At 36.6% G+C, this 115343-nt stretch carries 124 protein-coding genes, 2 pseudogenes, 1 riboswitch and 1 other annotated feature (1 of these 128 running past the window's edge); of the genes and pseudogenes, 19 read left to right on the top strand and 107 right to left on the bottom strand.

Annotation, left to right across the window (positions count from 1 at the left end):
* Positions 1-341 precede the first annotated feature (341 nt).
* From AB986_RS01555 to AB986_RS01545, 3 genes are all read right to left on the bottom strand, one after another.
* Positions 342-812: a DUF4188 domain-containing protein gene (locus AB986_RS01555; protein ID WP_048309122.1), complete on the bottom strand. Its 471-nt coding sequence runs from the start codon at positions 810-812 to the stop codon at positions 342-344.
* Positions 813-814: 2 nt separating this feature from the next.
* The gene (locus tag AB986_RS01550; protein WP_048309121.1) at positions 815-1372 is read right to left on the bottom strand and encodes a PadR family transcriptional regulator; all 558 of its coding nucleotides are present in this window, start codon (positions 1370-1372) and stop codon (positions 815-817) included.
* 262 nt (positions 1373-1634) lie between these two features.
* Positions 1635-2564, bottom strand: a complete 930-nt coding sequence (locus AB986_RS01545; protein WP_048309120.1) for an alpha/beta hydrolase — start codon at positions 2562-2564, stop codon at positions 1635-1637.
* Positions 2565-2702: 138 nt separating this feature from the next.
* Between AB986_RS01545 and AB986_RS01540 the strand changes: the two genes are divergently transcribed.
* Positions 2703-3602: an ArsR/SmtB family transcription factor gene (locus AB986_RS01540; protein WP_048309119.1), complete on the top strand. Its 900-nt coding sequence runs from the start codon at positions 2703-2705 to the stop codon at positions 3600-3602.
* 126 nt (positions 3603-3728) lie between these two features.
* On the opposite strand, the gene AB986_RS01535 is transcribed toward AB986_RS01540, so the two are convergent.
* Positions 3729-4100 carry a VOC family protein gene (locus AB986_RS01535; protein WP_048309118.1) on the bottom strand — a complete coding sequence of 124 codons (372 nt, stop codon included), beginning with the start codon at positions 4098-4100 and terminating at the stop codon, positions 3729-3731.
* A 244-nt stretch (positions 4101-4344) separates the two neighbouring features.
* Positions 4345-4830: a GNAT family N-acetyltransferase gene (locus tag AB986_RS01530; protein WP_048309117.1), complete on the bottom strand. Its 486-nt coding sequence runs from the start codon at positions 4828-4830 to the stop codon at positions 4345-4347.
* Positions 4831-5050: 220 nt separating this feature from the next.
* Between AB986_RS01530 and AB986_RS01525 the strand changes: the two genes are divergently transcribed.
* Both AB986_RS01525 and ltaE read left to right on the top strand, forming a co-directional pair.
* Positions 5051-7216 (top strand): GDYXXLXY domain-containing protein, encoded by a 2166-nt coding sequence (locus AB986_RS01525; protein ID WP_048309116.1) that lies wholly within the window; start codon positions 5051-5053, stop codon positions 7214-7216.
* Positions 7217-7521: 305 nt separating this feature from the next.
* Positions 7522-8543, top strand: a pseudogene (gene ltaE / locus AB986_RS01520) (low-specificity L-threonine aldolase).
* Between the two features lie 112 nt (positions 8544-8655).
* On the opposite strand, the gene AB986_RS01515 reads toward ltaE, so the two are convergent.
* From AB986_RS01515 to AB986_RS01430, 17 genes are all read right to left on the bottom strand, one after another.
* A complete protein-coding gene (locus AB986_RS01515; protein WP_048309115.1) occupies positions 8656-9654 on the bottom strand; it encodes an LCP family protein in 999 nt (332 codons plus the stop codon).
* Positions 9655-10370: 716 nt separating this feature from the next.
* The gene (locus AB986_RS01505) at positions 10371-13538 is read right to left on the bottom strand and encodes a bifunctional cytochrome P450/NADPH--P450 reductase (protein WP_048309114.1); all 3168 of its coding nucleotides are present in this window, start codon (positions 13536-13538) and stop codon (positions 10371-10373) included.
* 79 nt (positions 13539-13617) lie between these two features.
* Complete coding sequence (locus AB986_RS01500; RefSeq protein ID WP_048310782.1) at positions 13618-14157, bottom strand: TetR/AcrR family transcriptional regulator; 540 nt, start codon at positions 14155-14157, stop codon at positions 13618-13620.
* Between the two features lie 203 nt (positions 14158-14360).
* Positions 14361-15122, bottom strand: a complete 762-nt coding sequence (locus AB986_RS01495) for an aminoglycoside phosphotransferase family protein (RefSeq protein WP_048309113.1) — start codon at positions 15120-15122, stop codon at positions 14361-14363.
* 39 nt (positions 15123-15161) lie between these two features.
* The gene (locus AB986_RS01490) at positions 15162-15779 is read right to left on the bottom strand and encodes an HAD family hydrolase (protein WP_048309112.1); all 618 of its coding nucleotides are present in this window, start codon (positions 15777-15779) and stop codon (positions 15162-15164) included.
* Positions 15780-15834: 55 nt separating this feature from the next.
* Positions 15835-16314: a GyrI-like domain-containing protein gene (locus AB986_RS01485; protein ID WP_048309111.1), complete on the bottom strand. Its 480-nt coding sequence runs from the start codon at positions 16312-16314 to the stop codon at positions 15835-15837.
* Positions 16315-16473: 159 nt separating this feature from the next.
* The gene (locus AB986_RS01480; protein ID WP_048309110.1) at positions 16474-16920 is read right to left on the bottom strand and encodes a hypothetical protein; all 447 of its coding nucleotides are present in this window, start codon (positions 16918-16920) and stop codon (positions 16474-16476) included.
* A 216-nt stretch (positions 16921-17136) separates the two neighbouring features.
* Positions 17137-17742, bottom strand: coding sequence for a hypothetical protein (locus tag AB986_RS01475; RefSeq protein ID WP_048309109.1), 606 nt, complete (start codon positions 17740-17742; stop codon positions 17137-17139).
* A 138-nt stretch (positions 17743-17880) separates the two neighbouring features.
* The gene (locus tag AB986_RS01470) at positions 17881-18780 is read right to left on the bottom strand and encodes an EamA family transporter (protein ID WP_048309108.1); all 900 of its coding nucleotides are present in this window, start codon (positions 18778-18780) and stop codon (positions 17881-17883) included.
* Positions 18781-18858: 78 nt separating this feature from the next.
* Positions 18859-19563 (bottom strand): helix-turn-helix transcriptional regulator, encoded by a 705-nt coding sequence (locus AB986_RS01465; RefSeq protein WP_236690291.1) that lies wholly within the window; start codon positions 19561-19563, stop codon positions 18859-18861.
* 222 nt (positions 19564-19785) lie between these two features.
* Positions 19786-20136: a DUF2200 domain-containing protein gene (locus tag AB986_RS01460; RefSeq protein WP_048309106.1), complete on the bottom strand. Its 351-nt coding sequence runs from the start codon at positions 20134-20136 to the stop codon at positions 19786-19788.
* A gap of 122 nt (positions 20137-20258) precedes the next feature.
* Positions 20259-21200, bottom strand: a complete 942-nt coding sequence (locus tag AB986_RS01455; RefSeq protein WP_053216000.1) for a PDR/VanB family oxidoreductase — start codon at positions 21198-21200, stop codon at positions 20259-20261.
* Positions 21201-21267: 67 nt separating this feature from the next.
* A complete protein-coding gene (locus AB986_RS01450; protein ID WP_048309105.1) occupies positions 21268-21681 on the bottom strand; it encodes a hypothetical protein in 414 nt (137 codons plus the stop codon).
* Positions 21678-22631: a heme-dependent oxidative N-demethylase family protein gene (locus tag AB986_RS01445; RefSeq protein ID WP_048309104.1), complete on the bottom strand. Its 954-nt coding sequence runs from the start codon at positions 22629-22631 to the stop codon at positions 21678-21680. The genes AB986_RS01450 and AB986_RS01445 overlap by 4 nt, the downstream gene beginning before the upstream one ends.
* Positions 22632-22944: 313 nt before the next feature.
* Positions 22945-23520, bottom strand: coding sequence for a cell wall hydrolase (locus AB986_RS01440; protein WP_048309103.1), 576 nt, complete (start codon positions 23518-23520; stop codon positions 22945-22947).
* Between the two features lie 339 nt (positions 23521-23859).
* Positions 23860-24429, bottom strand: a complete 570-nt coding sequence (locus AB986_RS01435) for a M15 family metallopeptidase (protein WP_048309102.1) — start codon at positions 24427-24429, stop codon at positions 23860-23862.
* A gap of 149 nt (positions 24430-24578) precedes the next feature.
* Positions 24579-25289, bottom strand: a complete 711-nt coding sequence (locus tag AB986_RS01430) for a nucleotidyltransferase domain-containing protein (RefSeq protein ID WP_048309101.1) — start codon at positions 25287-25289, stop codon at positions 24579-24581.
* A gap of 142 nt (positions 25290-25431) precedes the next feature.
* Here AB986_RS01430 and AB986_RS01425 point away from each other — a divergent pair, with 142 nt between their 5' ends.
* Both AB986_RS01425 and AB986_RS01420 read left to right on the top strand, forming a co-directional pair.
* On the top strand, positions 25432-25968 hold the full coding sequence (locus AB986_RS01425) for a P-loop NTPase family protein (protein ID WP_048309100.1): 537 nt from the start codon (positions 25432-25434) through the stop codon (positions 25966-25968).
* 91 nt (positions 25969-26059) lie between these two features.
* On the top strand, positions 26060-26521 hold the full coding sequence (locus AB986_RS01420; RefSeq protein WP_048309099.1) for a hypothetical protein: 462 nt from the start codon (positions 26060-26062) through the stop codon (positions 26519-26521).
* A 42-nt stretch (positions 26522-26563) separates the two neighbouring features.
* On the opposite strand, the gene AB986_RS01415 is transcribed toward AB986_RS01420, so the two are convergent.
* The 3 genes from AB986_RS01415 to AB986_RS01405 are packed head-to-tail and all read right to left on the bottom strand — an operon-like array spanning position 26564 to position 29881.
* Positions 26564-26998 (bottom strand): GNAT family N-acetyltransferase, encoded by a 435-nt coding sequence (locus tag AB986_RS01415; protein ID WP_053215999.1) that lies wholly within the window; start codon positions 26996-26998, stop codon positions 26564-26566.
* Positions 26995-28227 carry an MFS transporter gene (locus AB986_RS01410; RefSeq protein WP_048309098.1) on the bottom strand — a complete coding sequence of 411 codons (1233 nt, stop codon included), beginning with the start codon at positions 28225-28227 and terminating at the stop codon, positions 26995-26997. Before AB986_RS01410 ends, AB986_RS01415 begins: the two co-directional genes overlap by 4 nt.
* Before the next feature lie 31 nt (positions 28228-28258).
* On the bottom strand, positions 28259-29881 hold the full coding sequence (locus AB986_RS01405) for an SLC13 family permease (protein WP_048309097.1): 1623 nt from the start codon (positions 29879-29881) through the stop codon (positions 28259-28261).
* A gap of 294 nt (positions 29882-30175) precedes the next feature.
* On the opposite strand from AB986_RS01405, the gene AB986_RS01400 reads away from it, so the two are divergent.
* Entirely contained in the window at positions 30176-30853 is a 678-nt protein-coding gene (locus AB986_RS01400) for a hypothetical protein (protein WP_053215998.1), read from the top strand.
* A gap of 180 nt (positions 30854-31033) precedes the next feature.
* Here the strand turns inward: AB986_RS01400 and AB986_RS01395 are convergent, their stop codons facing one another.
* From AB986_RS01395 to AB986_RS01380, 5 genes are all read right to left on the bottom strand, one after another.
* On the bottom strand, positions 31034-32338 hold the full coding sequence (locus AB986_RS01395) for a Na+/H+ antiporter NhaC family protein (RefSeq protein ID WP_048309096.1): 1305 nt from the start codon (positions 32336-32338) through the stop codon (positions 31034-31036).
* Positions 32339-32405: 67 nt separating this feature from the next.
* Positions 32406-32505: riboswitch (SAM riboswitch) on the bottom strand.
* Positions 32506-32640: 135 nt separating this feature from the next.
* A complete protein-coding gene (locus tag AB986_RS22175; protein WP_161797312.1) occupies positions 32641-32793 on the bottom strand; it encodes a hypothetical protein in 153 nt (50 codons plus the stop codon).
* Positions 32794-32834: 41 nt separating this feature from the next.
* Complete coding sequence (locus tag AB986_RS01390; RefSeq protein ID WP_048309095.1) at positions 32835-33674, bottom strand: alpha/beta fold hydrolase; 840 nt, start codon at positions 33672-33674, stop codon at positions 32835-32837.
* Positions 33675-33831: 157 nt separating this feature from the next.
* Positions 33832-34161: a YolD-like family protein gene (locus AB986_RS01385; RefSeq protein ID WP_048309094.1), complete on the bottom strand. Its 330-nt coding sequence runs from the start codon at positions 34159-34161 to the stop codon at positions 33832-33834.
* Between the two features lie 17 nt (positions 34162-34178).
* On the bottom strand, positions 34179-35441 hold the full coding sequence (locus AB986_RS01380) for a Y-family DNA polymerase (RefSeq protein ID WP_048309093.1): 1263 nt from the start codon (positions 35439-35441) through the stop codon (positions 34179-34181).
* Positions 35442-35755: 314 nt separating this feature from the next.
* On the opposite strand from AB986_RS01380, the gene AB986_RS01375 reads away from it, so the two are divergent.
* From AB986_RS01375 to AB986_RS01365, 3 genes are all read left to right on the top strand, one after another.
* Positions 35756-37405 carry a M4 family metallopeptidase gene (locus AB986_RS01375; RefSeq protein ID WP_048309092.1) on the top strand — a complete coding sequence of 550 codons (1650 nt, stop codon included), beginning with the start codon at positions 35756-35758 and terminating at the stop codon, positions 37403-37405.
* Positions 37406-37512: 107 nt separating this feature from the next.
* Entirely contained in the window at positions 37513-38319 is an 807-nt protein-coding gene (locus AB986_RS01370) for an SDR family NAD(P)-dependent oxidoreductase (RefSeq protein WP_321212228.1), read from the top strand.
* A gap of 348 nt (positions 38320-38667) precedes the next feature.
* Positions 38668-39510 (top strand): STAS domain-containing protein, encoded by an 843-nt coding sequence (locus AB986_RS01365; RefSeq protein ID WP_048309090.1) that lies wholly within the window; start codon positions 38668-38670, stop codon positions 39508-39510.
* Positions 39511-39532: 22 nt separating this feature from the next.
* On the opposite strand, the gene AB986_RS01360 is transcribed toward AB986_RS01365, so the two are convergent.
* The 8 genes from AB986_RS01360 to AB986_RS01325 all read right to left on the bottom strand — a co-directional run bounded on the left by AB986_RS01360 (position 39533) and on the right by AB986_RS01325 (position 47220).
* Positions 39533-40075, bottom strand: a complete 543-nt coding sequence (locus AB986_RS01360) for a GNAT family N-acetyltransferase (protein ID WP_407921918.1) — start codon at positions 40073-40075, stop codon at positions 39533-39535.
* 73 nt (positions 40076-40148) lie between these two features.
* Positions 40149-40377, bottom strand: a binding site (T-box leader).
* An 89-nt stretch (positions 40378-40466) separates the two neighbouring features.
* Positions 40467-43004, bottom strand: a complete 2538-nt coding sequence (locus AB986_RS01355; protein WP_048309088.1) for a heavy metal translocating P-type ATPase — start codon at positions 43002-43004, stop codon at positions 40467-40469.
* Positions 43005-43034: 30 nt separating this feature from the next.
* Positions 43035-43400 carry an ArsR/SmtB family transcription factor gene (locus AB986_RS01350; protein WP_048309087.1) on the bottom strand — a complete coding sequence of 122 codons (366 nt, stop codon included), beginning with the start codon at positions 43398-43400 and terminating at the stop codon, positions 43035-43037.
* A 265-nt stretch (positions 43401-43665) separates the two neighbouring features.
* Complete coding sequence (locus tag AB986_RS01345; RefSeq protein WP_048309086.1) at positions 43666-44499, bottom strand: GNAT family N-acetyltransferase; 834 nt, start codon at positions 44497-44499, stop codon at positions 43666-43668.
* Between the two features lie 81 nt (positions 44500-44580).
* Positions 44581-45129, bottom strand: coding sequence for a DUF4871 domain-containing protein (locus AB986_RS01340; protein ID WP_053215997.1), 549 nt, complete (start codon positions 45127-45129; stop codon positions 44581-44583).
* Between the two features lie 72 nt (positions 45130-45201).
* Positions 45202-45699: a GNAT family N-acetyltransferase gene (locus AB986_RS01335; RefSeq protein ID WP_048309085.1), complete on the bottom strand. Its 498-nt coding sequence runs from the start codon at positions 45697-45699 to the stop codon at positions 45202-45204.
* A gap of 132 nt (positions 45700-45831) precedes the next feature.
* The gene (locus AB986_RS01330; RefSeq protein WP_048309084.1) at positions 45832-46731 is read right to left on the bottom strand and encodes an EamA family transporter; all 900 of its coding nucleotides are present in this window, start codon (positions 46729-46731) and stop codon (positions 45832-45834) included.
* A 105-nt stretch (positions 46732-46836) separates the two neighbouring features.
* On the bottom strand, positions 46837-47220 hold the full coding sequence (locus AB986_RS01325) for a hypothetical protein (protein ID WP_048309083.1): 384 nt from the start codon (positions 47218-47220) through the stop codon (positions 46837-46839).
* Between the two features lie 169 nt (positions 47221-47389).
* On the opposite strand from AB986_RS01325, the gene AB986_RS22955 reads away from it, so the two are divergent.
* Complete coding sequence (locus AB986_RS22955) at positions 47390-47737, top strand: TIGR04104 family putative zinc finger protein (RefSeq protein WP_084006361.1); 348 nt, start codon at positions 47390-47392, stop codon at positions 47735-47737.
* Between the two features lie 138 nt (positions 47738-47875).
* Here the strand turns inward: AB986_RS22955 and AB986_RS01320 are convergent, their stop codons facing one another.
* The 25 genes from AB986_RS01320 to AB986_RS01200 all read right to left on the bottom strand — a co-directional run bounded on the left by AB986_RS01320 (position 47876) and on the right by AB986_RS01200 (position 67917).
* On the bottom strand, positions 47876-48145 hold the full coding sequence (locus AB986_RS01320; RefSeq protein ID WP_048309082.1) for an adhesin: 270 nt from the start codon (positions 48143-48145) through the stop codon (positions 47876-47878).
* A gap of 77 nt (positions 48146-48222) precedes the next feature.
* Positions 48223-50001, bottom strand: a complete 1779-nt coding sequence (gene arsA / locus AB986_RS01315; RefSeq protein ID WP_048309081.1) for an arsenical pump-driving ATPase — start codon at positions 49999-50001, stop codon at positions 48223-48225.
* A gap of 13 nt (positions 50002-50014) precedes the next feature.
* Positions 50015-50383, bottom strand: coding sequence for an arsenite efflux transporter metallochaperone ArsD (gene arsD, locus AB986_RS01310; RefSeq protein WP_048309080.1), 369 nt, complete (start codon positions 50381-50383; stop codon positions 50015-50017).
* Positions 50384-50466: 83 nt separating this feature from the next.
* A complete protein-coding gene (arsC, locus tag AB986_RS01305; RefSeq protein ID WP_048309079.1) occupies positions 50467-50889 on the bottom strand; it encodes an arsenate reductase (thioredoxin) in 423 nt (140 codons plus the stop codon).
* A 74-nt stretch (positions 50890-50963) separates the two neighbouring features.
* Positions 50964-51308, bottom strand: coding sequence for an ArsR/SmtB family transcription factor (locus AB986_RS01300; RefSeq protein ID WP_048309078.1), 345 nt, complete (start codon positions 51306-51308; stop codon positions 50964-50966).
* Between the two features lie 252 nt (positions 51309-51560).
* On the bottom strand, positions 51561-51755 hold the full coding sequence (locus AB986_RS01295) for a helix-turn-helix transcriptional regulator (protein WP_048309077.1): 195 nt from the start codon (positions 51753-51755) through the stop codon (positions 51561-51563).
* Between the two features lie 6 nt (positions 51756-51761).
* Positions 51762-52298 carry a DUF6773 family protein gene (locus AB986_RS01290; RefSeq protein ID WP_048309076.1) on the bottom strand — a complete coding sequence of 179 codons (537 nt, stop codon included), beginning with the start codon at positions 52296-52298 and terminating at the stop codon, positions 51762-51764.
* A 14-nt stretch (positions 52299-52312) separates the two neighbouring features.
* A complete protein-coding gene (locus AB986_RS01285; protein WP_048309075.1) occupies positions 52313-53032 on the bottom strand; it encodes an ABC transporter permease in 720 nt (239 codons plus the stop codon).
* Positions 53029-53892: an ABC transporter ATP-binding protein gene (locus AB986_RS01280; RefSeq protein ID WP_053215996.1), complete on the bottom strand. Its 864-nt coding sequence runs from the start codon at positions 53890-53892 to the stop codon at positions 53029-53031. Before AB986_RS01280 ends, AB986_RS01285 begins: the two co-directional genes overlap by 4 nt.
* A gap of 193 nt (positions 53893-54085) precedes the next feature.
* The gene (locus tag AB986_RS01275; protein ID WP_084006359.1) at positions 54086-54859 is read right to left on the bottom strand and encodes an SDR family NAD(P)-dependent oxidoreductase; all 774 of its coding nucleotides are present in this window, start codon (positions 54857-54859) and stop codon (positions 54086-54088) included.
* A 150-nt stretch (positions 54860-55009) separates the two neighbouring features.
* The gene (gene nfsB / locus AB986_RS01270; RefSeq protein WP_048309074.1) at positions 55010-55663 is read right to left on the bottom strand and encodes an oxygen-insensitive NAD(P)H nitroreductase; all 654 of its coding nucleotides are present in this window, start codon (positions 55661-55663) and stop codon (positions 55010-55012) included.
* Between the two features lie 297 nt (positions 55664-55960).
* Positions 55961-56329, bottom strand: a complete 369-nt coding sequence (locus AB986_RS01265; RefSeq protein WP_048309073.1) for a winged helix-turn-helix transcriptional regulator — start codon at positions 56327-56329, stop codon at positions 55961-55963.
* A gap of 330 nt (positions 56330-56659) precedes the next feature.
* The gene (locus AB986_RS01260; RefSeq protein ID WP_048309072.1) at positions 56660-57478 is read right to left on the bottom strand and encodes a hypothetical protein; all 819 of its coding nucleotides are present in this window, start codon (positions 57476-57478) and stop codon (positions 56660-56662) included.
* Positions 57463-58035: an RNA polymerase sigma factor gene (locus tag AB986_RS01255; protein WP_048309071.1), complete on the bottom strand. Its 573-nt coding sequence runs from the start codon at positions 58033-58035 to the stop codon at positions 57463-57465. The genes AB986_RS01260 and AB986_RS01255 overlap by 16 nt, the downstream gene beginning before the upstream one ends.
* Before the next feature lie 371 nt (positions 58036-58406).
* Positions 58407-58814 carry a protein kinase family protein gene (locus AB986_RS01250; protein WP_053215995.1) on the bottom strand — a complete coding sequence of 136 codons (408 nt, stop codon included), beginning with the start codon at positions 58812-58814 and terminating at the stop codon, positions 58407-58409.
* An 83-nt stretch (positions 58815-58897) separates the two neighbouring features.
* Positions 58898-59179, bottom strand: coding sequence for a hypothetical protein (locus tag AB986_RS22535; RefSeq protein WP_048309070.1), 282 nt, complete (start codon positions 59177-59179; stop codon positions 58898-58900).
* A gap of 454 nt (positions 59180-59633) precedes the next feature.
* On the bottom strand, positions 59634-59795 hold the full coding sequence (locus AB986_RS22530) for a hypothetical protein (protein WP_169749932.1): 162 nt from the start codon (positions 59793-59795) through the stop codon (positions 59634-59636).
* Positions 59796-60104: 309 nt separating this feature from the next.
* The gene (locus AB986_RS01235) at positions 60105-61010 is read right to left on the bottom strand and encodes a zf-HC2 domain-containing protein (protein ID WP_048309069.1); all 906 of its coding nucleotides are present in this window, start codon (positions 61008-61010) and stop codon (positions 60105-60107) included.
* Positions 61007-61495, bottom strand: coding sequence for an RNA polymerase sigma factor (locus tag AB986_RS01230; RefSeq protein WP_201779256.1), 489 nt, complete (start codon positions 61493-61495; stop codon positions 61007-61009). Before AB986_RS01230 ends, AB986_RS01235 begins: the two co-directional genes overlap by 4 nt.
* Positions 61496-61864: 369 nt before the next feature.
* Positions 61865-62374 (bottom strand): GNAT family N-acetyltransferase, encoded by a 510-nt coding sequence (locus tag AB986_RS01225; protein ID WP_048309067.1) that lies wholly within the window; start codon positions 62372-62374, stop codon positions 61865-61867.
* A 169-nt stretch (positions 62375-62543) separates the two neighbouring features.
* A complete protein-coding gene (locus AB986_RS01220; RefSeq protein ID WP_048309066.1) occupies positions 62544-63707 on the bottom strand; it encodes a serine hydrolase domain-containing protein in 1164 nt (387 codons plus the stop codon).
* Between the two features lie 439 nt (positions 63708-64146).
* On the bottom strand, positions 64147-65418 hold the full coding sequence (locus AB986_RS01215) for an L-lactate MFS transporter (RefSeq protein WP_048309065.1): 1272 nt from the start codon (positions 65416-65418) through the stop codon (positions 64147-64149).
* A gap of 217 nt (positions 65419-65635) precedes the next feature.
* A complete protein-coding gene (locus AB986_RS01210) occupies positions 65636-66244 on the bottom strand; it encodes a DUF2268 domain-containing putative Zn-dependent protease (RefSeq protein WP_236690350.1) in 609 nt (202 codons plus the stop codon).
* Between the two features lie 322 nt (positions 66245-66566).
* Positions 66567-67019, bottom strand: a complete 453-nt coding sequence (locus AB986_RS01205; RefSeq protein ID WP_048309064.1) for a GNAT family N-acetyltransferase — start codon at positions 67017-67019, stop codon at positions 66567-66569.
* Positions 67020-67101: 82 nt separating this feature from the next.
* Entirely contained in the window at positions 67102-67917 is an 816-nt protein-coding gene (locus tag AB986_RS01200) for a lipid II flippase Amj family protein (RefSeq protein WP_048309063.1), read from the bottom strand.
* A gap of 261 nt (positions 67918-68178) precedes the next feature.
* Between AB986_RS01200 and AB986_RS21315 the strand changes: the two are divergent.
* Positions 68179-68420 (top strand): annotated as a pseudogene (locus AB986_RS21315) (IS1595 family transposase); the annotation flags it as partial.
* Between the two features lie 429 nt (positions 68421-68849).
* Here AB986_RS21315 and AB986_RS01195 read toward each other — a convergent pair.
* From AB986_RS01195 to AB986_RS01185, 3 genes are all read right to left on the bottom strand, one after another.
* The gene (locus tag AB986_RS01195) at positions 68850-69308 is read right to left on the bottom strand and encodes a 2-thiouracil desulfurase family protein (RefSeq protein WP_048309062.1); all 459 of its coding nucleotides are present in this window, start codon (positions 69306-69308) and stop codon (positions 68850-68852) included.
* Between the two features lie 123 nt (positions 69309-69431).
* Positions 69432-70133: a DUF5694 domain-containing protein gene (locus AB986_RS01190; RefSeq protein WP_048309061.1), complete on the bottom strand. Its 702-nt coding sequence runs from the start codon at positions 70131-70133 to the stop codon at positions 69432-69434.
* A 362-nt stretch (positions 70134-70495) separates the two neighbouring features.
* Positions 70496-70951 carry a GNAT family N-acetyltransferase gene (locus AB986_RS01185; protein ID WP_048309060.1) on the bottom strand — a complete coding sequence of 152 codons (456 nt, stop codon included), beginning with the start codon at positions 70949-70951 and terminating at the stop codon, positions 70496-70498.
* Between the two features lie 331 nt (positions 70952-71282).
* Here AB986_RS01185 and AB986_RS01180 point away from each other — a divergent pair, with 331 nt between their 5' ends.
* Complete coding sequence (locus AB986_RS01180) at positions 71283-71840, top strand: DJ-1/PfpI family protein (RefSeq protein WP_048309059.1); 558 nt, start codon at positions 71283-71285, stop codon at positions 71838-71840.
* A 237-nt stretch (positions 71841-72077) separates the two neighbouring features.
* Positions 72078-72572 (top strand): GNAT family N-acetyltransferase, encoded by a 495-nt coding sequence (locus AB986_RS01175; protein ID WP_048309058.1) that lies wholly within the window; start codon positions 72078-72080, stop codon positions 72570-72572.
* A gap of 310 nt (positions 72573-72882) precedes the next feature.
* Here the strand turns inward: AB986_RS01175 and AB986_RS01170 are convergent, their stop codons facing one another.
* The 10 genes from AB986_RS01170 to AB986_RS01115 all read right to left on the bottom strand — a co-directional run bounded on the left by AB986_RS01170 (position 72883) and on the right by AB986_RS01115 (position 80532).
* Positions 72883-73365, bottom strand: a complete 483-nt coding sequence (locus AB986_RS01170; RefSeq protein ID WP_048309057.1) for a GNAT family N-acetyltransferase — start codon at positions 73363-73365, stop codon at positions 72883-72885.
* Positions 73366-73560: 195 nt separating this feature from the next.
* A complete protein-coding gene (locus AB986_RS01165) occupies positions 73561-74316 on the bottom strand; it encodes a hypothetical protein (protein WP_048309056.1) in 756 nt (251 codons plus the stop codon).
* Between the two features lie 321 nt (positions 74317-74637).
* Entirely contained in the window at positions 74638-75090 is a 453-nt protein-coding gene (locus tag AB986_RS01160) for a YoqH family protein (protein ID WP_048309055.1), read from the bottom strand.
* Positions 75091-75432: 342 nt separating this feature from the next.
* The gene (locus tag AB986_RS21035; RefSeq protein WP_053215994.1) at positions 75433-76662 is read right to left on the bottom strand and encodes a GrpB family protein; all 1230 of its coding nucleotides are present in this window, start codon (positions 76660-76662) and stop codon (positions 75433-75435) included.
* 273 nt (positions 76663-76935) lie between these two features.
* Positions 76936-77454: a GNAT family N-acetyltransferase gene (locus AB986_RS01140; RefSeq protein ID WP_048309053.1), complete on the bottom strand. Its 519-nt coding sequence runs from the start codon at positions 77452-77454 to the stop codon at positions 76936-76938.
* Positions 77455-77639: 185 nt separating this feature from the next.
* A complete protein-coding gene (locus AB986_RS01135; protein ID WP_048309052.1) occupies positions 77640-77837 on the bottom strand; it encodes a hypothetical protein in 198 nt (65 codons plus the stop codon).
* A gap of 164 nt (positions 77838-78001) precedes the next feature.
* Positions 78002-78460: a 2-thiouracil desulfurase family protein gene (locus AB986_RS01130; RefSeq protein ID WP_048309051.1), complete on the bottom strand. Its 459-nt coding sequence runs from the start codon at positions 78458-78460 to the stop codon at positions 78002-78004.
* A 189-nt stretch (positions 78461-78649) separates the two neighbouring features.
* Positions 78650-79048, bottom strand: coding sequence for a hypothetical protein (locus AB986_RS01125; RefSeq protein WP_152670901.1), 399 nt, complete (start codon positions 79046-79048; stop codon positions 78650-78652).
* 145 nt (positions 79049-79193) lie between these two features.
* On the bottom strand, positions 79194-79823 hold the full coding sequence (locus AB986_RS01120; RefSeq protein WP_236690290.1) for a VanZ family protein: 630 nt from the start codon (positions 79821-79823) through the stop codon (positions 79194-79196).
* Between the two features lie 244 nt (positions 79824-80067).
* Complete coding sequence (locus AB986_RS01115) at positions 80068-80532, bottom strand: GNAT family N-acetyltransferase (protein ID WP_048309050.1); 465 nt, start codon at positions 80530-80532, stop codon at positions 80068-80070.
* 441 nt (positions 80533-80973) lie between these two features.
* Here AB986_RS01115 and AB986_RS01110 point away from each other — a divergent pair, with 441 nt between their 5' ends.
* The 4 genes from AB986_RS01110 to AB986_RS01095 all read left to right on the top strand — a co-directional run bounded on the left by AB986_RS01110 (position 80974) and on the right by AB986_RS01095 (position 85458).
* Complete coding sequence (locus AB986_RS01110) at positions 80974-81657, top strand: response regulator transcription factor (RefSeq protein ID WP_048309049.1); 684 nt, start codon at positions 80974-80976, stop codon at positions 81655-81657.
* Entirely contained in the window at positions 81654-82658 is a 1005-nt protein-coding gene (locus AB986_RS01105) for a sensor histidine kinase (RefSeq protein WP_048309048.1), read from the top strand. The genes AB986_RS01110 and AB986_RS01105 overlap by 4 nt, the downstream gene beginning before the upstream one ends.
* A gap of 102 nt (positions 82659-82760) precedes the next feature.
* Positions 82761-83522, top strand: coding sequence for an ABC transporter ATP-binding protein (locus AB986_RS01100; protein WP_048309047.1), 762 nt, complete (start codon positions 82761-82763; stop codon positions 83520-83522).
* Positions 83512-85458, top strand: coding sequence for an ABC transporter permease (locus AB986_RS01095; protein WP_048309046.1), 1947 nt, complete (start codon positions 83512-83514; stop codon positions 85456-85458). The genes AB986_RS01100 and AB986_RS01095 overlap by 11 nt, the downstream gene beginning before the upstream one ends.
* 555 nt (positions 85459-86013) lie before the next feature.
* Here AB986_RS01095 and AB986_RS01085 read toward each other — a convergent pair.
* From AB986_RS01085 to AB986_RS00995, 19 genes are all read right to left on the bottom strand, one after another.
* A complete protein-coding gene (locus tag AB986_RS01085) occupies positions 86014-86415 on the bottom strand; it encodes a YhfM domain-containing protein (RefSeq protein WP_048309044.1) in 402 nt (133 codons plus the stop codon).
* Positions 86416-86535: 120 nt separating this feature from the next.
* A complete protein-coding gene (locus AB986_RS01080) occupies positions 86536-87024 on the bottom strand; it encodes an NUDIX hydrolase (RefSeq protein ID WP_048309043.1) in 489 nt (162 codons plus the stop codon).
* A 152-nt stretch (positions 87025-87176) separates the two neighbouring features.
* Positions 87177-88037 (bottom strand): alpha/beta fold hydrolase, encoded by an 861-nt coding sequence (locus AB986_RS01075; RefSeq protein ID WP_053215992.1) that lies wholly within the window; start codon positions 88035-88037, stop codon positions 87177-87179.
* Positions 88038-88160: 123 nt separating this feature from the next.
* Positions 88161-88709, bottom strand: a complete 549-nt coding sequence (locus AB986_RS01070) for a GNAT family N-acetyltransferase (protein WP_048309041.1) — start codon at positions 88707-88709, stop codon at positions 88161-88163.
* A 69-nt stretch (positions 88710-88778) separates the two neighbouring features.
* Positions 88779-89123 carry a hypothetical protein gene (locus tag AB986_RS01065; RefSeq protein ID WP_048309040.1) on the bottom strand — a complete coding sequence of 115 codons (345 nt, stop codon included), beginning with the start codon at positions 89121-89123 and terminating at the stop codon, positions 88779-88781.
* A 154-nt stretch (positions 89124-89277) separates the two neighbouring features.
* Positions 89278-90414: a restriction endonuclease gene (locus AB986_RS01060; RefSeq protein ID WP_048309039.1), complete on the bottom strand. Its 1137-nt coding sequence runs from the start codon at positions 90412-90414 to the stop codon at positions 89278-89280.
* 314 nt (positions 90415-90728) lie between these two features.
* Positions 90729-91454: an alpha/beta fold hydrolase gene (locus tag AB986_RS01055; RefSeq protein WP_048309038.1), complete on the bottom strand. Its 726-nt coding sequence runs from the start codon at positions 91452-91454 to the stop codon at positions 90729-90731.
* Between the two features lie 151 nt (positions 91455-91605).
* The gene (locus AB986_RS01050) at positions 91606-92214 is read right to left on the bottom strand and encodes a DUF2268 domain-containing putative Zn-dependent protease (protein ID WP_236690349.1); all 609 of its coding nucleotides are present in this window, start codon (positions 92212-92214) and stop codon (positions 91606-91608) included.
* Positions 92215-92548: 334 nt separating this feature from the next.
* Complete coding sequence (locus tag AB986_RS01045; RefSeq protein ID WP_048309037.1) at positions 92549-94204, bottom strand: M3 family oligoendopeptidase; 1656 nt, start codon at positions 94202-94204, stop codon at positions 92549-92551.
* Between the two features lie 215 nt (positions 94205-94419).
* Entirely contained in the window at positions 94420-94653 is a 234-nt protein-coding gene (locus AB986_RS01040) for a hypothetical protein (protein WP_048309036.1), read from the bottom strand.
* Between the two features lie 165 nt (positions 94654-94818).
* A complete protein-coding gene (locus AB986_RS01035) occupies positions 94819-95283 on the bottom strand; it encodes a GNAT family N-acetyltransferase (RefSeq protein WP_048309035.1) in 465 nt (154 codons plus the stop codon).
* A 182-nt stretch (positions 95284-95465) separates the two neighbouring features.
* Positions 95466-95885 (bottom strand): GNAT family N-acetyltransferase, encoded by a 420-nt coding sequence (locus tag AB986_RS01030; RefSeq protein ID WP_048309034.1) that lies wholly within the window; start codon positions 95883-95885, stop codon positions 95466-95468.
* A gap of 135 nt (positions 95886-96020) precedes the next feature.
* Positions 96021-96422, bottom strand: a complete 402-nt coding sequence (locus AB986_RS01025; RefSeq protein WP_048309033.1) for a VOC family protein — start codon at positions 96420-96422, stop codon at positions 96021-96023.
* Between the two features lie 62 nt (positions 96423-96484).
* On the bottom strand, positions 96485-96883 hold the full coding sequence (locus tag AB986_RS21955; protein ID WP_048309032.1) for a hypothetical protein: 399 nt from the start codon (positions 96881-96883) through the stop codon (positions 96485-96487).
* Positions 96884-97115: 232 nt separating this feature from the next.
* A complete protein-coding gene (locus AB986_RS01015) occupies positions 97116-97598 on the bottom strand; it encodes a hypothetical protein (RefSeq protein ID WP_048309031.1) in 483 nt (160 codons plus the stop codon).
* Between the two features lie 80 nt (positions 97599-97678).
* The gene (locus AB986_RS01010; protein ID WP_048309030.1) at positions 97679-98212 is read right to left on the bottom strand and encodes a DUF1572 family protein; all 534 of its coding nucleotides are present in this window, start codon (positions 98210-98212) and stop codon (positions 97679-97681) included.
* Between the two features lie 83 nt (positions 98213-98295).
* Complete coding sequence (gene aroA, locus AB986_RS01005; protein ID WP_048309029.1) at positions 98296-99657, bottom strand: 3-phosphoshikimate 1-carboxyvinyltransferase; 1362 nt, start codon at positions 99655-99657, stop codon at positions 98296-98298.
* Between the two features lie 369 nt (positions 99658-100026).
* Positions 100027-101256, bottom strand: a complete 1230-nt coding sequence (locus AB986_RS01000) for an aminopeptidase (RefSeq protein ID WP_048309028.1) — start codon at positions 101254-101256, stop codon at positions 100027-100029.
* Positions 101257-101360: 104 nt separating this feature from the next.
* Positions 101361-101906 carry a GNAT family N-acetyltransferase gene (locus tag AB986_RS00995; RefSeq protein WP_048309027.1) on the bottom strand — a complete coding sequence of 182 codons (546 nt, stop codon included), beginning with the start codon at positions 101904-101906 and terminating at the stop codon, positions 101361-101363.
* Between the two features lie 310 nt (positions 101907-102216).
* On the opposite strand from AB986_RS00995, the gene AB986_RS22950 reads away from it, so the two are divergent.
* Complete coding sequence (locus AB986_RS22950) at positions 102217-102453, top strand: M50 family metallopeptidase (protein WP_084006358.1); 237 nt, start codon at positions 102217-102219, stop codon at positions 102451-102453.
* A 77-nt stretch (positions 102454-102530) separates the two neighbouring features.
* Here the strand turns inward: AB986_RS22950 and AB986_RS00990 are convergent, their stop codons facing one another.
* The 12 genes from AB986_RS00990 to AB986_RS00930 all read right to left on the bottom strand — a co-directional run bounded on the left by AB986_RS00990 (position 102531) and on the right by AB986_RS00930 (position 114764).
* Positions 102531-103364 (bottom strand): DUF6843 domain-containing protein, encoded by an 834-nt coding sequence (locus AB986_RS00990; protein WP_048309026.1) that lies wholly within the window; start codon positions 103362-103364, stop codon positions 102531-102533.
* 479 nt (positions 103365-103843) lie between these two features.
* Positions 103844-105118 carry an FtsW/RodA/SpoVE family cell cycle protein gene (locus AB986_RS00985; RefSeq protein WP_048309025.1) on the bottom strand — a complete coding sequence of 425 codons (1275 nt, stop codon included), beginning with the start codon at positions 105116-105118 and terminating at the stop codon, positions 103844-103846.
* The gene (locus AB986_RS00980; protein WP_048309024.1) at positions 105115-105531 is read right to left on the bottom strand and encodes a PadR family transcriptional regulator; all 417 of its coding nucleotides are present in this window, start codon (positions 105529-105531) and stop codon (positions 105115-105117) included. The genes AB986_RS00985 and AB986_RS00980 overlap by 4 nt, the downstream gene beginning before the upstream one ends.
* On the bottom strand, positions 105531-106070 hold the full coding sequence (locus AB986_RS00975) for a sigma-70 family RNA polymerase sigma factor (RefSeq protein ID WP_048309023.1): 540 nt from the start codon (positions 106068-106070) through the stop codon (positions 105531-105533). Before AB986_RS00975 ends, AB986_RS00980 begins: the two co-directional genes overlap by 1 nt.
* Before the next feature lie 439 nt (positions 106071-106509).
* A complete protein-coding gene (locus AB986_RS00970) occupies positions 106510-107061 on the bottom strand; it encodes a GNAT family N-acetyltransferase (RefSeq protein ID WP_048309022.1) in 552 nt (183 codons plus the stop codon).
* A 439-nt stretch (positions 107062-107500) separates the two neighbouring features.
* Entirely contained in the window at positions 107501-107806 is a 306-nt protein-coding gene (locus AB986_RS00960) for a hypothetical protein (protein WP_048309020.1), read from the bottom strand.
* 134 nt (positions 107807-107940) lie between these two features.
* On the bottom strand, positions 107941-108834 hold the full coding sequence (locus tag AB986_RS00955) for a metallophosphoesterase (RefSeq protein WP_053215991.1): 894 nt from the start codon (positions 108832-108834) through the stop codon (positions 107941-107943).
* A gap of 221 nt (positions 108835-109055) precedes the next feature.
* Positions 109056-109553: a hypothetical protein gene (locus AB986_RS00950; RefSeq protein ID WP_048309019.1), complete on the bottom strand. Its 498-nt coding sequence runs from the start codon at positions 109551-109553 to the stop codon at positions 109056-109058.
* Between the two features lie 189 nt (positions 109554-109742).
* Positions 109743-110198, bottom strand: coding sequence for a GNAT family N-acetyltransferase (locus AB986_RS00945; protein WP_048309018.1), 456 nt, complete (start codon positions 110196-110198; stop codon positions 109743-109745).
* 87 nt (positions 110199-110285) lie between these two features.
* The gene (locus AB986_RS00940) at positions 110286-111059 is read right to left on the bottom strand and encodes a peptide arginase family protein (RefSeq protein ID WP_048309017.1); all 774 of its coding nucleotides are present in this window, start codon (positions 111057-111059) and stop codon (positions 110286-110288) included.
* A 325-nt stretch (positions 111060-111384) separates the two neighbouring features.
* Positions 111385-113664 (bottom strand): restriction endonuclease, encoded by a 2280-nt coding sequence (locus tag AB986_RS00935; RefSeq protein WP_048309016.1) that lies wholly within the window; start codon positions 113662-113664, stop codon positions 111385-111387.
* 473 nt (positions 113665-114137) lie between these two features.
* A complete protein-coding gene (locus AB986_RS00930; RefSeq protein WP_048309015.1) occupies positions 114138-114764 on the bottom strand; it encodes an NUDIX hydrolase in 627 nt (208 codons plus the stop codon).
* A 172-nt stretch (positions 114765-114936) separates the two neighbouring features.
* Between AB986_RS00930 and AB986_RS00925 the strand changes: the two genes are divergently transcribed.
* Positions 114937-115343, top strand: the 5' portion of a protein-coding gene (locus tag AB986_RS00925; RefSeq protein ID WP_048309014.1) for a hypothetical protein. 100 nt of this gene lie beyond the right edge of the window; the window shows 407 of its 507 coding nt (coding positions 1-407); its start codon is at positions 114937-114939; its stop codon lies off the right edge, out of view.

The raw sequence follows: 115343 nt of genomic DNA, 5'->3' as shown, positions 1-115343 counted from the left end.
CCTCCATTCATGATGTTTCACTTCTGTATTATCTGTATTAGTATATATAGTACAGTATTAGTATATACAATACAGCATTGTTTGAGAAGAGGTTTTTATGAACAAATTGAAGTATTGATGATATTTCTCTATTAGAATAGTGGTTAATTTCCGCTCCGGGATGTTCGCTTTCCGCGGGGCGGGCGGAGAGTCCACAGGAGTCGAGCACCCTTCCGCTCCAATCACTAATGTGGTTTTTTTCAATATTTGTATCAAAAGCAACAATCTGTTAGAAAAGAGCTGATTATAAAAAAAGACCGTACCACGATTTATTTCTGACGTGGTACGGTCTTCTATATTAGCTACTTGCTCATTCGTTGCTTAGCAGTACTTGTAAAAGAAGTAATTGGAGTATGCTTAATTGCTTTCGCTAAACCAAATTTAGGCATATTACCATATATGGTTTCAAAATTTCCCGCTGAAATGTTATACGTTTCATGATAAATTCCAACTGAAGAGTTGTTATCAACTCTCTTATTAAAGTCTCCCCAGGCTTTTAAGTGTTTTCCACTTCTCGCATAAGAGAGCAAATCTTCTTCAGAACGCCAATATTGAACCATTAGGGTTGTGCGGAAACTAAAAAAGTTCTCCAAAGATAAACAGCCAATATCCTTATTTACATAAAGTTCCTTGATCATAGGAGGCATGGCTAACAAAACCGGCAGCCATTTGTGAATAGCCCACCATTTATTAATTCGCATTCCAATCATAAAAACTGTAAATTGATCATTACACTCCGCCGTAAACCTTCCAGCAAAAACGTTAGTACTCACTTTTATTCCTCCTTTTGGTCTCGTAATTTACTCTTTGAATCCTCACACCAATCAATTGCTGCTCTAGTCGTTACTAGGCCATAGTCCAACGTTATGATCCAATAAACAGAATCCAATTCATCATTGAGTTCGGTTGTGATCATATCTTTAATTCCCATGTACGTATTGTATCTGTCCTGCAACTTATTTTTTTGTTGATCTAAAAGATCAATAGAGTTAGCGACATCTTGATGTCGACTGAAAAAAAGTTTAAGTAATAACTCATTTTTTTCCGTTTGAATTTCCTGCAAAGGTTTTTGGAGCCATAATTGAAGTTCTTTCTCCCCTTCAGCTGTAATGCTATATTCTTTTTTGGCAGGCCTATCATCTTGTTCCGTAATTCTCACAGATGCATATCCTTCTTCAACCAAACTTTTAAGGATCGGATAAATTTGTCCATAACTAATCTTCCAAAAATGATTTAAACTCCCGTCAATCATTTGTTTCATGGAGTATCCTGTCGTGCACTCAGTTGTTAGCAATCCTAAGATGGCATATTTTGTATTACTCTCCTTACTCAAACTTCCACCACCTATATCTTTTTGATATATATCCCTCAGATATAAAGTAACACAATTTTCAGATTTAATAAAGTCAAAAAAAGACAGCTATCTTCTTATCAGATAACTGTCTCTTTAAGCATTCAAACTTGGTTAACTTTGTAGAAGAAAGGTGCTTTTGCAATGTCGTTTGTATCGATATTTTCAACGATTCTTTTTACGTTCACACTTAACGTCATCCTCGTCACTTGATAGTAGTATCAACTGAGCCACTACTTTCCTCTCATTCTTTGTTCTTCACAAAGTTAACAGCCTGCTCCATTACATCACCGAAATCATCTGGTAATGTGTGTCCCATACCTTTAATCACTATTAACTTACACGCTATTTGATATGTATCAAATAGCGTAACCGCTTTCAAAACACTTTCATAAAACGGGTCTTTATCACCAGTTATGATGCAACCTCTCACTTTTCCATTCAAATTGGTCGTTATTATGTTTTCTAATTCATTAATCTCAAATGCAGGTGCAATTGCAATGAATTCATTAAACTCTTCAACATCACTACGTAAGCTCAGTTGAGCTGCGATATTCGCTCCTTGTGAAGCTCCTGAAAGAATAACCTCCTTATCATACAAGTTATAGTTTTTTTCAAATTCTCTAAACGTAGTTCTCACATCTCTTGAAGCAATGTCTTTATCATTCCAAGCATAGCAAGCATAGCTAAATAATTGCGAAGACTGAGGAAAACCTAATAGATAATTCGATACTAGTTTCTCTTCAGACCATTGCATAGTAAAGTCTACTAAATTAGATCCTTTCCAATGTAATGGAAAAATAACAGTATCCGAAAGAGGGTTACCCAAGACATTCCATTCAGCTTGAGCAGCTTCTTTCTCTTTTTCAAAAATAGACTGACACGTGTTTACAATGTTCTTGAACTCAGTTGAATCCTTTAGAATATCCAATTCAGGATCTGAAGTCAGTAGATCGGGATTCCACCACAAACCATTTGCCAGAACTTCATTCAATTCTGCAAGTGCTTCTTCCTTCTTGCCTTCAATTGAATAAAGATTCGCTTTCCAATGACCCAATCGATCGATCTTATTAGGAAAATCCTTCTTAGCATCTTCCATTATCGATAAAGCCTCATCACTTCTTTTCTCTTGAACAAGCTCGATGACGTGTTTTTGTAGATTAGCGAAGTTCATTAAATCCTCCCCTTTCACTTTGTAGTTCAATATTAATTGAACTATGTTAATTATTCAATATATTAAAAACAAACAATTACATTATTTTTATTTGAAACTATTCATGATAAAATAATAAGAAAATGAGGAGGAAGCTTATTGTCTTATGAATTAAAAATATTATCCTCTCCTGTATATGAATTGCTTTTAAGCTTTTCTTTATATAAAAGACAAACCTTCATGAAGTATTTAGAATTAGGTTCTAATTGGCCAGAGGAAATAGATGCATCCATTTCACCTGAGCTAAAAGAAGCTATAAAATTAAAAGAGAACCTTTTCTTCGAAGATTTAATGGTATTGTTGATTGAGCAGTCTCCTGCTCAAAATAATATTAAATCTTTCTTCGATTGGTTAGCGTCCATGTCAGCAGGTGAGATCTATGAACGCATTGCTCCTTTACTAGATGATAAAAAAACTCTACCAACAGATCTCTCCTTGCAAAGAGATAACTCAATTGCTCTATTAAAAGCTTGGAACGAGCAGTACTTTCAACATATAGACCATGAAATTCTCGAACGTCTTAAACAGGATGCAGAGGAAAAAGTGGATGAGATTAAAACATATTCAGCCAATGATATCATTAACCAATCAAGTAGGTTCATTATCGAAGCCGACAAGATAACTAGCGTTTGTTTGATTCCTGCCTTTCACTTTCAACCAATGTCATTAGTAGACCAGTTTAGAGATAAGTTGTACATCACATACCCTGTAAAATTTAATCAGAATGCATTTAATGATGTCCTGAAAATCACTAAAGCATTAGGCGACGAACGACGGTTGAGAATATTACAACTTCTATCTCGAGGAACATATACGTTTACTGACATTGTCTCAGAGATTGGGATGGCAAAAGGTAATATACATCATCATCTCTCCATACTAAGAGGAGTAGGACTTTTAGATATACACATTTCAGATGAGCCAAACACGTATTTTTATAGTACAAATAAAGGATTCACCTCACACTTGAAGAGGAAGGTAGATCTGTTACTTACCTAAAAGAACTATGCACATACTAAAAAAGCATTGGAGTCACATGACTCCAATGCTTTTTTAGTTAATTCAGTTAAAGTAAAGTTTTCTTTTGTTGGTCGTTACTTAAGTAAAGAACAGTTTAGTTGAATTTCATCTATGTTGATCGACTAGGATAGTATTCCCATCAGGATCTTCAATAGTAAAACTCGCAGGTCCTGTACTAGTTTCATCAGCTTCTGAACTCATTTTCATTCCTTGCTCTTTAAGCTGATGTTGGAGATCTCGAATATCCGTAAATGAGTCTAGATTTTCGGCGTCTTGATTCCATCCTGGATTGAATGTAAGGATGTTGTTTTCAAACATTCCCTCGAAAAGACCAATTACACAACTCTCATTTTTCATAATAAGCCATTTTTGATTAGGGTCCCCTCCGAAAGCATCAAACCCTAATTTCTCGTAAAATGATTTTGATTTCACTATGTCCTTTACGCTTAAACTTATTGAGAATGCACCTAGTTTCATATGTCCTCCTTTACTAAATTGAAAATTCAGATTATATTATTCAGTTTAAGTTTACAACATATTTCTCAAAAAGACATCCTAAATTATTGATCTAAAGCAATCTTATAAAATGAACAAACGTCACACTTTGTCCGATGCTCATCGCCCGCCCTGGGGAAAGCGAGCATCCTGGAGCGGAAATTAACCACCTTTCTAAAAGCAACAATGTCTACTAAAAACAAACTCTTTATGCTGTAGAAAAAGGTTATATGCTTAAGACCATTCTAAACATTTTAGTTATATGACCTTCAAGATTATCATCAAACTCTGAAATGACTTTAAATCCTTTTGCATGATAGAAATTCGTTCCAATGCTATTCTCTTTTTCAACATTAATATAAATTGATTTAACACCTTTCAGATTCTTAATCCCCTCGTGGAGCAAAGCAGTTCCTATGCCCTTGCCTTGATATTCTGGATACAGGTATATGGCACCTAGTTCGACTTCTCCCTCTTCTTTAACCGTAGAGAAATTAGCGAAGCCAACAATTTGCTGATCTTTTTCAGCTATATATAAGTACGAACCATTTAAACGTTTTATCATCATTTCATCATTATAAGCAGTTTTTAGAAATCGTTCCTGGATTTCTAGAGGGATGATCTTTTCATATGTAGTGTTCCAGCTTTTTTTAGCAACTTCCTGTACTGGTTTAACATCTCTTTCTTCCATTTTCCGTATTGTATACTCCATCAATTCATCTCCCTTAGATCAATTCAATCATTAATACCAATTATTTCAAAAGGTTCAGGTTAACTCAATCTTTTATTTCAGAAATAGATAGCCTCGTAGAATGACGTGGGTAAAGTCCATTCTTGTTTTTGGTATACTTGAGGTATTAACGATCTAGGCAACATATACTCCATACAAGGTGACCTTCGTTAGACAATGTAATTTTTAAAGGAGGACGTTAATGAATGTAAAGCGGATTCATACAGGATATTTACTAGGTTTATCTTTAGTAATCAGTAGTGTGATCTACTTCTTCGCATCTAACTGGCTTGGAATTGAACGAATTGAAAGGGTTGGGCTAGCCGTTGGGCTCATGTTGGTGTTCTTCGTATTATCTACTGTTCTCAGCCGCTTTCGTCATTCGCACAGATTTCTAGAAAAGTGGCTCTGGCTGACTGGAACGATTGCGTTTGGAATTAGTGTGGCAATCATAGGGCAAACCTATAATTCACATGCAGATTCTTATCTCCTTTATCTCATCTGGTTCGTACCTGTAATGGTTCTTGGCGTACTTACGGGATACAAAGCATTCTATGTAGTAGGTTTCTTATTAAGTCAGCTTGCTTTCTATTTCTATGTGTTTCCAACTTCCTATTTTCCAGATTGGAGCGGAGAAACAACACTCGTTCTAGTTCTCATCTATTTACTATTTACCCATGGATGGTTTTATCTCTCGCGTCACTCTCTACTAAACTCGAAATGGATTATGTTTGGGAGCTTTTGTTTCATTCATATCGTATTTATCTCATCAAGTTTCGGCTTTTGGGAATATCATACGGTAATGGCTTGGCTATATGTTGGATATGGCATATTAAGCGTCCTTCTATGGAAGCATCGTAAACATAAGGAACTGTTTATCTTATCAGGAATTGGATTTGGATTATTCCTATTCGGTAAGCTATTAGAAGCGTTAGGCGATGTATTAGGTGACCTTCTGCCATTTTTATTATTAGCCATCGTATGCTTAATCGTATTTCTTACAGTTAAGTATATTTCTAGATTAGAACTTAGTGAAAAAGAGTCAGAGACGTGGAAACGCGTGTTCAAATCATCCGTACTCTTTGTTGTAACTGTCGTATGTACCGTTATGTTGATCTCTGCTTTCTTTGGTATTATGTTTCTAATCTTTAGATGGGATAATGAACTTGCTCTCATGTTCTCATCGATTTTGTTATTATTACTACCTGGTATCGCACTAAAAGATCACATATCGTTCTTATCAAATATCTTACTTCTGTCTGGATTATCTATCCTATTATCTGCAAATCTGGCAGATGTGTTCACTTATGGTATACGACCAGAAACAATGGTGGTTTTAGTCATTTCATTTTGTGTGATAGGCGTCGTACTTAAACTGATAAAAAACCCATGGATTGGATCATATGCATATCTACTGGCAAATGGAGTCGTTCTCCTATTCTTATTTAAACTTGAAGAATCATACTTTTCGATTGATGAATATGAACCGCTGCTGTTGATCGTTCTCGTCTTCAGTAACGGACTAATCCATATTCTAGGACGTGACGGCTGGTTTAATCGAAATGCACTTGTTTATAGTGTCGTGCCTCTTTTCATCTTAACGTTCTTCTTTGAAGGACAATGGTTGTACTGGCTTTTAAACAGTGTGTTTCTAATTCTATCCACTGCGTTTATCTTTTACAAACCGTGGCAGTCAAATGCATTTCGATACTGGGTAGGCATTACGTTATGGTATGCGTTCCTGTTCTACAAATACTATGATATTGCATGGTCACTCGTTCATAAATCAATTACGCTGTTTGTAGCTGGTCTTCTCGTACTTTTGATTACGCGGGTGTCGTCAAGGAAATATACGCTACCTACTGATCAAGAACCCACTTTCGTAGCAAAAAAGTGGAAATCTATATGGTTAGTCGTTGTAGTAATGGTTGCATTCGTTACGTATAATGGGGTGAAAAACGAGGCAACCATTCAATCTGGAAAAGAAATTCGTCTAGCACTCGCACCTATTGATCCTCGTTCTATGTTACAAGGAGACTATGTTACCCTTCGATACGATATCTCAACGTTGTTTGAAGGAACAGAACTTCCGAACAACAAAAGGATTAAAATTGTCCTCTTGCCCACTACACAAGGGACTTATGAGTATGGAGGTTATTATAAAGTAGAAGGTAATTGGAATAAGCCATACAAACCGTCTGATGACGATATAGTGGTCAATGGGATTACTTATGGCGATAACGATGTTCAATATGGAATCGAAAGTTTCTTCATCCCAGAAGGAACTGGTCAGGAGTTTGAGGACAAAACAATAGCAGTCATTAAAGTAAGTGAAAATGGAAATGCACTATTAATTGAGTTAGAGTAAGTTGGAAAAAGTTACCTTGCTTTGAGGTAACTTTTTTCAACTTACTCTAACTTTTTTTCAGCATCGTAAAATCGGAATATTACTTTTCTTTGATTAGCACCCATTTTCCCTATATCAATTACTGCCTTACCCATCTCTAATTACTCTTTAACACCTTAGTTCTAATCAATCACTTAAAAAAAAGAAACACGCACCTTCATAGGTATTACTAGTGTGCTAACTTGATTCACATAAAAAATAACTTTATACTTTTTGTGCATTATATTGTACGCTTTTGATTTCAAACCATATAGGGAGGACGAATCATGATAGATTTACGCAGTGATACAGTAACAAAACCAAGTGAAAAAATGAGAAAAGCGATGTACGAGGCTGAAGTGGGGGATGATGTTTACGGAGAAGATCCGACAGTAAACAAGTTAGAAGAATCAGCTGCGAACATCCTTGGAAAAGAAGATGCGCTATTTGTTACAAGTGGTACTCAAGGAAATCAGATTGCTGGACTAGTACACTGTAAGGACAAGAAGTAATAATGGAAGCTCAGGCCCATATCTTTCTTTACGAAGCCGCAGCTTTGTCTGCATTTGCTGGCGTACAAATTAAGACCTTAGATGGTAACAATGGTGCTATGAACCCCGGTGATGTGGAAGCAGCTATCCGTGGGGATGACATTCACCAGCCTGAAACGGGACTTATATGCATAGAAAACACGCATAATAAAGCAGGCGGAGCTGTTATTCCTCTTGAGAACATGCAAAAAATCTATCAATTATCAAGAGATTACGCTATTCCTATTCACTTAGATGGTGCCAGACTGTTCAATGCTTCTGTAGCTTCTCGCACCCCAGTAAAAGAAATTGCAAAGTATACCGATTCCGTACAATTTTGCTTATCTAAAGGATTGGGCGCACCTGTTGGTTCCATTATTGCAGGTTCTTCTGATTTTATTTCTCAAGCTCGTAAGTGGCGCAAACGTTTAGGCGGTGGACTACGACAGGTTGGTGTGCTTGCTGCTCCTGGGATTATTGCCCTCGAGGAAAATATTCAGCACCTTGAACAAGATCATGAGAACGCAAAGCAGCTCGCTGAAGGACTTCAAAATATCGAAGGACTAGTAGTTATGAATAAAGTAGAAACAAACATTGTGTTAGTAGACATAACAAATTCTAATAGAACCACTGAGAATTTTATTAATCTATTGAAGGAACATAATATTTTAACAGGGGCATTTGGTCCGAACATTATTAGATTTGTTACAAACAATGGTATTACGAGGAATGATGTTAACAATGTATTGTTAGCCGCTCAAAAGATAGTAAATCTTTAAACACTAGTAGAAATAAATCTGTAAAAAAGGAGCACTTTCATTTTGTTCAGAAAGCGCTCCTTTTATTTGATCAAGAATTGAAATCAAGCCGATTCAACAACCTTTTGAAACATTATGATAGTTTAAGTGCGTCTTTTAATTCTTTCTTCAGAATATCTAACTGATCGAGATCTGGTATAAAGTAAGAAGGACCGCTTCCTTCAGGTGTAGTACCTATTATTTCCTTCGTTTCAATAGACGTTGAACCCATTGATTTGAACTTCCTCTGTAGAGCTACTATTTCTCCAGGTGTTAAATTTGTTTCAACATTATTTTTTAACACATCTGAAATTTTGTTTATTTCAAAAATAGTGTCACCTGATTTAACTTCATTAATCGTCGCTTTAATGAACTGTTTCTGACGTTCTTCTCTTGGATATGCAGTATTAACATCACGCTTTCTCATTCTTACAAATGCGAGTGCTTCTTCCCCATTCATTTCTGTTACCCCTTCATCGAAATAAATTCGATCATTCGAGTAGTAGTTCTTCTCCCAAAATGGATACTTCACATCAACTGTAACTCCGCCTACTGCGTCAACAATATCATGGAATCCATCGAAATCGACTGCAACATATCTATCAATCGGAATATTTAATAGATCTTCCACCGTTTCTACAGCTAGTTTATTCGCTCCATACTGACTAAGATATCCGTAAGTATAAGCTGAATTTATTTTATGGCTTCCATCGTATTTATCACTAACTTTTTCCTCTGAAATCTCCACTTTCGTGTCTCTTGGTATACTTGTCATAGTGACATTTTTGGATTCAGGATCAAGGGTTAAAACAATTTGGGTATCTGCTCTCCCACCCTTCCCGTTAGAAGAGTAATTTTCAATTCCTAGTAGAAGAATCGAAACCGGATCTTTCCCTATGTCAACTTTTGTATCTCTCAGGTCTGACATACCATTGTCTCGGTCGATTTCATTAAATGATTGTTTGGCTGTGTCATATACCTCAAAAAACAAATAAGCACCAATGCTAATAAGAATTACCAGAAGCAAAGAAAGACCGATTCGCACCTTCCTTTTAAGCTTTTTTCTTCTTCTATCTTTGGATCGATTCTTCATATCTTTCTCCTTTACTCATTCATTGTCTCTAGAATTTTTAAAAATGGCTATGTTAGCTCATATTGTTGATTTCTCGATTTTTGGCTCATTCGAGTGAAACCTCAGTTTCACTCGCCTTTCAGCTCTGCTGAAAGGTCGCCACTGTTCATTAACAAGCCTTCAAAATAACAATTGCTTACATAACTTAATCTCAGCGAAATTAGAATTAGAGTGTACTTTGTCTCGGCGTTTGAAGAAATTAACTTGTTATTTTGTAGGCATGTGAAAATAGTAATTATATCATTCGCTTCATAAATTTTTTTGTGGATTTCTTCCAGTACTTCCATGGCTCTTTCTTGTGTTTCATATGTAGCTAACGTTTTTTTCCATTTAATTAAAGAACCTTCTCTCTACAATCCCTTCTAGGGACTTCCCTCTTACTGATATTTCTTTCACATTTAGTAAACTCTTTTTATCTTGAGTCATAATCCAAACCATATAATCTCCTCGTTCAATTGTAAATAATAGCAATCTATCAATTAAAATGTTTATCAAAACTACGTCTTTAATACCAATTATTTCAAAACACCGGGATTAACTCAATCTTTTATTTCGCAAAAAGAGCCTATCTCTTTGAAGATATGCTCTTTTCCTATTTATCGCCTTTTTAATGAGTAATTGAATGAAGTAACTCGATGAAAAACAGCGAACGCAATTGAGTTCGCTGTCGTTCCTTATTATGCTCCAGCCCACACATCTTTCGCATATCGGCCGTCACGTTCTAATTCTTCTAACCATTGGATTGCTTCTTTTTCTGTTGTTTTATAGAATGATGCATAGCTTGAGATGAACGTGTGCTCAACTTCAGGTGCCATCTTACTTCCGTCACCGCAAATGTATAAATGTCCATTATCCTTTAAGAGTGGTAGGATCTCAGTTGCATTCTCTGATAGGCGTTGCTGTACATACATTTTTGGTCGTCTAGGACAACGAGAAAATGCAGTATGCAGCGTGACAAGACCCTCTTTTTCTGCCTGCTCTAATTCTTCTTTATACAAGAAGTCATGTTCGGGATTGCGACAGCCAAAGTAAAGGTGAGCTTCACCTAGTGTTTTGCCTTGATTCATCAATTCACGTCTGTTCTGAATGAAGCCTCTAAATGGTGCTACCCCTGTACCCGGACCAATTAAGATTATCGGTGTTTCCGTATTCTCTGGAAGCTGAAAGTTCGACTGAGGTGTGTTGATAAAGCACGCTACTTTGTCACCAAATTCACGATTTGCCAAGTAGTTTGATGCGACACCTTTATACTCTCCATTACCGTTCCATGCAGTGTCACGAACGACACTAACCGTCATGCTCGCTTCTCGCTCTTTATAAAGCGGAGAACTTGAAATAGAGTAATAGCGAGCTTTTAATGGCGTAAGTAGTGCAATGAATCGCTCAAACGGAATCTCACAAGCTAGATAGTGTTCAACGAGTTCTAGCATCGTAACACGCTTCTCAAGAGCTTCCTTTTTATATGTGTCGTCTTCAAGTAATTGTTCGAGTTCAACAACATGTGGTGGACAAACCGTATGTGATGCTAGCGCCCGTATTTGAGAACGTGTTGCTGGTTCTTGCAGTTCTACATAAGAAGAAAGAAGCTCCTGGAGTTTCACTGGTTTATCCGTTGGAAGATGCGCTGCTTTACCAGAATCTCCAGTCAGTAGCACGTGATCATGTCCATTTAACGAGAAGCGATCAAGAACGCGGTTAACCATTTCATCACTATTTTGTGGAAGGATTCCGACATGATCACCTTCTTGATAGGTCACACCGTCAGGTAACATCAATTCAATGTGTCGCGTGCTTCTGCCACTCTCTGTATGCTGTAATTCAATATTTCGATTAATAATCGCAGTAAACGCATGATGTGTTCTAGCAAGAGGCGTATCACTTACGCCACTGACGAAGCTCATTGAAATGGCACTGTTTTCTGCGCTATTTTCATTTAGTTCGATATTCATCGCTTCTGCGAGATTTGGCCATAGCGTTGCTTCCCATTTCTCATAATCGCCTTCAAAGTCATCGCTTGCATCGCCATCCCCAGTTTCAGAAATTCGTTGAGCACCTTTCTTTGATAGCTGCTCATCAATTAGGGACGGAATACGTTGATACGTGTTAGCCCAGTTACGGTCACCACAACCAAATACAGCATAATGGACACCGTTTACTGCTCCATCTTCCATCTCATTAAGCCACTGTACAAATTCATCCGCATTGTCTGGCGGATTTCCGTTATAGGAAGCGGAAACAATCAGAACAGCTCCGTCTTGAGGAAGTTCATTCACATAATCGTTTAGAGGAGCAACTTCAGCGCTAAAACCCTGTTGGCGGCCAGTTTCAGCAAGATCACGAGCAATTCCTTCAGCTGTGCCTAAATTAGATCCATATAAGACAAGTAGAGGAGTTCCGTGCGCATTCTTGACGGGTGCCGGTGCTGTTTTCTTTTCTTTTTCAACAGTTTCAGAAGTTTGCGTAACAAAAGAAATCGATTCCTTCCTTTGCTTCACTTTCATTTTTAGACCATCAGGTTTGAGCGTTAATGTTTCTTTAACATCAAGTTGATAGTTCGAATGATCGATTAGGTCAAAGTGCTGAATAATCATACCGAGAACAAGCGTCGCTTCATGTAGTGAGAATTGTTGTCCAATACATGCGCGCTGTCCATTTCCGAACGGCTTATAAGCGTGTTGTGGGATAGAAGATGGGTCTTCAAAGCGTTCAGGTACGAATTCTTCCACGTTATCACCCCAAATGGACTTATCACGATGTAGTTCCGGGAGTAGGAGCGTGAACTCGTCACCTTTTTCGACATCATATTCACCATTCAATGTTGTATCTTCCTTCGCATAGAGGGAAAAGGCAGGAGCGGTTGGCCATAAGCGAAGGGATTCATTTAGAATCATCCGAACATATTTGAGCTGCTTCACCTGCTTATAATCAGGAATAGCATCACCAACGACACGGTCGACTTCTTCTTGTGCTTTGGCAAGCTTATCTGGATTATTCATTAGGTAGTAAAGTGTAAATGAAAGCAATCCACTCGTCGTTTCATGTCCTGCGATAAGGAAAGTGATAATTTGGAAACGGATGTTTTCATCATCAAGCGGTTCACCGGTTTCAGGATCTTTCCCTTTTAGCATATGAGCTAAAAGGTCATCTTCGCCCTGGTCACCATTTTGCTTGCGGTCTTCGATTAAGCCATCGACAAGGGAAAACATATAGTCAATATCTTCCCTAAATTGTTTTTTAGAGCGTACCATCAGTTTATCTTGAACCCCAAGACGCTGTGATTGATTCATGGCTTCATCCAAAGCACGAACCATCGCATCAACAAACTCGTGGTTGGATTCTCTGTAAAAGCTATTAAAGCGAAAATCGAATCCACAAAGTCCGATCGTATCAAGGGTTAGACGCGTCATATCTTCGGGTACATCTATTTCTTCATCAGGGTTAAGGCGTGCCCATTTCTGAATAAGCTGTATCGCAAGGTCGACCATTTTATTATGATAGCCTTTCATTGCCTGCTGACTAAAGCTAGGAAGGAGGATATTGTGGGCTTTTTTCCAATTCTGTTCGTTCGTCTCACTTGTGAATAAGCCATCTCCACCAAAAGCGCGAACTTTTTGAAGCACTGGTCCTACTTTTTTGTCGAAGCGTTTCTCATCGGTTATTTCCGCAACAAGAGATGCACTAGAGACGAACGTACTGGTGCGTCCAGGAAACTGAAACTGATAAATTGGGCCAAATTCTGTAGCAAGCTTCATAAACGATTGAATTGGTTTATCTTTATCAATAAGTGGAAGGTTCTTTAAAGGGCCATATGTTTTCGGCTGTGGAATCGATTTCTTAATTGTCATACATCAATCACCTCATCTATAAATTAGTGCGGAATGAACATTCATTCATTTCGTCGTAGTAAAGAGCTTTTGCTCTTTACTACTGCTGTCTAACTGAGTCCCATAAACTTTCTTCTATCCCAAATAGAAGGTCCTGATCTACATCCAGTTCACCTGCTCTTACAAGGTTCTGAAGTTCTATAAATGCTCCATAGAGAATCGCAATTAAAGCTTCAGAAGGTAGGTTTCGAATAACAGATTTTTGTTTACCAGTATTAAAGAAGGTTCTGAAAAAATTTAGTAGCTGAGTAAAATCAGTCTGGCTTTGATCATTCAAAAAGTGACCAGCACTATGCTTCTTAATAAAATATATTGCGTGTTCATTCTGATTCGTAAACAAAATCATGCTTTTAAAGATATGGTGAAACTGCTTGCGAATAGTTTGATCAAAAGGAAATCCATCCTCAATCGTCTTCGTAAACATATTAACGTAATCTTGAAAGAGGGTATTAACGAGCACCTCTTTATTCTCAAAATAACGGTAGATCGTCCCAGCACCAACATTTGCTTCAGTGGCAATCATTGGCACCGTTGTTGCATCAAACCCCCGCTCTGCAAATAAAGCAAGAGCGCTTTTCATAATGTTATCTCGTTTGTTCAGGGTTTTCACAAACACACCTCTTTCTTACAACTATTGCGGAATGAACATTCATTCCTTTTTATTGTAACTATTTTGAGAATGATTAACAATGAAGCAGAAGTCCTAGGAATAGTGAAGAAATTGTTAACCTAAGGATTAATTTAATACCTTAATTAAGACTTTTATCATGCACCTTACCACACTCAAACTATGCTACTGTGACCATTCGCAATGTGTAAAAGACGATCCATTCTTTCTGATGATACCCATTCAGACATTCTTGCTGCAGCTATAATTGGAGCCCATTCGAAAATTTCTTCTTTGGTTAATCCGCTTTTCTGACAGTATAGATGTAAATACATTTCCGCTAATTTTATTGAAAATTGGGAATATAATAGATAAGTTCTATACACATCAGCACGAATATCCCCTGCACTTGCATCTACCCAATCTATAATTGTCACTTTTTCACCTGACTTAATTAAATTAAATAAATGATAATCCCCATGACAAAGTCGTTTCTCAAATGTCATAGAATTTAACTTCTCTATTAAAATCGATTTGCGTTTCTTCTCCAAATAAGGGGCGTTTTCTATTTGCCGACTTAGTTTATCGGACATAAACTCTATCGATTGTGCTTCATTCTGATGAATTTCTTGTTGTATTTCAACGGATAAATCCATGTAATATTCGGTTTGATCTTGATTCTTAGTTATAAGATCGCCTATCGTTTCCCCTTGTATATATTCCATTATAATTGCTTGTTTTCCATCAAAATTAGCAACATTCACTATCTTTGGAACATGGAGTCCACAAGAATAAGCAAATTCTTGCTTATCTGCTTCCTTCATTATTACCGTATCAGGTAATTTATCATTGAATACTTTAACAACCATGTTTTCAAAAAGATAAATTTGTGCTGTATTACCAACTGCTATCGGAAGACCAAGTTTGCCTATGTTCATTTGTCACCTCCAAAGATTTTTTGGACACATACGCTTAGATCAAAATAAGTTTAGAAGCTCATCAAACTTCTCTATAACCTCATCATACTCACTCACTTGCCCGAAACCATATTTTGCATAAATGAAAGGAATTCCTGCGTATCTAGCTGCATTTAAATCGCCTTCTGTATCACCTATATAAACAGGGTTAGATAGGTTGTTCCTTTCAATAATTAAATTAATATTTTCCCCTTTTGAAAGTCCGGTTCTTCCTGGATTTTCAAAGTCCCCAAAATAGTTATCTAGGTTATGAAACTCATAGAACGATTCAATGTAACCATCCTGGCAATTGCTTACGATGTAGAGTTCGTATTTCTTCGAAAGTTTGCTAAGTACATCCTCCACATTAGGAAAAAGAGTACCGCCTCGCTTCTTTAAGTATCCCTGTTCGGTATTAAGACACTCTGTAATTACATGTCCACGAACTTCTTCGGTTAAATAAGGAAACAGTTTTTTACTAATATCGTCCATTTGGAGTCCCATTGTTCCTTCAAAATCTGTCCTGGTTAGTTCCTTGGTAATCTGATCGTGTTCTTTAACGCGACTATTCCAAGCTTCAAGAACAGTATCAATTGGATCCCATATCGTTCCGTCTAAATCAAAAATAATACTATCCATATGTATTGTCACCTTTCCATTGATCAAGTTCATCTATTAATTATTCTCCAACAAGTTAATAAATCGGATCACACAGATCCACCTCATCTTCATTCGATGTCCATTTAGAATAAACTTCTATTGTCCATTTATCTGTGGACCGCTTATACCCATTATCATCAATCCAACGATGCAAGTGAGGATATACATTGAAAATGTCAGAAGAATGTCCCTTAAAACCAAGAACTGCACACTTTTGTGCAGGTACACGAAGAGGAACCATCCCTGCTGGAACATCTTCAAAATCGTAGACCTCATAACAAACCCAGTAGCCATCGTCTTCTTCTAAAGTCTCTGTAGCTTTAAATGCACCATAAAGCCTAACTGGTTCTATGAGATTCTTTATCTCATCTTTGCGACGGTTTAGTAGTAATGAAGTTTTGGGAATTTCTTCTGCATATCCTTTCATATCATCGCAAACTACACGAAAGCCGACTAACTTCTTCTCACTAACTTCAATTACGCCCTTTATTTTCAAGGAATTAACTTCTTCCACCTTTTATTCTCCTCTCATAACGAATTGGTTTTTACGAGTTTCTTCAGAAATCCATTTCTAGATCAGACTATCATTTTCCTCTCATTCCAAATAATATGCAGAAATAAAAAAGCAGAGTTTGGAACTCCGCTGTGAGAAAAAACTACTAATTCATTCAAATTACGGAGAGCTCTGTAAAATGTCTTTAATATCATTCAAGTGTCTAACTAATGATATACCTGGAATAAGAACGTATAGGAAACCTTGGAACACCACACTCTTGAATGATTTACTTCTGAGAAGGCCCATTCCTCCCAAAAATATTGCTAACATCAGTGTAGTGAAGAATAAGAGATATTCAGACTGCTGTTGATCGATGAGATCGTTAATAAGCCCTAACTTCCATATCTCATCTTCCTGCGGTTGATAGGTAATTCTCTCGTTCTCCATTCCCAAAACATTATAAGATTGTAGAACAACCAAATCATCCTTTAGTTCAATCACTTCGTAACCAAGTGGTGAATACCCGAGCGGATAAGCAATTAAATAAGACAATGAAAACGCAAGCATTAGAAAGGCTATAAATAGAAGACCACGCCTCACTTTGCTCAAAAACTCTTCAGTCATTCTTAACCTCACAATCAACGGTCATTAATATGCAAGTGACGCATAGAGTTTAATCAATTTCTAATCCTTTAATAATTCATTCTCAATTCCGAAATCTATCTAATGTTAATTGTTTCAAAATAATACAAATAATTCAAGCGTTCCTTTCAATAAAAAAAGCCTACCTTTTTTAAAGATAGACTCGCTAGTTGCTTACATCTTGAACTAAGATGAGAACTATTTATCCGAAGCATTTTTGAGTTCCAGTTTAAACACAACAGCATATTCTGCATCACTAACCGATTTCGGTAAACTTGTCACATCCTCATTACCTTCTGCAGATAATTCATTCTGACTTGTTCCAATTAGGTAAGACAAATAAACGGGTTCGTCTTTTGTGATTGTGATTTTTTCTTCTAAATGTACAAAGCTAAAACTAACGAGATTATCAGGAATAAACTCATTTCCTCTAACATATCCGTTCGGATCTCCAATTGTAAAATAACTTACTTCTTCTTCCATTAGAATTTGAAACGAGTTAAGGTTTTCCTTATGTTTCGTGTTGTCACCTGGTATGGATGTTGAAGACAACATAACTTTCCCTTCCCCTTTTTCATAAACTTCGATAGACGTCTCAAGCACATCTCCCTCATTCACTTCACCATCAATTGTATAAAATGTTTGATAATCAACGCCGGTTTGATTAACAATGATTTTCTCACGTTCTGACAAATCTGCAGGTTCAATCTCCAAAGAAGACGAACTTTTCGTTTGGCTGCTCCCATGACTTGTACAAGAAACAAGTAACAACACGACTCCAACTAGAATAATAAACCGTTTCATTTTTTTCCTCCGTTATCTATTATTTTTCCTTTTAAAAAAGGCTCTTTTCGTAACCTATTGCTGAAAGTAGTGGTTAATTTCCGCTCCAATTAGCTAAGAATTGTTTCAAAGCAACAATCTTTTAGTAAAGAGTCTTATTTAAAGACTAATCGCCCTGTCTCTCGCTACATCTCTACTTGAACTCCTGGAATATAAGATCAACATACCAATGCCTACTAATAAAAAACCTATACCTAACCAGGAAGTTAAGGCCAAGTCTTCTCCGATAAAGAAAACTCCCAATAATGCAGCGGTTAGAGGTTCAGCAAGTGAAAGGGTAACCGCTGTTGAGGAAGGGACATAAATAAGACCTCTAGCAAACAGGAAATAAGCAAGACCAGTTGCTATAATACCAAGATGGAAGCTTACAGCGATCCCTCTTCCTTCAGTAATCCAAGACATGTCAAAGATTACTAACAATGGAGAAAGAATGAGTGCACTTATCGTAAACACGACCCCCACTATGGCAACAGAAGACTGTGTTTCAACTAATTTTCCACTAACCAAAGCGTATACCGCAAAAGATAACCCTGCCCCTAAAGCCATCACTATTCCATAAGGATCTACTGTTACGGACTCTTTATTTATGAATATCATTAAACACCCTATGATTGATAAAATAGTAGAATACCACCATACTTTTGCTGGACTTTTTTTCATGAAAACCCACTCAATAATTCCTGATAGAACTGGAGCGCTTCCAATTGCGATTACCGTACCAATCGCCACTCCAGTCATTGTCACAGCAGAGAAAAAGAGTGGTTGGTAACAGGCCATGCTTAACGAAGCTAGGAGTGTTTCTTTGAGCGGCCAATTTTTCAGCCTTAACTTCCCTTGCAATAGAACAATAAGTAATAAAGGAATACCCCCCACTAATAAGCGTACAGCTCCAATCACCACTGGATGTGCAGTGCTAGGAGCCAGAGTTTGAACTGTGCCTGTTGTTCCCCATAAAATGGCTGCAAGTAACACCAAAAAGGGAGCTGTTTTTTCTGTCATATGATCACCCCATCAAAGAACTTAAACTCATTGTAGAAGATTGCTACTTATCTATCTTTACTGAATTTAAGGTTCTTTTTATCCATTGTTAATCATTCTGTAGTTTTGTGGAGTGATCCCTTCCCACTTTACAAACCATCTCGTAAAAGAAGATGAGTTTTCAAACCCTATCTCTTCACTAATACTTGTTATGTTCCAAGTTGTCGACATGAGCAATTGCTTCGCTTCAGCCAATCGTAAGTCCGTTATATATCGTTTGGGGCTTTTGCCTGTTTTTTGTTTAAACCACGTAGAATAGTAAGTAGGATGGTATTTTTCTATTTCAGCTAGTGTATCTAAGCTTATCGATTCTTTATAATGATTGTGGATATAGTCAATTGATGGAGGCGTAGATGTTTTTAATTTATGTGTTACATATCTTGCCAAATCCCTGAGAGCAGCTGATTCATTCTTATTATGTCTAACCTCTTCCAACAGTAAAAACCGAATAGAAGACCACTGCTCATCCATCTTAATGTACATGCTTTCTGTATCCCGCAATAGAAAAAGGTCGGGCAAGTCTAAGATTAGAAATTCATTTCGTTCCTTAGAATGAAAACCATGAGTAAGAGTGGGCGGTAGATAAAAGCAATGCTCAGTAGTAAGTTTTACTTCTTGTTGGTTCGTATTGATTTCTAAAGAGCCTTGTAGCGGAAAAAGAAATTGGCCAAAATCATGTTTATGAGATTGAATTTCATTAGAATAGGACCTTTTATCACAATTCACCTGTCTACTTCTCTTCACCACCCTACCACCTTTCATCTATTCTCCTTCTTATTTAAAGGAAGAGTAACACGTTTGAAGCTACCATATTTATAGTGTGATTATATACATCCTAATAAGCGGCCTATCTTTTGACAAGCTTTTCCTTCTTTTTATGTCATAAAAAAAAGAGCCTACCTTTTTAAAGATAAGCTTCCAAGACTTACTTACTAATCATTTCAATGGATACGTTGTACACCTCTTTTACTTCCTTAAGATCTTCTCCATCGCTTTTCCCTTTGCTAACTCATCGATCAATTTATCCAAATAGCGAATTTCCTGCATAGTTGGCTCTTCAATATCTTCCACTCGTACACCGCAAACGACACCTTTGATCATAGTCCGTGAAGGATTCAGTTTGGAAGCTCCGGCAAAGAAGGTCTCAAAGTCTGTCTTGTGTTCAAGATGAGCTTCTAACTCTTCTTGACTATACCCTGTCAACCAGCGAATAATTTCATCTACTTCTTTTTTTGTACGTCCCTTTTTTTCCGCCTTCGTAATATAGTGCGGATAAACACTCGCGAAACTCATTGTATAGATTCTATGTTTGGTCATGATATAGCCTTCCCTTCATGTATTTAAAAATTAATGATTTTCTAATTGTATCATTTACTTATTTTATGACGGATAGCTGACTTTACAGTTCGACGTTTCACAAGCGAGTGGATCAAAACTTTTCACTCCACCGCTATAGAAATATGTCCTTTTCCTCTTGATACACACGTAAGCATTTTGTCCGTTTTCTCGTTAGCTGTTAGAAAAGTATCGTTATGAAGTACTTCTCCATTACACACTTTTACTTCGCAAGAGCCACAAATACCCTGACGACAGGCGGACGGTATAGTGATTCCAGCATCGTGGAGAGCTTCTAATAAACTTTGGTTACTATTAACTTGAATCGTTTTCTTCTCATTTACGATCGTCACTTTGAATCGGGTAGGATGTTCTAATTTTCTAGCTTTAAATCGTTCTTCATGAATGTATTTCTTCGGATATCCAAGTTCCCTGCAATACGTCACTATGAAATCCATATATGACTGAGGACCACATATATATACGTGAGTTCCAACCTTCAATTCCCTTAGTCGTTCTTTTAGTTTCTTTGTTTTGCTGTCTCTGTCCATTAAATAATAAGTGACCTGATTTGCATATCTCTCATTCATCTCGTTATAAAATGGACAAGCGTCCTGGCCTGATACAGCGTAATGAAGTTCAAAAGACTCTCCTAAGCTTCTTAAGTAAGACATCATTGACCAAAAAGGTGTAATCCCTATGCCAGCTGCAAAAAACACATGATGCTTACCCTCCATCTGTAATGGAAAATAATTATCTGGAGGAGATACTTTTACGACATCTCCTTCATAAATATCCTCATGCAAGTAAGTAGAGCCACTTTCTAAATGACCAGTCTTTTTAACTGCGATCTCATACTCATTTATCATATCTAAGGGATTATTAATGAGAGAGTATTGCCGCATACCCATAGGAAGATGAAGGGTGATATGTGATCCTGCTCCAAAAGAAGGAAGTTCAGTATTCTCAGATATGAATGTAAAGCTTTTTATTGTTGGTGTTAGTTGTTTAATTTCTTGTACTTTCACTTCATAAAAGTCTTCCATTTTTACCTCACCCTCAAACATGAATGACATTTTTTATGTCACGTCAATTAATTATAGGATATGCAAGCTACGACTTGTGATAGATTGAGTAATGATTTGATGGATCTAACTTTATATGACACCTTTCACATTCAAACATCTCAGCACTACTGATTTCATTGATGTGATGACATTGGGAACAAAATATTCGTGTGTTTTGTTCGGAGCTTTTGTTTATCCAAATTTCATTCTTTGAAAATCCAGCGTTACGTGCTGCATATTCAATAGCCTGTGCACTGTCTTCTTCGCTATATATCCAAACCAAACTTCCTAACGGTTGCTGAGCTAGTAGCTGCTCTGCTTTATTAGAAGATACCGGCATGCTAACAACTTCACACTGATATCCTTCCTCCGTTAATTCACGAACTTTTTCATTTGCTTGCAAGAGATAGCTTTGATCGCTGAAGATAAGTATGCGTTTATTATTCTGGAATTCTGTCATAACGAGATCCCTTTTTCGCTTAGCGTTTTCTCTAGAAACTGCATAAGCTCGTTTTTATAAAGCGCTATTCCTTTGTACTCTGCTATATCGTCAGAAAGGAATTGAATGGTAGTATATAGCCTCTTTAGCCACAAATCATTCCGAATCAAGTCATTAAGTGATAATAAGTAGGTGTGAATGGTAAAAAGGATATCGTTCGTTAACGGAAGCCTTAATAAACGCTGAACTTCGACTCGTAAATGCACTAACTCTCCAACGTTCTCATCGGTAACCTGAAGTCGGAGCTTTCCCCAATTTGCATACGTCTCAAGCGGTGTATCAAGCTTGTTGGAGATTGTCATCGACCAATTCTTTCTTTCCCAAGCTTCATTCTGACGTATTCTCGAAATAAACCGCTCTACTTTACCAATAAAGTCCTTATGAGTAATACCAGGTACCGGTGTGTGAATAGATTTAAAATCCATGCCTAGTACAAACGTCAACGACCAATTGGAAGGAAAACAGAGTTGCCCAGCTTCTAGAAAAAGTCCATCATGTCGGTCGCCCATGATAATGAGGTCCTCTTGAACATGACGTCCGGCGATATCGAGAGGTTGGCGTTCTATCGAAGATAAATCTCGATATTTGAATCTCTCTTCTTCCCCTAGTAAAAGGTTTTGGAACCTATATTCATTCCCTCGCTTTTCAAAAGAAAAATGCTCTGGTTCATTCTCAGCTAATTCGTTAAAAATACGCCTCATAGCTTCCCACTGTGATTCAAGGGAGAGTGGTAACGAGCGAAAGCATCTTTGATGGTTAGCTTGCAACAGCTCTCTCTTTAATTGTATTTCTTCTAAATAGCGATCTGTCATCGTAACGGATCGAGCTGGTTTTTGAAGCGATGAATTATTCGAATAGGCGTATCGATCTTCTGTAAATGGAAAAGGGAATTGCTCCGCTTTAACTGACATATAACCCACCTACCATGCTTGATTTGATAAGTTCTCAGTCTATCCTAACCATTTTTTATCTGTCGCCACTGCTATACTTGTAACTGTTTCGGAAATGGAAGCGATATCAAAAAGAAACAAAAATCCCCTCTACTTCTTCTATCTTTTTACTATTTAACCACTCCATCTCCACTTCACACATCAATAACAATGATTAAGCTAGTAACGTTTATGTTAGAAATTATTTCAAATTTCAGATAATATTGCAACAACTTATCACTTTTAGATTAATAAAAAAGCAAGCACCCTGACCGGAGTGCTTGCCTTTAACATTTCATCGTAAGAAAACATGATTTCCTATTCTAGTAGTTACTTCTTTACTGCTGAGATAACTACTTTGTGCTTTATCTGGATTGTAGAAATAGAGTGATTCTCTGTCATAGCCTTGATAGGCAAGAGCCTCGTGCACTGCTTTCACAGATTCTTCACTAGCAGGTTGTTTAATTGTTCCATTTAGAACGGGCGAGAATTGAATACCATCATGGATAACCCCGTGTAGAGAATCAGGGAAAAGGTCGCTTTGTACTCGGTTTAGCACCACTGTAGCAACAGCAACTTTACCTGCGTAACTTTCTCCTTTTGCTTCAGCTTCAACAAGTCGACTGAGAAGATCTTTCTCATACTCGCTCGGTACAACTGGAAGCTGTAATTCTTCGCCAGGATTTATACTAGCAACGTTTTTATTATTCATAGCTTGTACTTGCTTTGCTGGTACACCGTATTTCGTTGCAATTTTATATAGTGATTCGCCCTTTTGGACGGTATGCGTTTGAACCTCGGCAGAACTTGGTGTTGGTAATGAAAATGAAAGAACAGCCGCGATGCCTAACATCGAAATTTTCTTAAACACTTATCATCTACCTCCTAAGAATTTGTCCTTATTCAACGTAACATAGGAGGTTAATAGGTTTCACTATTAATTCTTTCCAGTTATACCAGAACTTTCGATTCCTTAAAGATGGCTATGTTAGCTCATATTGTTAATTTCTCGACTTTTGGCTCATTCGAGTGAAAGGTCACCCCTGGGCGTAAATGAGCCAAAAATCAACACTGTTCATTAACATAGTCTTAAGGATAAAAAAGAACCGCCCGATTAATCGGACGGTTAAAAGGGGGAAAATTATGTTAGTTTAAATTTACCCCGTATTTAAATTGATAAACCTCTTTTTCTATTATTTTTATTATTTTTTTATTCAGCAGCATATTCGCCCGTATCCGGTCTTTCTCCGTACTTTAACTCTCGAATTGATAAACCAAAATTCATTTGAAGATGAGGATAATCCTTAAAGCTTGTCCAATCTCCACCCCATTGGAATCCCAAATCCTTCGCAATTGATACGACTTCCATCCAATCTGCTTTACCGTTAGCATTATCATCTCGTTCCATGTCCCAGACGATATCGCCATTATCTAATTTCAGCGCAAAATCAATGGCTAATCCATAGTTATGATAAGATTCGCCACCGGCTACGTTTGTCACGACCTGACCTTCTTTTGAGCGTCCACGTTCATAGAGTTCATTTTGCTCCTGATCGGTCCGGTGACCATCCGTTATAACGACTTCAATTCCTTTTTGGGCAGATCTAGCAATTAGCGTATCTTTTGCTTCCCTGACGGTAGAATGGAGACTGTTTGGCGGCGGAACCTCTTCTCTCTCGAAAAAGCTTGAAGATGGCATGTAGTGGTTTGCTATCGTTAGTATAATAACACCACTTCCTATGAGTAGAAGGATAGTGAGCAAACTCTTTATGATTTTCAACACAATCCCTCCCTCGCCACTAATTCTAATAAACTGAGAATAACATATGAATAAGTAATCCAATAGCATAATAGCTTGTATATGAATCTATCGAGCCATTCATCTCATAGTGTTAGTCTACGTTATTGGTCATGTGGGATCTAGTCCTTCTACTTCTTCCCAAGCGAAAAACCATCGAATAATCGGCCACCGAAAGGAGCAAGCACGCGATCAACAAGTGAGATCACTGCTTCCTTTTCCCTCGTAACATAATAGTGATCGAAGACTTGAACGAATTCTTCTGCAAATTCGGGATCATAGTGCTTGAGTGCACGTACAATCCATTTAGATGATCCGATCCACTGAGTGTTTGTTCTAAGAACGAATTCATGAAGGAGCTCTGCAAGTGTTGCAGCAGAGAATAGTTCTTCTCCTCGATTTGTAGCTCCAATGAAGTCATCCAGTACGTCCGTAAGAAAATATCGCTTCATTATGATTGTCTCTTCTGTCCACTTCTCTGGGCCTTTGAAAAGAAGCGATTTTGCTTCTTCTTGTAACTGAACGGCGTTTCCCTTGTCCTGAAGAATAACACCTTCTGAAACCATTTTCGGCAATGATGGCCTTGCTCGTTTGCAGTCCTCCTCGTAAAAAAATTGGTAGCTTTGTAGATTATGTACATACCATTCAACCGGCCAGCTTTTATAGAAGAAACTCTCACGGTACGAAGCGGAGACAGATAAATCAAACACAACAATATCAAGATCTGACGTTTTGGTTGTCTCATTCCTTACAATACTTCCTCCAAGAAATGCTGCTTCACAACTAGAAAATGTGGACAATACAAGCTCTTTAGCTGTTTGAACAACTTCTTGTAAATCCATCTAGATCACCTACCTTTTATAGAAATTAACTTTTCTTTATTCTACCTTAATCACAAAATTTCATCTATCCTCACTCTTATTGAACACACTTCCTACTCTTTCTGGTAAACTTTTGAAGGATACTAGTTACGAGGGGGTTACTATGAAACGGATTTTGGTAATGGGCATTTCAGCTGGTGCAGGCAAATCCACTTTTGCAAGGAAACTTGGAGATCTTCTTCACATCAATGTACATCATCTAGATACACTGTTTTGGAAACCAGGTTGGAAAGAGTCTTCTATAGAGGAGTTTCGTTCTTCTCTGGAGGAGATCGTCACAACTCCAACATGGATTATTGAAGGGAATTATAGCAATACATATGACATACGCGCTACGCATGCTGATACGATTATTTACCTGGAGGTACCAAGACTCGTTTGTCTTTATCGGGTTCTGAAACGCTGGTTAACTCACCTTGGTCAAACAAGGCCAGACATGGCGGAAGGATGCAAAGAGAAGATGGAATTATCCTTTCTCAAATTCATCTGGACAACTTACTATCCACGAAAAGAAAAAATGTATAAAAGATTCGAGCAATTTCAAGAAACGGGACAAAACAAAACAGTAATCAAATTAAAAAACAAAGCGCAAATTCATGATTTTTTTCATGAACTAGAGAGAAAGCATACAATTTTGTAAGAACCCGTGATAAGATAAGGTGCGGCACGTTTGAATAGGGGTGTTCCTGTTTAAACTGTACAGAAAGACTATTTAAGCACATGGAGGCATTATGCTAACTTTTGAAGAGAAATTAGAAATTATTGAGTCATCATTCCCGGAACTTACACGAAAAGATGTTTCGCTTGGTCGTGTTAATTTTCATTACGAAGAAGCAGTTATAGATAAGAAAAATGTTGTGTATCATCTTCACCCAAATGGCAACGGCTATGTTTTTGGTGATTTGATTGAAGGCTATCCGTTGGATGAGAGAGGCATGGTCAATATCCGCGATTTCTCAAGCAATGAGCTTCGTAAAATCATTGGTGAATCCATTCACTCTCTTTCAGTACTTCCAGGATCAGATATTGAATCAGAATTCTGGATGAATGATGAAGAGCAAACGCTTGAACTGATGTATGAGCCTGAGCTAGAGTTATGGAATGTTTACGCTGGAGATATTCTTGACGGCACATTCCCATCCAAAAATGAAGCTGTTCAATACCTTGATGAAGAAGGGTTTACACGACAATAAGAAGAGCCTCACAATCCTCGAATTAGGATTGTGAGGCTTTTTCTATTCTCCAATTGCCTTATAAAAGCCTGTTGACTTCGCTTCGAAACCGCATCCCTCGTAAAACCTGTGAGCAGCCTTGCGCTCATCCCGATTTCCACTATTTAGAACGACAAGTGTTGTGCCTTCTTTTACTGCTCGTTTTTCTGCTTCATTAAGCATGTTTCTACCAATGCCTCTTTGTCTATAGTCAGATGCTGTTACCATAGTAATGATTCTCGCAACTACTATGTCCGAAACATAAGAACGTTCAAAGTGCATGCCAAGCATACTAACGAGCGATCCGTTCTCTTCGGTAACAAGGGTGAGATAAGAGCTGTTATTCATTATGGGCTCTAACCTTTCTTTAAGCTGTAAAGCAGATGCAGGATAACCCATATCAGCTAAAAGCAAACCCATTTCTTCTTCATCACCTGCTACTGCTTCTCGTATTTTCACTTTAGACCCTCCTCTATTGCATAACGATTGTGTCGTTTCGAAACGCGTTTGTTTGTAAATAGGATAAGCAACGGCACTATGAGAATAAGTAAGCTCATAACGCCAACCCAGCCTAAATGATCCCACAGAACACCTACACCTGAACTACCAGCGGCTACGCCAGCGTAATAACTAATAAGATAGAAGCTTGAAGCACCACTCTTATGGTGCTCTGCTGTACTTGCGACAGATGCAGACGCCATCGAGTGCGAAATGAAGAACCCTGTGCAAACCGCACATAGACCTATCATGACGAGTGTATATCCATTGTTGAGTGTTAACAAAGCACCTCCAGCAAGAATAAATAAACCAGCCATCATCGTTCGACGAAGACCAATTTCAGATGATAGTCTTCCAGCTACTGGTGGAGAAATCACACCAAGTATATATGCAAAATAAGTGAGTGAAATCCATTTCAACGAAAGAGCATATGGATCCTGTTCCAAGTAAAAAGGGAGATATGTCCATATACCTGTAAAGATTACTTGAATGAGGAATCCGACAGTAAATAGCGCTAGCAGTCTTCGGTCGGTTAAGTGAATCAGCATTCCCTTAATATCTTTTATAACCCCCCCACTGCCTCCTTCGAAAAAGCGAGAAGCAGGAAGAAGCCAGAAAAAGAAAAGTGTTGCAACCAAAGCAAAAGCCGCCAGCACAAGGAAACTAATCTCCCAACTGTACAGATCCGTCAAATACCCCGTTACAACTCTTCCACTTAGTCCTCCCATTGCGTTACTCCCAATAAAGATGCTTGTTGCAAGCCCAACACTTGAGGGATCGACCTCGTCAGCAAGATACCCCATTGCTGCAGCTGGAATACCAGCAAGGAAAAACCCTTCGATACATCGAATCACAACTAACAATACAAAAGATTCTGCAAAAGGCATCGCGAATAAGCTGGCAAGTACGAATAGTAGTGAAATCTTCATGACTGCTGTTCTTCCATAGCGATCTGAGATAAATCCAAGAACGAGAAGCCCTGGAATCATCGTCATCACCGGTGTTGACATAAGTAAACTAGACGTCGTCGCAGTGAGGTTGAATTCAGTCGCAAAAACAGGAAGCAATGGTTGGAAAGCATATAGTGCTGAGAAAATTAATAAGGCGCCACAGCCAAGACTACCTGCTGCTCGCCAAAAACCGGAGTCTTTCGACGTGTATGCTTTATTGTTAACCGGTTGATTTGTCATACGTATCAGCACCTTTTTGTCTACTTACTGCTTATTTTAAAGCATCAGGAAATTGAGTTAGGTCAATCCCCCACACAATTGGCATATAGAAATAGATTGCAAGTGTAATAATAACGATTGACGTTAGATTTAGCCAAAAACCTGCTTTCGCCATATCAGGAATTTTTAAATAACCTGATCCAAAGACGACGGCGTTCGGAGGTGTTGCAACAGGAAGCATAAAGGCACAGCTTGCCGCTATTCCAGCTCCAATCATTAATGCATAAGGATGAACCGAGATCGCTGATGAAAGAGATGCCATAATCGGAAACATCATCGTTGCTGTTGCTGTATTTGAAGTGATTTCTGTTAAGAAAATGACGAGCGCTGTGACAAGGAGTAAGATAACGAAAAGGTGAATCCCTGCTAGAATCGTTAACTGATCTCCAATCCATTGAGCAAGTCCTGATTCCTGAAATCCCGACGCAATTGCAAGACCCGCTCCAAAAAGAAGAAGAATCCCCCACGGAAGCCCCTTGGCAGTCTGCCAATCTAGTAGAAAATCGCCCTTCTTCGAGGGTGCTGGTACTAGAAAGAGAATAAGCGCTGCCGTCATCGCAATTACGGTATCATTAATGCTTGGATTAAGTTCACTTAGTACGAACGAACGGCTAATCCACGCAAGTGCTGTAAGCGAGAAAACTGCAAGAATCACTTTTTCTTCAGCTGACATGGACCCTAGATCTCTTCTTTCCTTATTAATTACTTCTTTGCCTCCAGGGAGCTCTTTTATTTGCATAGGAAAAGCCATTTTCACAAGATAATACCAGCATCCGAACAGAAGGAGCAACATTAACGGAACGCCAAACATCATCCAACGAGCGAACGATATTTCAATTCCATATAGCTCGTTTACAACAGCTGCAAAGATTGTGTTTGGAGGTGTACCAATGAGTGTTGCAAGCCCTCCAATTGAAGCACTATAGGCAATCCCAAGCATAATCGCTTTGCCGAAATTAAAGCGAGGGACGCCCTCCTCCGTATCCAGATCAAGCTGTTCAGAAACCTGATAAATCACAGCAAGTCCAATCGGTACCATCATCATTGACGTGGCCGTGTTTGATATCCACATGGAAAGAAATCCTGTGGCGACCATAAATCCAAGTACAATTCTCTCTGTACTCGTTCCGATAGCTGATATAATAACAAGTGCAATACGTTTATGTAGATTCCACTTCTGCATTGAAAGCGCAATCAAAAAACCGCCCATAAACAGGAAAATCGTATTATCTCCATAAGCAGAAGCGGTTAAATCACCCTCCAGTCCACCCGTTAATGGAAATAAAATCAGTGGTAGTAGCGAGGTGGCAGGAATCGGAATAGCTTCTGTGATCCACCACGTTGCTATCCATACCGTACTTGCTAGAATAGCTAATCCAGCATCAGAGAGTCCGGACGGGTCGAAGAAGATCATTATACACAGAAAGAGTGCAGGACCAAGGAGAAGACCTGTCAATTTCCGCCTATTATAAACCGGATCTGGTCCCGATTGCTTTATTCTAGTATTTTTTTGTGACGTTTGAGAAGGGATTCCACTCGTGTTTGAAGAAGCGAATGTTAATAGCTCTTTTGCTCGATGGTGTTCATTCCATAGCTGATTCCAAAGTACTCGCATAACTTTACCTCCTTTAGTTCATTAATCTATAGTTTAGAATTTGCACCCATCTCCTGTCAATTTATTCACAATTTTGGTACTATTTTCTTGACGGGTGTTAGGACTTTTGTTTTATTTCATAGAAGGAGTGATTTGAAGACACTATTAAACCCCCTTATTTTTCCAGAGGGGACGAATATTATAAGTTGATAACGTAATTTTTCAATAATTCCAACTAATAAATCCATCTATGAACTTCGATGATTACAACATGTTTCACACCAGGCAGCTCAAAATCATTCCAGGGGGTATTTGATGAGAAAGATACAACAGACAACAATCAATTCAGTTGTAAAATACGGGCAAACAAAGCTTCCAAAATCCGCTAACACAGAATGTCCTGAATGTGGGAACGACGCCTCTTTTCAATTGAAATTTGATTACCAAATTAATCAGGCAGTGTTCTCAACTCTATCCCGCTGCTCCGTTTGTAAAGAAGCAGTTCTTTTCATCTTAATTAAAACAACACATAACGACCGAGGCGAGGAAGTAGAGCTATTCGTTCACCAAACATCATTCACTCGTGAACCACTAGAGAGACTTGCTAGCTCTGCACGACTTCCCGATGATCTTGAACGGGTTTACCGTTCCGCTGTAAATGTACATAATATGAAAGATTGGACCGCTACAGCTGTCATGGCAAACCGAGTTCTTGAAAGCATCACCGGAAGCTTTCTATCAGATAATGAACTAGGACAACCTCTCTCTAAACAACTCGAGACGCTAGCAAAGCAAATTGATTTAGAAGAACCTATTGTGAAGTTAGGACAGCTTCTTGGAAAAGGAAGCAACTTGAATAATTTGCTTTGCCTCGAGAAAGCTACTAGTGAAGAAACAGCTAATCTTATTATTGATTTACTAGATTCATTAATCGAATACTTGTACATTCTTCCTCAACGTATCGTACATCTACAAAAACAAATTGAGGGATAATAAAAGGCTCTTTTCGCAGACATTGTTGCTATAGCTGGTTAATTTCCGCTCCAGGATGCTCGCTCCAATCACTAAGTGTAGTATTTTCAATATTTATTTCAAAAGCAACAATCTTTTAGAAAAGAGCCTAATAAAAAGACAGGCAGCTTAACTTCAGCTGCCTGTCTTTTCTATCTGAATCTAGTTCTTGGCTTCTTTTCTTTCAAATGATGGATAATTAATCATAATGGCTACAATTCCAGCAACAGCAATTAAGATAGGATAGATTGAATATGGAAGAAGCGCAAGCGGTGAGATCGATGCTAAACCTGCGGCGGCAAGCACTTGTGCACCGTATGGTAGCATTCCCTGTACACTGCCTGCAAAGATATCAAGAATACTAGCTGATTTCCGAGGATCAACGCCGTATTCTTCAGAGATGTTTTTTGCTAGAGGGCCACCCATGATAATAGAAATTGTGTTATTTGCTGTTGATAAATCGAGAACACTTGCTAGTCCTGCAATTCCAAACTCGGCACCCCTACGAGATTTCACTCGACTTAGAATTCGATCGAGTACAAATTGAATACCACCATTATGCTTGATTACTTCAATCAGGCCACCGATAACAAGCGCAATCATAGCAAGGTCCTCCATGCCTCTAATGCCTTCTGTTACGGTGGAAACAAGTCCACTCATTCCAAATGAACCATTGTAAAGTCCTACTATACCTGCAAAAAAGACACCACTGACGAGAACAACGAGTACGTTAACACCAGCAATTGCAGCTACTAAAACGCCTAGATAAGGAAGAATTGTAATGAATTCAAAAGCATGTTCTCCACTAACCACAGCTTGCTCTCCCATTGTCCATACTCCATAAATAACGGCTGTCACAATGGCTGCGGGTAACACGATAAAGAAGTTCACTTTAAACTTATCTTTCATTTGGGTGTTTTGTGTTCTTACTGCTGCAATCGTTGTATCTGAAATCATTGAAAGATTATCACCAAACATTGCACCTCCAATTACCGCTGATAACGCCAGAGCAGGTGCGACACCGGTTTGTTCTGCAATCCCGATCCCAATCGGTGCAAGTGCGACGATTGTTCCCATCGATGTACCCATCGAGATGGAAATGAAACAACCAATAAGGAATAACCCTACAATTAAGAGGTTGGGTGGGAGTATTGAAATTCCTAGATTAACAATTGAGTCCACCGCACCAATTTTCTCAGCTGTAGCAGCAAAGGCTCCAGCTAACAAAAAGACGAGAATCATTAAGATAATATTAGAATTCCCTGCTCCTTTACAGAAAATCTCAACCTTCTTCATAAAGCTTTCTTTCCTATTCATTGAAAGGGCTACTCCGGCCGCAATTAATGAGGCGAGAATGACTGGCATACTGTAGAAATCATTTGTGACGATTGCTGTTCCAATAAAAAGTAGAATAAATACGGCGAGAGGAAGCAGCGCCATCCCATTTCCTTTTATTTGATTCTCCATTGTTGTAATCTCCTTCTTCTATTCTGATCAAACTAAAAAAGCCCACTTCAAGAGAAGAGGACGTTTGCTCTTATCTTTCAAGATTACTCTTGCTGGAAGCAGCACCTTTCGGATGGAGGTTGCTGAAGTTTCGTCGGGCCAGGTCCCTCCACTTCTCTTAATAAGAAATATGCAGTTAACCAGATTTACTCTCTAAAGGAGTAAACCTGCTATTTAGTGAAGCTTCACTTTATCACGCATTATTCTGATGAGTCAACTATGAATAACTGCAACAAAATAAACCCTCTTATCATAAGAGGAGTTTACATGATGTGCCTATTTGATTTCAAGCTTTCTTTCACTGCCATTTTCTTCATCTCGATCCTAGGTAACTTCTTCAACGTTACGGTTGACACAAGCCACCATAAAGCAAAACGCACGTATTCAGCGTCTTTATTCTGTTGGATGATGTTCACTAACCTTCTCCCTTTCTTGATTCTTCTTCTTAAGACCTTTATTACATGTGAATAAAGCGTTCAATATCCTTCATGATTAAACGTGGACGCTCTTCAGGCAACAGGTGGCCCGTTTTTTCATAGACGATTAATTCGGCGTTCGGCAAGTCACTACTAAGACGCTTCCCAACCTTTAGCGGTACGACTCTGTCATTTTCTCCCCATATAAGTAGACTTGGGGTATGAATTTGTTTCAATTCGTCTGATGATAGGTCTCCCTCTCGATCACGAATCATTCGTACGAGCGAACGAAAAATACTTTCGTTGAAAAAAGGTTGAATATAGCCGTCCATCATTTCTTCATCAATCAGCTGTGGGTCATAGACGCAATTTATTAAATTCCCTTTCACTCCTTTTCGGTACAGCCATCTCTTCAGATAAACAGAGAAGAATGGTAGATAAGAGGTGTAGACAAGACTCTGTTTTGCTTTCTCAAGATATCCTGAGCTACAAAGTAAAACATTCTTACTGACCAGGTTCTCGTTCAGCGCGGATGCTCTCATCGCAACCTGACCTCCCATCGAATGACCAATCATGACAGTTTGCTCAATCGAGAGTTTTTCGAGAAGTTCAACAACGACTTCCGCATAATTTTGATAAGAATGGACAAAACGATTAGACTTCTCGCTTTTCCCAAATGGAGGAAGATCAATTGCCACCACTGTATAAGCTTTCGTCAGCAGCGGAATCAGTCTTCGATAGCTGAAGCTCGAGGATAGAAAGCCATGGAGAAGCGTCAATACTGGCCGGTCAACCGCATCAGCGTTCTTATAATACTCATAATGAATGTCAATTCCTTTGATTTTCTCTTTATTTTGTTGAAAGTTCTGAGCCACTAGCATCTTTCATCTCACTCCGGATTCTCCACCTTTATGGGGACGATTGGTTTCATGAACGCTAAAGAAGTAGAAATTCATTATTAGCGTTTCACTTTATACGTATTTTACCCCAATCTCCAAATGAAAAACTATTGTTCTTAGAGACGTGTTCCCATTTTCTTCATTCTGTTTCTATATGAATTAAATCTGATAAGGCTACCTTCCTCTTTCTCTCATCTTTATCAAGAATACGTAGCTCTTTGCTTAATTGGTCCAGGTAATGGACATACCCATAAAGAATTTTAGTCTCCCCCTTTTCGAAATAGTGAAAATAAAGAGGGTGGTGAAATTCCATTGCTTCACAAATGATTTCATTCATTTCTTCCATCTTCTGTTCATCCAGCATCGGCTTGCTCTTTCTTCGTTCTTCTGCCTTCCAATCCCGCAATTCTTTCACGTGTTCAGGTAACATCATTGATGTCCATTTAATATTGCCACGATCGCGAATCATATGCCATCATCTCCTTTCTATGCTTTGTGACCACCAACAAGCTTGCTTCTATGCAACGCCGTTCCAGCTTTGGTGTATGAAACAGCGCGAAGTAATGCAGACGATCCGTACTTATCTCTAATCGAATCCATTACATAGCCGAGATCACGCTGTTTCGGACGCTTTGTGTTGAATAAATCAAGCTGCACTTCTTCGTCATCACAAATGTTAGAAAGGGTGATTGAAATTTTGCGAACTGTTTTTCTTTCATAAAAGGCTTCAAATAATTGAAGACACACCTCATACACTTCAAGCGTGATCGATGTCGCACTATCAATGCTCCTTGAACGATGGAAGCCGCCTCCGCCTTCTTCCTTACTGTAACCAATGCCAAGGCTAATTGTCCGCCCAGCTTTTCCAGCTCTTCTGGCACGCCTTGCAACTTCTTCACTCATCTCGAGAATAACGTGTTTAATTTCTTTCTGATCATGGTAATCTCGCAACAATATTTGGCTTTTTCCGAAGCTTATCTGACCCTGCATTATTGGAGCGCCCATTTCAGAAAGATCAATTCCCCAGGCATGGTGATAGAGCTGATTTCCCATAACCCCAAATTTCTCCTCGAGAAGATGTAACGGGTAATGGGCAAGCTGTTTAACGCTCATAATTCCCATACGATTTAACGTTCGCTCAACGCGTGACCCAATCCCCCACATTTGACTGAGCGGAGAAAGTGGCCATAGCTTCTTAGGAATATCATCATAGGTCCATTCCGCAATTCCTTCCTTCTTTGCTTCAAGATCAAGGCAAAGCTTCGCCATTAAAAGGTTCGGGCCGATTCCAATTGCACAAGGCAATCCAAACGTCTCACTAATTTCATCTTGTATCATCTTCGCTACCTCAAAACGGTTCCCAAATAGACGTTCCGTCCCGTCTATTTGTAGAAACGATTCATCTACACTGTACGTATGAATACATTCTGATGGAACATAGCGATGAAAAAGCTTTGTAATTTCCATCGACTGTTTTAAATAAGAGGACATCCTCGCATTCACGATATGAATCCTATTATCGTTTGGAATTTCAAATAATCTGCTACCTGTTCGAATACCAAATTCTTTCTTTAACGCCGGCGAAGCCGCTAACACAACACTCCCCTGGCGCTCTGTATCACCTACCACAGCTAGATAGCATGTGAGCGGATCAAGTCCCATCTCTACCGCTGAGCAGCTTGCATAAAAACTCTTCATATCAATACAGAGAATTGTTTTCTTTGGAAATTTAGAATAATCCACCTGCATCACCCCTTCCGTGAAAATCACAATAGAACATTTGTTCTCTCTTATATATACCCGTATTTTACCCGAATATACGTTCTCTTATCAATAAGTACTTTCTTCCAGCAGGAAAACAGCTTGACTTAGTTGTGCACGATCTCGTTTATGAATACATCATCAACTGAGTCTATTGACTCGGTTGGCTTTTAATTCATAGGTGAAATGGACTAGTTATATATACAGTTGTATAGGCCTGATTTATCAAAACTGTTAAAATAGTTTGAATAGTTAAAACATTATGCTACATTTATCTCATCTTAATATAAAGGGGATATGATATGAAAAAGAAGAATTTGTTATCAATTGGTTTATCGGTCGGGTTGGTAAGCAGCATACTAGCGCCTACCTCCTCGTTTGCAGCAAATGACACGAACATGAATAAAGCAACTAACACACCTTCTTTTGTTTCAGGAACACTCACGAAAGCCTCTTCCAAAACACCAACAGAAATCCTATTTGATTACCTTAATGAGCAAAAGAGCTTATATAAATTCAGTTCATCAGCACAGGATTCTTTCAAAATTGTTTCGACTGAGAAAGATGAACTTGGATTTACTGTGTTTCGTTTACAGCAATTATACGAAGGCACACCAGTGTATGGATCCACTCAAACGGTCCACGTTGACCAAGATGGTGTCTTAACAGCACTATCAGGTACAGTTATTCCAAATCTCGAATCAAAGAAAGAACTTAAGAAAGCAACAAAGTTTAAAAAACAAGACGCTATTCAAAAAGCAGAAGCAGATCTTGGCTTCTCACCAAACTATGAGCAAAAACCGGAATCCAACCTTGTCGTCTATAATGAAGGAGATTCTGCAACTTACGCATACCATGTGACTCTTAACTTCCTTTCACCTGAACCAGGAAACTGGCAATACATAATTGATGCGAAGAGTGGTGACGTCCTTACAAGTTTTAACGCGCTCCATGAAGCGAAAAAAGAAGGTGTAGGTAAGCCTGGCGGTGGCGATAATATAACTGGAACAACTACAACCGGAACTGGAACTGGCGTCCTTGGTGACCAGAAAACGTTTAATACCCTTCTCTCATCCTCTACTTATTACTTAAAAGACACTACGAGAGGCGGCGGCGTTTTTACTTATGATGCAGCTAATCGGACAAAACTTCCAGGATCACTATGGGCAGATGCAGACAACAAATTTAACGCAAGCTACGATGCAGCAGCAGTTGATGCTCACTATTACGCAAGTGCTACGTACGACTATTACAAAGATGTTTTTAATCGCAACAGCTATGATGGTAACGGCGCTCCATTAAAATCAACAGTTCATTACGGACGTAACTACAACAACGCGTTCTGGAACGGTAGTCAGATGGTTTATGGAGACGGCGATGGCTCAACATTCGTCTCTTTATCTGGCGGGGAAGATGTAGTAGCACATGAGTTAACACATGCTGTAACAGATACAACTGCAGATCTTATTTATCAAAATGAGTCAGGCGCATTAAATGAATCCATGTCAGATGTGTTCGGTACGTTAGTTGAGTTTCATGACAACAACAACCCTGACTGGTTAATTGGAGAAGACATTTATACACCAGGAACATCTGGGGATGCACTCCGTTCCATGTCTGATCCGACTCAGTTCGGTGACCCAGCTCACTATTCTGAGCGCTATACTGGTACACAGGACAATGGCGGCGTTCATATCAACAGCGGAATCATGAACAAAGCAGCTTATCTTCTAAGTGAAGGTGGCACGTTCTATGGCGTTACCGTTTCGGGTATTGGAAAAGACAAGCTTGGTGCAATTTACTACCGAACTCTTACTCAATACTTGACAGCATCTTCGAACTTCAGTCAAATGCGATCCGCCGCAGTTCAGGCCGCTACTGACTTATACGGCGCAAGTAGCTCTGAAGTACAATCGGTTAACAAAGCATTTGATGCAGTTGGCGTTCAATAATAGTGAAAAGCCAAGCAGTCGCTGACTGCTTGGCTTTTATACGCTACAACAGGTTTGATCCAACACCAATCGGGAAAGAAAATGCTAGATGATTAAAAGGAGGAGATATGATGGGTATTTTTAAAGAAGACGCACTTAAACACGATCATATCCTGATTACAGGCGCAACGGGTGGTATTGGTTACGAGACCGCAAAAGCAGCCGTGCAAGCAGGAGCTGCTATTACAATAACAGGAAGAAATGAAGAGAAACTTCAGAAACTTAAAGAAGCGTGCGAGCAGCTTTCGTCAGATGCGAAGGTTGCAAGCATTCCAGCTGATCTAACAAGTGACCAAGACCGATTAACTCTTGTAGAAAATGCTATTAAACAAAATGGAAGCATCACTGGATTAGTAAACTCAGCAGGAATCGGTGGTGGCGACACGCTCGATAAACTGACAGAAGAAGATATTCGTAAGGTGATGGACCTTAACTACACGTCTACCGTTCTTCTCACTCAACTCGTTTATCAACGCATGCGTGACGAGCATCAAAAAGGAGCGATCGTTAACCTTTCCTCACTCTCAGGTCTTAGAGGAACTTTCGGAAATACAGCATATAGTGCATCGAAATTTGCGATAACAGGATTTACACAATCCTTTGCACATGAAGCAATTCAAGACGGCATTCGTGTTAACGCTGTTTGTCCTGGATTTGTTGACACGGAGATGGGAAGAAACAGTATTGAATCAAAAGGAAAGAGAGAAAACAAAAGCTTTCAAGAAGAGTTAAAGGCCGTTGAAGAAGCGATGCCGTCAGGGCGAATTACACAGCCAGAAGAAGTGGCTAACAGCATCATTTATCTACTTTCTAATGCTTCAGAAAACATCGTTGGAGAATCATTGAAAATTTCAGGCGGAAGTGTCATGCGATAAGGAAAAGGTGGAGATCCCACCTTTTCTTTTTTTTTGAAGACTCTTTTCTAAAAGATTGTTGCTTTTGCATTAATTATTGAATAAAAACCACACTTCGCAAATTGTAGCGAAAGGAGGCTCACCGCCCGCCCCGCGGAAAGCGAGCATCCTGGAGCGGTAATTCGCCACTCATATAGCAAGAATGTTAACAAAAAGAACCTTTTGGAAAAAAGAGGATTAAGAAGAAAGGTGAAGCAAATTAGAGGAGACCATCACTTTTAGTCGAATAAATAAAGACGAAACATTTGTACATAAGCAGCGGCTACCACGTCTCCAGCATCATTTTAAAAGAGAAAGGTGGATGACTGGATGGAAGATATCCTTTTTGAAATAGGAAATAAAATTGTTACTGACCGATATCAGTTAGCGAAATCGATCTTTACACTTCAGGATGAAAGCTATGGTAAAAAGTTAAAGCTTTCAAGAGTGAAGGAAGATCAAATCCTTGATTGGCGAGCAGAACTTATTGAATACATCGGGAAAGCCCTCTATATAAGCGATGCAGATATAACGCACGATATTAGAACCTGGGCAAAGGCAACCGGCCACCTTGCTATTTCAAACGGAATCCCTCTTGAAGAATCCTTTCGAGTGCTTACACTTTTTCGTCGCGTAAGTTTCGAAGCAGCAATGAGAGAAATTCAAATGAAATCTCTCACCGCCTGTCCTTTGGATGTTAGTAAAAGGATTGATGCCATCATCGAAGAAGTGACGTTTACGTATAACGGCATTTGTATAGGATACCACAGCCAACATCAAGTAAAGGACTTACTAACTGATGATCAACTTCACATCACCATTATCCCAATCACCGATACCCTTGCTCTCCTGCCAATGACAGGCTCCATTCACCCAAAACATACGGACTTGATTATGAAAGAAACCTTAAATCAATGCTATGACAAACAGCTAAGTGATATTTTATTTGATCTATCAGGTGTATCGAACTTAGATCTTCCAACAGTAAACAGTCTAACTCGGATGAAAAAAGCCCTTACGTATAGCGGTATCAGCATGTGTATTTGTGGTATACAACCATCAACCGCTCTTTCAATGGTTGCACAAGGCTGCAATCTAAACGGATTAACAATATTCAGTACGTTAAGGCAGGCCCTCCTTAAGAGAGGGATTCGTCAAACGGCAGCAAAATAACGCTAAGAATCAGCTACAAGATTTAGACTTTCGCATACACACATGTATCCGTTATTTTCGAGCCATCAATTGATAAATCCTCGTTCTTCAAAATCCCTTCTAATGAAAAACCTAGTCTTTCCGGAACAGCACGACTTCTATCGTTTTCGCGATCACATCTGATCTCGATTCTTCTGCACCGTAACTGATCTAATGCGAAATCTGTTAGTTTACCGACGGCTTCTGTCATATATCCATTTCCACTATATGACGTATCGATCCAGTAACCAATCTCGAGCTTTGGAATGCTCCAATGAATATTGTGAAACCCTGTAGAACCAACAAATTCGTTCGTTTCTTTCAAAAAAATGAGGTACCGTAAACTCTCCCGCTTTAGAAATTTAATATGTGCTTCTCTCGTATTGAGTTCGGTTTCTTCGACGGTTGGAAGTTCCTGTACAAACCCTAGCCATGGCTTCAATTCAGCAACAGAAGATTTAATTGCTTTATTTACTACCGTACCATCTCCGGGCCTCGGCATTCTAAGTAGTAACCGTTCGGTTTCTAATTGTGTATCAATTTCCATTAATAGTGGATCCAATTGAATTCCCTCCTTCTAAAATAAACAACAAAAAACTTTCGCCCTCAAGAAATGTCCTCTCGAGGGCGAAAGTTAGTCGCGGTACCATCTCAGTTTATCGATACGTCACCATATCAATCTCAATAGGTACACATAGGTATACCTTACCTCTATAACGGGAGAACCCGTCGCTATTTTCCATAACGAAGCTCCAAGTCTTTCTTCGATAGGCACGTCATCTCCTTCTCAGCTACCGGAGATCTCTGTTTTGAACAATGCCTATCTACTCTTCTTTTCACAGCTTGTTTTTATAAAATTAAGATAATTTAATCATTTTATCCAAATTTAGTCAAGTACATGATTGAAGTTATGTAAAAAGAGAGGACCGAACCTCTCTTTACTTTTGCCTTAACAATCTCATACTGTTTAGAATGACCAAAAGAGCTGCACCGGTATCACTTAACACAGCCATCCATAAGGTTAAAAACCCAGGGAAGATTAAAGCTAAAGCTGCCACTTTCGTAATCAAAGAAAACCAGACATTCTGCTTAATGATGTTCATGGCTCTTCGACTTAAGCGGATTGTATGGGGAAGTTTCTCTAAATTATCCGCCATTAGTACAATGTCGGCAGTCTCCATAGCCGTGTCCGTTCCGGCACCACCCATGGCAATTCCAAGATCAGCTGTCGCAAGGGCCGGAGCATCATTAATTCCATCCCCTACCATAGCAACACTTTTTCCTTCATCCTGTAATTTCTTCACCGCGATCACTTTGTCTTCAGGTAACAGCTCAGCAAAATAGCGATCGATACCTGTCTCAGCTACGATTTTCTTCGCCGTTCCATCATTATCACCTGTTAACATTACCATTTCTCCCATTCCTACTTGTTTAAGCTTTTGAATGGATTGAACAGTAATGTCACGAATGGAATCTGCAACAGCTATGAGACCTAGAACCTCCGTACGAGTCCCTACGACTATCAGCGTGTTTCCGTCTCTTTGCAATGATTCCATACGTTCTTCTATTTCTTTAAGAGGAACTTCCATATCCTTAAACAGTTTAGGTTTACCAGCAAAGTATTCTATACCATTAATTGTAGCCTGAGCTCCTTTACCCGCAATGGCTTTAAAGTCTTCCCCTTTCTTAGCAGAAATTTTTCGTTCTTCTGCATAAATCGTGATTGCTTTAGCGATCGGATGAGTGGAATGTTCTTCAATGGTTCTGGTAATGCCGATTAGCTCTTCTCTATTGTTATAAAGTGAAATCACCTCGGCAACGTTAGGTTTTCCTTCTGTAAGCGTTCCTGTCTTATCAAAAGCAATCGCTTGAATGGCCCCAGCCTTTTCTAAGAAGGTGCCCCCTTTAATGAGAACTCCATTTTTAGCTGCATTCCCAATCGCAGATACAATGGCCACTGGAGTAGATATAACCAATGCACAAGGACAAGCCACCACTAATAATGCAAGACCTTTATAGACCCACTCTCCCCACGATCCGAATCCAAATAACGGCGGTACCACCATGACAAGAAGAGCAAGGCTAAAAACAATAGGAGTGTAGACATTTGCAAAACGATCTACAAAAGCTTGGGTTGGAGCTTTTTTCTCCTGAGCTTCTTCCACAAGATGAATAATTTTTGCAATTGTTGTATCTTCCACCAACTTTGTTACCTTGACTTCTAAAGAGCCACTTTCATTAACTGTACCTGCATAAACTGTATCTCCCCGCTGTTTATCTACAGGCAAAGATTCTCCGGTGATGGGAGCTTGATTAATACTGGATGTACCTGACAAGATCTCTCCATCCAGAGGTATTTTCTCGCCGGGTTTGATGACGATTATGGCATTGACTTCCACTTCTTCTACTGGTTTTCGAATAAGTTGATCACCGGATTTAATGGTTGCTTCAGACGGGGTAAGGTTAATGAGACTACGAATCGATTCTCTTGTACGCTCAATCGATCTGTTTTGTAAAGTGTTCCCTAAGGCGAAAAGCCATACGACCGTCGCCCCTTCAAACCATTCTCCAATGAGGGCTGCTCCAATGGCTGCTGAGGACATAAGAACATTCATATCTAAGGAACCACTTTTAATGGCATAAAAGGCACTTTTTGCTGGCTTAAATCCACCGATAAGGATAGCTACAGCATATAAAGCCGTAATGAACCCAGGGGTTACGCTAGTAAACGAGCCAATAAAACCAAGGGCAAGGAATATCCCTGATATGGTGGTCGTCGAAATCCATTTTTTCTTTTGATTAGCGGTTCCTTGCCTTTGAGAATCTAAGGAAGCATCAAACCCGGCTCTTTGTACCTCTTTGATAATTTCATTTTGATTCGTACTATGATCAATCTGCATTTTTCCTGTAGAAAAATTAACATGAACCTCTTGAATAGTTGGATTTTTGCTTAAATGCTTTTCAATTGTCATCGCACAAGAGCCACAATCCATACCTTCAATTTTATACGTTTGCATATTGGTGTTTTTGACCAAAGGCTCTGCTTTAAAGCCCAGCTTATGCACTTGATCAGGAACTAGATCGTACACTGAACGATCATTCGCACTCACTGCCATCTTCCCGGTCCCATAATTAACTCGAACCGATTGAATTCCTTCAGTCTTTAGTAGCGCTTTTTCAATGGTGGCCGCACAAGAAGGACAATCCATTCCATGAATTTTGAATTCCAAAGTCTTTGTCTCTTTTGACTCCCTATCCACTGGTTCCACTTGCTTGTCTTTACTTTCTCCCGTACTACAGCTAGAAGAAGTGGTTGCTGTTTGATCTTCTTTCGTGTTTGTATCACTTCCATAACACGTAGAAGTAGTAGAAGCATCTTCCTCGGAACAGCAGGAGCTTGTGCTTTTTACATTGAATTCAGGCTCCGCATGACTAGAGCAACAACTTGCTTGTGGCTCTTTTTCTGTACGACTCATTGATGTACCCCCTATCTATTCCATTCAGACTTATTTTGAATGTAGTAAAGCAATTGAAACTAACTGATGAACATGTTCGTCAGCCAATGAATAAAAAACAAGTTTTCCTTCTTTACGATATTTGGCTAACTTCATGTTTCGCAATAACCTTAAGTGATGAGAAGCGGTGGCAGTCGTTGAACCAATAATATTTGCCACATCGCAAACACAAAGTTCCTTCTCTAGCGTTAAGGCATACGCAATTTTCATACGTGTCGCATCCGATAAAGCTTTAAAAATCAACTCTACACCTTCCACTTTTTCCATTTCAGGCTGCACTCGTTGAACAAGTGCTTCATCGTAACAAAACGTATCACATGTATCTTTAGATGCTTTTTTAATTACCTTTTCACTCATTTTTCCACCTTCATTCTAACGATTGTTTGAATATCTAATTATAGTGTATGCTCCTTGCAATTCCTCGTCAACAAAAGGATTAAGCTGGGCCTAAGAAATCTAGAGAAGATGAATGTTGACTTGGGCAGGACAAACACCTTCTTTGAAAAAAAAACGGAACTTCTTTAACACGAAGTTCCTAATTGTATTCATTAGTAAGATAAGCATTTTCGTAACTCAAACACTCAGATATTCATTAGAAGCGCAACGTAAATATCACAACACATCAATCTTCATCCATCGGAAAAATGTATACTAAATAATGTGAATAATTTTCTAATCCAATATTCTTTGCGATTTGATTAGAAGGCTTATTTGCCTCCTCACAATCCCAGTATGGTATCATACCATTACTCACACATTCTTTGACAACATAGTGGGCTGCATGCTGACCTAATTTATTTCCCTGATGTTCCTCTATTGTTTCTATATCTATACCGTGAACATTCTCAGCTACAAATCCTGAAAAACATAAACTCACAATCTTATTTTGGTAGACAATACAGTACCCAATCCCTGTTCGAAAAAACCGTTCAGAAGAAGACCAAAATCCCAAGATTTTGGAGTGTAAAAATTCTATGTTATGAAGATAATTTTTCTCATTCTCATATAAACATTCATCGACTTTTAATGCTTCATAACCATTTTTAACTGAAGGTTCATTATCAACTTTATAGTGACTTCTCAACTTATAAACATTTTGATGAGATACTTGTATATGACGATGACTAAATATCCTCTCTATTGTTTTCTCCCATCTTGCATGGTTACCGATTGCTATAAAACTCTTTAACCCAAGCTTCTTTGCTTCAGGATAGACTACCTTATCGATAAATTCATTTATATCGTTATTAAAACACTCATTTTTCTCATCCCCAATAAAGAAGAAACCATCATTATTACCCAACCAGATAAGTCCTGTTTTAGGAAAATCGATATGATCTACAAAAATCCGACCAGGGTTATTTCCTTCGATTACAGCTTTAACTTCCAAGTGTCCAACATCATTTATTAACGGTTCGCATTTATAGAATTCAGTTTCATCAAGTTCACGAATCATTTTTAACCCTCCTACCGGAATAACACGATCGCTTAAACTGATTGCTCCCTATTAAACAGCTAAAATTGTAAGTATAACAATTTAGTTAACCTCAACTACTATATTGTCAACGTGGTTCTCTCCAAGATAAACCAGCAGTGCCCATTTCCCTTTCTCATTTAACTTCATATTAGAAGGCAAATGAGCATCGGCGCCATTGTTTGGTCCAGCAGGAGAATCAGAGGTCCAAACATGTCGTTCATCTTCAAAAGAAGATACTATTAGTGCAGGAACAATTTCATTACTCCCTTCTTTAATAGCTAATACCGTTAACTTTCCATCAGGTATGTCACCCCAAAAATGCCACATATATTTATTTCCAATATTCTCTTTAAATGGTTCATCAATAAACGCGACTTTTTCAGGAAGCCCTCTCATTACAAAACTGCCAGAATTGAATGTTTCTGATACTTCCCAATCAATGTTTTGAATCACCTTACGATCAACATCAACAGGCGTCCCTTTCTCATCAGCCATAGAAGAATCTACGGGTAGACTATTATTATTAGATTCTTCCGCTTCATTTGAATCGTTACATCCAAATAGCATACTCAACATCAATGACAAAATAATATACTTTGCGAATTTCACATAATCCTCCTTTAAACACTACTCCATCCACCAGGTACTGCATTTTAGTGTTATCTGTTCTCCTATTTACGCTTAAACTCCCACTCTTCCACTTCTTCTTTCAAAAAGAATCACATCTCTCCATTGGCCATTTTGCATTTGACCTACCCTTTTCCGTACTCCGACTTCTTCAAATCCATGTTTGCTATGTAACTTGATACTTGCGACATTTTCAGGAAAGATCCCAGCACTGAGTGTCCAAAAGCCATTTTCTTCAGATGTCTGAGTCAGGGTATGTACTAACAAATCTCCCAGTCCCTTCCCTTTTTCACGAGGGTGAACATAGGTACTTACTTCACCAAGGCCTCGATACACATATCGATTCGACGATTTGTTTAACTTGCACCACCCTTGTATACCAGCTTCGTCCGTCGCGACTAGTGTACATTCTAAAACTGCATTAGAGACGAAACTCTCATATGAAGGCACTTCTTTTTCAAACGTGGCGTTGCCTGTCTCAATACCTAATCGATAGATTTCTTTCACTTCGTTCCAATCTGATCTAATCATTTGTCTTATGTTATACATCATCGTACTTTCGCTACTCTCCTTTTTAAATCACTTTCATATTGATGTGTATTGTTTATCTTGGTTATAGAAAAACAGGATCGGTCGAACCACGAAGCATTTCCTGAAGAAGGTCATCCATGTTCCATCACATTCTCATCCTTGATCGCTAACTGCTTTCCCTTTCATCATACACCCGAGTTCATTAATGATAATCGCTACAACGATTAACAGCACTCCTACCCATTGTAAGAACGAAACGGATTCCGATAACACAATCATTGCTGAAATGATGGCGACTGGTAGCTCGATTGAACTCAACACATTCGCGAGTCTTCCTGTAATGAGCGGCGCACCTTTTGCAAAGAACAACGTTGGGATGACGCCACCGACAAGCGCAAGACCTGTTCCTAATATCCACATCCGACCATCCGTGATGGGTATTGTGGGAATATCTCGCACGAAGACGACCAACACAAGAACCATAGATCCGGCCACCATTAATACACTCCGAACAATAGGATGCGAGCGCGTCGCAACTTGACCGCTGAAGAAAATAAACCCTGCATAAGAAGCGCCTGCTAAAAATCCGAGAAGTAAACCGATTGGATGAAAGGCAGACGCATCCCCAGCGATGAGGTTCGAGGCGAATACAACGCCCGTTAACGTCACGAGTAAGGAGAGGACATTCACTCTCGTTGGTTTAACTTTGCTGAAGACCCACTCATAGATCATGCCGATCCATACAAATTGAAAGAGCAGGATAATCGCTAATGAAGCGCTTAAATATAACATCGCGCCGTAATAGAAAACACTTGTTAGCCCCATGGCAGTACCAGTAATCATAATTTTAATGTAATCACTTTTTGATAAGTTTTTTACTTTCAATCCAAGTATCAAGCTAAGACTCGACAACAGAATGAAGGCAAGAACCATCTGAGCAATGTTAATTTGTCCTAAAGAATACCCATACCCAAAGCCCGTCTTTACAAAAACTGGCGTGAATCCGAAGCTGCCAGCCCCTAGCAAGACGAATATAATTCCTTTTATTTTCATACACGAACTCCTTTTACTAGTTCTCCATTGCACGGAAACACTCAATTAATAAAAAGACGCACTCCAGATTTAGAAGTTACGTCTTGATACATTTCTTTTGTCGCGTCACGAATACCTTCTCTTTTTGAAAAACATAACATCGAAGAAAGCAATGCCGATCGCCATTCCAAATGGTACGAAGAAATCTTCCGAACGGATCTCTGATGAAGTAACAAATGACGTAGCGATATCCACTACGCTCAAGACCAAAAACCATGCAAGAAATTTAAGTATTCTCGCCTTCTTCTCGTCTCTGTTCATTCGAATCGTCTTCAATAGAGCAATAATAGTAACATAACCAACATAAAGAAAAAAGTATACTAAACAACTGATGACAATAACCATGTCGTATTTACTGTCGGTGTCATTGTAAACGATCAGCATCATTACCGCTAAACTGATCAAAAAAACACCAAATAAAGTCAAGTTAACAGGATGCAATGTTCTCAAAGGTCCGTACTCCTTTTACGTTAAGTCTATTATGTATCCATATCTATGCCTACAAACGCTCTCCTTCCATAGCTTAACAGACTGAATAATTAGACACGATATGAATGTAATGTGAACCCAAACAAAATTTGTTAAAATGGAAAAATACTACTAAAAGTAAAAGGAGTGAATCACGATTCCAATATGCGACGTTTGTAACAACAAATTCTCATGGAAAACCGTTCAACGCGCTATGTTTTTTGCATATCGACCGATTACATGTGAAGAGTGTGGGACAGTTAATCAAGTGACGTTCGGTTCTAGAATTCTAGTAGCTATACTGAGTGTCGTTCCGATCGGTTTATTAGGCATGTTTGTTAATGCTACCTCTATATTTTCTTTTTCGACTACGACAGTAGTTGCGATAGTTTATACAGTAGGAATCCTCCTTTGCCTGCCGTTTATTGTAAAATATCGCTCTACCGATGCTACTACTATATGCAAAGAAAAGGATAACGTAAGAAATGCCTCTTACTAAGTTTTCTAATGTCTAAAGTTGTAAAAGCATTTCTGTGATAAGAGATATTGACAATGCATGAGAAAGAGCCATCTCCTAGTGATCTACGGAGGTGGCTTAACGTGATCTATAAATAGAAAAAACCTCCAAAGGAGGTCTTTAACAACAGCTATCTAATCCTACTAATACAAATTGATCATCTTGTTTGTCTAAGGTAATTTCTTCCACTAAGTCTTTAACTTCAGGGTCAATAGCAACTCGGATATCATTGATCGTTTGGATAGAATCAGATTCTTTAGCTGCATCAAGAGAAAGACTAATTTGAGGGCCGCAACAGCCTCCACTTACGGATTGAACACGAATTCCTTCAACACCATTTTCATCTATTACCTTTTCTAATGTTAGTTTAGCTTCTTCTGTGATTTTCATCTAAATTCTCCTCTCATGATTGGTTTAACACCTTACAAACTTTGACTCCAGTCTAACACCTAGTACATACCCTGCAGTTAATGTTCCATCATGTATTCTCTGACTTCTTCATAACCAATTTTTTCTTCGCTGATCCATGGGATGATGACTGTGTTTTGAGCAAACTCATCCTTAACCTTCTCGATCCACTTTCTCTCCGTTTGAGCTCTACCCGAAAGCACAGGATCTTGAGTGACGGTCGCATGTAAGCTTTGGTTAATGACCCACCATGCAGGCTGAATATGCGCTCGAGTAAGATCTCTCTGCAATCGTTCAGCTTCAAGTACTGGTGTTGTTTCAGCCAACGTTACGATGACGACACTGGTTTCTTCTGCGTTACGCAGACGAGGGAGTAGTCGTTTGACGCTTTGTGGCACATCTCCAGTCGATTTAGAAATTTCTTTATGATATTCTTCTGCAGAATCAAGAAGTAAGAGGGTATGCCCTGTCGGTGCTGTATCGATGACTACTATTTCATCCTCACATTTATCTACTTGTTCAGCAAACGCACGAAAGACAGCAATTTCTTCTGTACATGGGGAATCAAGGTCTTCTTTGAGATAAGCGATTCCTGCTTCATTTAGCTCACCGCTTGCCTGTGCTAACACTCTCTTTTTATAGGCTTCTACTTCACTTTTAGGATCAATAGAGCTAATTGAAAGGTTCTCATGAGCTGCAGTATTACCAAATGTGTACTCCAAATGCGCAGCAGGATCTGTTGTCGTCAAATGTACTTTGTGTCCTTTTTCAACTAATCCCACGGCAATAGAAGCAGCTACCGTCGTTTTTCCAACGCCACCTTTACCCATCGTCAGGATCACTCGTTGATTGTGATCTGAAAAGTGGTTGACCATTTTATTTAAACCAGGGAGTTGCAAAGTGTCTTTTTGGATAAAGTGCTCATCTTTATTCGGTAGAGTGTAAGACTTAAAAAGGTGTCTCAGATTCTCAATCCCCGTGAGCGAATAGGAGACAAACGGTACCGAAAAGACGACAACTTGTTTAAGACCTTCCGGGAAACTTTCTAGTGCTTTTTGCTGTCGCATATGAAAAGCCGAAGAAACTTCATCATGGGAAAGATGATTCTTAAGTAGTCCATTCATAATGAGCAACTGATTCTTAATGCCGATTTCTTTTAGCTCCCTTGAAGAACGTTCAGCTTCGTAAAGAGAAGACGTTTCCGGTCTAGCAATTAAAATTAGCGCTGTTAGATTCTTATTAGAAAGCGTGTTAACCGTTTGTTCATACAGTTGCTTTTTTTCTTGCAATCCTGAAAGCGGGCCAAGACAAGATGCACCATGCGTGCTCTCATTCAGGAATTCGTTCCATGCTGTAGGAAGTTGTAGCAATCGTAGCGTATGACCAGTAGGAGCCGTGTCGAAAATGATATGGTCGTATTGATTCCGAATCGATGAATTCGCAATAATCGCTGAAAACTCATCAAATGCAGCCATTTCAACCGTACAAGCACCCGATAGTTGCTCTTCCATACTTTTAATCGCCGCTTGTGGTAATTGATCACGATAAGGTCCGACCACCTTCTCTCGGTAGTCTGCCGCAGCTTGTTCTGGATCAATATTAGACGCATGCAAATTCTCCATATTCGGTACAGGTTTTGGAGCATTCGTTAGTTCTACTTCTAACACATCTTGCAAATTTGATGCAGGATCGGTACTTACGAGCAGAACTTTCTTTCCAGTATCGGCTAAATAGATGGCCGTTGCACATGCAGTAGAGGTTTTCCCCACTCCACCCTTTCCTGTAAAGAACAAGAAAGGCGTTCCCTTTAGTTGGTTTGGGTTAAACGATTGGTACATCACTTTTCACCCCTTACTTTTTAAGATCGCTAATATTAATCGTTACACTGTTGCTTTTCGGCTGTTCTTTCAATTCGTCTTTGTCGATATCAAACCACTCTGAAAGTTGAGTATTACTCGGATAAGAGGAATTCATAACCACTTCCCCATCCATCAATACTATTGGTAAAGCATCCGGCCCTTTCTCATGAAGGAAATCTGACGCTTTCTTATTTTCTGTGAATTTCCCAGGATCATTGGCCAAGTTGTATCGTTCAATCTGAAAACCCTTTTTTTGAAGTGAAAACACTGCACTCGCAAAGCGAGTTAATTCTGGATCGACACTTGGACCACATACACCAGTAGAACAACACATTGCCGGATCAAAAATTTCGAGTTTCATCTAAACCCTCCATAATTAAATTAATATCAATTATATACTCGTGAAAAACAGCCAAAACAGTACTTAGTCTTGGCTGTTCCTTATTATTTTTTATCATCTGCAAATTGCTTGATACGATCAGCAATTTGGTCACGAACGCGCTGGAAAACAGCCCACTTTTCTTCATCTGTACCTTCTGCTTTAGCTGGATCATCGAATCCCCAGTGAAAACGCGTGACATGTGGAGGTGTCATCGGGCATTTATCATTCGCATCACCGCAAAGAGTTATCGCATATGCAGCATTATTTAACACATCTGAATCAATAATATCTGACGTTTGGTCACTAATATCGATTTCAACTTCGTTCATCGCTTTAACAGCATTAGGGTTTAGGCCATGCGCTTCAATCCCAGCAGAACGAACATCGAACTCGTCTCCAAGATATTTCTTCCCGAAGCCTTCAGCCATTTGACTGCGACATGAGTTACCTGTGCAAAGAAAGTAAAGTACGGGTTTAGTAGACATGAAACATTTCTCCTTTAATAAAAAAATATTGGTGGTACACTGGCTGCTACTGCCAAATTTATTGGAATTCCCTACTAGTTGCATTGGATGCGTAAACCAGCTTCCTCCAATGCTCGTAACTTCTCTTTTTGATCGGGGATTTGATCTAAAATTTGTTGGATGATTGGGTATGTTTCATGTTGAGCATTTAATGAATAGAAAATCCATTGCCCTCTCCTCTGTTCTCTCACTAATCCAGCATCTCGTAATTTCCTTAGGTGCTGGCTGACAGAAGGCTGGCTCATTTGTAATACTTCTACAAATTCACAAACACAGCACTCACTATCCTTTAAGAGCCCTATGATCGTTAATCGAGTTTTATCTCCTAAAAGTTTCAGAGTTTTGGCTGTATCTTCTAATTCAATAATGATTTTTTCCATAAAATCACCTCAGTCATTAGTATATAAGTATATGCTTATATTTACAACAAAAAATTTTCATATTTTTGTTGTATAGGGACACCACTTGATTATATAGAAATGTTACTCAATATTGAACTTAACAGAACTTTATTGCTAGGCTCTACGCCTAACGTTTAGAATTTCATAAAAAAACGAGTGTGTGATTGCTATGCAATCCACCACTCGTTTTTGTAAATAGTATCCGTTTAAAAACAACAATCTTAAGAGCTCCTACTCCTCCCAAAACAACTCATCGAGCGTCTTTCCAAGAGCCTTACAAATCGCTACACATAATTGAAGCGTAGGATTATATTTTCCGAGTTCAATCAAGCCAATCGTTTGCCTCGACACACCAACCTTTTTCGCAAGTTCCTGCTGCGAAAGGTCGTGCTCCACTCGCGCCATCTTTAGTTTTTTATTTTTCAACGTCGATCACCGCACATCCTGTTCGTCTTCATCGTCTATGTCCTCTAACTCTTGCTTGTTAACCTTATCGCTTCGGTACTTCGCAAACGCGTAAGGAAGAACAAGGATTGCAAATAAGAAAGGAATGTAAATCATAATGCATGTAAAAAAGATAGTGAAGAAGAACTCGATTGTTTCTCCTCTCGTTTCGCCGAATCGCTGCGAATTGATTGTCGCAAACGTTAATGAAATTCCTAGTCCTACGAGCACGCTGATCACAATATTCTTCGTACTCATCTTCCACTTACTCGAACGATCATGCATCTCGACTTCATCTGTGAAAATACCAAGCATTGAAGAGCGTATCATATAATAAGCCCCGCCCCCAATGATGATCACGAGTTCCAGCCAAATATTTGCTAAACCAACCTCTCCAAAGAACTGTTCATAAAAGATCGACAGTCCACAAAGCCCTACAACGATTGAATAAAGTTCTCGAAAAATCCCGTTTTGAAGCCCCGATAAGCGCTCATCCAACACTTTTCGTTTTGAAAATAGTTTCATTACTTCCCCTCCTGTTAGTAATCTGTTTTGGGTAACCGATAATACGCAAATGCGAACAAGCTGAGGCTGACGGTCGTTACGACAACCATGTCAAGACTCTCCAATTCAAGAAACGGAAGATCGTTCGGCAAGCTATATAACGGCAGATAGGTTACGAAGTCTTTTATAAATGCTGGCACAGCATCGACCTGCAATATGATGCCGAGGATGCTTGGTAGCACAAGAATCGTCACGATCGAAAGAACGAAAAGGTTCATCGTCTTCTGGTAGAACATCGAAATCACGAGAAAGAATAGTGTGAAGAACACCCCGAACAATACATAGTGGAAAACGGATGAGCCAACATCTCCCCATGAAAACGCCTGATCGTTAAGAAAATGATTTACATAGACAAGCGCACCGCAACCGATGCCAAACATTACTGACACGGCCATGATGACGATCACTCTTGATATAAGGAACTTTAGTCTGTCTCGTGCTGACGTGAACAGCAAGTAGATCGTTCCGTAATGAAGGTCTATGATGACGAGCTTTGCACAATACACCCCCAGTGCAACCGTCGCGATCATTGAGTACAACGCAGTTACATTTTCCGGACGAAAAGGTCCATCCATCTCATAAATCGAGTAGACGATGCCGCCACCTATCACAAGCGAAAGTCCGATCGCTAGAAATAGCGGTATACTGAGGACGTTTCGTCTAAGCTCAAGTGTGAGATATTTTCCAAAATTCATTTCGCTTCCCCTTTCATCTGTTCAAAGTAAAAGTCTTCTAACGTTGCACTCTTCGACTTCACGTCAGTCGGATAGATTTCTTGCTGACCTAAGTGCTGCAAGATCGGCTTCATGTCTCCATCGTAGATAAAGGAAATCAAATTCTGCTGTTTGTTGATGCCTTCTTCATTACCCAACATGCTGAACGCTTTATGAACCTCACCCTCTGAAAAAGCAAGGCTGATCACCTGCTCATGCTCACGGTCACAACTATACTGATTCACGAACGCCCCATCTTTGATCACATACACGCGGTCACTGATGTTCTCCACATCTTCTAAAATGTGACTGGAAATCAGCACGCCAATGTTTCGTTCCTTAACAAGCTCTCTTACATAACCAAGAATATTTCGTATCCCATCAGGGTCCATACCGTTCGTCGGTTCATCTAAAATAAGATAGTCAGGGTTCGAAATGAGTGCAAGCGCAATTCCAAGCCGCTGCTTCATACCAAGCGAATAATGCTTCACCTTCTTTTTCAAATAGGAAGCCATTTTAAGCGACTCAATGATGTCATCCATTTGCTTATTGCTCGCTCCATACAATGCACTAAAGTAGTTGATGTTGTACAACCCACTCCTATTCGGAAAGAACTTCGGTTTCTCTATTAAACTCCCTACCTTTGCTTGATCACCCATAATTAACTCACCGTCGTACTTCACAATGATCCCAGATAGTACTTTCATCAGCGTCGTCTTCCCCGCCCCGTTCGGACCAACCAACCCAACAACCTCGCCTCTTTGCATCGTAAAATCAACCTTTGATAATGCAAGTTCGCCTTTCTTGAACGATTTCGAAAGACGCTTCATTTCGATACTCATTTCCCCACCCCACAATTTGTAAAATAATAACCTTCTTTTTCCATTATATAATAAGAATGTCTTTTTGCAACATATATATGTCATTTAGATGATTATAGTACCTATAATTACAAATAAAACCATATAATGCTCCCAGAATTAAGGAACAAAAAAAGGTCAGACACTTGATTCATTTCACAAGCGTCTGACCTTTTTATTTTCCTATTATAGCATCCAATTGCTGTACGAGCGTTGAACGTTTTTCATCGTCACGTGCATCCGGATGTGGCTCAGTGAATTCTCCAATGTCATTATCAAAATACTTACCTGACGCATTCCTAAACGTATCAGCCAGGGCAGCACGACATAAGATTTCGGCTCCAAGGTTAATATCCTGTCCTTGCACTCCGAACGCGCTTTTCACCATTTTGCTCGCTAACAATGATTTAGGATTCACGGCAACCAATACAGGCGCTACATACTGAGCTAGTTCAAACGTCCACATCGTCAATGCAAGCTTACTCTGAGCATATGCCTCACCGTCACTAAGCCTTGCTAAACCAGAAAGCGCCTTAACATCAACAGGTGCTTGCGCTGCTGATGACAGATTAATAACACGACTCGATTCGTCCATTAATGGAAGTAGTGATTTCATCAGCAGGTATGGCGCAACCGTATTGACTGCAAACCGAATGTCTAAACCATCCCCAGTCACGACATTCGACGAATTATACACGCCCGCGTTATTTAAGAGAACATCTAACCGATCATGCTTCTCCGCTACCTCTTGTGCTAACTTTTCTACCTGAGCTAACTCTGATAAATCCGCCACATATTGCTCTGTATTCTCTTCCCCAAGTTCTTTTGCAACACTTGCTAATTTCTCATTATTACGGCCATGCAGTAATACCTTATGACCATCAGCAACTAACATCCTTGCAGTTGCTAGTCCAATACCATCTGTAGCACCAGTCAGTAAAATCTTCACATAAATCCCTCCATATAGGGGTAAGCCCCATTAAATGATTTTGTTTAAGAATTATACTTCCTCTCCATTACACAATAGAGGGTAATTACCTCAATAGATAATTACCCTAATGATTTACTACCAGCTAGCTCTTCAAGCCTAAGTTCCTTGCTACACTTCCTCAATGATTTCTGATTGATTAAGTCTTGATTTTGGTAACGTTGCATTAAAGTCTGTTGAAGAACGATAACCTAAAGCCACTACCACACATGATGTAAAGCCTTTTTCGCGAAGGTCGAACTCATTATCTAAAGCTTTCAAATCTAGTCCCTCCATAGGAACTGCGTCAATCCCCAGTTCTGCAACACCTAATAAGAAACTGCCAACATTTAAATATACTTGTTTTTCAGACCATTGCTGAAGGTCTTTTAAATCATATTTGTGCAGATCGACAAACATCTTTCTGACAGCATGTGTACCCTGTTTATGTTTCTCTTCGGCAAAGCGCCCATCCTGATCTTCCTTTTCAGTGACATGATGCAAATAATCCTCTGAGATCTCGCTCTTTGTTGAGAAAACCACAACCGCTGATGCATTTAAAAGTTTCGGTTCATTGAAACTAAAATCTCCTTGCGCAGCAGTTGCCACACGTTTTTTTCCTTCTTCGGTTGAAGCAACAATAAAATGCCATGGTTGAACGTTTGTTGATGAAGGAGCCAATTGCAACAGATTTTTAATCGTTTCTATATCTTCATCAGAAATTTTCTTTATTTGATCAAATTCCTTAGTTGAATATCTATTTGTTAATGCTTGCATAAGTTCCATGGGTTGTACTCTCCTTTTTTACAATAACAATTTGTTTGTATTTATAACAATTCCATTCCAAAAAGTAGTACCACCACAACCCTAAACATAACTCTATCTTTTAGGCTATAGGTCTTCACTTCTTCTTGGGGCTGGAATATCAATTACGTTGTCAGTATATAATCCCTTTAAATAGGTAACAAGTACTGACATTTTTAGCCGTACAGACATGTAAGTACAAAACTGCTTTAATTAGAAAACTGTTTTCATAAAAACAAAAGTAGAACCGTATTCACATGTGAATACGGTTCTACTAAATCATTCGGTATACTCGTTTTCGAAATCAACTTCTCCATGTTGGTATGTTTGATTATACTCTGCACCCCAAGATCCTAGTTCATTTAGGATAGGAACTAATGTTTTACCCATTCCGATTAATGAATACTCCACTCTAGGTGGAACTTCATCATATATTTTTCTTTGGATCAGGTTCGCTTCTTCTAGTTCTCTAAGCTGCCTGGACAATACTCTTTCATTAATATTAGGGATTTTTCTTTTTAATTGACCATATCTAATAACTCCAGCGCCACCTATATGATGAATAATTAGTGGCTTCCATTTACCACCTATAATATCTAGGGATAACTCAACGTTACAATAAAAGGTCTTTTTATTACTTTCTGCCATCTATGTTTTCTTCCCTTTCTATAACAATAGGTAGAAGTTTAACAGGAATTGTAACACAACACATTAGTGATACCTAAAAATTTATAATGTGATTAGAAGCAATGATTAATGTATCATCTTTGTCTGTTATTTTTTAAAATCCTGTCCCGTAATTAAATTTCTTAAAAAGAGAGCGACCCTTAAGATTAACACTCCGAGTTTGTTCAAAATAGTTATTGAACGATTTCACTACAGTGTGATTGCAGAATTGTTCCCTTTTTAAGAGAATTTGAGGCAGATTCCTTTTATTAGCTACCATCAACTACTAGCTAAAGACTCCAATTTATACTACTACTTCATCGTTTTTGCTATTCCTATTAATTCTTCTTTTGTTAAATTGGTTCCAAATAGATCATATTGAACGCCATGATCGATAAACGTTAATGCATATTCAGCGTTCACTGCAGGTTTGTTACTATCAGTGTCCCAATATTTATTAGGTGTTTTACCAATACGACCATTCCCGCCAATATCAATCTTCTCAACGTCATCTAATATTATATACCCTTCCTTAGCACTTCTTTCTTCAACATTTATGGACAAGTCTTTGTTTGAATCAGATTTGAAGGAAATGTGAGTCGCTTGGTCCTTATTAACATATATTTTATCCAAGCTTAGATACTCTGGCAAAACGGTAGGTTGCTTAATATGATAATCTACATGTTTCATTGCATCTTTAATAGTTGAAAACTGCTGTCCTAAATGGTCTTCTGTGAAATTCTGCATAACAATTTCTTTATGATTTGTTTCCTGTAATACATATCCTTCATCAGTATAAACAGAGGAATAAAGAGCTAGTTTATACTCCTCTTCTTTAACAGTTTTTACTCCATCAACATACACATAACCTTCTCTTATTTCAAAATCTTTTTTTGAAGAGATATCAATATGAAATACCTGAGTGGTCCATTCTTCAGTCATAGATCTAACATCAGGTGATGCTACAAATAGAATACCTATAATAAGAGAAACTGCAGCCACATAGTACCTGACTTGTAAGTGCCGCCTCTTTCTCTTGTTCGAGTTATTTTTTGACTTCATACGTACTTTATCTGAGAAATTATACTCTTCAGCAACATCAGTCAAAGCCTTTCTTAATTTTTGCTCCATATTTCTACCTCCCAAGTATGTATTCCTTTTTTATTCTCTATCATGATTTTCTTTAATTTCTTCCTAGCATTATGAAGACGGGATTTAACCGTTCCTTCACTTAATCCTAACGTTATGCCTATTTCCTCTATGGACAAGTCCTGATAGTAATGTAGAATAATAACTGTTTTAAGTTTCAAACTTAATTTCTTTACACATTCAAAAATAAGAGCAGATTCTTCATTTAAAATGGTTTTCTTTTCAGGAGTCTCTGGATCGGAAGCATCATTGTTCAACTTTGACCAAAATCGTCTTTTGCGTGCAATTTTCAATGCACAGTTAATAACTATCCCATTAAACCAAGTTTTAAGGGTTGCCATTTCTGGTTTGAAACGAAATAAAGAGTTATGTATCTGGAGGAGTGCATCCTGTACAGCATCCTCTGCTAAAGAAAAATCATGAAGCAATAAATAAGCTGTTTTTTTGGCGTTTTTTACATGTGGCTTCATTAAAATCTCAAAAGCATACTCATTTCCATCAATAGCTTCAGAGATTTTTTTCATTTCTTCATCAGTCATTTTCAAATCCCCTTTCACATACTTATTACCACCCTAATCTCAAAAGGTTCACTTTTTATCTAAAATAACTTAATTTTAAACATGTATATCGTTATAGTTGAAAACTTGATCTCGGGATATTATTAAAAATGTCTTCTAGACAATTCATTAAGGATTAGAAAAATTCGTATAACCCCTCTTTAAAATACTCGAACTCTTGCTTTGTTACCCTGTAACGAATATAGCCTTCATAAAAAGCTGATATGTATTCCTCGTTAGTGATCCATTACTCTAATGGCAGATGAGGTTAATCCACTGCTAACCCTTTGGTAGTCACACTTAAAATCACACAAAAAGAGCTTGGATTGTTGCCAAGCTCTTTTTGTGTGATTTTAATCTCCAAGACCTACTGGATTTGTTTCATGAAGACCACAGACGAATTTTCCAAAACTCTTAATTAAAGTACGTTTCTCATCTGGATTCCTTGCTTTCTTTAAAGCAGTGGTTAAAGTCATTCCATTCTCAAACGACATAATGATATGACTACTATCAATCTCTTCAATATAACCATAGAACCTGGGTGTTGGGATCTGGGTGTTGGTATTAAGCTTTTCTAATACGAGAGCTTCATCCTTTAACCACTCTCGATATTTCTGTTCGAATGAACTTTTAAGAACATATATACCTTGAACTGTTATCATTTGACGCACTACAGAAGTGCAACCTTGATCTTCCAGGATATTTACTTCTAAAATATCACCAATTACTTTTTCTACCTTGTTTTTCAACTCATTATGCATCGGTTATATCCCTACTTTTTATGGTTAGATCGCTCCGAGTTTGTTTAACATCGCATTGTTTTCATTTTTATAACCAGTAAAATCTAGTCTAAATTAGATTTATCCTTAATGGATTGCAGTTTATAATAAGCAATGAAATTTGTGGCTAGTCCAACAGCAAATAATATTCCTCCACCTACTAAGAAGTTATTAATGTAGCTTTTCACAATGATGTTGTAATAGTCAGTATCAGCTCCACCTTGTTTTATCAACCAGTTCTCAGCAATTGAAGTGCCAAAATGAACACTGAAAAACAACATCACGAATCCACTTATTCCAATGATTGATCCCCAAATTATTAAACCTATTAACTTATCCTTATTCATTCTGTCCCCCACTGAAATGAATTTTTAAGGCTATAGAACGCAGCTAAAATTAAAAAAGCACATTTTCTGAGTTCGGCTATTAAAACCGTTTACTTTTCACTAACCAATCGCTGTGATTATATTGAATAGCATCAATGGATTACTTTATTTCGTTTTTACATGACGAAAAGCATTATCACATTAATACATACCAAGGTTAAATTAAAACCTATAATTAATTTCTTGCCAGTAAATTTCATTTGTCCATTTTGTACTCTCCTAAACAGCAAAATTGATAATAGTATTAAGTTAAGAGTAATATAATTGCAGTTGGCACTATTTCACCTCAATTCTAGCTTCTGTAATACCATCCTACATCTGAATAGAGGGCTTACCTTTTTATTACAGAAGATATCGAAATAAACTTTTTATAAGAAAAACATAGGAAATTAACCTTCCTATGTTTTCCATCACATTATTTATCTGTTTGTTTTTGCTTCTTTTTTAAATACTCCGCACGTATTTTTTCAAGATGATTCTTTTTATCAAATTTGGCAGTCGTCTGTTTTTCATGAAACTTTGTCACAGCTACCTTACTTTTGTGATCCAATTGATATCTTCCCACTTTGTTCACCACTTTTCTTCTCCTACAAGAGAATCTATTCAACAATATAATATACCTTATTTTACTGCAGAAATCTTTATTTTGAACACTTATTTCACAAAAAAGTGTTCTTCTACTTCTTAAAGAAATGCTCCGATTTTGTTGAAGATGGACTCTGATCAGTAGAATTTGGGGGTTCAATCAATTCAAGGATATTTTTCGGGCCATGTTTTAGAAATCTGAGGCCATCAGGGACCCTTCTTTATCAAGTAATATAGAACTAAATTAAGAAAAGAATCGCTGATTGGTGAGTCTATTACAAACCAGTGAAAGCAACAACTATTATAAAGTGCTTTTCGGCTTCTTAAATGATAATTTTTTAAATATGTTCCTTCCAGCTAACAATGCAAAATATAAAGGAAATGTGACTAGTAATATTGCATAAAAGTCCCGTTCAGCAAGGTAAGTGGCAGAGTGAAGACCTTTTATGAGTAAGTGAGCAAACACGTAGGAGATAGGCAATAGAATGATTTTTTCTAGTCCATTTCTTATTTTTTCGTTCTTACGGAATATGACTAATCCAATTCCACAAATAAGTGAAAACCCTATAGCAAACAACACATAGTAGCTTAAAAAGAGCCGAGGTAACGTTATGACAGAACCATCCATTTTTGGATCTCCATAAATTAAAACATCTTCACTTCCATCGGTATTGTAATAATAAATTGAAACGACCGTTTCCCCATTCGGGTTTAAGACCGTATTTTCCAGGTTGTTTTTGTTTATTTTCTGGTGCCAAACCGTTTCCCATGTAGTTATATCGTAGACATAACCTGAATTGTCTGCTGCTGGATATTCGGTTACATTGAATCCAGAGACTTCTTCACTAAAATTCAAAAGTACTGTTCCGTCATCCTTTTCAATAATTGATACCGCATTTTCATTATAAGAGATGTATGCTGGCGTTGTCAGATAAGCCATTGTAACCACTGCAAAAACCAATGTTACCATGACTGAAAAAATAATCGTTTGCAGCTTTTTCCTTCGCAATGTATTTTGTATGTTTCTTAAGGGAGCTATATCGGTATCTACTGGCGGTTCTTCAAAAGTCCTCATTTCTTCAAGTCGTTTTTTACAGTTCTCACAAGAAGCTATATGTTCTTCAACTAGATCTCTAGTATCTTGACTTGCCAAATTCTCGACATATAACGGCAGTATATCTCTAATCATATTACAGCTAATATTCATCGATAATCCTCCGATCGCGCTTTAATTTTTTCTCTAGCACGGTGATAAGTAACACAAGCCCAGTTTTCACTTTTTCCAAACAATTTGCCAATTTGCTTAAATGACAGTTCTCCAAGTGCACGGAGAGTAAAGACCTTTTTGTATGGCTCTTTTAAATTCTGGATAACTTCATGTACCTCCATAGACGCTTCTGAAATGGCTATTTCTTGTTCTACATTGTCTCCACTAGCCGATTCTGGAACCGACTCAAAATCCACAAAGCTTTTTTTCTTACGCAAATAAGAGTAATAGCTGTTTTTGGCAATTTGGCATAACCAAACACGGATATCACTATTCCCTCTGAAACTGTCTAGCGATGTTAATGCCTTCATAAAAGTTTCCGAAGTGATATCTTCAGAGATATGCTTATCGCCAGATAAACTATACACATATAAAAATACATCTTTAAAGTATGTATTATAAATATCCTCAAGCTGTGTCACCATCTCACCTCCTTACATATAAGACGCGATAAACTCAAATATCTTACAAAAATATAAAAAAAAACCGAACAAAGTACGCCCGGTCCTTTTTTCTTGTACCATAATTAATGGGTACTGTAGTCGAAACTTATTCCCATGTATCCCTTTATAATATAGGGACCATTTCTCCTCGGCATTGTTCACTATGAAATCGGTTTAGTTTAAGTGAAATATATATAATCTTTACACTAACTAATATCTTATTACCAAGCGATTTTCAACAATCTGGCCTTTAAACCTCATGCAGCGCTTACTTCTTATTAAGCAAACGCTCAGAGATACATGAAGACTCAGTAGAGATAATAAGATTGATGAACAACTTCAATAATGTTATTAAATAGCCCATATATAATTTACAAACCTAAGTGTTTCTCCATTCATTTCAAATTCGTCGTCACTTACTCCTAACTTCTTAAAGCCATTTTTCTCTAACATTTTTTGTGAAGCAATGTTATTATTTGTTGTCTTCGCTAAGATTTTGGCGTAACCATTCTTTCGGAAATTATCCAATAAAATATGTATAGCTTTGTGTGCAATCCCTTGACCAGTATGTTTTTCACCAACTCTATAACCTATGTGACCTAGGCTTTGGGATCTGTCTAAATTTACTAAGTTAATTCTTCCTAAAATTTCACCATTTCTTTCCCTTATCAGATAAAAATAAGATAACCCTTGATTTTGTTCATCTAATAAGTTTTCATGTCTTATCATGAAAGTGTCAAAGTTATAATAATCATCACCTCGGCTTGGTACCATCTTTTCAAAATAGGTTCTATTTTCGTTTTCAAAATCAAATAATTCCACCGCATCTTCATATTTTAACTTATCAATAGAAATTCCCATTTAATCCTCACCCTTATTTCAGTCAATTTGGCAAAATTTACACATATCGTCTCGTCCTAGTTCAATAAAGAAAACATTAAGGATGCGAACCCATTCTCTGGATTCGCTTCTCTTTAATGGAATATGTAAATCTAATTTATCATTCTGGAATTTTCTATAGCTATGAAATTTACGAAGTCTTTATTTCACTAGAAATATTATTTGAAACAGGGAATGATGGTAACTTAACTTCCTTATCAAAAAGGATATTTTCTATCTGCAGTACGATGTCGTGATGTATCTTATTATCATAAAAATCAAGATAATCGACGTTACTAAGATAGATAATTGATCTATTAGTTTCAACGTAACGTATCAAAAAGGAATGAAAACCAGCACAATAACCCCCATGTGAGAGGATCTTTCCTGTTTGGCTGCTATTTTCGATAGACCATCCAAATCCATAGCCTGCTTCTACATCAGGGTGTAAACCGACGGAATAACCAAGACTTTCTCCATTAGTAAGAACAGCTGGTTTAAACGCTTCATTTTTCGTGTTTTCCTTTATGAGCACGTTCGCATAAATTGCTTGCTCCCATTTATATAAGTCTTTTGCGGTTGTGTTAATTGCACCATCTCCACGAACTCCGTCTATAAAATACACATATCTGTGTTCATCCATATGATCCGGTATTTTATAATCATCATTTTCTCGATCATAGATATACCCTTCAGCAAGTTCGAGTGAGTCTTTATTAATCCTTCGAGATAATAGCTGTGTGTGATGCATTTCTAGTGGACCAAAAATATTACTTTCTAGGAATTCCTCAAAGGTAAGACCTGATACCTCTTTTATTACCTCAGCAAGTAGGATGTAACCTGTATTGCTATACTCCCATTTGTCACCTGGTTCAAAGAGAAGTGAAGGCTGATGCTCTTTTAAAAATAGTTCCAAAACTTCCTTATTCGTTGCAATCTTTTTGCGATCCCATTTTTCCTCGAACCAATCAATATAATCCGGAAGCCCTGAGGTATGTGTCAGAAGATTTCTGATCGTAATGCCTTGATAAGGCAAATTTGATAAATGTTTTTCAAGAACATCTTCAAAACTTATCTTCTGTTGCTCTTTCAATATCATAATTGCCATAGCTGTAAAAGATTTCGAAACGGAAGCGATATCAAAACGTGAGTCTTTCGTTAATTGCTTACTCTGATCTATAGCTGCTACCCCATTAACATACTCATACATGGGGCTTCCATTCTCACTTACTAGCACACATCCATTAAACATTTTTTCTCTTGTTAGATAACTAAATAGTTCTTCTAACTTCTCAAGTTTGTTTTCAGAAGTCATTCAATCCCTCCATAATCCTAGTTTCAATTTTCTGTACAATCCATCAATACCAATTATTTCAAACCAATGAAGATAACTCAATCGTTTTCTTCATTTAAAAAAAGCCTATCTTTATTGCAGATAAGCTCCGATTTAGTTGCAAACGTAATCTCAATTCTGTTCACCTATCTTTGATTAACTGCTGAATAACTATGAAGAGCTAATAAATGCAAATTTTGAAATTTCAGTAGAGGGTAATTGAGGCTTTATACAAGTTAGATCTTAAGTTCTGACATTCGTTCAGCTTTCTCTTATGACGTTGATTGGATGGCAATCTGGAAGACTCCTGAGGAAAGCGACTAGATGCCAATCCAATCGACAATCCCATCCCTAAGAAAAAAGTTGAATCTCGTCGTAAGACGCGATCCAATTTTACAATGCAAATGCTTTGGTTTGCTAATTAATAATTAACAGCTTCTTCTTCTTGTTGTTGTTTTAGATCCTTCTCAGTCTTTTTAATGTCTAACTTCATAAGAATGGAGACGACAAGGGCTAAGAATATTAAAGCAAGAAAAACGTAAAATACAGCAGTGTAACTATCGGTTCTAGCACGAATTTGTGAAACAATCATAGGTCCAAATACGCCACCTAGAGACCATGTTGTCAACAAGTACCCATGAATAGCACCGAGTTGTTTCGTTCCAAACAAATCACCAATAAATGCAGGTAGATTAGAGAATCCTCCGCCGTAACAAGTAACAACGAGTAAAATTAGGAGCTGGAATAAGATGCTGTTTGTTGTAATCGGAAGCATGAAAAAAGCAACAGTTTGTATTAAGAAAAAGATCAGAAAAACATTGGGGCGGCCAATATAGTCTGAAGCTGTTGCCCAGCCAAGACGACCTCCACCATTAAACACACCCATAATTCCGACCATCGTGGCAGCTGCAGCGGCTGATAACCCTACAACTTCTTGGGCCATCGGTGAAGCAACTGAAATCATCATAATCCCTGCGGTAGTATTAATAAGCATCATCGTCCAAAGCAGCCAAAAACGCTTTGTTTTAACCGCTTCTTTTGAAGTCAATTGTTGTAAATCCTTTTTATAAACTTTATTCCCAGAGGCCATATTTTGTTTCATAGAAGCTGGCATCCAGCCTTCTGGGGGTGGGGCAATGTAAGAAGCACCTAATATAATAAAAACAAAGTAAGCTGCCCCTAATATGTAAAATGTATTAGATATTCCAATTGAAGTCATTAAGTTGGCTGCAACGGGAGCTGTAATTAGAGCTCCTGTTCCAAAACCAAGTACCGCTAATCCGGTTGCTAAACCTCTTCGGTCAGGGAACCATTTCACAAGAGTTGATACGGGTGAAATATAGCCAATGCCAAGTCCAAGTCCACTTGCTACCCCGTAGGACATTAGGAAAAATGGAAGTGAATCAATTGCGATCGCAATCCCTGAACCGGCTTGTCCTAATCCAAACAAAACACCAGCCAGAATTGCTGATTTTCTTGGACCATTTTTTTCAACAAACTTCCCAAATAATGCCGCGGATGACCCGGCCAGGGCCATCATAATGGTAAATGCAATCGTTACTTGAGTTGGGGTCCAACCCATTTGTTCACTTACGGGGGTGGTATATACGCTATATGCGTAGGCACCTCCGATGGAAAGGTGGATGGAAATAGCTGATAAAGCAATTAACCATCTGTTTTTCATTGCTTGCATATTATGTACCTCCTTCACTCTCTTTGTAAGCGGATTCATACAACAGGATACAACGATTGGCGAAAAAAATCAAACTATTACAAATTATTTGAAATTACTATAGAATTATGTAGTGGTATTGTAATTAAAAAAAAAATCTCAGTTCAGTGAACTGAGATTTTCTTCTAATTATTTTCAATTGCTTATTCAACTAAAGTTCCGAGATAATGGAATAGCATTATTTTATAAACTGGTCGCTAGGTAATATTGTTAAATCCTTTATAGAAATATTTTTGTCTTTATCTAGAAACCACTTTATTAAGTAAAACCCTAATGAATAGCCGCCCCAAAACGGTAATCCTTTATCTTTACTTCCGAACATATATAAATCAGTTAAGGTTCCTTTATCATCTATATGATTCTTATATGAACTTTCCCATATTGTTTTAGCTTGAGTTTCAGATAAAGCATCTTTATATGGACCAAGATATTCCACACCTAATCTTTCCTTCACAAAGTGCTCTGCTAATCCTTCTAAAACCATCCGGTCAAGTAACGTTTCTCCATCTTCTTTCAGCCCTAATGCACTGATACGCCAATGGTGATGATATTCGTGTGTTACGACAGATTTAATTGTTGAACGTACGTTTTCTTCTGGAAGAATCACAAAACACATCTTTCCATTCCAATCCGTAAAAGCTGATACGCCATTAAGTTTGGATTTAACAAAATCATCATTTTTATCTAAAATGAACAACTCAAATTGTACAGGTCTATTTGAAGGGTACTGTTTATGCAAAAGCTCCAATTCTTCTTGTATGAAGTTTTCATAATCCAGCGATCTCATATTGGTCAATTGCAAGTGAGACGNTAAACATTCCGAAGAACATCATCATTTCAAATTCTTCTTCATCAAATTTGAAAATATCCAAGAGAATCTCTTTCCTGTTTCCATTAGGAGATGATTTTACTAATGAAATAAATTTCTCCATATCAGCAAGTCTATCTTTATTTTTAACTAGACTATTTAGTTGGGTCATTGTTCTCCCTCCTTTCTCAAACAAAACTAGTTTCCAATTAAACTGCGCTAACCCTAGTTAGAGCGCTTTCATTAAGCAATTGCTCCGATATTCTTGAACAACGAATCAAAAGACTTTTATATGATTACCTTAGTTATTACATTCATATATTCTCGAATGACTTCCCCAAAGATGATACCCTTCACCTATATATGAAAATCCATATTTCTCATAGTATCCAATGTGATCAGTACAAAGAAAAATCTTATTGTATCCTATTTTTTTGGCATCAGCTTGTGCACGTAAAAGCAGCTCTTTCCCTAGCGCATTACCACGATGATTTTCTTCAATATAAATAGCGCATACCCAAGGCAATAAATCCATTCGGCTTATAAAATCATTGGTGATAAGACCTGCGCAACCAATAATATCGTCTGATTCCAGCATTAAATACCAAATAGGAAGAGGACTATCTGTTTTTATACTGTTGGTAATACTGTCCTCATATACTTTCATGCTGTTTTCATTTGCCCACTTATTCTGAAAATACTTTATCGCTGCTTTTTTATACTCTGGATTTTCTCTTACACTAATAATTTGCATAGTGACTCCACCTAGCTATCCTCTATATTTAAAATCTTTGTTAAAGAATTGCTCCGAGATACTTGATTAAGCAAAGAAACGTTTAAACAATGAATTTAGTAAACCAAGCAATATATTTTGCTCCTGGAATAAACAAAATTTGTGCAAGTAAAGTGCCCAATAATCTTGATGTGACCATCATAAGTGACACATTCTTTAATTTTGAATAGTCGCCACGTTTGTTAATGACGTCATCAGCCATTACTGATATTTTTGGGTCTACGAACACAACCAAAAGGATAGTAGCTACCCCATTAATTAATCCTGAAGCCATTATAGCTGTTGACGACCTTTCCGGGGCTAGAAGCGCCGCATAAAGGGCTGATAAAACACCAATCGTGTATATCGCTGTTACCACCATATTGATCAGAAACAGCCTTTTAGGTATGTCATTTAATGAGATTCCCTGTAAATATGTACGGTTTGGGAAGTGCATCTGATTTAAGCCTCGTTTTATATACTCCAATGAAAAAAGAGTCTTCAGCAAAGAAGGAATAGACCCTCCCTTTTTTGATAAGTGAATGATAGCTCTAGAAAATAAGGCAATAAAAGTAGGTAACAAAACGATGCCAATAAGAGTACCGATCGTTGAAGCACCAATAATTACCCTATACTGATTCTCCACAAAAGCCAATGTGTTAGAGGAAGGGGCAGAGTCTACCAAACTTCCTGTAAAAGGTTGCTGCATCATATTGGCCATTCTTGAAACTATGACCATTAAATTAAAGAGAGATAAAGCAGAAGCAATTAACCCAACTCTTGCTCCAGATAGGCGAACAGCATAAGCCAATGTTTCAATTGTATGAATGATTAATATAAATAACGAAATGTATATCACTTTATCAGTAAGAAAATCCAAACCTACACCTCATTTTCCACTTAATAGTAACAATATTAACATAATAAGGAATTTAAAAATTAAAAAAGATGCATTCCTGTATAGGAAATGCACCTAGTTTTGTAGAATATTTAGGGCGTTTAGCTTCTATGGTATTGCAGATATGCTCCGAGATACAGGAAGATGGTAAATAACGATCCGAACAGTCCAACAATGAACATGACAATAGCATATATAATAATCGTAGTTATTAATATAGTTAACGGATTAAAATAATCATTCGCAAAAAAACATGGTATAAGTAATGAGCAAGTATGTGTTTTAATTGCAAGAGACCGTGATAAGATGACCTTCTCTCAGACAATGTGAATGGGACGGTTAACAAAAGATCAATTAGATAATACTATCGGTCATAAGCTTTCCAGTAAAAATGTCTTGTGCACCAACTCTTGGCGTGCCTTTAAAACTTATGCGACTGAAAAGATATATATCAATTCAAGTCTGATGGTAAATTTCGTACAAAAACTTATGATACACTTAGATTAAGTAAGTTCAATATCTAACATTTCTTTTTTCCTCGAACGGAAGGATTAGGGGAGTTTGACTGGGATATTCTTAAATAAAGGTGGAATTTTATGCTTTGGCTTATGTTAATAGTTATATTTCTGCCTTTTATAGCAAGACGAATAGAGAGGCATTTTCAACGATTAAAAAAAGAAAAAAATGAAATGAAGGATATCTTCAGTGATTGAGAGAAAATGATATCCCACTTAATTAACCTATTGCTTTAGTTAACAAGCAAAATATACCACAGTGGAACTTCCATAAAACTGGAAGTTCCTATTTTTGTGAAGTATCACATTAAACTTTAACATAGCCATTTAATTAAAAAGAAGCCTATCTTATTACAGATAAGCTCCGATTTTCTTGAAGATAGATAGTTTAATTAATAGTTAGTATGAACCGTCAGAAAACTCCTTTTCTGAAATGACTCTTAAACCATATCTTTTTAATAACGCTGAAGTAACACCATTACCCAAAACCTTTTCACCGGTGAATTCCCCATTATAGATCATAGAACTACCACAGGATGGACTATTCTCTTTAAGAACAATAATAGTTGCACCTATTTCTATTGCTTTAGCCAAGGTAGTGTAAGCCCCTTTTATGTATAGTTTGGTTACATCTTTACCAGATCTTTCAATGACCATCGCCTTCCCATTTAAAACGTCTTCACCGTTCCCCCCTACTATTTCAGCAGGTTCTCTTGGAGTTGAAAAGCCCCCAAGCAATTCCGGACAAATCCTTATGGCATTATTCTCTTCTACTAATGTTCTAATATTTCTATTTAAACTATGGAGACCATCATACCTCACCTTTAACCCAGCTAAACAGGAACTTACTAATATCATAAGTCACACCTCTTTTAAATCCTCTATAATCGTAACGAAGAGGACAATATATTTATGTGAATCATACGCAAAAGTGTTGTCCATTGAATGCTCCGAATAAATTGAGTAAAGAAATAAGATTCATTAATCCATTTTCGTTTCAAATGGATTTATAACGTTCCATCCATTACCTTCAAATAATTTTTTTAACATCCATAGATGATCATTCCCAATTATAAGAAGGACACGTTGATTAAATTGCTCTACTGAGTTATCAATAATATTCTTAAAAATCATTAACTCTCTTTCGAACCATTTCTTCAATACGTTTAAACCTATCATTTCTCCCTTATCATTTTGTACTTCTACAAATGAGAGATACATATTTTCTATGTCCTTAAGGTATCCTGTATTATTTAAACTTGTATAAGAGTTGATCAAATTAGTAGTAGAGCTAATTCCTGGGGATCTTTCAGATAATGAATTCATTATCTTTTGAATTTCTGGATATGAACTTTGAATTGAGTTGTGGAGATTTATCATATCCTCTTCCGTAAGGTTACCTGTCCAATTGACCGCATATACTTCTTCATGCTGCATTGTTCTTGCTAACTTAAATCCTAAACGATAAACTTCATCTATCACACCATCTTTATTTGAAGCTTTGTATTCTTCATTTAACTCATCGTTTTTTGATCTATCCCATTCCAATGCAATTTTTATGGGTTTGTAGTCTGATAAGTATTCAACTAAATCTCCAATTTCGCTTGCTTTATCTTTTATTAATTCTGGCTCTTGTTCAAAATGAAACGTTCCTACAAGAATAATTTCCTTTTTCAATGACAAACACTTCACTCCTTGTTTACTTTAAAATAGCTAATATTATACCAGCCAACCATCCTGAAATAGTCTTAGGCATAGAATATGACCTCCCCTCTGTCCTCCAAAAATTTATACCAATTATTTTAAATTCTAATGACTAAAACAATCATTACCTCATCAAACGGAGCTTATCCGTTATTACGAATAAGCTCCGATAAAACAGAAGACTTCAAATCGAGATAAATGTTATTTTGCTCCGCAAGAGCTCCCTAGAATACTCGATATGTAGATAAAAAGAAGGATACATCTTTTTCTCATAGTAAATAGTAGAAGGTCTAATTAATGATTGCTGCCTTAATTTTTTCTATTGAATTTTATAAAACAACTTATAACTCCTTTGTCATAAATACACTGTTCGGGTCCTCACTGTAGCCTGAAAACGGCTTACAATATTGAAACCCGAGGCTTGCATATAATCTCCTAGCCGGTTTAAAAACATCCATTGAACCCGTTTCCAAGCTCAACCGTCGGTAACCACGTTCTCTGGCTTCCTTGATCATGAATTGAAGAAGTCGTTTTGCTACACCCTTTCTTAGATGAGAGGAAGCAGTTTTCATTGACTTAATCTCTCCATTCTGGCTGTTAAGTTCCTGAAGCGCCACGCAACCAACTAATTCATTTGCTTCCCAAGCACTCCAGAATGTAATTTCAGGTTTTCGCAATGCCTCAAGATCAAGAGCATGTTTACTTTCCGGTGGAGAATGTAGTTTCATACTCTGAATGTGCTCACTCAGTAATTCAGCCACGTCAGATCCGGTTAAATCATCTATTTTAATATCCATAAAATCCACTCCTTTTTTAAGAACAGTAACTGTCTACATTTCCTAAACTATTACTTCGATTACCTACAAATAATCCCCTCATTCATTCAAGAAATCAAAGAAAGAGAGCAATTCTTATTCCAGATTTGCTCCGATTTTCTTGAAGACTCGAATTCAAGACAAATCCCACTTACAATACTTAGAAAAGTAAATGCATCTAGAAAATTATGTTAAAATTCATATTAGATCTACTAATCGGAGGGGATGCCAATATGTTAAATAAATTATTTTTTGTGAGTAACAGTGTAGACTAACAACACAAATTTAATTTTTTTATGAAGGGATTGGGTTAATGAGAGCTTTATTTTTTCTGTATGATGGCTATATGGATTGGGAGATCAGTCCCTTAGCTTACATTTTCAGTGAAACCAATGTTGAAGTTGAGACCACTGCCCTCAAAGAGGAAATTACTCATAGTGGAAAGTTCAAAATAATAGTGGACCAAACAGTGGACGAATGCTTAGTCAGTAAATATGATATTTTAGTCATTCCTGGCGGGGATCCTGAACCATTACTTGAGGAAGAGACATTAATAAGTCTTATCCAAGAGTTTGATAATAAGAATAAGTGGATTGCATCCATTTGTGGAGCATCTACACTATTAGGTAGGAGTTCAGTCCTAAGAAATAGAGACTATTCAACTTCCATTGACATTTCCGACTTCACAACATGTTTTAATCCTGCATATAAAAGCAAAGCAGATACCACAGTATGTGAAAATCTTATAACAGCTGAAGGAAATGCATATGTTGAATTTGCCGTTGCCGTAGGAAAACAGCTGGATCTCTTTAAAGACAGAGAAGATGAATTAGAAACAGTTTTGTTCTTTAAAAACCAACTTAGAGGATAGAAAGTTTGAAGACCATGCAATAAAATTTTGCTGGTCTTCTTTTTATCTTTATAACTTATGAATCAAGTCTATTAAAACTTAATATAATATGGGCAACATTTTTATTAGATAATCGCTCCGAGATTGCTTAATACTGAATCTATTACTTATTAATATCATAATTTCAAAAGCTGTTTGTAACTTGAGATTGACTAGACTATACTCAAATTATATTACAAATAATGGAGGCGTAAAATATTGAATTCGACCACTACAAATTCTACTGTTCAACTAATTAAATACAATAGCAATTATGATAGAGATCTTTCTAACTTTCACCTTCCAGATGACCAATTAATGTTTACAGCTTTACCCTTACAGAAAATTAATGATCCCAAGCTTTCAGACCAAACCATACATATTTTAATTCTAAAAGATGAAAAAGCAGTAGGTTATTTTGCTCTAGAACAAGGTTCGAAATTACACAAATATTGTAGTAATGAAAATGCTAGGCTATTAACTGCATTTTCAATTAATAAAGAAAGTCAAGGTCAGGGTTTAGCAAAGTCAGGGCTTAAAATGCTACCAAGTTTCATCAACAAAAACTTCCCTAACATAAACGAAGTTGTACTTGGCGTTAATCAAAAAAACCAAGCAGCTATCAGCCTTTATCTGAAAACTGGATTTGTGGACAATAATGAAATATATAATGGTCCTAAAGGACCGCAACATATCTTGCACCTGAGTATTTAAATATAGAAAAGGACGCTTTTCTTGTACAAGTTAGGCGTCCTTTTTTATGTTGTATTGTTCTCCATCTGATTGGCTCATTAATTACAGAAAAGCTCCGAGATACTTGAATAGTTATTATTTATTTGCTGAGTACTTTTTATATCTATTTTCTGTATATACTTCTCATCCTTAGAAACAATAATCATCACCTTTTTAATATTGTGTATTTAACTTCCAAAATTAAAAACTCTATAAGATAACTGCCCTGTTATAAAATCAAACCAATAGGAGCGTAAACCTTTAAGATCAACGCTCCCTTTGATGAATTAATTTATTTTTCAATACCATAGATGGCTTGTTTTTCCCCAAACCTTTCTAGTGTATTTTTAAAGCTCATCCCTAATTTTTGTAATAGCCTACAAGACGCCTTATTTGCAGTTTGGGTTTCTGCAATTATTTCTGTTAAGTTCAAATTATTAAAACCATAGTTAATCAGTTCTTTTACGATTTCACTAGCATAACCTTTTCCCCACCAGGTCGGGAGCAACTGGTATGATACTTCAGTTGATATACCATCGTGGTGAGCATCTAAAGATACTAGCCCAATGAAATTATTTGTGTTTTTTTCTCTTGCAATTAAATTTAAAGAATCGGCTGTTGTTTTATTTATCTCTTTGAAGCTTGCCTTAATTAACTCTTCTTCCACAGTACCTCCGAGGTATTTTCTTACTTCAGCATTAACATATAGTGACTTCACATCTTCATAATCATCTTCCTGTAATTTCAATAGAACACATCGTTTTGTTACAATCAATTCATTATCCCCCTAGTGTATGCATCAATTATCCTGCTCTTAACCTATCTAGAGTGCTTACTTTTTATTAAACAAATGCTCCGATTAAATGGAAGACTTGACTTCGAGATGTCTTAGATTCTTAAAAAGGTCTACTTCGAAACCTCCAACCATTTTCGAAAGCTCCACTATATGACGATTAGAATGACGATAATTTTAAGATTGTTCAAAAGCCCACTCATATCTCTCTACTGCAATATCATAAGTTTTTTCAATTTTTTTAATTACTTCTTCAGTTTTATCAAAGTCACTTGAAGTGTCATAATCTCTTCTTCCTGTTTTTTTAAAGGGTAACTTCTCTAATACTTTCCACTGTCCATTTTCTTTATTTAGAATGACAAATGAATCCAAACTGTACTTAAACTCCTGTTTGAAGGCGTGTGATTCTTCACTTAATAGAATAGCCGTTTTGTCATTAGAATTAATGAGCTTAACTTCACGAGAAGCTAATAAATGTTCTTCCTTACGATCCATGTTAAATTTTTCTTCTAATTTCTGAAGAGAATGACTGGAGAGAATATGACTATAGGATTGGAGGTATGCTTCTTTATTCCCTTTGTTATGTGCTGAGACAAGATTTTTATATGCTTTAATTTGATCAGCAACATACCAGGAACTATTTTGAATAGATAAGTCTTCTGTTACCTCATATTCTGCAATCCTTTCTGTTTCTGGGGACCTATCTTCCGTTGCGAAGGCTATCATCCAACTGTTACTTGACTCAACGGCGGAAGTAACGGTAATCCCTTCTGGGTCCTTACCATACCTATCTTTAAAGTCAGCTTCGAATTCTTCATAAGCAACTTGAGTAGCCTGATCAAATACATCAGGTTGATAATATTCATATACCGACATCAGAATTCCTATTAAAATAACAATTCCCACAGCGACACTTTTCTTCTTTTTATTCAAATGTAATAGCTCCTCTCTTCCGTGATAAATGAGACTAATGGATTGGAATTACTCCAATTTTTCATTTGCTGTCGTGAACTCTCTAGCATTAATGAGTATAGTAAAACACAATGCATTTTTTCAAAATACTTCTATTATTGAATAATTCCAATTATTTCAAAACTCAACCACTTACTCAACCTTTTCTTCAAAGAAAAGACGTAATTCCTTAGTAAGGAATCACGCCCGATTAATCAAGATCAAACTTCACTGTGTACGCTGTTATGATAATACAGAATTGCTTCCGTTTATTAAGCAAATGCTCCGAGTTTGTGGAGTAAGCTATTTACAGCTTAGAATATCATTATTCAGAACCACTGGTCCCAACTTTTCAGTTTTAGAATTGGAAGCTCTCACTTGAACTTTAGCATTGTTTAATTTTGTGGTGATCAAGTCAAACCTTCCCGACCAGGTAGGACTACCTTCTTCTGGAGTAGGATAAAGTCTGAACCTCCAGCTTATTTCACCAGGTATAAAAGCAAATCCCTCATAAATATCATATTCGCCGTATGTAGAGGGTTCAGGTAGATGAACACTTAAGATACTGATATTAGTTCTTGCAAAGCTTGGTGGAATTAATTGAACTTTATAAATTAGTGCACTTCCTCTTGCATTTGTAAGACCTTCGTCTATTGGGTCTAACACCATACTGCAAGGCATTTGGATAGCATTTGATTCTTTAGGAAAAAGAACTACTGAAGCCAGAAGGGATGTAATCAATAGAGTTTTTTTCATATGTATACCTCTCACTTTTTTTGATTAGTTTTCCCTAATGACTACTCAATATAAGAATTAGCTGCTTGATATTCTTCAGCAAACGCTCCGAATTTATGGATTTCGTTCTTTATTTAATAAAGTTGAAGAGATGTAATAAATACCTCCAGGTAGACATAAAGAAAAAACGATAATATGTAAACCTAACAACCCATATTCAGCATTTATAATATATCCTAGTGATCTTAGTGATAAGATTATTAACAATAAACCGTATATTAAGTTCATTTTTTTAGTCTTAAACATTTTATTCCTCCTTACGGTATAGCCCCCGATTGTTGAATATGGTTTCTTGTATATCATTTATACTTTTCTCTTATAAACCTTATTACTTTCAACGATAGTGCACTCACTATTTTGAAATGTCTTTAACATAGGTATGTTATCTTTTCCCGTACTCCCTATATAATAGGCAGCACCAAAATCATTTCTTAGTATTTCCAACGCCTGCTTATGAAGCTGCTTACTTTTCCCTTTACCTCTCTCACTTTGAACAAGTCCAAAGTAAAAAAGTCGACCTTCGTTAGTAGTACCTGGTTCTATGTGTGGCATTACTACACCTAAATGACGTTTACTTTCATATGCTACAAGACAGGAAGCTTTATAGGTTGAACCTAGCTCCACCTCTACACTTCGCATTTGTTCATCCACATTTAAAGAAGAAGGCGCATTTAACGAGTTAACCATCGATTCTTTCCAAACCCTCTTAAAATCACTCGTAGAAATTTCATTTAATGATTTAAATGAATAGCGAACATCTTCTTTTATTGAAATGTTATTTAGATCTTTTCTTACAGTAATATTTTCTTCACGTAACTCAAAACCATGGTTTCCCAAAAGCGACTCAATTTCACTATTAAACTTAGAGTTAACAAGGACGATGACATTTTTTACGCTTCTAATGAAAGGATCTATTCTCATATAATCAATAAGTTCAACCATTTCAGAATGAGTAAGATTCTTTGTTTCTTCAATTGTTAAAAATGTTTCCCCTTCAACAAATTTCACTTTTTCATAAAGGTCCATTCTTTTGGAAAGTTGTTCATATTCTTTGGTGGAAAGGATCTTTGCGATAAAAGAAGATTTCTCGTTTCTGTACTCCTCCATATCTTCGCCTTCAAACTTCATCTTCAAATGATTGTAGGCTTCTGTATATGATGGATGTTCGCAGAAAAATTGAGTTACTTTGCGAAAATTATCTACTGAAGAACCATTAACTGTGAGCTGAATACCAACAGGCAGTATTTCATCTTCCTTTTCAAATGCACAAAAAAAGGAAGTTTGGTCACTACCCGTGTTTAAACTATACATTGCCATCAATGATTCTTTGGCTTCGGGAAACTCTTCTTGAGTCACACGAACTTGAAGATCGACATCTCCTTTTGTCAAAGAACCCCTAACTCCTGTACTACCAACGTGGTAAACCTGTGATCCAGGTAATACTTGTTTAATCAACTCTGAATGTTTTTGAAAGACTGTTTCAGCATTTATTCTAAACTCCTTTTCAGGAGCGAATGTAACTATCTCCGTCATAACCGCAGTACCTCCTGAGTTTTATATTATCGATGTTTTACAACTCAGAAATCACATTGGAATCCCTCGCATTTCGTTTTTAATTTTATCCAGCAACATTAACATCACTACCAGAACATTTATTATGTAATCTATAATCTGCTACTCAAACCTCTAATACCAATTTTTTCAAACTATCCCACATAACTCAATCCTTTCCTTAAGGTAAAAAGAGCCTATCTGATTACAGATAAGCTCCGAGATACTTGAATAATAATTCTGGCGACAATAATTTCAGGAATTATGTAAGCTTTTAGAATCCTCTATTTTCAACTTATAAAACACCTTATCTACCTTTACGATTGGAAAATTACTAGGTAACTCCCTTCTATCCACTGCTATAAATCCATTCTTTTGATAAAACCGATGTGCGGCGAGAAATTGCGGAGTAGTCCCCAAGTATATCGTTTGAATGGCGTGATCCTGTGCCCAATCAACTGCTTTGTTTAATAGTGATTCTGCAACTTGATATGTAGAGCCTCTATAACTTTTGTTTACAAACATCTTCCTTAGAGCAACTTGGTTGTGTCCTATGTCTAACAAACTTATTGTTCCAATTACTTCATTATCTAATTTAGCTAACCAAAAGTTACCCTTCCCTATCTGATAAAACTCTGGAATTTTGAGCAAATCAGGTTGGTCTTCCTTAGTAATTGCGATACTATATTCCTTCTGTTGTATATGTAAAATAAGTTCAGATACCTGTTTTTGATAAGCTCCCGAAAACTCTTCAATAATTAATTTATTATTCAACCCTATCAATCTCCATTACCCTATCCATCCATTTTCCATCTCCCTATCCAATATTTTAGTACCAATTATTTCAAAATTGTAGGTGTAACTCAATCTTTTATTTCACATAAAATGGAGCCTATCTTATTACAGATAAGCTCAGAGATTGTTGAGCAGTGTTCAAACCTTACGAGTTTGTAAGAGGATTATTTCTTACCTTTTAGTAAATCAATGATATAAAAAAGCTGAGTAATAATAAACGTCGCTAACAGAACTAATGAAGCAACTAGATATGAAACAAAATCAATGTCACTTGTAAATCGCCAAATAAACATAGGAAGAATAAAGAATAGTAAAAAAACTACAATTAATGTAAGAATAAATATCCCTATATAACGATTCATATGTACCTCCCTTAAAACCTTTTTCTTATGTACGTTGCCGAGTCGCTCAACGTCGATTATTTCAAAAGATTCTAAGGGTGGCAATAATAATCATATAGAATGGGAGGCTATCTAATTATAGATAAGCTCCGAGATTGTTGAAGACTGGTACTAGTTGAAATAATCTAGAATGAGTCTTCTGCAAACTGCTTTTCTGAAATGACTCTTAATCCATTTCTTTTTAATAATGCTGAAGTAACCCCGTTACCCCAAATTCTTTTTCCTGTGAATTCTCCATTATAAATCATTGAACTACCACAAGATGGACTATTCTCCTTTAGAACAACAATGGTTACACCTATTTCTATCGCTTTATCTAAGGTATTATAGGCGCCTTTTATGTATATTTCGGTTACATCTCTTCCAGATCTTTCAATGACTCGCGCTTTACCATCTAAGACGTCTCCTCCATCCCCACCTACTATTTCCGCAGGTTCTCTTGGAGTCAAAAACCCCCCGAGCAATTCTGGACAGATTGTTACGCCCTTATTCTCTTCTACTAATTTTCTAACATTTTCATTTAAACTATGATGACCATCATACCTTACTTCTAACCCAGCTAAACAGGAACTCACTAATATCATAGGTCACACCTCTTTTAGACACTCTAAAATCTTTATAAAAAGAATAATGCATTGCACTCCCTGATATCTTTTTGTTTCTTAGTTTAATTTGGAATTTCTCTAAAATCATCTATACTCGCTCCGAGATAGTTGATTAACAAATTCAGTAAGCCTTGTACTCTATTACTGACACCTTAATTTAGAATTTAATTACTTACTTTCTTTAGTAAAGCTCATAGTGAATATATATCCCGTAGCAATAATGCCACCAAGACTTAGCTCCTCATAACTATGAAAAAGAAACGCCGGGAGGATAGAAGTCGGGATAAACCATGAAAATGCAAGATAAAGTGATGGCAAACCAATAAGGGTTAGCTTTTGCAAATTCACCCTCCATTCACCAGTTTTGTTATATTCTTTTATTAGTAAAGGGAGACCTAGATATCCCCCAATAGATAGGTAGCTTAATGCTGCTATAATCTCCCAGGGAAATACCTTAAAGGTTGCCTGCTGCTTGCTATCAAAATAATTATTCAGCTCTCCTAAAACAACTAATAACACAATAAATCCAGTCATATAGAGAAGGTAGTGCCAACGAAATTTCATCATATCCCCCAAAACTTTTCTCTAATCAACTAAAAAGGCAAATGAGACTTCACTTTAGCCCAATCATCCAAAGAAATACTCCTACTAGAATTGATTAGAACGTTTACTTTTCCAGAAAGTGCTCCTCGATACCTTAATAAAGGGAAAGTCAATTATTCATAAGTTCACTTGATTGTTGGGATGGTGTCATAGCCTTACTCAATATAGCAAATATCATTTTATATATAAGGAAACCCAAAACAGTCCCAAGTACATTACAAATAACATCGTCAATATCGACTACGCGTCCCATTCCAATCCCTAAAAGTAGCTCTACAAATTGTAAGCATTCAATAGATAAAGAGGCAAGCAGTCCAAGTAAAAGTGTATTCTTAAGCCTCTTGTACATATCCAATAACATCGGAGCAAAGAATCCCAACGGCATAAGCAATAGTATGTTCCCCCCAACATTTTTCACTATCAGCTTAAGCATAAATAGTGTATCTCCATCATAAGCCGTTCCTATTTGTTCGATATCACTAAATATAGACGTAAGAGGAATGTAATTTAAAGATTTAAAAGAATTTATTCCATACGTGTTATCACCTAATAATACTAACGGGAATAGCGTTACTGAAATAACCATAAATGTGTATACTACAACCAGCATTCTTATTAATTCTTTCAACCAATTAAAAGGCTTTTTGTATTTAAATTTTAATTTTAATGCAGATATTACCCTCATAGCTATATAACATATTACTCCTAAAACAATAACTACTTCACCAAGAACTAACAAACTTACCAACCATCCTTAATACTTGAATAATAGAGAAGCATAATCACTGCTTTATTCCAGAAAACTTCCTTATGGCTTAATTTAAATTATTTCAAAACCCAACCATTTACGCTACTATGATAATGCAGAATCGCTCCGATTTAATGGAAAAACCAGTACATGTCTAATCTAAGAATTACTTACTTTAAATTTTGTGCATCAATATCTAGTTAAAGATAAAGTAGTATCTTTCAAGTTTCTTTTATTATTCACACTTAATTTTAAACACATCAATATATTCGTATGTATCATCAGAAACCGTTTCAACATAAGTCCAACCTCTTTTTCTATAATAGTCGGACGTATCTTCTGTTCTTAAGTAAAGTTCATTAAACCCTAATTCTTTGACTACATCTTTTGTTTTGGAGACTAAGAGTTGTCCTATACCTCTACTTCGATACTCAGATTTCGTGTATAGTGATGCAAGCCAAGGTCTATACATATCTCTTATCTTTAAATCGTTTTCAAAGATTGATACAGTTCCTAAACATTCGTCGTTCTCTATAGCCACAAGCGTTATCGGGAATGTATTGTCCTTCGTATTTGAGAAATGTTTAACAACATCTTCAAACTTCATACCACTCTCCGTTTTTACTACAAATTCCTTATAAATCATTTCAGAAACTTCTTTTATCTTATCGGGATGGTTTAATAAAAAATCAATATTCATTTTAGTCTCCCTTAGCGTTGTTACCCATATATCTTTGTTAAATTTAAATGCCTTTTTTAAAGTGCCGTCCCAAACCTATGTAGAGCGCTTACTTTCATTAAGCAACCGCCCCCTAAACAAGGTTTCTCCTGTTCTAACTAACAGTAAACCTAAAACAATAATACCCAACATCTTAATACCAATTATTTCAAATCACCATCAATAACTCAATCTTTTATTTCACTTTAAAAGGAGCCTATCTTATTACATATAAGCTCCGATTTTCTTGAACAAGCAGATAACACATATTTGCTAGAGTATAACAGAAGTTCAACTAACCTCTATTAACTGTTATTTTCGAAAAACAGAAAAAGATTAGATTAACTATAGAATCTGCTATCTCGCATTGCCAATTTTTGCTATAATTTTCATACTATATGAAATGAAGTGTGGTGACAATTATTGTATAAAATATTATTAATTGAAGATGATACGTCACTCTTTCAAGAAATCAAGGAGCGACTTAAGCAATGGTCATACGAAGTCTATGGCATTCATGATTTTAGTCAGGTAATGCAAGGATTTGCCCAGGTAAATCCTGATCTTACAATTATTGATATTCAACTTCCGATGTTTGATGGTTTCCACTGGTGTAGAATGATCCGTGATCATTCGAATGTACCGATCGTCTTTCTTTCCTCCCGAGACCATCCCACAGACATGGTGATGTCGATGAATCTTGGAGCAGATGATTTTGTTCAAAAGCCATTTCATTTGGACGTATTAGTTGCAAAAATCCAAGCGATTCTACGTCGCGTTTATCATTACAGTACTGAGGAAAGTGAGCTTAAAACTTGGCTAGAAGCAACAGTTGATAAAGAAAGAAACCGCGTTACGAATGAAGTAGGCGCTATTGAGCTTACTAAGAATGAAATCATCATTCTTAGCATGTTAATTGAACGAAAAAATAGAATTGTCACGCGTGATGAACTCATCAATCGTCTCTGGGACGACCAGCGTTTTGTTAGCGATAACACGCTAACAGTGAACGTAAACCGCCTTCGGAAAAAGCTTGCTGAAATCGGACTTGGTGGGGCGATTGAAACAAAAGTTGGTCAGGGATATATGGCTTTGGAGAAACTATGATCTGGAGGTTCCTGAAAGAACGTCGTAGCTGGATCGGATTTGTGCTTTTTACAGAGTGTATTTTTCTTTTAATAACATTTGTTGATTCGACTATCCCTCTTTCCTCTGCCATGTATGCTGTATTTTTAACCCTGATTCTGTTCGTACTGTTTCTTTTACTACGTTATGTGAAAGAAACAAAATTCTATAAAGGTCTTGAAGATCTAGAAAACAACTTTGACCTTACGAGTATCCCGGATGCCACAAGTCCTTTTGAAGAAGTGGTTGAGCACGTTACAACGGATCAAATGGAACAGCTTAAAGAAGAAACCAATCGAATGAGACAACAGCTTGAAGTTGAAAAGGACGACCTCGTCTCCTGGATTCATGAAGTAAAAACGCCACTTACAGCACTTCATTTGCTAATTGATCGCGTTCAGGATCGTGAGTTAAACGAGCAGCTTACATACGAATGGCTTCGCATTCATTTTCTCCTTGATCAGCAGCTCCACCAAAAGCGGATGCCAGCCATTGAAAATGACCTCTACATTGAATTCGTTGATCTTCAGGAAATTCTATTCAATGAAATTTCTCCGCTTCGCACTTGGTGCAAGCAGCGAAGAATTGGTTTTGACCTTGATTTGAACGTAACTAACATGCTAAGCGACTCTAAATGGCTTTCTTTTATGCTAAGACAACTGCTGACGAATGCTGTTAAATACAGTGAAAACAATGATATTCGGATCATAAGCGGTATGAATGGAAATCAACCTTTCCTCACCATCCAAGACTGGGGTCGTGGGATTGAAAAACGAGATCTGCCACGAATTTTTGAGAAAGGCTTCACGTCAACTGCTAACCATTCTGATGCAGTCGCAACAGGTATGGGACTCTATCTGACAAAAAAAGTGGCAAATTATCTTATGGTTTTGATTGATGTGGAGTCTGAGCGCGGTAACGGTACAGCCTTTACATTAACGTTTCCTGAAGCAAATGACTTCGAGCAAATACGGGGCATGTGACAATAATGTCACCTGCTCCGCTTTATTGTTCGATGAATCGCAGGAAACGCCCGAACTCTCTCTCTATAATGAAACTATCACCAACACAATGGAGGGAACGTTATGAACGTACTTGAGGCAAGTAAAATTCAAAAAAGCTATGGGAATAAATTTATGAAACAGGATGTACTGATGGGAATCGATGTTTCGATTGAACGAGGCGAATTTATCAGTATCATGGGTGCATCTGGATCTGGAAAGACCACCCTATTAAACGTACTATCATCAATCGACCGAGTGAGTAGCGGATCCATCAAAATTGATGGACAAGAAATGACAAAACAGAAGGATAAGCAACTTGCTGAATTTCGTAAACGGCACCTCGGCTTCATTTTCCAAGAATACAATCTTCTTGATACATTAACCGTGAAAGAAAACATTCTACTACCACTCTCGATCGCGAAAGTATCAAAGGAACAAGCCATCATGGCATTCGACTCACTCGCCCAAGAACTCGGGATAGACGAGATCAAGAATAAATATCCAAACGAAATTTCTGGAGGACAAAAACAGCGAACATCAGCTGCACGTGCATTTATACATAAGCCAAGCATCATTTTCGCAGACGAGCCTACAGGAGCGCTTGATTCAAAATCGGCTTCTTATCTCCTTAACAAGCTAAGCGACTTGAATGCGAGACGTAAGGCTACCATTGCTATGGTCACACATGATCCCGTTGCAGCGAGCTACAGTGGCCGTGTTATCTTCATTAAAGACGGACGTATCTATACTCAGCTGAATAAAGGAACGGTGTCACGCCAATCGTTTTTAAAAGACATCATGAAAACACAAGGTGTACTTGGTGGTGTTCAGTATGAGCATTAATCAGATGATTCTAAAAAACATGAGAAAGAATTTGAAGAACTACTACCTTTATGTATTTGCTCTTATATTCAGTGTCGGTCTCTATTTTTCCTTCGTCACTCTCCAGTATGACCCTGGCGTAGATAACGTTGAGACGTCAGCGAAGATGGCAGCAGCGATTCGAACAGCTGCCATTATGCTTGTGGTGATTGTAACGGTGTTCCTTGTCTATGCCAACAGCATTTTCATTAAGCGTCGAGGGAAAGAAATCGGACTTTTTCAATTAATCGGCATGACAAAGGCCCGTATCTTCTGCGTACTCACAATTGAAAATCTTATGATTTATATTAGCTCGATGCTAATTGGTATATTCGTTGGCTTTTCTTTCTCAAAGTTGATTCAAATGGTTCTTTTTAAGACAACTGGGATAACAGAGGTTGCAAGCCTGAACTTTTCTGCTGCTGCGTTACTGCAAACAGTTATTGTCTTCTTCGTAATCTTTGGAGTCATCATGCTAACGAACTGGATCTTCATCAAAAGGCATAGCATTTTATCCCTTTTCTATGTTACATCTAAAACAGAAGGTCGAATCAGAAACATATCGATTCTTGAAATTAGTATGGGCGTACTCGGAATAGGGCTAATCATTGCAGGTTACTATGTTTCCAGCAAGTTATTCGATGGAGACTTTTCACTTATGAATGAACTGCTCTATGCCATGGCCTTCATTCTTGGGGCTGTGATTCTTGGGACTTATCTTCTTTATAAAGGCTCCATTCGAGTCGTAGCCAACCTGCTTAGAAAACGAAAAAATGGCTATCTCAACATTAATGACGTTCTTTCACTCTCCTCCATCATGTTTCGGATGAAATCAAATTCGCTTCTGCTAACTATCATTACGACTGTTTCAGCACTTGCGATTGGACTTTCTTCCTTAAGTTATATTTCGTATTACTCAGCTGAAAAAACGTCTAAACAGAACATCCCAGATCACTTTTCACTAGCCGATGAGAATAATGCCAAACAGTATGAAATGGCGCTTAAGGAAAATGGTTTTGATTTCTACCAAAAGGAGCTTGAAGTTCTTCAGGCAAATGTCATAACAAAAGAGATTCTTGCCAAACAACAACCTGGCGCTGCTTTTGATCCTTCTGAAATGGTATTACCCATCATTAGTGATCAATCTCTTAACGAAATGAATGTTGCTCCTAATGAAGCCATTTTCACCGGTTATAGCAAAGTTCTTGCATCCGTAATCAGTTTTGATAAAGAAGGACTTATTCAAATTGCAGGTAAAGATAAGGTGATTGATCAAGACTATCTAGGACTTGAAAATGACTATATCTTGCCATATTCTTATTCGGATGGTGGACTGCCTACGGTTGTAGTGGACCAAACCACCTTTGCCTCTCTTCAAGAAGATATTGATAAAGAAGTACAAGATGAACCTTTAACGTATTTTGGATATAACCTTGAGGATCCTTCAAAGTTACCTGAAGCAACTGAGCTGTTTCAGTCACTCTCATTTGATGATGACGAAGGTAGAAGCTCTCAGTACGAAGCCTTTCTGCAGCAGAAAGAAAACATGGGGCTCGTTATGTTTATTGTAGGCTTCCTTGGCCTGTCATTCCTCATTACGTCCGGCTGTATCCTTTACTTTAAGCAAATGAATGAAAGTGAAGAGGAACGGCCCAATTATACGGTGCTTCGCAAGCTAGGTTTCACCGAAGCAGATCTTTCTCGCGGCGTTCGAGGCAAGCAGCTTGTAAACTTCGGCATCCCCCTTGTCGTCGGTCTACTGCACGGCTACTTCGCCGTTCGTTCTGGCTGGTTCTTCTTCGGAACAGAATTCTATACTCCCATGCTCATCGTTATGGCCATCTATACTATCCTCTACTCCATCTTCGGTGGCCTCTCAGTGGTATACTATAAGAAAGTGATTCGAGAAGCGCTATAGAAACTGGTGATGCTAAACAACGGGCTTAATTAAGATGTGCAAAACGTGAAATTGCTTAGTAATTCACAAACCAATTCACAGTACAAATTACATGCTAAATCACACAAGATAGAGCTTGGAGGCGCAAATGCCATTCCAAGCTCTTTTATTTTGTTATTTCATTAAAGCTCCGAGATTACGGAAGATTTTATTTCTGAATATTCCAAATAAAAATATATTATATGTACTACTTTAAAAGAAGCCATATCACTACTAAGATGATAGCTATTATCCCCCATAACAAAACTTGTTTATTTCTCAATCTTTCACCTACCTTCAAAGTACGTGATCATCTAATGTGATCGTTGTTTTCTTTTTTTATTTCGTCCAATTAAAATAGCAATGAATAGGCATCCTAGCCCTACTATATTCATAATAATATTACCTAAGTTGCCTAAGTCATTAATTTTCAACCCGACTAAAAAACCACCAATTAAAATAAGTGGAATAACTATAAAAAATCTCAAAATTATTCCCCCGAACCTATGATTATGTTTACTACAGAATTGCTCCGATTTAATTCAATAACTGTATCAGTTTTTCTCTTGTGGTTTTATTACTTATTTTAAAAGAATCATTTTTACCTTCTCTAATGATGTGAGTGTATTTCCCAGATGACTTCCAAACAAAAAATACATCTGTTCCATTACCTTTATAAGTTACGACAACTTTAAAGTCATTATGATACGCCATATCATAAATTGTCTTAGGCTCGTGATTAGCTTTATTAAGTATATTGGTGAATGTATCAAGAGAAGACTCATCTGTAATGATTTTCTTTTCCCCATACTCTTCACTTCTGTTGTTGTACTTCTGAACTTCAATTTCCTCAATACTAGAGATTTCATTAGAGAAAAATACATACCCACTGAGAATTGTAATTGATAGTAAAATTAAAATAATAAGCCACTTTTTCATTTTGTCATCCCTTCCCAAAGGTCAAAACCAACTTCTTTGCTTCTAGAAGGCTGACTTTTATCTACATAGAGCGCTTACTTTTTATTAAGAAAACGCTCCGAGTTTATGTAGTATCAGTTACTATTGTTTTACTGCAATATCAAGTATTTCCTGATACAGTTCATTCCAATTATGATAATAATCTATTACATCGCTTGGGTGGATTAGGATTCTCTCTCCAGACTCATATTTAGCTTTAAATTCATATAGTTTATCGATATCCATTCGATAAAAAACCTGATATCCGATTTTAGGATACTGACTGTTTTCATTCCATTTTGGATTTTCACTGTGGTCAACTACTATACGCCCTAACAAATGGCTTTCTCCCTTAACATAACCTTCTTCATAAGCTTCACGCTTTAAACATTCTTCTGGAGTTTCTTCATCTTCAATATGACCTCCAGGAAAATCCCAGCCTCTATGATTTAAATTTACTAATAGTAGTTTATCATCCTTAAAACAAAATCCGTGGACACTTGTAATCAACTCTTTCGGAGGCAAACGTAAATCCGGATCCCATCTTAACTTTACTTTTGCTTCTCCCCAATTTACATATATTTCGTTCATTTATTCCCACTCCCAAAGTAAAAACGTGAAATCCATTCCCACCAATTTTCCCCTAATCTCGGAGCGCTTACTTTTTATTCAGCAAGCGCTCCGAGATAATGGAACATTATGCAAATAGTTATTACAAGCTACTTAATAAACAATTCCAATAATTAATAAGTTGATTCATACAACTCTTTTTTCCATACTTTAATTTCATCAGCCACTTTCTCGGGATAATCCCAATGGACATTATGTTTAGTGTTTTTGATGCCAATTACTTTTATATCGTCCAATTCCTTCTTAATACGATTAATTCCCTTGTCTCTAGTTGGATCATTATCTGGAATAGTAGAATAAAACAGCAAGACTGGACACTTGATATGTTGATACGTTTTTGAGCATGGCTCTATATAAAACGCTCTAATTGTTGCTAACAAGCTCTTACGATCAGCTCTTAGTATGTATTTACTCTCTTCTTTTTTGAAGTTTGAATATACAATGGTATCAAGTCTGTCATCCCACTCTCTAGTAGTGAACTGCTGGTAGTCTTTAACCACTTCATTCCAGGAATTATATTGACTCGAACCAATATATTCCTCCCAGCTTTCTAAGGCTTTTTCTTCTGTCATTCCATCAACCTGTTCAGGAAAAACGTATCCTCCATCGATTAACACAATGCCGATTATTTCATCAGGAAATTCTGCTCCAAAGTGTAAAGCAAGGTCTGCACCCCAAGAATGACCTAATAAGTAAAAAGGTTTTTTTATCCTCTTTTGTATGACTGAATGAACTCTTTTCACTACCGAAGAAAATTGGTAGTCCTTTTCTTCCTTTAGTAATTCCGTTTCACCATGACCTGGTAGATCTAATAAAATGAGATGAAAATCACTTTTCAAATGATCAATCAGTTCAAGAAAACTTTTTGAGTCACTTGTCATACCATGTAGGCAAATAAGTGCTGGAAGATTACTATTTTCAATTTCATATCCATGAAAAGTGCCATTATCTACAACTTGGTTAAATTCCTTCAATCTTTTTCCTCCTATATGCATAAGGAAACTTTATTTATAACGTTGACACGATAAGAAGTTGAATCTTCAACTATTGCTCCGATTTAATTGAACAATTATAGTAAAAGTATAAGATTATCTGGGTTAATTTTTTCGTTGTAGATATTTTATAAAATCCTTTTTAAAAAAGGCGTGTAAGACACACGGTTCCTTCGCTTTTTCTTCTAAGGCTGCGTGTTCCTCTGGAAATTCATTTTCTACATACAACCTTATAAAAGGTAATTTTTCTTGTGCTTTTTGTGAGCGTATATTTATTTTCCTCGCGCCAGCAAAGACCTTCTCCAACCCTAAATCTTCAAAAGCAATCCTTAGAATAGCGATTTTTGAGGCTTCATTATAACCTTTTCCCCAATAATCAAACCCAATCCAAGTCCCAATATGGCAAGATTTTTTCTCATCATTTATAGACATTAATGTTGTAATGCCAATCACATTTGAATTCTCATCAAGTAAGACCCGTGAAAGAGTTTTACCTTCTTTTTCTTCTTGGATAATAAACCTAATAAATTTTTTGGTTTTATCAATGGAACCATCAGTAAGCCCCAGAGCATTCTTAACTGGTTTAGCAGAAGATAGTTCATAAATACATTCACAAAAATTCATACTATGCTTCGCTAATTTAACAGAAGCCATTGTGTTATCCCCTCTCTATTATAATGGTCGTTCTTAAATTAAAGCTCCGAGATTGTTGAATAGCTAGGGTCAATCAATTAACCCAAACTTCGTATATACGTGATAACCCTTTACTGTGACCTCACCATTCTGTTTTTTTCCATTATAGTACGTAACTTCTAAAGTATCTTCACCATCTTTCAAAACAAGCATATAACTTGATCCGATGGCATCCCAGGTGTCAGTTCTCTTAGAAGTGTTTATCTCGTTAATTATTTCTTCAACTCGATTCTGATCGTTAGTTTCATACAAGGTCTCGCCCGAATCATTGTTAACTACTTTAGCTTCAGTATATTGTTTTGTAATTAACGGCTCCTTGCTACAAGAGGCTAGTATGATAGTAATGATGAGAAGTAAAGGAATAAAACTCTTCATTATGTCAGCCCCTTTCTTATAAGCCGTTTACGAAATTTCAAAACTACTTGCTCCAGAATCCAGCCCTCAGCTATACTGCGCTTACTACCTAAACGCTCCGATTTAATGAAGTAATGAAAATCTAAAAGTTTGACTATTCAAAGCAATTCTAATATTACTCCCCTTCAAAATAGGAAAAATCCACTTCTTTAACTACCAATTTCTTTTTAATACTGACACCAATATTATTTTCGATCATTAATTTTGCTAACTTTCGACCATCAATTAAGATGATTTTTTTACTTTCTAGCCGATCTGTGTATTCTTCAGCCCCTTTAGAGAAGCTAGATGTAGTAATAAATATGCCCTTTCTTGCGCCCTTTGCATCAAGTGCTCCTGAAAAACTCATTACATCAGGTCTGGTTACTGTATTTTCCCAACGTTTAGCTTGTAAATAAATATTATCAAGCCCTAATTTATCTTCCTTAATAATTCCATCAAGCCCTCCATCATTAGTTCTTTCAGTAACTTTACCATCTCCGTATCCCATAGAAGTTAATAGTTCAACTACTATTGTTTCCAACCTTCTCCAATGTGCTTGTTTCAAATGATCTATTAAATCATTTACTAGATCAGTTTCAATCTCCTGAACTTTATCTAGTATAATTTCAAATGGATCAACTACATTTTCTAACTCTTCGATTTCATCCACAATATCGTCAAAGCTATCGTTTAATAGCTGTAAACCATCTTGTGTAATTTGATATGTGAATTTACTAACCTCTTCTATATACTCTTGCTTTTTTAACGAATATCTAGCCGATCTCATTCTTGTCATAAAAATACTATCTCTGCTATTGGAATAAGTGATATTTCTTTGACTTTCGTTTAAATTAAATACAGTTTCTACCTCATCGTTTATCATGGATGTGGTGTATGGTTTGCCATCTCTTAAAGCAGTTAAAATAGGAAGTACTAACTCTTTTTGTGAAGGTAAAGTCTCAGCTATGTCTCTATTAAAACTTATTTCTAGAGATTTATGATTATTTATGATCTCATTAAGGGCTATATCATTCCCTGGAACACCGTTACTACTAAAAACTTCATGTATTTGAGTAGCGCTCAATCCGTTTTCATTTAATTGTTTTATGTAAGTTAAAATTCTAACAGACTCTTCATTATAGAGTTTATTCCTTCCTTCCTTAATCATTGGTATATATTCTTTGAATTTTTTTATCCAACCGCGTCCAGTACTCTCAACCCATCCTACAGATTCTGATAGAGCTTTTTGATTAATATTTCGATTACTCATAGACACCCCTCCAATCTATATTATGTATTATATTACCATTAGATATAGCTAATGGTAACATCCCATTCAGTAAGCTGCTTATTTATTAGGCTCTGTTAAAGTTTAATGTTGATATTTATAGAAAAGAGAGGAATTCCAAATTAATGGAATTCCTCTTTGGCATTATCGGGTTATTAAACTAACGCTCCGATATTGTTGAAGATGGATCTACATCTCTACTTTTTTTGGTGCCTATTTAAAAACAATACCTATGACTAGCGAACACACTTTGCAGTGATCACTTTCTTTACGTAGAAAATGAAATGTTAAATCTCTTACGATATTTCTAAAAGTCGGTTTATTGCACCTATAACTATGGATGGTTCATCATCTTGTATGTAATGAGCACTATTTTTAGCAATTATCAGTTCACTATTAGAAGAATATTGAAGAATCTCTTCTTGCAATTGATTCCATAGGTTTTGTGATTCATCGGAATAGTGATGTTTTTTACCTGCTGATAAAACAATTAAAGGGACGCTTAACTTCACTTTGCAGTTCTTTAATTGATTTAAACTTTCACCAAACTCATCATAATTGCCTTCTACAATGAATTGTTTATCATAGGCTTTTTGAAAACCTTCTGACATAGTAGGCAGGAACCTTTCTCTATAATCCGCCGGAGTCGAGTCCACTAGTATTAATCCACTAACATCATCTGGGTATGTACTGGCATACAATCTTGCGTTAACCCCACCAAAGGAATGTCCAACTAATAGGTATGGAGGATTGATGGTCATTTTATTAAGGAGTTCCTTCAGTTCTATTACCATCTCTAGACTAGTTCTAGGGTTAGAGCTTGATTCACTTTTTCCTAAGCCTGCTCTATCGTAAACAAGAACTTCTGTTAATGAAGCAACTTCAGAAACGATCGAATTCCATCCCTTTGAGTAATCTCCATACCCGGCTTCCATAACAACAGTCGGTTTACCGTTCTTCTTTCCAATCAATTTAGTAAACAATTTAAAATCACTTACTTGTATAAACGTCTCCTTAGACATAAACAAGAACCTCTTCCTATTTTGCTTTGAAATCCAATGTATTACTATAATGCTCAATAGCTTAGTACCAATTATTTCAAATTACAAACAATAATTCCACTAAAAAGAAGCCTATCTTATTATAGATAAGCTCCGAGTTAATGGAATAGCATTATTTTATAAACTGGTCGCTAGGTAATATTGTTAAATCTTCTATAGAAATATTTTTGTTTTTATCTAGAAACCACTTTATTAAGTAAAACCCTAATGAATAGCCGCCCCAAAACGGTAAACCTTTATCTTTACTTCCGAACATATATAAATCAGTTAAGGTTCCTTTATCATCGGTATGATTCTTATATGTGCTTTCCCATATTGTTTTAGCTTGAGTTTCAGATAAAGCATCTTTATAAGGACCAAGATATTCCTCACCTAATCTTTCCTTCACAAAATGCTCTGCTAATCCTTCTAAAACCATTCGATCAAGTAACGTTTCTCCATCTTCTTTCAGCCCTAATGCACTGATACGCCAATGGTGATGATATTCGTGTGTTACGACAGATTTAATTGTTGAACGTACGTTTTCTTCTGGAAGAATCGCAAAACACATCTTTCCATTCCAATCCGTAAAAGCTGATACGCCATTAAGTTTGGATTTAACAAAATCATCATTTTTATCTAAAATGAACAACTCAAATTGTACAGGTCTATTTGACGGGTACTGTTTATGCAAAAGCTCCAATTCTTCTTGTATGAAGTTTTCATAATCAAGCGATTTCATATTGATCAATTGTTCTTCAAGTGATGTCATTGTNACATCATCATTTCAAATTCTTCTTCATCAAATTTGAAAATATCCAAGAAAATCTCTTTCCTGTTTCCATTAGGAGATGATTTTACTAATGAAATAAATTTCTCCATATCAGCAAGTCTATCTTTATTTTTAACTAGACTATTTAGTTGGGTCATTGTTCTCCCTCCTTCCTCAAACAAAACTACTTTTCAATTAAACTGCGCTAACGCTAGTTAGAGCGCTTACTTTTATTAAACAATTGCTCCGAGATTATGGAACAACGTAAAACGATTATCATCTTGATCAAAGATTAAAAAACCTCTTAAAGACTTCTGATCTCTTCCCCCACAAAATCCATCAGCTCTTCTATCATTTCCTCTGATAAATTAAATTCAATACCAGCCTCTTGATAAACCTCTTTCACCGATTTGGATGATCCAAGAGATAAGGCACTTTTGAACTTTGAAATGGTTACACTTGGGTTGTTTTTGTAATTTCTATATAACTGTAATGCTCCTAATTGAGCAATCGCATATTCGATATAATAAAAGGGAGTTTCAAAGATATGTATAACATCGAGCCATTGAATCATTTTCCATTCATCAATGCCATTCCAATCTATAACCTTACTATCATAGTGTTCTAAAATGGAATTGAATTTTTCATTTCTCTCAAAATGAGTATGATCTGGATTTGTATAAAGCCAATGTTGGAATTGGTCTACCGCAATGGTAATAGGGATAAATTCAAGTATCTGTTCAAACAATTCCTTTTTAACTAGATGAAATTCTTCCTTTGTTTTGTAAAGGTGTTCCCACGAATCTAATGTAAGTAATTCAATGGACATCGCTGCAAGTTCTGCTGTTTCCATTGGTAAGGATTTATACTGATTTAATTCTATATCCTTCATGAGTTCATGATGGATTGCATGTCCCATCTCATGTAGGAAAATGGGTAGATCATCTTTTGTATTTACAAGGTTCAACATAACAAATGATGATTTAGACTCTGGGAGAAATTCACAAAATCCTCCCGGTGCCTTTTTATTTCTAGATTCCAGATCTAAGAAATTCTTCTCTTTCATATCAATTAATAAATCAGAAAATGAAGGCGATAATTCTCGTAGAAGCTCTTCAGCGACTTGTACCATTTCAGAAATAGTTTTATAAGGAATACTTAATGTACCTTCGTTACCAGTGACTCTAGTATCCCATGGTTTTAAAACTTCAACTGCTAACTTTTCCCTTTTTACCCGATTACTTTGATCAATTAATGGGACAACATGCTTATGAACAGAATCTGCTAATTGGTGGCATTCTGAAGGGGTATAGTCTAGCCGTTCATAATAACTGAACATATAATCTCGATAATTATTGAACCCTGCATTCTTCGCTTTTTGGTTTCTTAGATGGATCATTTGGTCCATTATTAACTGCAGTTCTTCTTCTTTTGTTTTATAGACAACACTCAGGTGTTTTAATGCCTCTTCTCTTAAATCCCTATTGTCATCATAAAGTATGCCGTAAAGATCCAGTACAGGTATGGGTTGTCCCTTCCAAGTAGTTGTCATGTTTGATCTCATATCGAAATATTCCGTAACCAACTCATCTTCAGCAATTTGGAGTTGAAGATTGTCTTCACTTACTAACAACATCGAATTTTGAATTCTTTTTAATAAGTATTGATAGTAGTTTGTGGAGAAATAGTTTTCATGAGTGGAAAGTTTTCGTTCAATCTTTATCTTAAAATTTCTGTACAACGGCTTAATCGTTTTTTGAGTGAATTGATAGTGATCTTGTATACTTATATCCCCTGTATTAAGCTGATAACGAATATAACTAGACATTAGAATTTCATCTACATGGTCAAACAGACTTGAAGCCTTAGTTAAAAATGCTTTCAAATCCTTATCCGAACAGACCTCTGTATTGACTAAAGATTGAAATTCGTTCGTCAAATCTTGAATATGTACAGACAATGTAAAACCTCCATTTCAAACTACACTTGAATGCATGATACCTTTAATGTTAACACAATATGGAAATTGATAACTTCACTATTTGAGTATCCAACATTAATAAGGCTAGCAGCAATTACTGCTACTAGCCTTATTCTTCATGCTTAATTAGATTGAAATATTAATCGCTACTCCAGAATTGCTCCGAGATAATGGAACAAGGTTATCCTAAGGTTTTAATAAAATAGGAGGAGTAGCCCTATAATTATAAATATCAGTCCTCCCCCCATACGAAGACCTCCAGTAGCTACAGGATCACCTGATATTAGATCAAAAAAACTTAATAAATAAGCACTTACTTTATTAGAATTTTCACTTTCTTCCCAACGGGCTCTTAACCCCCAAATAAATAAAAATAGACCTACTAAAATGACTAAGGCAGGAACTATATACCACATTACATTCATCATCTACTGATTCGCTTTCCTTTCTTTTTCAAATTCTCTTAAAGAAAAAGAGAATCACTACCTTTGCAATCTTCAATTCTCGCTCCGATTTTATGGAATAAATCAAGATTCTTGTCATGACAAAGGAGCGCTTTCATAACAAATGGCTGACTCTAAATTAATTAGGTCTTAAAGAGTTTTCTCCATTGATATTCTCGTATTTGAATATCCCATTTTCTTGTACAACCTATAAGCTCCATCATTCTTCCCAAACACACTTAACCCAATTGAATTCACACCACGTTCTCTAAGATTATCTTGTAGCATCTCAATAGTCTTAGTCCCATATCCTTTTCCTCTTTCATGTTCATCAATTAAAATGTGATACAAGTAGGCTGAATTAATTTCTGGAATGATGCTGTACCAAAGAAGTCCCACTTTTTCATTTGAGTTAGCTTTTATAATATTATAGAGGCATTGTCCCTCAGTGGCTAAGCCATCCTTAAACATGTCGTTGATCATCATTTCTGATTCCTCTAAAGCTTGCTCCAATGTTAAATTGAAGTTTTTAGTAATTTCATTAGCATGATCAGGAATCATAAAATCCAAATACTCCTTGAACTCCACTTCATTAACCTTACTTAACTTAATCATGTTATCTCTCCATTCTATAGGGCTGCATTCTTTGTTTACATCAATACTAGAGTAGAAAACAGATCAGTTATNGTTCAGTTCACCCATGACCATGGCACACACCTAAAGCCTCGAAACATTTTCATTCCTCCTTTATTGACTTTGTAAGTATTGATCTATTAAAGCTCCGAGATAACAGAAGATTAATTTGAATTAAAATATATAATCTCTGGATCTCCTTCATCTAAATTTTCAATATTTCCACTTTGAATAAACCCATTCGCTTCAAATACTTTCTGCATCCTAACATTAGAACAATTGGTAGAAGAGAATACTTTTACAGTAGGGGAATTATTGAGCATATATTCCATTAGCAAACTTGCATATCCTTTCCGTCTTTTTGATGGAGATACAATAACCAAGGATATAAATGAACAGTCGAAGAAATTAGTATCATAAATTAAAAACCCTACAATATTATTCTCTTCCTGAACAACTATACAGTTTCTCCTCTCAATGGCGTTTCTAATGAAATTTCGTCTGCCTGTATTTCCAATCACTTCACTATCAACTTGTAATATTTTATCTAAGTCAGTGATATTGGCTTTGACAACGTTATACATTTCGCTCACCCTTTTGAAGAGTTTAGTTTCTCTTATTGCTTTTTCCTGCCACTAACTTACATAAAGCGCCTACGCTTTATTAAACAAATGCTCCGAGATTGCTTAAGACCAGAATTCAAGATTACTTGAAATATTTCAAGGAGATGGTGCTACAAATTCTACTTTAATTCTATCTGGGTCTTCAAAGTAAACAGCATAGTGATGATTACCGCCTGCAAAAGGATGCTGGTTTTCATATAGAATATTTATACCTCTCTCCTTGAGGTTATTAGCCATTTCGTCTACTCTTTTACGTGATGAAGCGTGAAATGCTAGGTGATTCAGACCAGCTCTGCATCTATGAAAAGGTATATCTAAAAACTTCTCTTCTGTTTGAACAAACACTAAGTAAGTTTCATCTAGCTTCCAACTTTGTCCTTTATCCCAATTTTGAAATGGTTCATACCCTAACTCCTTTAAGAACCAGCTCCAAAATGAAGTTGATCTTTCTAGATTAGATACATAGATTTCAACGTGGTGAAGTAACCCCTCAGACACTTAGATCCTCCTTCCTATTATTAAATGATCGCTCCGATTTAATTGAAGAAAACCGAGGTTAGTTAATCATATTCTTTATATTTTTCCTCATTCTCGTTAACCACAGAAAATTCTCCCTTAATCTGATCTATTCCTATCAGAATATAAGGATTTTTTTCGTCCGTCTCCGTACTTTCTTCTTCAATAATTATCTTTGTGCTGTTATTGGAAACATCTGTTTCTTTAAATTTCAGAGTCTGGTTACTTGTACCTGTTGAAACAACCACCATTTTCTTACCTTCTGATATGGTCAAGACTCTGAAACCTTGAAAATCTGTGTGTTCATTTTGTAGTTGCTCTACATAGCTCTTTACACTTCCCACTTCAGCTAATCTATCTTTCTCCAACACCCACGTGTTACTACCACAAGCACTTAGAAAAGCTACCAATAAAACAAATATTACAAGGTAAATATTCTTCACATTAACCCCCCTTTTTATAAAATTACATATTACCTTGTGCCACACTTTTGCCCTAAACCTGCATAGAGCGCTTACTTCTTATTAAGCAAGCGCTCCGAGATAATTGAAGATCGTTATTGAACTAAAGCCTTCCGTTAGTGTCTAATAATTATATTTTCACATAAGGGACAAATTCTGTTTAGCTGATCCAGTTGAATTACTTGGTAGCAGAATATATGTTAAATTTATCCAGTTAATTTGTAATTACATGCGAACGTTTTTGAGATTTCCTTCTAATAAAGATCAGTAGGAAGAAATATGTATAAACAGGTATCAATACAGAATAGATACCATATGGATCAAACGCGGAGTCAGTTAATAAAAAGGATAAAATTAAGCCAGCAAAAGTATAAATAAGAAATTGAATGGCACTTCGCCAATATGTAGTGAGTTTCGAAATTGGTTTTATTTTAGCTATTCCGTCAGCAATTAACGTTGTTGGAAGACCAAAAACAACATAAAAAATAGCGAAGAAAAATGGTATTGCAATTAATGATGAAACTACATCAGTGTAATTTTTTTCTATCTCAAACAACCAGTTAAATATCATCTCACCAATGAATGAAATATATAACGAAATAGGAGACGATAACACAATTGCCAATAGGATTTTTAATATGTACTTCGTAGATATCACTACATCCTTTTTAATCATCCCTGTGTCTAGTTGTCTCATAGGTACAATCCACCTCCTAACATCAAACTTCAGGCTACACAATTCAGACTTATATCAATCTCAAACTCTAGCACATCATTTTAATACTTGTTGTTTAAATCTTTATTAAATTGATTCGAACCGTTCTTGGGTATGCTTAAAATAATCCAGTCATCGTCTTTTATCTGTTTTCCTATATATAGTATTTGTCCTAAGTGATAACTAATGTGAGCTAATTCAATTTGTAGGGCTTTAAGTACACTCAAAGATTGGTTTCTTAACAATACGGTTTTGCACAAATCTTCTTTTTTTAGGTTCTCTAAGGTACTGAAAAGTATTTTCCAACCATCTTCCCATCTTTGCATTAGTTTTTCTAAGGGTTCACAATTATCAACAAACTCGATATCTCTATTCCTATCTGAACTTTCACCATCGGTCGTCAAAAAATTATTCCATCTCGAATTCATATTGCCACTTATATGTTTCATTAGGATAGCTATATTGTTTGATTCTTCACTTGGCTTCCAATGTAACTCTTCCTCTGTTAGTTGCTTAATGCCTAGTTCTGCACGCTCTTTAAAATGTCTAAACTGCTGGACTAGAATTGATAGATATTCTTCTTCGACATTGCTCATTGTTCTCACACCCTTTCATATCATAGGATCGTACAAACAAAACTTCTATTTACTTTCTAACGAGTAATAAATTTTTGGTTAGATTATTTATCAAAATACTGTACGTTTACCCCAACATGACTTAATAAGTCAAAATAACTTGGACAGGTCTTAGACACGCAACCTGGATCTTTAATAACAATTCCAGGTACTTTGGTACCTATTAATGCTAATGACATCGCCACTCGATGATCATCATAGGATTCTAATGTTGCTGGATGAGGTGTTCCAGGATACACAGTTAGTCCATCCTCATACTCTTCTACCTTTATTCCTAGTTTAGTTAGTTCTGTGCATATAGCACTTATTCGGTCAGATTCATGGTGCCGGATATGCTCAACACCTCTCATTGTAATAGGACCTGAAGCAAAAACAGCCAGTGAAGCAAGTGTTAGCGTTTGATCTGACATTTCCTTCATACTAATTTCAAATCCGCCTTTTAAGTTAGGTGTACCGATTAATTCGATATATTTTTCTCCTCTAGTAACCTTACATCCCATGTTCTCAAACACATCTATCATTTTTATATCAGGTTGATTCGTTTTAACATTGAGATTAGTGATTTTAATTCTTCCATTCGTAATGGCTGCCAAAGCTAAAAAGTAACTTGCTGTTGAAGCATCTGCTTCTAATTGTAGATTTCGCCCCAAATATTCTGTACTTGGTATGATAATTTTGGTGAGATCGTCTGAATAGCTTGCTTTAACACCAAACTTCTCCATTAGATCCAAAGTGATTTTCACATAGGCGTGTTGGACGATATAATCAGGAGTTGTGACTGTTACATCTGTTTTAGAATAAGGACTTGCTAGAAGTAATCCACTCAAAAATTGACTAGAAACCTTACCTGATATGCTTACTGGACCACCTTTAAGGCCTCCGCCTTTTACCTGAAGGGGGAAGAACCCTTCAGTATTGAGGTATTCGATACTGCCTCCAAGATCATTAATAGCATTAACCAAAGGTTCCACAGGGCGTTCACTCATTCTATTACTGGCCTCTAAAATCCAGTTCCCATTTTTAGCTATCGCTAATGCACCTGGAAGAAAGCGTGCAATCGTCCCAGCTGCACCTATGTACAAATTTGCTTGTTCATTCGGCCATTTTGAATGACAGCCTTGTACAGTCACCACATCGTCAGTTACCTCAGTTTTGACCCCAAGTTTATTCAAAGCATCTATACACCAATAGGAATCATCACTTTTAAGTATTCCAGTTAAGGTAGAAGGTCCTTTGGCTAATGCAGCAATGATCAATGCTCTATTTGTAAAACTTTTGCTCCCAGGAATTCTGATCTCACCATTTACTTCCTGCTTCTCAATAGGTGATATTTCTACACTGCTAACGTTTCTTAATGTTGCCCAGGGTGATCTTGCTTTTAAATCAGGATTACTCAAATGAAACATCCTCTCGAAATTAAATTGACAAGAATTACGGGTTGTTATAATACTCCCAATTTTAACATTTCACCAAAAAGAAATTACAATGTTTCTAATATTTTATAGAAATGAATTGCAATAGTTTTCAAAACCTTAATTATCAAACTAAAAAAGCAAGCTTTTATAGTCAGCTTGCTTTCGGAAGGAACTTATCTATTGGTCTTGCAAGTCATATCCCATTAATATGTCTTCCAGATATGCTCCGATTATATGGAAGATTTGATTTCGAGATATTGAAATAGATCATTACCTAATGCACCAGTTTGTTTTCACTATGTCTAGCACTAAGTATAATTCACCAGAAATCAGTTTTCTCTATTTTAAGTTGTAGACGTATTAGAATTGGAAATCTCCATCCTTCATTAGCAGAACTTCCGTTTCACCTTCTTTAATGCCCACTACTTTCATATCTTCGGTACCAAAGGTCACATTGACTAACAAAAGTGACGTATTTAGACCTGATGCCTTCAACTCTTCCTCAGATTGTTCAATGCCATTTTGAATATTGGAGGGAGATGCATTTCCGATTCCAATATGACAGGACGTATTTTCATCAAACAAGGTATTGAAAAAAAGAGTATCCTCCTGAGAAAGAGGAGATTTATTAGAGACCAAGGCAATTTCACCTAGATAATGTGATCCTTCGTCTGTTTCGATGAGAGTTTGTAACACTTCCTGTCCCTTGGCGGCATAATAGTCGGTAATCCGCCCATCTTTAAAAATCAGGTGAAATTCATCGATGACACTTCCTCCATAGATAAGAGGTTTAGTACCTACCAATTTGCCATTCACCTTATTTTTATGAGGAGCAGTAAATATTTCTTCCGTAGGAATGTTCGGAAAGAAAGGTGTTCCCTTTTTATCTATGACTCCCCCACCGACATAGAGATGATTTTTAGGCAGACCAACTGATAAATCAGTTCCGTATCTATTTGTAAAATGCAGAGATTCAAATTGGCTCTCGTTTAGGATCTTTTTTCGAGATTCGAAGGCTCTATTGTGACTCTCCCAATCTTCTATAGGATCTTTCCCATCTGCCCGAGACCCTTTTAAAATTAATTCCCACAATGCTCGTAAAGCTTCTTCTTTACTTAGATTAGGGAATACTTTTGTTGCCCATTCAACGCTCGGGACAGCTAGAAGACACCAGCGTACTTCGTGGGATCTAATTTTCGCATGATAATCCCTCAATTTGGTACGAGAGGCTTTTTGAAAACGATTTATCCTTTCTGTAGAAACCTCCTTAAAGACCTCTAAGTTTTCAGAAATAATATGAATGTAAGCAGCACCTGCATCGTCCCATTCTTTAAATCGGGCAGCCTGCCAATCAGGAAAGTGATCGATGGCAGTATCTGCTGCATTTAAGTAAAATCCTTTCGTAGACTGTTCATCTGTCCAATCTATAAATACATTTGAAGCTCCAGCATCGTAGGCAACCGTTTGGATTAGACGTGCAAACGCAGCATTTTGTATATCACTATGAATAATCAACAGTTGATTTTTTTGCAGATTCACACCAGCTCCTACAGCAAGTTCTGCATACTTTTTTAGCTGTGCTTCACTTATAAATTATTCCTTTCATCATTTAATATCTCCCCTGTGACTTTCTTGTATAATTTTACTGCACAACAAGCGATAGCCAAAGTGCAACTTTCGCTCTCCGAGATTGTTTAACGCTTAGCTCTTATATATTCATTTTTTAAGAGACCATATACGTCAACGTCTTTATATTTATTTTGGAGTAATCTATTTTGCTTTAATCTTCCTTCTTTTTGTAAACCAGCTTTTTCTAAAACTATGGTTGAAGCTTTATTTCTGGATATAGCTGATGCCCAGACTTTGTTTAAATCCAGGTGATTAAATCCAAATTCAATCATTCTATTTACTGCTTCTGTCGCAAACCCGTTACCCCAAAAATCTCTACCAATCCAATATCCAAGCTCACCTTTATTATTGCTTTTATCAATTCTTAAAGTGATCGTACCTATTATTTGATTATCATTCTTGGTTACTATTGTCAGAGGGTACTCAAGCCCCTCCTGAATTTGTTCTGGTTGAATAGCGATCCATTCTTCAGCATGTTCTAGTTCATATGGATGAGGGAGACCTAGAATAGTAGCTAATTCTTTATTGTTCGCTAAATCCTTAATCCTAATAGCATCTTCTTTCTGGAATGGTTGCAAAGTTAATCGATCAGTTTTTAATTTCAAAGACATGATAAAGCACCTTCTTTTCTAAGACATTTTCCCATTAGGATTCTGTTTCGGTAATTTAATACCAATTATTTCAAAATGATACTCTAAAGGCAATCCTTGATTGCAAGAAAAGGGAGCTAATCTTTATTAAAGATTAGCTCCGAGATTGTGGAACATCACTCAAGAGTTATTAAGGTAACAGGATGACCACAAAAATCTCCATTTGATTCATTTACAGCATTAACTCCTTCTATCTCATAAAAACTGATATTTATATTACCTTTATAAACAGTAAGTGATATAGAAATAGTATTTCTAAACCTTTTGATGGATAACTAATGTATATGGTTTCTTTTGGTTAATTACATTCGAAGGAATACTTACGTATCTTTGGTTCCACCTTCAAGAACCTTTTGTCCCTCTAGTACTGTTATTCTTAATATACGTAAATCTTATGGAGAGTTTTTACTCTGCAGCGGTTATATTAGTTATCTGTTATAAAGACCGGAAAAACGCTGGCGATGCGTCTATACTTGCTAAAAAGACATTCATACCTGCTATTCTATGAGCTTATAGTGTTCATACCTTACGTACAGAGACTCAAGAGATAGAACTGAGAGCGATTAGGGCTTCGAAAAGAAAAAGCTAATACTTGTAGAAATCGGAAAATAAATGTTCGATGACTTCATATTCCTGATCACTATAGAGCGGGTTACCCGTAATACTAAATTGGTCTCCACAATTTGTGTTTGTTACGTGATGAACTTCATAGCTTTGACCTTCTTTTCCATCAAAATGAATACTACCTGACTGACTTCGATAAATACAAGAATCATCAATCCTTGTTCTTTCGCCATCACTAGTAACGTAATAAAACTCATCATTTATCATACCTTTAGGCTCATCAGAGGATGTCTTTGCCACACCGTATTCTATACGATCTTCTACACTTGTATATTCTAATTCTTCTTTAGAGACTTGAATTACTTTTTTACCCTTTTCTTTTACCAGAGGAGGTTCCTCTTCTTGGTTATATTTGACGACAATAACGCCTTCATACCCCTTAGGAATGAGATACTGCATATCAGTCTTTTGTTCTAAATCGAGTTGATAAAAACCCCATACCCCTGCAAACAACACTATGACGAACAAGGTGTTGCTAATAAATGATTTCGTTTGAAACTTTCTAAGTTTGCGATTCTGCCATTCTTCCGCTGTAAAGAAAAAGACCGCAGCTCCAACAGCAACAACTGATAAATCCTCAATTACAAAATATGTAGCTACCGCTAAAGAAAGATGAATAAATACAGCGATGATAAAGCGATAGGATGATAATTTGTTCGAAACCCAATCAGATAAAAGAGATACAGGAATTCCAAATATTAAAGTCCCAAACGCTGTATAAGCCATAATGACCACGATAAACATGAAATCATCAATCCCAAATGGTTCACTTGAACCAATAAACCCGCTTAGCATCCACAATACCCCCATGAATAACGTAGTAAATACAGCGGACAGAAGTTTATTTTTAATAGGTTTCTCCTCCCTTATTAACCATTTAATAAAAATACCAATGTGAATCATTTCACATTGGTATTTTATCACAAATCGCGGTTATTTCTAACTCTTGTAGACAAAGGTTTGATCCTATTAAAAGACTGAAATGCATCTTAGCAAAGGAATGATTAAGAAAATCTTCACAAAAGTTACAGGAACGAGCAGTTTTAGAAGAGTTTAAAAAGTTTTCTCATTTTGATGACATCTTGACCATTGTATATGAAAACAAGGTGCGGAGGTTTCGGTCCATTAGCAGTTGTTGATACTGGATCTAAAAAAAGGAACCCGTCCAAAACTGGTTCCCCTACTTAATTCAAAAATCGCTCCGAGATAATGGAACAAGCTGCTTCATCCTATTAATTTGATTACTGTTTAAAAAAGATCCATATTAGTCTAAGCTAATTTGTAATACTTTGTTTAAACACTATGTTTTTTCTCCTGTACACACTGAGCACGATGCCAAAGACTATGGAGTTCATTATTGTTGGCGTTAATCCATAACTGATAAAAGGCAACGAAATCCCGATTATCGGAAGGAGACCAAGGGTCATTGCAATCGAGTAGAGAAACTGAACCGAGAATAAGCTTAGACCTCCTACAACAAGCATCTTTCCGAATGAATCATTTATTTTAAAGGTGACGTAGATCATTCGAGTCATCAACATAGCTAGAACTAAAAATAGAATGATTCCTAATATCCAGCCGAAATGATAGGTAAGGCTTAGAAAAACAAAATCAGTGTGGCCTGTTGGTATAAAAACTTGTTCCCCTCGTTGACCGAACCAACCTGCAGCCTTTAATAATTCCTTCGCCTGCAAGTACATATAACCACTAGAATTTGCATATTCGGTTGGATTAAAATAACCCAAGATTCTATCTTTCTGATAATCATCTAGATTTCCCCACAATAAATATCCTGCTGAGAATATGACAGCTAGACTACTTACCGCTAACAACAATATTCTTTTTTTGCTTACGTCACTAAACCAAAGCAAAGCAATTGCCATTGCACTAAAGACGAAGATTGAATTAGGGTCTAGGACAACTAAAAAAAAGAAGATTGGCACAGAACATAAAAGAAGAAACTTCCAATAAGATACCTTGCTACTTATGATTAAAGCTGAAAATCCTACGTAAAAAAGTAAAAGCGTTTGTGTACTGTCAATCACGAATGGACCTACTCGTAATACTGGAACGCCATTCGTATAGGTGGTTGGAAAAAGAACCAAAAGAGCTAAAACCAAAAGACCTATAAAATAAAAAGACCATCTCCACTTATAAAATTTCCTATAATCAAAAAACATAAGCCCAGTTATTATCACTACACTAATAACAGAAGCAATGATTTTCCTTTCAAAATAGAAATTTAAGTCTATGTTCCAAAACATCAAAGGTAAAAAACTCAATCCAATCGTAACGATTAACAAACTAATAAGCCACCAGTCTGTTTTCGGACGATGAAGTTTATTTAGCCGTTGTCCAAGCTGAACTGGACCCCCCATTTGCTTAATTGCTATCCTTTCAGCTTCTTCTTTCTCTATCCCTGTTAGAACTAGTCTTTTTTTCTCACTATTTATATGATGATTTAGTTCATGGGAAATCTTTTCTTTCGCTTCTATTGCTTTTATTTGTTCTTTTACCTGGTCTAAAAAATCATACTTTTTGTCACTCATGATTCATACATCCCAGTCAAATTACTAAGTTTAAGAACGCCTCTCACTCTTTTGGTTTCCATTTTCTTCAGTACTTTTCTACCCTTACTAGTTAGTTTATACATTTTTGAGTAATCGCTATGCCACCTTACGATTAAGTAGCTTTTCTGTTCCAGGGCGTGTAGAACTGTATATAACAGCCCTTCCTCATCTTCAAACTTTAAAATCCCCCTGCTACGCAATTGCTTCGCCACGTCATGACCCGTTTTCTCTTCTAAAAGCAACTGTAACACTGCGAGAAGGATCATTTCATCATCTTCCACTTCTTTCTCTATCTTTTTGTGTATCTGATTCCTATTAGCCTCTGTGAATTCCAATTGACTAAAGCATGTTTTTTTCATCGATTTCTTCAAGTTCTTTAGCCTTTCCTCCATCAGATCATTCCTCCTAACTGTTCCTTAAGCAATTGCTTAGCTCGTTTCAATCTCGTTTTAACCGTGTTTATATTTTGATCTATCACGCTACTAATTTCTTTAATTGACATTTCTTCAAAATAAAAGAGATAAATAACCTCTCTATAATGAATTGGAAGATCCATGACAGCTATGACCAACTCTTCGTCTTCTTCCTGTCGAACAACTGAATCTTCCACACCAGATTCTCTTGCTGGAGTAAGAGCAACTTCTACTTCAGAAGGAATCACCTTTCTTTTGTACCAGCTCTTAAGATAGTCTTTGCAGTGATTGATAGCAATTCTCCAAACCCAGGTCTTCATTTTAGAATGTTGTTTGTAGGTATGTAATTTCTGATAGCACTTCACAAAGACCTCTTGAGTCAAATCTTCGGCTATTGACTTGTCTTTTACATAGGAATACATCAGATAGAGAATCTCTTCACCAAAGCTTCTCATCATCTCGTCTATTAAATTATTTTTATCAGCCGTATCAACTATATTTTCAATGTACTCTTCCACTTTTCACCCTCCCTTACATTAGACGATGTACCGACTTGAAAGTTTTTGAAAAGAAGGTATTTCTCAAAAAAACTATTCCTGAGCTACACAAAGGGAAATTATGTATATTTTCGCTTTGGATATATCCATTAACTAATTAACACTAGAAAAGGCAATTTTCATTATGAAAATTGCCTTTTCTATATCCAATTAAAGCTCCGAGATTGTGGAAGACTAGATATCAAGATATTTGTTTGGCACAAATATCTCCTCTTCACAGTCCGAATATGTTAATCCTATATATATCAAATACTAATAACTAACTCAATCACTCGATCATTATTTCTTAAAACCAGAAGCTGATCCGTAATTACCGATTAGCTCCTCGCTTAATGGACAAGCAAAACCCCACTTAGTTTATGTAACTCTATTATTTCTCGTCTTAATATTTTTCATCTGTTTAACTACTTAGAATTGAATATACTTGAGTATCTCTAAATTCCCCCTTGATAAATTCATTTTTTCGTAATGTACCTTCATATTCCATACCTAATTTTCTCATTACCTTCTGGGAGCCAATGTTGTCAGTATCACATCTACCCTCAATCCTATTAGAATTAAGTTCATTAAATCCATAGCGAATTAGTTCTTGGAGTGCTTCGGTAACAATTCCCCTTCCCCAAAAATTCTCTGAAAGAAAATAACCTATTTCTATGCACTTATGATTATTGCTCCATTCAATAAACGCTGCAACTCCAATGACTTTACCTGTTTCTTTCCATTCTATTGCCCATTCACCAGACTCTCCATCTTCGTAACCAGTAATTACTACTTTTAAGAAATCATTAGTTATTTCCCGTGAAGTATTTACTTCCCATGTCATTGGGTGAGCTACTTTGGGATTAGAGCAAAACTCATATACATCGTCTAAGTCAACATAAGTTAATTTTCTAAGTTTTAATCGTTCCGTTTCAAATTCAGCCATTTCCTTTAGATAATCTTCAAAGTCCATTTCTAAATCCCCCAAACATGATACTTTCCATCCTTTTTACTTCTTCCATAACCCCTGTGCATTGAGCGCCTATATTTCAGTAAAGCTCCGAGATTGCTTAAGAATGAATCAATTCAAATGAATGTTTGAATTTCGATCTGCAACAAATTAAGTTAGGCGTATTATTGTCTTCTTCTATAATGATTAATTAAAAATCCTACTACTATCACTAACAGAACAAGTAGTCCTACAAAAAACAATGGTAAGGCATCAGGTGCATTCTCTACTATAATATGTAAAACCCAAGCTGATACGAAGTAAAGAACGAAAAAAACACTTATAACTCTTATAAATCTAATGACCATTTGTCCTCCTTAAATCGAATTATGGGCAATCCTCTCAATATTCAATTCTTGCTCCGAAATAATAGAAGAACGTTTATGTATGACTTGGGTTCTTCTTATACTTGGGTATTCTTTTTAGTAAATAGTTTTCCGATCACTATTATAAGTCCTATGAGGAAATGTATTAATCCATTAGCTACTGTAATAAGACCTACAAAAGCTGCCATTAGGCTTCCACCTTGGCCGGCATTACCAGGCCCTACTAGGATTCCACCAACAACAAATCCAAGTCCAACGCCAAGAATTGCTAATAAAATACCAGAAGCCCAGAGGGGAAGACTCCCACTTCTGTGCCATTTAATCATGAATATATTTGCTGGGATTAACAATGCAGCAAGAAATAAATACATCAGTACATCCATACAATCCCCCCTTAAATAAGTTCTTATATCTAATTATTAATGATTTGCTCCGAGTTTGTTTAATACTCGAGTTCGAGATATATCTTGGATAGTCTTTTTACTTTAGCCCCATTACTTTAATTAGAAGTAACTACTTATTTACTTTTTAATACGATTTCAACTAATTCTGGTCGATTGTTCACTCTAAGAGGAACTGGATTGTTACCCAACCCTCTACTTACAACCATTAAGGAGCTTTCTTTATGATACAAACCACCATCATATTCTGGAAACAGTTCTTCCGTTGATACAACCCCTCCAATAAATGGTAGATGTATCATCCCTCCGTGAGTATCCCCAGAAAAGACTAAATCAGCTCCCCAATCAACGTATTCATCAAAATAAAAAGGTCTATGCGAAAGTAAAATATCCACTTTGTCGTCACTCGTTTTCCCTAAGCGATGTTCGATACGCATTTCTCCTGACAAATGTTCTTTCAACCCATACAAGTTAATTTTTGAATCTTGTTCTGTGATTGTTGCTTTTTCATCATTTAAAACGGTAATCCCCAGTTCCCTTAATCTTTCTTCATATTCTTCTTTAGTACCTTTGTTTTGATACTTATTTCTATCTTCGTAATACATACCTTCTTCGTGTTCACCAGTAACATAATATATCGGATAATCATTGCTTAGATTTTCAAGTAACTCTACCAGAACTTCTCCGTTATTCGGTATTTCTTGGGAATTATTTAACATATCACCAGTTATAACAATAATATCTGGCTCCAGTCCATTAATTTTATCAACCAGTCTCTTGTTTCCTTCTCCAAATTCTTTGTTGTGCAAATCTGCTAATTGCACGATTTTAAAACCATCAAATTCCTCTGGCAAATCTTCCAAAGAAACAAATTCCTTTGATATCGAAATCCAATTAAGCTGCGAAAAGTAATAAGATACAAGTAATATTAAGATCGCTAAAGTGATAAGCGATTTTTTTCGCCGTACAACCATTTTTTCCTCCCCGTAACGCCAATGAATTGCTTCCACTATTCTGCTCCATTAGTTAGATATCTAAATGCCACGATATTCTTGTATTTATGTAATAAAGGACTAATGCTCTATTAAACAATTGCTCCGAGTTTGTTGAAGACTCTATCTCGAACTATATAAGGCATACTCGTTGTACTTTTAATGAACTCACTTCTCTTCATTTTAAAAAAGGGTTAAACCAGTGTTCTAACATTCGATCTCAGTTCTCCAATAGGCTTTTAGAATTTATATTTCTTTAGAAGTTCTTGTTTAGTTGTAACAAAACTATCAATATCGTTTTTAAAACCCTTTAACATCTCGTAATTCCCTTCACTTCCATGCTCTTTGTTTATCCCGGCTTTAATGTTTTTTAAAAGAGCCTCTAAAGTACTTTGGAAATTAATAAAGTCTGCGTAATATTTTTGGGGGACATGATTGTGATCCACCCTGCTAATGTTCTTTCTGACTTTCTCCATTCTTTCTAACGATTCAAGTGTCATATGGTTTTCGTCGTAGTCAAATTCCACAATCATCTTACCTAACGAATAAAAGCGTTCTCCTTCGCTTTCAATCAATGTTAATACCTTAACAAAATTTCTATTGTCTTCTTTGTACTTTTTCTTTTTGTCATAAACTATTTGTCTCCACATAACTAGTATTGCTATCAAACCTGTTATAATTGCACCAATTAAAGCTCCTAAAAAGCTAGGATCAGCTATAATAGTTTTTTCTATCATTGAAAACCCTTCCTCCTTGTCAAACTTCACACTTTTCACATTCCCCACTGGTGATGAGCAATATTGCCGCCCTATAATCTGGCAAAATGGTATTCTTCGACTTACCGTTACAATATACGATACCAAAAGAGGACTTTTCGCTATCGACCCGAGATAGTTGAAGACTTGATTTTAAGGTATATATAATCCTTAGCTAAAGTCTAATCTTTTAGACATCATTATCATCTTGGGGCTAACATAAAAGTTACTTCTCTTGTAAAAAGCTTCTGCCTGTCCTGCTCTCGCAGTTAGAAGATATATACGACTTATGTTCTTTTCCTCGTATATATTCTCCAATTCTTTCAATAATTTAGAACCTATTCCCTTACTTTGAAGATCAGTTTTCACACACATTTCGTTAAGATAAAAATGATTGCTGCTTAACCACTTTTCAGTATATCCTAACAAAAATCCAATTAACTCTTCTTTATCATCGTATATTCCAATGCCTATGAAATTAGGAATATTAAATATATCCTCTAAGCGTTCTCTCGCATCTTCTAATTCCCATCCATCATACCAAGGTTCTCCATTAAAAACGTCAATATATAGCTTTGTGGATTCTTCTATATTAGTTGAGTTTAACCTCTTTAACTCAGTATTCATTTTCTCTCCTTCTTTCAATAAACAAGGGAGCTTAGGAAGTTCTATCGCTCCGATTTAGTTGAAGACACGTAATCAAGATAACTTACATTAATTTTTTAAAACGGACCAATCTCTTGCCTCTGTAAGATCTAGATGAAATTCTTCTAAAAAAAGATTCAATACATATTCAGCATTATCTTGTCCGCCAATGTACCAATCTTCTGGCGAGATAGCTATTGTTATTGCATCCCAAGAGTAAAGGTTTTTTAAACAACGTAAGTCTGTCTGAATTTCTTCTCTATTTTTAAGTTTATAAATAGTATGCCCTGACTCATTTTGGCTTCCAAAAGCAAAATAATCTAAGTCTAAATCAAGTATTAATGAATTGTCCTTAGTAAATATATTTAGAAGGTTTCTTTTCTTTGCAAACTCTAACATTTCAATAGATTCCCACTGCATCCCCCAATGTTGCTCTATTCTTTCTTCTAGTAAGCAATCTTTTAATTCTTGCAAGTGCAGTTCCTGATTGAACAAATCCTCATTTTCTTCAGGTGACACATATAAAATCCTTTGAATCGTCTCTCTAGCAACCCCCGCCCAAATAAAATTATCAATTCCTACAATTCTATCATTACCTAATGTACTAGCTGTTAGGTCGGAAAGTTCCTTTAAACCTGTAGCCTTTAATAGGCCAGGTACCTGTGCTCCATCTATTGCAGCATCTAGATGTTGATCAATATGAAATAATGTTGCATTTTTATTTACCCACCCTTTATCAAGTGCTAAGTCCCATGCAATAAATGCCCAATTATGATGCTTCATAAGGAATATTCTTTCTTTAGGGAACACTTTTTTCCACCCATCATTATTTTTCCAATCCATATAATTAAGCACTCCTCACTAGGACTATTAAAGACATCTTCATCGTAATAGAAAAATCCAAAACATTTAATTACTATTATTCCTTCTAAAGTGCTCTCTGTTTGAATAAGCAACCATGTATATAAATATATTAGCAATAGTATCCAATAAAAAAGCTTGTCTTTTGCTCGATATACTAAAGGTTAAATACTAAAACATGATTGGCTTTGATCTTCTTTTATTCCAGTATTTCCTCGTTAATAAATGGTAAATTCACTATAAGGAAACTAAATAAATTTCTTTATTCGACGTTAATTCAGTTATTAGAATTTGTTAAAGGAAAACTCTACTTATAAATGTTTTTTACCAGAGTATATGGAAATCCAATTGTATTTTCTAAGTTTTCACATTTAAGAAATTGTGTTGATTTATTTCCTTCAATTTCTGTCATATCAGCTGAATCAAAGTCGGAATTTTCAATCTTTGTTTCGTAAAACTTGGAAAGCGCTAAGTTCGAACTTACAAAAGTACTTCCCTTAATTTTGGCTTTAGAGAAGTCAGACATTTCCAAGTCACATCCTTCAAATTTCACATCTATTAAATTAGCATTTTTAAATATATTATCTGTGAGTTGACAATTAATAAAACTTACTTTTTTAAGTGTAGCACTATGGAAATGAACTCCAAGTAATGATTGGTTATTAAATGTAAGATTTTCGAAATTACAATAACTTAAATCAGTACCTCCAATCATTGATACGGAAGTCAATAAGCTTGAAACATCATAGCCTGTTTTTGAAAGTAATGATATTAAGTTTTTAATGGTTGTATCATTAAATTTATCTAGTTTGGATTTATTGAATTTTATTATTTTACCTTTATCTATTTTATTATTTTTAATCAAATCCCTAATGAAAAATCCTACTTCCATAGAAATTAAGCTATTTCCTAAAAGTTTATCTAAAGTTGCAACTTTTATTTCTTTTAGATTTTCAACTATATAAACAGCCGCAAAGTATTCCATAAAGGACTTATGAATGAACTTAAAATTACCTTCTTCGTCATTATTCAAAAATGAGCAAGTTTTAATATCATGGGAAAAATGGTCTATATCATCTACAGAATTTATATCGAAATATTCTTTAATTTCAGCCGGTAAGTCTTTGTAGTTAATGCTTAAAACGTTGTTATTATACATTTTCCAAGCTAACTCTTGAGAAAAAAGCATCTTTTGTTCCGACTTAATTAAAGTTTTACCTTTTTGATCTTCTCTTTTTATCCAGAAGTTAGTGTATTTTTCGTATAAGCTCGCTGCGTTAATTTTAGTTTTTTGTTTTTCTAAGAGGAGTTTTGGAACCGTTTCAACAATTACATTCAAAAGTACTGGACGTTTTATTAAATCTGATAAGTCATGTATTTCTTCTATAGTATTAATAAAATCGTTTACTTCAAATCCTTGTGAGGTTATCTTTTTTGAATAGCTAAGAATATAATTTTCAATTTGCTCTTTAGTTAAATCTCCTATTCTAATTTCGGTAAATTCAACTGTTTTTAAATTTGGCTCAAAGTAAAGGGGGGAATCTTTGAAAATTTCTTTAAATTCATCTTTATGATTAAAGAAATTTGGACGACAAGTTACTATAACTTTTGAACTTTCAGAAGCAAACTTGCATATTTCAGTAAAAACTTTATACTTTGTTGCATAATCAACTCTTCTAGCAATTTCATCAAATCCATCAAAAATTAATACAATGTATCCATACTCTAGCATTTGCAAAAACGTATTCAAATTCCCATTTGGTATTTGGCATTTGTTTACAAGGAAGTTAGTAATTAATTGTTCCATATCAACTGCTTTAGTGTAATCTCTTAATTGAATAAGTATTGGTAGCGGCGCATCTTCCCCGTTTAAAATTTTTTTTGCTGAGTCTGAACAGTATTTATAGCAAAAAGAGGTTTTTCCAGTTCCATAATCACCTAATATAACAATTGCTTCATTATCCATATCATTAATAAAAAGTTCTACTTCTTCTGAAAGAGGGTAACCATCCACTGATTCAACTTCTATATAATGATCTTTTAGATGACTTCTTTCGAACTCACTTACAAGCTGATTTAGATATGGTTCGAAGTTCAATAGATTTTTAATTAGTTCAAATTCAGTGTACAACTCAATATTTAACCCTTTTGCAACTTCTTTTGCTTCTGGGGCAAACTTTGCATTTGTAATAAGGAAAGCTTTCTCAGCTCTTTTTATTCCAGTGTTATTGTTATTGTAAATATCCCATGAACCATAAAGCTTTCGTACATCTTGTCCATTCACTGTGTCGTTTTCATCAAATTTCCATTTACATTCAACTAGAATACCAGTGTTTAGAACACCATACTTTAACTGAGCAAACAAATCATTTTGAGTGCTATTGACTTTAATATTATATGTGACATTGTATCCTTGAATTTCAAATAAGCGTCCTATCTGGCGTTCAAAACTTGATCCAGCACAGTTTTTACAATAAGGACTTTTATCAGGATTGACTGTTTTATTCTTACATTTTCCCTCTTTAGGACCATAACCTTTACAGGAAGTAATTTTTCGCTTTTTACCACTGTTTTTTAAAATAGTCATTTTTTCTCCTCTAAAAATTTATTTATATTAATAATACCAAATTTCTGGTAATTTAGAGGTTTTCAAAAAAATTAGTAAAACATTTATCCTTAAATGTAAACTTATAGATCAAAATAAAAAGAACGAGGTTGACAATGTAAGTTTGGAGATGTCTGTACAAATGATACTAGAAACAATAAGATGTATGGACTAGCACCATAAACCAAGGATGAAGAAGTTTAGAAAAACGGTAAGTTTAAACTTGGAAATTTCCTCATTAAATCTGACACATAAAGATTAGAAATACTTTTTACTTGGGGGAGATGAACTAGTCGGACTTTGATAAAAGATACGATTTTGCTAAACCCATAACTTTTTGCTGATTTTGTCGGAGCTCCCTAGTCATACAATATCTCGACTTCAAGTCTTCCACAATCCTGCCCTATAACGGAATAAGCCATTTCTCCAAATTACCAACAATCATTCCTAATATCTCATAAAGAAAGCTGCTGTTTAATTTCCTTAAAAACCGTTCTAAAATAAGAATCTTCGTGTGGAACAAAGTGATTTTTATGTACTGTTTCATTCATTTCTACTTTTTCTCCATTGTTAGTTATTTTGAATCCTTGAACGTTAACAGCCTCTCTCTTTCCTATCCAAAGATCATACACGTCATTAAGGTCAGCTCGGACAAGTCCAGCCACTTCTTCTTTTTGAAGATTGAATGCATCAAACGGTTTATCATTTTTATACAAAAAGACATTGGCTATTTCATTGTCAATCATGCTCTCTCTCTTGATACTTGCTTGGATTATGCTTAGTGGTATTAACTCTTTATACTCTATCTTGATCCCTAATTCTTCTTCAATTTCTCTTACACCATCTTCCACTGACTCATCCGCTGAAAGATGACCTGCAGCTGTAATATCCAAAAGTCCCGGGTAATCTTTCTTCACATCACTACGAAGTTGGAAGTAAAGATAATCGATTCCGTTCTCACGCCTAACAAACCAGCACTGAAAAACCTCATGCCAATAACCTACTGAATGGACTTCCTTTCGCGTTGTGACACCAATTGATTTCCTGTTGTGGTCATAGATTCTTATCTGTTCATCTTCCATCCTTCATATCCTCCTCTTAATCTTTAGCAGCTTACTACTCTGATTTACCATATACTAACACGTTATCATAATTATAGAAGATTCTAGATATAGCGTCACCTTCAATAAAGAATGATTTCTTATGAAACCAAATCACTTTATTAACGTACTTTTATAAAAGGAGTGATAACATTTGAGCGAACGTATTTATTTTTCAGATAAGTTTTTTTCTTCAGGAAGAACAGAGATTGTTAACGAGGATCAAGAGAAAATAGGTTCTCTTAACCTTAAAAGCGTTTTTTCTCCCAAAGTGGAAGTTGAGAACAAGCAGGGGGAAGTTGTTGTTGGAGGGAGCTTCACTTTCTTATCCAACAAGTGGGTCGTCTTAAATGGAGATGGTGATCAATTAGGTGTGGTAAAAACATCTTTTTCCTTCTTTTCAAAACAGTACAAATACTTCACAAAAGGAAAAGTCATAGAAATTGAATCTCCTGCTTTTTCCAAAGAGTATCGTATGGTCGATGAAAATGGGATTGAGGTAGCAACTTTCCGAAAAGTAAATGCCTTCTTTCAAACTACTGCATTTGAGCTTCACAACTC

The organism is Guptibacillus hwajinpoensis, assembly GCF_001039475.1.
Taxonomy (GTDB): domain Bacteria; phylum Bacillota; class Bacilli; order Bacillales; family Guptibacillaceae; genus Guptibacillus; species Guptibacillus hwajinpoensis.
This window is presented reverse-complemented; position numbering and strand designations above follow the sequence as displayed.

Excerpts from the sequence above, each read along its gene's own strand:
- AB986_RS01545 (WP_048309120.1), bottom strand. The coding sequence starts at position 2,564 with ATGAACTTCGCTAATCTACAAAAACACGTCATCGAGCTTGTTCAAGAG.
- AB986_RS01535 (WP_048309118.1), bottom strand. The coding sequence starts at position 4,100 with ATGAAACTAGGTGCATTCTCAATAAGTTTAAGCGTAAAGGACATAGTG.
- AB986_RS01530 (WP_048309117.1), bottom strand. The coding sequence starts at position 4,830 with ATGGAGTATACAATACGGAAAATGGAAGAAAGAGATGTTAAACCAGTA.
- AB986_RS01525 (WP_048309116.1), top strand. The coding sequence starts at position 5,051 with ATGAATGTAAAGCGGATTCATACAGGATATTTACTAGGTTTATCTTTA.
- AB986_RS01515 (WP_048309115.1), bottom strand. The coding sequence starts at position 9,654 with ATGAAGAATCGATCCAAAGATAGAAGAAGAAAAAAGCTTAAAAGGAAG.
- AB986_RS01505 (WP_048309114.1), bottom strand. The coding sequence starts at position 13,538 with ATGACAATTAAGAAATCGATTCCACAGCCGAAAACATATGGCCCTTTA.
- AB986_RS01500 (WP_048310782.1), bottom strand. The coding sequence starts at position 14,157 with ATGAAAAGCGCTCTTGCTTTATTTGCAGAGCGGGGGTTTGATGCAACA.
- AB986_RS01495 (WP_048309113.1), bottom strand. The coding sequence starts at position 15,122 with ATGAACATAGGCAAACTTGGTCTTCCGATAGCAGTTGGTAATACAGCA.
- AB986_RS01490 (WP_048309112.1), bottom strand. The coding sequence starts at position 15,779 with ATGGATAGTATTATTTTTGATTTAGACGGAACGATATGGGATCCAATT.
- AB986_RS01480 (WP_048309110.1), bottom strand. The coding sequence starts at position 16,920 with ATGACTGAAGAGTTTTTGAGCAAAGTGAGGCGTGGTCTTCTATTTATA.
- AB986_RS01475 (WP_048309109.1), bottom strand. The coding sequence starts at position 17,742 with ATGAAACGGTTTATTATTCTAGTTGGAGTCGTGTTGTTACTTGTTTCT.
- AB986_RS01470 (WP_048309108.1), bottom strand. The coding sequence starts at position 18,780 with ATGACAGAAAAAACAGCTCCCTTTTTGGTGTTACTTGCAGCCATTTTA.
- AB986_RS01460 (WP_048309106.1), bottom strand. The coding sequence starts at position 20,136 with ATGACCAAACATAGAATCTATACAATGAGTTTCGCGAGTGTTTATCCG.
- AB986_RS01455 (WP_053216000.1), bottom strand. The coding sequence starts at position 21,200 with ATGGAAGACTTTTATGAAGTGAAAGTACAAGAAATTAAACAACTAACA.
- AB986_RS01450 (WP_048309105.1), bottom strand. The coding sequence starts at position 21,681 with ATGACAGAATTCCAGAATAATAAACGCATACTTATCTTCAGCGATCAA.
- AB986_RS01445 (WP_048309104.1), bottom strand. The coding sequence starts at position 22,631 with ATGTCAGTTAAAGCGGAGCAATTCCCTTTTCCATTTACAGAAGATCGA.
- AB986_RS01430 (WP_048309101.1), bottom strand. The coding sequence starts at position 25,289 with ATGGATTTACAAGAAGTTGTTCAAACAGCTAAAGAGCTTGTATTGTCC.
- AB986_RS01425 (WP_048309100.1), top strand. The coding sequence starts at position 25,432 with ATGAAACGGATTTTGGTAATGGGCATTTCAGCTGGTGCAGGCAAATCC.
- AB986_RS01420 (WP_048309099.1), top strand. The coding sequence starts at position 26,060 with ATGCTAACTTTTGAAGAGAAATTAGAAATTATTGAGTCATCATTCCCG.
- AB986_RS01410 (WP_048309098.1), bottom strand. The coding sequence starts at position 28,227 with ATGACAAATCAACCGGTTAACAATAAAGCATACACGTCGAAAGACTCC.
- AB986_RS01405 (WP_048309097.1), bottom strand. The coding sequence starts at position 29,881 with ATGCGAGTACTTTGGAATCAGCTATGGAATGAACACCATCGAGCAAAA.
- AB986_RS01400 (WP_053215998.1), top strand. The coding sequence starts at position 30,176 with ATGAGAAAGATACAACAGACAACAATCAATTCAGTTGTAAAATACGGG.
- AB986_RS01395 (WP_048309096.1), bottom strand. The coding sequence starts at position 32,338 with ATGGAGAATCAAATAAAAGGAAATGGGATGGCGCTGCTTCCTCTCGCC.
- AB986_RS01390 (WP_048309095.1), bottom strand. The coding sequence starts at position 33,674 with ATGCTAGTGGCTCAGAACTTTCAACAAAATAAAGAGAAAATCAAAGGA.
- AB986_RS01385 (WP_048309094.1), bottom strand. The coding sequence starts at position 34,161 with ATGATTCGCGATCGTGGCAATATTAAATGGACATCAATGATGTTACCT.
- AB986_RS01380 (WP_048309093.1), bottom strand. The coding sequence starts at position 35,441 with ATGCAGGTGGATTATTCTAAATTTCCAAAGAAAACAATTCTCTGTATT.
- AB986_RS01375 (WP_048309092.1), top strand. The coding sequence starts at position 35,756 with ATGAAAAAGAAGAATTTGTTATCAATTGGTTTATCGGTCGGGTTGGTA.
- AB986_RS01370 (WP_321212228.1), top strand. The coding sequence starts at position 37,513 with ATGATGGGTATTTTTAAAGAAGACGCACTTAAACACGATCATATCCTG.
- AB986_RS01365 (WP_048309090.1), top strand. The coding sequence starts at position 38,668 with ATGGAAGATATCCTTTTTGAAATAGGAAATAAAATTGTTACTGACCGA.
- AB986_RS01360 (WP_407921918.1), bottom strand. The coding sequence starts at position 40,075 with ATGGAAATTGATACACAATTAGAAACCGAACGGTTACTACTTAGAATG.
- AB986_RS01355 (WP_048309088.1), bottom strand. The coding sequence starts at position 43,004 with ATGAGTCGTACAGAAAAAGAGCCACAAGCAAGTTGTTGCTCTAGTCAT.
- AB986_RS01350 (WP_048309087.1), bottom strand. The coding sequence starts at position 43,400 with ATGAGTGAAAAGGTAATTAAAAAAGCATCTAAAGATACATGTGATACG.
- AB986_RS01345 (WP_048309086.1), bottom strand. The coding sequence starts at position 44,499 with ATGATTCGTGAACTTGATGAAACTGAATTCTATAAATGCGAACCGTTA.
- AB986_RS01335 (WP_048309085.1), bottom strand. The coding sequence starts at position 45,699 with ATGATGTATAACATAAGACAAATGATTAGATCAGATTGGAACGAAGTG.
- AB986_RS01330 (WP_048309084.1), bottom strand. The coding sequence starts at position 46,731 with ATGAAAATAAAAGGAATTATATTCGTCTTGCTAGGGGCTGGCAGCTTC.
- AB986_RS01320 (WP_048309082.1), bottom strand. The coding sequence starts at position 48,145 with ATGAAAATCACAGAAGAAGCTAAACTAACATTAGAAAAGGTAATAGAT.
- arsA (WP_048309081.1), bottom strand. The coding sequence starts at position 50,001 with ATGTACCAATCGTTTAACCCAAACCAACTAAAGGGAACGCCTTTCTTG.
- arsD (WP_048309080.1), bottom strand. The coding sequence starts at position 50,383 with ATGAAACTCGAAATTTTTGATCCGGCAATGTGTTGTTCTACTGGTGTA.
- arsC (WP_048309079.1), bottom strand. The coding sequence starts at position 50,889 with ATGTCTACTAAACCCGTACTTTACTTTCTTTGCACAGGTAACTCATGT.
- AB986_RS01300 (WP_048309078.1), bottom strand. The coding sequence starts at position 51,308 with ATGGAAAAAATCATTATTGAATTAGAAGATACAGCCAAAACTCTGAAA.
- AB986_RS01290 (WP_048309076.1), bottom strand. The coding sequence starts at position 52,298 with ATGAAACTATTTTCAAAACGAAAAGTGTTGGATGAGCGCTTATCGGGG.
- AB986_RS01285 (WP_048309075.1), bottom strand. The coding sequence starts at position 53,032 with ATGAATTTTGGAAAATATCTCACACTTGAGCTTAGACGAAACGTCCTC.
- AB986_RS01280 (WP_053215996.1), bottom strand. The coding sequence starts at position 53,892 with ATGAGTATCGAAATGAAGCGTCTTTCGAAATCGTTCAAGAAAGGCGAA.
- nfsB (WP_048309074.1), bottom strand. The coding sequence starts at position 55,663 with ATGGAACTTATGCAAGCATTAACAAATAGATATTCAACTAAGGAATTT.
- AB986_RS01265 (WP_048309073.1), bottom strand. The coding sequence starts at position 56,329 with ATGGCAGAAAGTAATAAAAAGACCTTTTATTGTAACGTTGAGTTATCC.
- AB986_RS01260 (WP_048309072.1), bottom strand. The coding sequence starts at position 57,478 with ATGGAGCAAAAATTAAGAAAGGCTTTGACTGATGTTGCTGAAGAGTAT.
- AB986_RS01255 (WP_048309071.1), bottom strand. The coding sequence starts at position 58,035 with ATGACTGATGAAGAAATGAAAAAAATCTCTGAAGCTATTGATGGAAAT.
- AB986_RS01250 (WP_053215995.1), bottom strand. The coding sequence starts at position 58,814 with ATGCATAATGAGTTGAAAAACAAGGTAGAAAAAGTAATTGGTGATATT.
- AB986_RS22535 (WP_048309070.1), bottom strand. The coding sequence starts at position 59,179 with ATGAATAAGGATAAGTTAATAGGTTTAATAATTTGGGGATCAATCATT.
- AB986_RS01235 (WP_048309069.1), bottom strand. The coding sequence starts at position 61,010 with ATGAATATTAGCTGTAATATGATTAGAGATATACTGCCGTTATATGTC.
- AB986_RS01230 (WP_201779256.1), bottom strand. The coding sequence starts at position 61,495 with ATGGTGACACAGCTTGAGGATATTTATAATACATACTTTAAAGATGTA.
- AB986_RS01225 (WP_048309067.1), bottom strand. The coding sequence starts at position 62,374 with ATGGGAATTTCTATTGATAAGTTAAAATATGAAGATGCGGTGGAATTA.
- AB986_RS01220 (WP_048309066.1), bottom strand. The coding sequence starts at position 63,707 with ATGACTTCTGAAAACAAACTTGAGAAGTTAGAAGAACTATTTAGTTAT.
- AB986_RS01215 (WP_048309065.1), bottom strand. The coding sequence starts at position 65,418 with ATGCAAGCAATGAAAAACAGATGGTTAATTGCTTTATCAGCTATTTCC.
- AB986_RS01210 (WP_236690350.1), bottom strand. The coding sequence starts at position 66,244 with ATGAGATCGCTGGATTATGAAAACTTCATACAAGAAGAATTGGAGCTT.
- AB986_RS01205 (WP_048309064.1), bottom strand. The coding sequence starts at position 67,019 with ATGCAAATTATTAGTGTAAGAGAAAATCCAGAGTATAAAAAAGCAGCG.
- AB986_RS01195 (WP_048309062.1), bottom strand. The coding sequence starts at position 69,308 with ATGATATTAGTAAGTTCCTGTTTAGCTGGGTTAAAGGTGAGGTATGAT.
- AB986_RS01185 (WP_048309060.1), bottom strand. The coding sequence starts at position 70,951 with ATGGATATTAAAATAGATGATTTAACCGGATCTGACGTGGCTGAATTA.
- AB986_RS01180 (WP_048309059.1), top strand. The coding sequence starts at position 71,283 with ATGAGAGCTTTATTTTTTCTGTATGATGGCTATATGGATTGGGAGATC.
- AB986_RS01160 (WP_048309055.1), bottom strand. The coding sequence starts at position 75,090 with ATGAAAAAAACTCTATTGATTACATCCCTTCTGGCTTCAGTAGTTCTT.
- AB986_RS21035 (WP_053215994.1), bottom strand. The coding sequence starts at position 76,662 with ATGACGGAGATAGTTACATTCGCTCCTGAAAAGGAGTTTAGAATAAAT.
- AB986_RS01135 (WP_048309052.1), bottom strand. The coding sequence starts at position 77,837 with ATGAATCGTTATATAGGGATATTTATTCTTACATTAATTGTAGTTTTT.
- AB986_RS01130 (WP_048309051.1), bottom strand. The coding sequence starts at position 78,460 with ATGATATTAGTGAGTTCCTGTTTAGCTGGGTTAGAAGTAAGGTATGAT.
- AB986_RS01125 (WP_152670901.1), bottom strand. The coding sequence starts at position 79,048 with ATGATGAAATTTCGTTGGCACTACCTTCTCTATATGACTGGATTTATT.
- AB986_RS01115 (WP_048309050.1), bottom strand. The coding sequence starts at position 80,532 with ATGAATATTGATTTTTTATTAAACCATCCCGATAAGATAAAAGAAGTT.
- AB986_RS01105 (WP_048309048.1), top strand. The coding sequence starts at position 81,654 with ATGATCTGGAGGTTCCTGAAAGAACGTCGTAGCTGGATCGGATTTGTG.
- AB986_RS01100 (WP_048309047.1), top strand. The coding sequence starts at position 82,761 with ATGAACGTACTTGAGGCAAGTAAAATTCAAAAAAGCTATGGGAATAAA.
- AB986_RS01095 (WP_048309046.1), top strand. The coding sequence starts at position 83,512 with ATGAGCATTAATCAGATGATTCTAAAAAACATGAGAAAGAATTTGAAG.
- AB986_RS01085 (WP_048309044.1), bottom strand. The coding sequence starts at position 86,415 with ATGAAAAAGTGGCTTATTATTTTAATTTTACTATCAATTACAATTCTC.
- AB986_RS01080 (WP_048309043.1), bottom strand. The coding sequence starts at position 87,024 with ATGAACGAAATATATGTAAATTGGGGAGAAGCAAAAGTAAAGTTAAGA.
- AB986_RS01070 (WP_048309041.1), bottom strand. The coding sequence starts at position 88,709 with ATGGCTTCTGTTAAATTAGCGAAGCATAGTATGAATTTTTGTGAATGT.
- AB986_RS01065 (WP_048309040.1), bottom strand. The coding sequence starts at position 89,123 with ATGAAGAGTTTTATTCCTTTACTTCTCATCATTACTATCATACTAGCC.
- AB986_RS01060 (WP_048309039.1), bottom strand. The coding sequence starts at position 90,414 with ATGAGTAATCGAAATATTAATCAAAAAGCTCTATCAGAATCTGTAGGA.
- AB986_RS01055 (WP_048309038.1), bottom strand. The coding sequence starts at position 91,454 with ATGTCTAAGGAGACGTTTATACAAGTAAGTGATTTTAAATTGTTTACT.
- AB986_RS01050 (WP_236690349.1), bottom strand. The coding sequence starts at position 92,214 with ATGAAATCGCTTGATTATGAAAACTTCATACAAGAAGAATTGGAGCTT.
- AB986_RS01040 (WP_048309036.1), bottom strand. The coding sequence starts at position 94,653 with ATGATGAATGTAATGTGGTATATAGTTCCTGCCTTAGTCATTTTAGTA.
- AB986_RS01035 (WP_048309035.1), bottom strand. The coding sequence starts at position 95,283 with ATGATTAAGTTAAGTAAGGTTAATGAAGTGGAGTTCAAGGAGTATTTG.
- AB986_RS01030 (WP_048309034.1), bottom strand. The coding sequence starts at position 95,885 with ATGTATAACGTTGTCAAAGCCAATATCACTGACTTAGATAAAATATTA.
- AB986_RS01015 (WP_048309031.1), bottom strand. The coding sequence starts at position 97,598 with ATGAGACAACTAGACACAGGGATGATTAAAAAGGATGTAGTGATATCT.
- AB986_RS01010 (WP_048309030.1), bottom strand. The coding sequence starts at position 98,212 with ATGAGCAATGTCGAAGAAGAATATCTATCAATTCTAGTCCAGCAGTTT.
- aroA (WP_048309029.1), bottom strand. The coding sequence starts at position 99,657 with ATGTTTCATTTGAGTAATCCTGATTTAAAAGCAAGATCACCCTGGGCA.
- AB986_RS00995 (WP_048309027.1), bottom strand. The coding sequence starts at position 101,906 with ATGTCTTTGAAATTAAAAACTGATCGATTAACTTTGCAACCATTCCAG.
- AB986_RS00990 (WP_048309026.1), bottom strand. The coding sequence starts at position 103,364 with ATGCTAAGCGGGTTTATTGGTTCAAGTGAACCATTTGGGATTGATGAT.
- AB986_RS00985 (WP_048309025.1), bottom strand. The coding sequence starts at position 105,118 with ATGAGTGACAAAAAGTATGATTTTTTAGACCAGGTAAAAGAACAAATA.
- AB986_RS00980 (WP_048309024.1), bottom strand. The coding sequence starts at position 105,531 with ATGGAGGAAAGGCTAAAGAACTTGAAGAAATCGATGAAAAAAACATGC.
- AB986_RS00970 (WP_048309022.1), bottom strand. The coding sequence starts at position 107,061 with ATGGACTTTGAAGATTATCTAAAGGAAATGGCTGAATTTGAAACGGAA.
- AB986_RS00960 (WP_048309020.1), bottom strand. The coding sequence starts at position 107,806 with ATGGATGTACTGATGTATTTATTTCTTGCTGCATTGTTAATCCCAGCA.
- AB986_RS00950 (WP_048309019.1), bottom strand. The coding sequence starts at position 109,553 with ATGATAGAAAAAACTATTATAGCTGATCCTAGCTTTTTAGGAGCTTTA.
- AB986_RS00945 (WP_048309018.1), bottom strand. The coding sequence starts at position 110,198 with ATGAATACTGAGTTAAAGAGGTTAAACTCAACTAATATAGAAGAATCC.
- AB986_RS00940 (WP_048309017.1), bottom strand. The coding sequence starts at position 111,059 with ATGGATTGGAAAAATAATGATGGGTGGAAAAAAGTGTTCCCTAAAGAA.
- AB986_RS00935 (WP_048309016.1), bottom strand. The coding sequence starts at position 113,664 with ATGACTATTTTAAAAAACAGTGGTAAAAAGCGAAAAATTACTTCCTGT.
- AB986_RS00930 (WP_048309015.1), bottom strand. The coding sequence starts at position 114,764 with ATGGAAGATGAACAGATAAGAATCTATGACCACAACAGGAAATCAATT.